General features: G+C 49.8%; 107 protein-coding genes and 1 tRNA gene (2 of these 108 cut by a window edge). 27 read left to right on the top strand and 81 right to left on the bottom strand.

Annotated features, from left to right (window positions below; translation table 11 throughout):
* Together KXJ70_RS17090 and KXJ70_RS17095 are read left to right on the top strand one after the other, a co-directional pair.
* A protein-coding gene (locus KXJ70_RS17090; RefSeq protein WP_219044764.1) for a WS/DGAT/MGAT family O-acyltransferase crosses the window boundary here: on the top strand, window positions 1-304 show its 3' portion. The gene continues 1,088 nt to the left of window position 1, outside the view; the window shows 304 of its 1,392 coding nt (coding positions 1,089-1,392); its start codon lies beyond the left edge, outside the window; its stop codon occupies window positions 302-304.
* Window positions 301-1,287 (top strand): alpha/beta hydrolase, encoded by a 987-nt coding sequence (locus KXJ70_RS17095; protein WP_219044765.1) that lies wholly within the window; start codon window positions 301-303, stop codon window positions 1,285-1,287. The genes KXJ70_RS17090 and KXJ70_RS17095 overlap by 4 nt, the downstream gene beginning before the upstream one ends.
* A 67-nt stretch (window positions 1,288-1,354) precedes the next feature.
* Here KXJ70_RS17095 and KXJ70_RS17100 read toward each other — a convergent pair whose 3' ends face one another.
* The 3 genes from KXJ70_RS17100 to KXJ70_RS17110 form a co-directional block, all read right to left on the bottom strand.
* The gene (locus KXJ70_RS17100) at window positions 1,355-2,038 is read right to left on the bottom strand and encodes a TetR/AcrR family transcriptional regulator (RefSeq protein ID WP_219044766.1); all 684 of its coding nucleotides are present in this window, start codon (window positions 2,036-2,038) and stop codon (window positions 1,355-1,357) included.
* 165 nt (window positions 2,039-2,203) lie between these two features.
* Window positions 2,204-3,754, bottom strand: coding sequence for an AMP-binding protein (locus KXJ70_RS17105; RefSeq protein WP_219044767.1), 1,551 nt, complete (start codon window positions 3,752-3,754; stop codon window positions 2,204-2,206).
* A gap of 5 nt (window positions 3,755-3,759) precedes the next feature.
* Complete coding sequence (locus KXJ70_RS17110; protein WP_219044768.1) at window positions 3,760-4,767, bottom strand: zinc-dependent alcohol dehydrogenase family protein; 1,008 nt, start codon at window positions 4,765-4,767, stop codon at window positions 3,760-3,762.
* Between the two features lie 132 nt (window positions 4,768-4,899).
* Between KXJ70_RS17110 and KXJ70_RS17115 the strand changes: the two genes are divergently transcribed.
* Window positions 4,900-5,703: an SDR family NAD(P)-dependent oxidoreductase gene (locus KXJ70_RS17115; protein ID WP_219044769.1), complete on the top strand. Its 804-nt coding sequence runs from the start codon at window positions 4,900-4,902 to the stop codon at window positions 5,701-5,703.
* A gap of 276 nt (window positions 5,704-5,979) precedes the next feature.
* Here the strand turns inward: KXJ70_RS17115 and KXJ70_RS17120 are convergent, their stop codons facing one another.
* The 8 genes from KXJ70_RS17120 to KXJ70_RS17155 form a co-directional block, all read right to left on the bottom strand.
* Window positions 5,980-6,918, bottom strand: coding sequence for a hypothetical protein (locus KXJ70_RS17120; RefSeq protein ID WP_219044770.1), 939 nt, complete (start codon window positions 6,916-6,918; stop codon window positions 5,980-5,982).
* Between the two features lie 47 nt (window positions 6,919-6,965).
* The gene (locus KXJ70_RS17125) at window positions 6,966-7,370 is read right to left on the bottom strand and encodes a hypothetical protein (RefSeq protein ID WP_219044771.1); all 405 of its coding nucleotides are present in this window, start codon (window positions 7,368-7,370) and stop codon (window positions 6,966-6,968) included.
* Between the two features lie 54 nt (window positions 7,371-7,424).
* Window positions 7,425-7,961 (bottom strand): hypothetical protein, encoded by a 537-nt coding sequence (locus KXJ70_RS17130; protein WP_219044772.1) that lies wholly within the window; start codon window positions 7,959-7,961, stop codon window positions 7,425-7,427.
* Between the two features lie 99 nt (window positions 7,962-8,060).
* A complete protein-coding gene (locus KXJ70_RS17135) occupies window positions 8,061-8,474 on the bottom strand; it encodes a hypothetical protein (RefSeq protein WP_219044773.1) in 414 nt (137 codons plus the stop codon).
* Window positions 8,475-8,534: 60 nt separating this feature from the next.
* Window positions 8,535-9,380 (bottom strand): restriction endonuclease, encoded by an 846-nt coding sequence (locus tag KXJ70_RS17140; protein ID WP_219044774.1) that lies wholly within the window; start codon window positions 9,378-9,380, stop codon window positions 8,535-8,537.
* Between the two features lie 517 nt (window positions 9,381-9,897).
* A complete protein-coding gene (locus tag KXJ70_RS17145; RefSeq protein WP_219044775.1) occupies window positions 9,898-10,755 on the bottom strand; it encodes a helix-turn-helix transcriptional regulator in 858 nt (285 codons plus the stop codon).
* A 410-nt stretch (window positions 10,756-11,165) separates the two neighbouring features.
* Window positions 11,166-11,927, bottom strand: coding sequence for an SDR family NAD(P)-dependent oxidoreductase (locus KXJ70_RS17150; protein ID WP_219044776.1), 762 nt, complete (start codon window positions 11,925-11,927; stop codon window positions 11,166-11,168).
* 148 nt (window positions 11,928-12,075) lie between these two features.
* Entirely contained in the window at window positions 12,076-13,230 is a 1,155-nt protein-coding gene (locus KXJ70_RS17155) for a sulfotransferase family protein (protein WP_219044777.1), read from the bottom strand.
* 585 nt (window positions 13,231-13,815) lie between these two features.
* Between KXJ70_RS17155 and KXJ70_RS17160 the strand changes: the two genes are divergently transcribed.
* From KXJ70_RS17160 to KXJ70_RS17170, 3 genes are all read left to right on the top strand, one after another.
* Entirely contained in the window at window positions 13,816-14,625 is an 810-nt protein-coding gene (locus KXJ70_RS17160; RefSeq protein WP_219044778.1) for an SDR family NAD(P)-dependent oxidoreductase, read from the top strand.
* A 16-nt stretch (window positions 14,626-14,641) separates the two neighbouring features.
* Entirely contained in the window at window positions 14,642-15,649 is a 1,008-nt protein-coding gene (locus KXJ70_RS17165; protein ID WP_219044779.1) for a zinc-dependent alcohol dehydrogenase, read from the top strand.
* A gap of 143 nt (window positions 15,650-15,792) precedes the next feature.
* Window positions 15,793-17,025 carry an MBL fold metallo-hydrolase gene (locus KXJ70_RS17170; protein WP_219044780.1) on the top strand — a complete coding sequence of 411 codons (1,233 nt, stop codon included), beginning with the start codon at window positions 15,793-15,795 and terminating at the stop codon, window positions 17,023-17,025.
* A 35-nt stretch (window positions 17,026-17,060) separates the two neighbouring features.
* On the opposite strand, the gene KXJ70_RS17175 is transcribed toward KXJ70_RS17170, so the two are convergent.
* Complete coding sequence (locus tag KXJ70_RS17175) at window positions 17,061-17,840, bottom strand: SDR family oxidoreductase (protein WP_219044781.1); 780 nt, start codon at window positions 17,838-17,840, stop codon at window positions 17,061-17,063.
* 302 nt (window positions 17,841-18,142) lie between these two features.
* Here KXJ70_RS17175 and KXJ70_RS17180 point away from each other — a divergent pair, with 302 nt between their 5' ends.
* The 5 genes from KXJ70_RS17180 to KXJ70_RS17200 all read left to right on the top strand — a co-directional run bounded on the left by KXJ70_RS17180 (window position 18,143) and on the right by KXJ70_RS17200 (window position 23,551).
* On the top strand, window positions 18,143-19,372 hold the full coding sequence (locus KXJ70_RS17180) for a CaiB/BaiF CoA transferase family protein (protein ID WP_219044782.1): 1,230 nt from the start codon (window positions 18,143-18,145) through the stop codon (window positions 19,370-19,372).
* Between the two features lie 27 nt (window positions 19,373-19,399).
* A complete protein-coding gene (locus KXJ70_RS17185) occupies window positions 19,400-19,690 on the top strand; it encodes a hypothetical protein (protein WP_219044783.1) in 291 nt (96 codons plus the stop codon).
* A gap of 13 nt (window positions 19,691-19,703) precedes the next feature.
* Entirely contained in the window at window positions 19,704-21,194 is a 1,491-nt protein-coding gene (locus KXJ70_RS17190) for a class I adenylate-forming enzyme family protein (protein ID WP_219044784.1), read from the top strand.
* Between the two features lie 46 nt (window positions 21,195-21,240).
* Window positions 21,241-22,131 carry an oxidoreductase gene (locus KXJ70_RS17195; RefSeq protein ID WP_219044785.1) on the top strand — a complete coding sequence of 297 codons (891 nt, stop codon included), beginning with the start codon at window positions 21,241-21,243 and terminating at the stop codon, window positions 22,129-22,131.
* Between the two features lie 94 nt (window positions 22,132-22,225).
* Window positions 22,226-23,551, top strand: coding sequence for an MFS transporter (locus tag KXJ70_RS17200; protein ID WP_219044786.1), 1,326 nt, complete (start codon window positions 22,226-22,228; stop codon window positions 23,549-23,551).
* A gap of 151 nt (window positions 23,552-23,702) precedes the next feature.
* Here the strand turns inward: KXJ70_RS17200 and KXJ70_RS17205 are convergent, their stop codons facing one another.
* A complete protein-coding gene (locus tag KXJ70_RS17205; protein WP_219044787.1) occupies window positions 23,703-24,725 on the bottom strand; it encodes an AraC family transcriptional regulator in 1,023 nt (340 codons plus the stop codon).
* 96 nt (window positions 24,726-24,821) lie between these two features.
* Between KXJ70_RS17205 and KXJ70_RS17210 the strand changes: the two genes are divergently transcribed.
* Window positions 24,822-25,937 carry a fatty acid desaturase gene (locus tag KXJ70_RS17210; RefSeq protein WP_255558556.1) on the top strand — a complete coding sequence of 372 codons (1,116 nt, stop codon included), beginning with the start codon at window positions 24,822-24,824 and terminating at the stop codon, window positions 25,935-25,937.
* 86 nt (window positions 25,938-26,023) lie between these two features.
* Here the strand turns inward: KXJ70_RS17210 and KXJ70_RS17215 are convergent, their stop codons facing one another.
* The 3 genes from KXJ70_RS17215 to KXJ70_RS17225 form a co-directional block, all read right to left on the bottom strand.
* On the bottom strand, window positions 26,024-28,288 hold the full coding sequence (locus KXJ70_RS17215; RefSeq protein ID WP_219044788.1) for a TonB-dependent receptor: 2,265 nt from the start codon (window positions 28,286-28,288) through the stop codon (window positions 26,024-26,026).
* A 214-nt stretch (window positions 28,289-28,502) separates the two neighbouring features.
* Window positions 28,503-30,023, bottom strand: coding sequence for a carboxylesterase/lipase family protein (locus KXJ70_RS17220; RefSeq protein WP_219044789.1), 1,521 nt, complete (start codon window positions 30,021-30,023; stop codon window positions 28,503-28,505).
* A 279-nt stretch (window positions 30,024-30,302) separates the two neighbouring features.
* Complete coding sequence (locus tag KXJ70_RS17225; RefSeq protein ID WP_219044790.1) at window positions 30,303-31,748, bottom strand: serine hydrolase domain-containing protein; 1,446 nt, start codon at window positions 31,746-31,748, stop codon at window positions 30,303-30,305.
* A 142-nt stretch (window positions 31,749-31,890) separates the two neighbouring features.
* Between KXJ70_RS17225 and KXJ70_RS17230 the strand changes: the two genes are divergently transcribed.
* Window positions 31,891-32,691: a Crp/Fnr family transcriptional regulator gene (locus KXJ70_RS17230; protein ID WP_219044791.1), complete on the top strand. Its 801-nt coding sequence runs from the start codon at window positions 31,891-31,893 to the stop codon at window positions 32,689-32,691.
* Window positions 32,692-32,824: 133 nt separating this feature from the next.
* Here the strand turns inward: KXJ70_RS17230 and KXJ70_RS17235 are convergent, their stop codons facing one another.
* The 8 genes from KXJ70_RS17235 to KXJ70_RS17270 are packed head-to-tail and all read right to left on the bottom strand — an operon-like array spanning window position 32,825 to window position 41,569.
* Complete coding sequence (locus tag KXJ70_RS17235; protein ID WP_219044792.1) at window positions 32,825-33,919, bottom strand: alkene reductase; 1,095 nt, start codon at window positions 33,917-33,919, stop codon at window positions 32,825-32,827.
* 24 nt (window positions 33,920-33,943) lie between these two features.
* A complete protein-coding gene (locus tag KXJ70_RS17240) occupies window positions 33,944-34,564 on the bottom strand; it encodes a nuclear transport factor 2 family protein (protein WP_219044793.1) in 621 nt (206 codons plus the stop codon).
* A 2-nt stretch (window positions 34,565-34,566) separates the two neighbouring features.
* On the bottom strand, window positions 34,567-35,346 hold the full coding sequence (locus KXJ70_RS17245) for an SDR family NAD(P)-dependent oxidoreductase (protein WP_219044794.1): 780 nt from the start codon (window positions 35,344-35,346) through the stop codon (window positions 34,567-34,569).
* A 33-nt stretch (window positions 35,347-35,379) separates the two neighbouring features.
* Window positions 35,380-37,134: an amidohydrolase gene (locus KXJ70_RS17250; protein WP_219044795.1), complete on the bottom strand. Its 1,755-nt coding sequence runs from the start codon at window positions 37,132-37,134 to the stop codon at window positions 35,380-35,382.
* A complete protein-coding gene (locus KXJ70_RS17255) occupies window positions 37,134-39,266 on the bottom strand; it encodes an FAD-dependent oxidoreductase (RefSeq protein WP_219044796.1) in 2,133 nt (710 codons plus the stop codon). The genes KXJ70_RS17250 and KXJ70_RS17255 overlap by 1 nt, the downstream gene beginning before the upstream one ends.
* A complete protein-coding gene (locus KXJ70_RS17260; RefSeq protein ID WP_219044797.1) occupies window positions 39,253-40,284 on the bottom strand; it encodes a Rieske 2Fe-2S domain-containing protein in 1,032 nt (343 codons plus the stop codon). Before KXJ70_RS17260 ends, KXJ70_RS17255 begins: the two co-directional genes overlap by 14 nt.
* Before the next feature lie 2 nt (window positions 40,285-40,286).
* Complete coding sequence (locus KXJ70_RS17265; RefSeq protein ID WP_219044798.1) at window positions 40,287-41,051, bottom strand: SDR family NAD(P)-dependent oxidoreductase; 765 nt, start codon at window positions 41,049-41,051, stop codon at window positions 40,287-40,289.
* Window positions 41,048-41,569: a hypothetical protein gene (locus KXJ70_RS17270; protein WP_219044799.1), complete on the bottom strand. Its 522-nt coding sequence runs from the start codon at window positions 41,567-41,569 to the stop codon at window positions 41,048-41,050. The genes KXJ70_RS17265 and KXJ70_RS17270 overlap by 4 nt, the downstream gene beginning before the upstream one ends.
* Window positions 41,570-41,703: 134 nt before the next feature.
* On the opposite strand from KXJ70_RS17270, the gene KXJ70_RS17275 reads away from it, so the two are divergent.
* Entirely contained in the window at window positions 41,704-42,792 is a 1,089-nt protein-coding gene (locus tag KXJ70_RS17275) for an AraC family transcriptional regulator ligand-binding domain-containing protein (protein ID WP_219044800.1), read from the top strand.
* 213 nt (window positions 42,793-43,005) lie between these two features.
* Here KXJ70_RS17275 and KXJ70_RS17280 read toward each other — a convergent pair whose 3' ends face one another.
* From KXJ70_RS17280 to KXJ70_RS17295, 4 genes are all read right to left on the bottom strand, one after another.
* Window positions 43,006-45,492, bottom strand: a complete 2,487-nt coding sequence (locus tag KXJ70_RS17280; RefSeq protein WP_219044801.1) for a TonB-dependent receptor — start codon at window positions 45,490-45,492, stop codon at window positions 43,006-43,008.
* Between the two features lie 131 nt (window positions 45,493-45,623).
* A complete protein-coding gene (locus KXJ70_RS17285) occupies window positions 45,624-46,748 on the bottom strand; it encodes a Rieske 2Fe-2S domain-containing protein (protein WP_219044802.1) in 1,125 nt (374 codons plus the stop codon).
* A gap of 9 nt (window positions 46,749-46,757) precedes the next feature.
* On the bottom strand, window positions 46,758-47,519 hold the full coding sequence (locus KXJ70_RS17290) for an SDR family oxidoreductase (RefSeq protein WP_219044803.1): 762 nt from the start codon (window positions 47,517-47,519) through the stop codon (window positions 46,758-46,760).
* 29 nt (window positions 47,520-47,548) lie between these two features.
* Complete coding sequence (locus tag KXJ70_RS17295; protein WP_219044804.1) at window positions 47,549-48,310, bottom strand: SDR family NAD(P)-dependent oxidoreductase; 762 nt, start codon at window positions 48,308-48,310, stop codon at window positions 47,549-47,551.
* Between the two features lie 227 nt (window positions 48,311-48,537).
* Between KXJ70_RS17295 and KXJ70_RS17300 the strand changes: the two genes are divergently transcribed.
* Complete coding sequence (locus KXJ70_RS17300) at window positions 48,538-49,404, top strand: TIGR03619 family F420-dependent LLM class oxidoreductase (RefSeq protein WP_219044805.1); 867 nt, start codon at window positions 48,538-48,540, stop codon at window positions 49,402-49,404.
* A gap of 97 nt (window positions 49,405-49,501) precedes the next feature.
* Here KXJ70_RS17300 and KXJ70_RS17305 read toward each other — a convergent pair whose 3' ends face one another.
* Complete coding sequence (locus KXJ70_RS17305) at window positions 49,502-50,134, bottom strand: TetR/AcrR family transcriptional regulator (RefSeq protein WP_219044806.1); 633 nt, start codon at window positions 50,132-50,134, stop codon at window positions 49,502-49,504.
* A gap of 254 nt (window positions 50,135-50,388) precedes the next feature.
* Here KXJ70_RS17305 and KXJ70_RS17310 point away from each other — a divergent pair, with 254 nt between their 5' ends.
* The 3 genes from KXJ70_RS17310 to KXJ70_RS17320 all read left to right on the top strand — a co-directional run bounded on the left by KXJ70_RS17310 (window position 50,389) and on the right by KXJ70_RS17320 (window position 53,056).
* Window positions 50,389-51,480: a sulfotransferase gene (locus KXJ70_RS17310; protein ID WP_255558557.1), complete on the top strand. Its 1,092-nt coding sequence runs from the start codon at window positions 50,389-50,391 to the stop codon at window positions 51,478-51,480.
* Window positions 51,473-52,870: a hypothetical protein gene (locus KXJ70_RS17315; RefSeq protein ID WP_219044808.1), complete on the top strand. Its 1,398-nt coding sequence runs from the start codon at window positions 51,473-51,475 to the stop codon at window positions 52,868-52,870. The genes KXJ70_RS17310 and KXJ70_RS17315 overlap by 8 nt, the downstream gene beginning before the upstream one ends.
* A gap of 69 nt (window positions 52,871-52,939) precedes the next feature.
* On the top strand, window positions 52,940-53,056 hold the full coding sequence (locus tag KXJ70_RS17320) for an NAD-dependent epimerase/dehydratase family protein (protein ID WP_219044809.1): 117 nt from the start codon (window positions 52,940-52,942) through the stop codon (window positions 53,054-53,056).
* Here KXJ70_RS17320 and KXJ70_RS17325 read toward each other — a convergent pair.
* From KXJ70_RS17325 to KXJ70_RS17355, 7 genes are all read right to left on the bottom strand, one after another.
* Window positions 53,011-53,622 (bottom strand): tetratricopeptide repeat protein, encoded by a 612-nt coding sequence (locus KXJ70_RS17325; RefSeq protein ID WP_219044810.1) that lies wholly within the window; start codon window positions 53,620-53,622, stop codon window positions 53,011-53,013. The two genes, KXJ70_RS17320 and KXJ70_RS17325, sit on opposite strands and share 46 nt — an antisense overlap.
* Window positions 53,623-53,756: 134 nt before the next feature.
* Window positions 53,757-53,848 (bottom strand) — tRNA-Ser (locus tag KXJ70_RS17330).
* 146 nt (window positions 53,849-53,994) lie between these two features.
* Window positions 53,995-54,174, bottom strand: coding sequence for a carbon storage regulator CsrA (csrA, locus tag KXJ70_RS17335; RefSeq protein ID WP_103685796.1), 180 nt, complete (start codon window positions 54,172-54,174; stop codon window positions 53,995-53,997).
* A gap of 78 nt (window positions 54,175-54,252) precedes the next feature.
* Window positions 54,253-55,482, bottom strand: coding sequence for an aspartate kinase (locus KXJ70_RS17340; protein ID WP_219044811.1), 1,230 nt, complete (start codon window positions 55,480-55,482; stop codon window positions 54,253-54,255).
* Window positions 55,483-55,593: 111 nt separating this feature from the next.
* Window positions 55,594-58,215 carry an alanine--tRNA ligase gene (gene alaS / locus KXJ70_RS17345; protein ID WP_219044812.1) on the bottom strand — a complete coding sequence of 874 codons (2,622 nt, stop codon included), beginning with the start codon at window positions 58,213-58,215 and terminating at the stop codon, window positions 55,594-55,596.
* A gap of 183 nt (window positions 58,216-58,398) precedes the next feature.
* Window positions 58,399-58,584: a Trm112 family protein gene (locus KXJ70_RS17350; protein ID WP_219044813.1), complete on the bottom strand. Its 186-nt coding sequence runs from the start codon at window positions 58,582-58,584 to the stop codon at window positions 58,399-58,401.
* Window positions 58,585-58,659: 75 nt separating this feature from the next.
* On the bottom strand, window positions 58,660-59,493 hold the full coding sequence (locus KXJ70_RS17355) for a M23 family metallopeptidase (RefSeq protein ID WP_219044814.1): 834 nt from the start codon (window positions 59,491-59,493) through the stop codon (window positions 58,660-58,662).
* A gap of 79 nt (window positions 59,494-59,572) precedes the next feature.
* Here KXJ70_RS17355 and greB point away from each other — a divergent pair, with 79 nt between their 5' ends.
* Both greB and KXJ70_RS17365 read left to right on the top strand, forming a co-directional pair.
* Window positions 59,573-60,085, top strand: a complete 513-nt coding sequence (gene greB, locus KXJ70_RS17360; protein WP_219044815.1) for a transcription elongation factor GreB — start codon at window positions 59,573-59,575, stop codon at window positions 60,083-60,085.
* A 114-nt stretch (window positions 60,086-60,199) separates the two neighbouring features.
* Window positions 60,200-61,495, top strand: a complete 1,296-nt coding sequence (locus KXJ70_RS17365; RefSeq protein ID WP_219044816.1) for an alpha/beta hydrolase — start codon at window positions 60,200-60,202, stop codon at window positions 61,493-61,495.
* A 56-nt stretch (window positions 61,496-61,551) separates the two neighbouring features.
* Here KXJ70_RS17365 and KXJ70_RS17370 read toward each other — a convergent pair whose 3' ends face one another.
* The 4 genes from KXJ70_RS17370 to KXJ70_RS17385 all read right to left on the bottom strand — a co-directional run bounded on the left by KXJ70_RS17370 (window position 61,552) and on the right by KXJ70_RS17385 (window position 64,531).
* A complete protein-coding gene (locus tag KXJ70_RS17370; protein WP_219044817.1) occupies window positions 61,552-62,148 on the bottom strand; it encodes a DUF1134 domain-containing protein in 597 nt (198 codons plus the stop codon).
* 56 nt (window positions 62,149-62,204) lie between these two features.
* Entirely contained in the window at window positions 62,205-62,807 is a 603-nt protein-coding gene (locus tag KXJ70_RS17375) for an NUDIX domain-containing protein (protein WP_219044818.1), read from the bottom strand.
* The gene (locus KXJ70_RS17380) at window positions 62,804-63,385 is read right to left on the bottom strand and encodes a uracil-DNA glycosylase family protein (RefSeq protein WP_219044819.1); all 582 of its coding nucleotides are present in this window, start codon (window positions 63,383-63,385) and stop codon (window positions 62,804-62,806) included. The genes KXJ70_RS17375 and KXJ70_RS17380 overlap by 4 nt, the downstream gene beginning before the upstream one ends.
* Before the next feature lie 72 nt (window positions 63,386-63,457).
* Entirely contained in the window at window positions 63,458-64,531 is a 1,074-nt protein-coding gene (locus tag KXJ70_RS17385; RefSeq protein WP_255558565.1) for a peptidoglycan-binding domain-containing protein, read from the bottom strand.
* A gap of 385 nt (window positions 64,532-64,916) precedes the next feature.
* Between KXJ70_RS17385 and gcvP the strand changes: the two genes are divergently transcribed.
* From gcvP to KXJ70_RS17400, 3 genes are all read left to right on the top strand, one after another.
* Window positions 64,917-67,793 (top strand): aminomethyl-transferring glycine dehydrogenase, encoded by a 2,877-nt coding sequence (gene gcvP / locus KXJ70_RS17390; RefSeq protein WP_219044821.1) that lies wholly within the window; start codon window positions 64,917-64,919, stop codon window positions 67,791-67,793.
* Window positions 67,794-68,031: 238 nt separating this feature from the next.
* A complete protein-coding gene (locus KXJ70_RS17395; RefSeq protein WP_219044822.1) occupies window positions 68,032-70,794 on the top strand; it encodes a hypothetical protein in 2,763 nt (920 codons plus the stop codon).
* Between the two features lie 66 nt (window positions 70,795-70,860).
* Window positions 70,861-72,174 (top strand): OmpA family protein, encoded by a 1,314-nt coding sequence (locus KXJ70_RS17400; protein WP_219044823.1) that lies wholly within the window; start codon window positions 70,861-70,863, stop codon window positions 72,172-72,174.
* An 87-nt stretch (window positions 72,175-72,261) separates the two neighbouring features.
* Here KXJ70_RS17400 and dinB read toward each other — a convergent pair whose 3' ends face one another.
* Window positions 72,262-73,356 carry a DNA polymerase IV gene (gene dinB / locus KXJ70_RS17405; RefSeq protein ID WP_219044824.1) on the bottom strand — a complete coding sequence of 365 codons (1,095 nt, stop codon included), beginning with the start codon at window positions 73,354-73,356 and terminating at the stop codon, window positions 72,262-72,264.
* A gap of 129 nt (window positions 73,357-73,485) precedes the next feature.
* On the opposite strand from dinB, the gene KXJ70_RS17410 reads away from it, so the two are divergent.
* The gene (locus tag KXJ70_RS17410) at window positions 73,486-73,887 is read left to right on the top strand and encodes a hypothetical protein (protein WP_219044825.1); all 402 of its coding nucleotides are present in this window, start codon (window positions 73,486-73,488) and stop codon (window positions 73,885-73,887) included.
* Window positions 73,888-73,908: 21 nt separating this feature from the next.
* Here the strand turns inward: KXJ70_RS17410 and KXJ70_RS17415 are convergent, their stop codons facing one another.
* Window positions 73,909-74,205: a DUF1244 domain-containing protein gene (locus KXJ70_RS17415; RefSeq protein WP_219044826.1), complete on the bottom strand. Its 297-nt coding sequence runs from the start codon at window positions 74,203-74,205 to the stop codon at window positions 73,909-73,911.
* 123 nt (window positions 74,206-74,328) lie between these two features.
* Here KXJ70_RS17415 and KXJ70_RS17420 point away from each other — a divergent pair, with 123 nt between their 5' ends.
* Entirely contained in the window at window positions 74,329-74,934 is a 606-nt protein-coding gene (locus tag KXJ70_RS17420; RefSeq protein ID WP_219044827.1) for a hypothetical protein, read from the top strand.
* Window positions 74,935-74,990: 56 nt separating this feature from the next.
* Here KXJ70_RS17420 and KXJ70_RS17425 read toward each other — a convergent pair whose 3' ends face one another.
* The 39 genes from KXJ70_RS17425 to rpsB form a co-directional block, all read right to left on the bottom strand.
* Window positions 74,991-76,124 (bottom strand): helix-turn-helix transcriptional regulator, encoded by a 1,134-nt coding sequence (locus tag KXJ70_RS17425; protein ID WP_219044828.1) that lies wholly within the window; start codon window positions 76,122-76,124, stop codon window positions 74,991-74,993.
* A 118-nt stretch (window positions 76,125-76,242) separates the two neighbouring features.
* On the bottom strand, window positions 76,243-77,031 hold the full coding sequence (locus KXJ70_RS17430; protein WP_219044829.1) for an SDR family oxidoreductase: 789 nt from the start codon (window positions 77,029-77,031) through the stop codon (window positions 76,243-76,245).
* Between the two features lie 202 nt (window positions 77,032-77,233).
* Entirely contained in the window at window positions 77,234-77,632 is a 399-nt protein-coding gene (locus KXJ70_RS17435; protein ID WP_219044830.1) for a group III truncated hemoglobin, read from the bottom strand.
* 69 nt (window positions 77,633-77,701) lie between these two features.
* Window positions 77,702-79,111, bottom strand: coding sequence for a ribosome biogenesis GTPase Der (gene der / locus KXJ70_RS17440; protein WP_219044831.1), 1,410 nt, complete (start codon window positions 79,109-79,111; stop codon window positions 77,702-77,704).
* A gap of 49 nt (window positions 79,112-79,160) precedes the next feature.
* The gene (gene bamB, locus KXJ70_RS17445; protein WP_219044832.1) at window positions 79,161-80,312 is read right to left on the bottom strand and encodes an outer membrane protein assembly factor BamB; all 1,152 of its coding nucleotides are present in this window, start codon (window positions 80,310-80,312) and stop codon (window positions 79,161-79,163) included.
* Window positions 80,312-80,989 carry a YfgM family protein gene (locus KXJ70_RS17450; protein WP_219044833.1) on the bottom strand — a complete coding sequence of 226 codons (678 nt, stop codon included), beginning with the start codon at window positions 80,987-80,989 and terminating at the stop codon, window positions 80,312-80,314. The genes bamB and KXJ70_RS17450 overlap by 1 nt, the downstream gene beginning before the upstream one ends.
* Before the next feature lie 31 nt (window positions 80,990-81,020).
* Window positions 81,021-82,298, bottom strand: a complete 1,278-nt coding sequence (hisS, locus tag KXJ70_RS17455) for a histidine--tRNA ligase (RefSeq protein WP_219044834.1) — start codon at window positions 82,296-82,298, stop codon at window positions 81,021-81,023.
* Window positions 82,299-82,347: 49 nt separating this feature from the next.
* On the bottom strand, window positions 82,348-83,460 hold the full coding sequence (gene ispG, locus KXJ70_RS17460; RefSeq protein ID WP_219044835.1) for a flavodoxin-dependent (E)-4-hydroxy-3-methylbut-2-enyl-diphosphate synthase: 1,113 nt from the start codon (window positions 83,458-83,460) through the stop codon (window positions 82,348-82,350).
* Window positions 83,457-84,239 carry a helix-turn-helix domain-containing protein gene (locus tag KXJ70_RS17465; RefSeq protein ID WP_219044836.1) on the bottom strand — a complete coding sequence of 261 codons (783 nt, stop codon included), beginning with the start codon at window positions 84,237-84,239 and terminating at the stop codon, window positions 83,457-83,459. The genes ispG and KXJ70_RS17465 overlap by 4 nt, the downstream gene beginning before the upstream one ends.
* A 9-nt stretch (window positions 84,240-84,248) precedes the next feature.
* On the bottom strand, window positions 84,249-85,061 hold the full coding sequence (pilW, locus tag KXJ70_RS17470) for a type IV pilus biogenesis/stability protein PilW (RefSeq protein WP_219044837.1): 813 nt from the start codon (window positions 85,059-85,061) through the stop codon (window positions 84,249-84,251).
* Window positions 85,062-85,080: 19 nt separating this feature from the next.
* Complete coding sequence (gene rlmN / locus KXJ70_RS17475) at window positions 85,081-86,226, bottom strand: dual-specificity RNA methyltransferase RlmN (protein WP_219044838.1); 1,146 nt, start codon at window positions 86,224-86,226, stop codon at window positions 85,081-85,083.
* A gap of 30 nt (window positions 86,227-86,256) precedes the next feature.
* Window positions 86,257-86,685, bottom strand: a complete 429-nt coding sequence (gene ndk / locus KXJ70_RS17480; protein WP_219044839.1) for a nucleoside-diphosphate kinase — start codon at window positions 86,683-86,685, stop codon at window positions 86,257-86,259.
* Window positions 86,686-86,900: 215 nt separating this feature from the next.
* Window positions 86,901-87,101 (bottom strand): Fe-S cluster assembly protein IscX, encoded by a 201-nt coding sequence (gene iscX / locus KXJ70_RS17485; RefSeq protein WP_219044840.1) that lies wholly within the window; start codon window positions 87,099-87,101, stop codon window positions 86,901-86,903.
* Window positions 87,102-87,132: 31 nt separating this feature from the next.
* Window positions 87,133-87,471, bottom strand: coding sequence for an ISC system 2Fe-2S type ferredoxin (fdx, locus tag KXJ70_RS17490; protein WP_219044841.1), 339 nt, complete (start codon window positions 87,469-87,471; stop codon window positions 87,133-87,135).
* A gap of 11 nt (window positions 87,472-87,482) precedes the next feature.
* Entirely contained in the window at window positions 87,483-89,333 is a 1,851-nt protein-coding gene (gene hscA / locus KXJ70_RS17495) for a Fe-S protein assembly chaperone HscA (RefSeq protein WP_369409809.1), read from the bottom strand.
* Between the two features lie 45 nt (window positions 89,334-89,378).
* Window positions 89,379-89,918: a Fe-S protein assembly co-chaperone HscB gene (gene hscB / locus KXJ70_RS17500; RefSeq protein WP_219044843.1), complete on the bottom strand. Its 540-nt coding sequence runs from the start codon at window positions 89,916-89,918 to the stop codon at window positions 89,379-89,381.
* Window positions 89,919-89,944: 26 nt separating this feature from the next.
* Window positions 89,945-90,268: an iron-sulfur cluster assembly protein IscA gene (gene iscA, locus KXJ70_RS17505; RefSeq protein WP_219044844.1), complete on the bottom strand. Its 324-nt coding sequence runs from the start codon at window positions 90,266-90,268 to the stop codon at window positions 89,945-89,947.
* Window positions 90,269-90,290: 22 nt separating this feature from the next.
* Window positions 90,291-90,677 (bottom strand): Fe-S cluster assembly scaffold IscU, encoded by a 387-nt coding sequence (gene iscU, locus KXJ70_RS17510; RefSeq protein WP_219044845.1) that lies wholly within the window; start codon window positions 90,675-90,677, stop codon window positions 90,291-90,293.
* A 24-nt stretch (window positions 90,678-90,701) separates the two neighbouring features.
* Window positions 90,702-91,916: an IscS subfamily cysteine desulfurase gene (locus KXJ70_RS17515; RefSeq protein WP_219044846.1), complete on the bottom strand. Its 1,215-nt coding sequence runs from the start codon at window positions 91,914-91,916 to the stop codon at window positions 90,702-90,704.
* Between the two features lie 40 nt (window positions 91,917-91,956).
* Window positions 91,957-92,433 carry a Fe-S cluster assembly transcriptional regulator IscR gene (iscR, locus tag KXJ70_RS17520; RefSeq protein ID WP_219044847.1) on the bottom strand — a complete coding sequence of 159 codons (477 nt, stop codon included), beginning with the start codon at window positions 92,431-92,433 and terminating at the stop codon, window positions 91,957-91,959.
* A gap of 107 nt (window positions 92,434-92,540) precedes the next feature.
* Window positions 92,541-93,353: a tRNA (cytosine(32)/uridine(32)-2'-O)-methyltransferase TrmJ gene (gene trmJ, locus KXJ70_RS17525; RefSeq protein WP_219044848.1), complete on the bottom strand. Its 813-nt coding sequence runs from the start codon at window positions 93,351-93,353 to the stop codon at window positions 92,541-92,543.
* Window positions 93,354-93,405: 52 nt separating this feature from the next.
* On the bottom strand, window positions 93,406-94,734 hold the full coding sequence (gene tilS / locus KXJ70_RS17530; protein ID WP_219044849.1) for a tRNA lysidine(34) synthetase TilS: 1,329 nt from the start codon (window positions 94,732-94,734) through the stop codon (window positions 93,406-93,408).
* Window positions 94,735-94,786: 52 nt separating this feature from the next.
* On the bottom strand, window positions 94,787-95,737 hold the full coding sequence (locus KXJ70_RS17535; RefSeq protein ID WP_219044850.1) for an acetyl-CoA carboxylase carboxyltransferase subunit alpha: 951 nt from the start codon (window positions 95,735-95,737) through the stop codon (window positions 94,787-94,789).
* 85 nt (window positions 95,738-95,822) lie between these two features.
* Window positions 95,823-99,305, bottom strand: a complete 3,483-nt coding sequence (gene dnaE / locus KXJ70_RS17540) for a DNA polymerase III subunit alpha (protein WP_219044851.1) — start codon at window positions 99,303-99,305, stop codon at window positions 95,823-95,825.
* Entirely contained in the window at window positions 99,302-99,913 is a 612-nt protein-coding gene (gene rnhB / locus KXJ70_RS17545; RefSeq protein WP_219044852.1) for a ribonuclease HII, read from the bottom strand. The genes dnaE and rnhB overlap by 4 nt, the downstream gene beginning before the upstream one ends.
* The gene (gene lpxB, locus KXJ70_RS17550) at window positions 99,906-101,057 is read right to left on the bottom strand and encodes a lipid-A-disaccharide synthase (protein ID WP_219044853.1); all 1,152 of its coding nucleotides are present in this window, start codon (window positions 101,055-101,057) and stop codon (window positions 99,906-99,908) included. Before lpxB ends, rnhB begins: the two co-directional genes overlap by 8 nt.
* Window positions 101,058-101,091: 34 nt before the next feature.
* The gene (lpxA, locus tag KXJ70_RS17555; RefSeq protein WP_369409810.1) at window positions 101,092-101,889 is read right to left on the bottom strand and encodes an acyl-ACP--UDP-N-acetylglucosamine O-acyltransferase; all 798 of its coding nucleotides are present in this window, start codon (window positions 101,887-101,889) and stop codon (window positions 101,092-101,094) included.
* Window positions 101,889-102,329 carry a 3-hydroxyacyl-ACP dehydratase FabZ gene (gene fabZ, locus KXJ70_RS17560; RefSeq protein WP_219044893.1) on the bottom strand — a complete coding sequence of 147 codons (441 nt, stop codon included), beginning with the start codon at window positions 102,327-102,329 and terminating at the stop codon, window positions 101,889-101,891. Before fabZ ends, lpxA begins: the two co-directional genes overlap by 1 nt.
* 6 nt (window positions 102,330-102,335) lie before the next feature.
* Window positions 102,336-103,379 carry a UDP-3-O-(3-hydroxymyristoyl)glucosamine N-acyltransferase gene (gene lpxD / locus KXJ70_RS17565; RefSeq protein ID WP_219044854.1) on the bottom strand — a complete coding sequence of 348 codons (1,044 nt, stop codon included), beginning with the start codon at window positions 103,377-103,379 and terminating at the stop codon, window positions 102,336-102,338.
* 4 nt (window positions 103,380-103,383) lie between these two features.
* Window positions 103,384-103,893 carry an OmpH/Skp family outer membrane protein gene (locus KXJ70_RS17570; protein ID WP_219044855.1) on the bottom strand — a complete coding sequence of 170 codons (510 nt, stop codon included), beginning with the start codon at window positions 103,891-103,893 and terminating at the stop codon, window positions 103,384-103,386.
* 49 nt (window positions 103,894-103,942) lie between these two features.
* Window positions 103,943-106,531, bottom strand: a complete 2,589-nt coding sequence (gene bamA, locus KXJ70_RS17575) for an outer membrane protein assembly factor BamA (RefSeq protein ID WP_219044856.1) — start codon at window positions 106,529-106,531, stop codon at window positions 103,943-103,945.
* Between the two features lie 89 nt (window positions 106,532-106,620).
* A complete protein-coding gene (rseP, locus tag KXJ70_RS17580; RefSeq protein WP_219044857.1) occupies window positions 106,621-107,979 on the bottom strand; it encodes a sigma E protease regulator RseP in 1,359 nt (452 codons plus the stop codon).
* Between the two features lie 64 nt (window positions 107,980-108,043).
* On the bottom strand, window positions 108,044-109,249 hold the full coding sequence (gene ispC / locus KXJ70_RS17585) for a 1-deoxy-D-xylulose-5-phosphate reductoisomerase (protein ID WP_219044858.1): 1,206 nt from the start codon (window positions 109,247-109,249) through the stop codon (window positions 108,044-108,046).
* A complete protein-coding gene (locus KXJ70_RS17590; protein ID WP_219044859.1) occupies window positions 109,240-110,088 on the bottom strand; it encodes a phosphatidate cytidylyltransferase in 849 nt (282 codons plus the stop codon). Before KXJ70_RS17590 ends, ispC begins: the two co-directional genes overlap by 10 nt.
* Before the next feature lie 12 nt (window positions 110,089-110,100).
* Window positions 110,101-110,859, bottom strand: a complete 759-nt coding sequence (gene uppS / locus KXJ70_RS17595; protein ID WP_219044860.1) for a polyprenyl diphosphate synthase — start codon at window positions 110,857-110,859, stop codon at window positions 110,101-110,103.
* A 21-nt stretch (window positions 110,860-110,880) separates the two neighbouring features.
* On the bottom strand, window positions 110,881-111,438 hold the full coding sequence (frr, locus tag KXJ70_RS17600; protein ID WP_219044861.1) for a ribosome recycling factor: 558 nt from the start codon (window positions 111,436-111,438) through the stop codon (window positions 110,881-110,883).
* Window positions 111,428-112,189 carry a UMP kinase gene (gene pyrH / locus KXJ70_RS17605; protein ID WP_219044862.1) on the bottom strand — a complete coding sequence of 254 codons (762 nt, stop codon included), beginning with the start codon at window positions 112,187-112,189 and terminating at the stop codon, window positions 111,428-111,430. The genes frr and pyrH overlap by 11 nt, the downstream gene beginning before the upstream one ends.
* Window positions 112,190-112,280: 91 nt before the next feature.
* Window positions 112,281-113,144, bottom strand: a complete 864-nt coding sequence (gene tsf / locus KXJ70_RS17610) for a translation elongation factor Ts (protein ID WP_219044863.1) — start codon at window positions 113,142-113,144, stop codon at window positions 112,281-112,283.
* Window positions 113,145-113,275: 131 nt separating this feature from the next.
* A complete protein-coding gene (gene rpsB / locus KXJ70_RS17615) occupies window positions 113,276-114,019 on the bottom strand; it encodes a 30S ribosomal protein S2 (protein WP_219044864.1) in 744 nt (247 codons plus the stop codon).
* 287 nt (window positions 114,020-114,306) lie between these two features.
* On the opposite strand from rpsB, the gene map reads away from it, so the two are divergent.
* Complete coding sequence (gene map / locus KXJ70_RS17620) at window positions 114,307-115,101, top strand: type I methionyl aminopeptidase (protein ID WP_219044865.1); 795 nt, start codon at window positions 114,307-114,309, stop codon at window positions 115,099-115,101.
* Window positions 115,101-115,343, top strand: partial view of a [protein-PII] uridylyltransferase gene (locus KXJ70_RS17625; RefSeq protein WP_219044866.1) — the beginning only. It continues 2,412 nt past the right edge of the window; 243 of the gene's 2,655 nt are visible here — the first part of the coding sequence; its start codon is at window positions 115,101-115,103; its stop codon lies beyond the right edge, outside the window. The genes map and KXJ70_RS17625 overlap by 1 nt, the downstream gene beginning before the upstream one ends.

The following is a 115,343-nucleotide window of genomic DNA, read 5'->3' on the forward strand; positions in this document are numbered from 1 at the left end:
TGCGATCAATGCTATCTTTAACGTCAATCCAAATAAAACCTTAGGCAACCTGGTTATTTCTCACGTACCTGGGCCAAAAGAAGATTTGTATTGGCAGGGCGCCAAGCTAAGCGGCCTCTATCCCTTATCTCTACTCACCGATGGCGCCGCACTAAATATTACGCTAATCAGTCGCCATGACACCGTCGATTTCGGCTTAATTGCCTGCCGAAAATCCGTCCCCCATGTCCAGCGCATATTGAAATATCTAGAAGACGGTCTGGTGGAATTAGAAGAAGCCGTTAAAAATCGGAATGCACCATGAATAGTAAAATAGATATTAATAATTTTGGCCAGGGCATTGTCTATCCAGAGGTTCCAGTCGGCGTACGCAGTCGGCTGATACTATTTTCTATGCGCATCGTGGTACGCCGACTAATGATGCACATGGCCACATCCAGCCCGGAAAAAATAGCGGGACTTCAGGCAAAAGTGTCTTCTATGCGCACACCTGTCGTCGACAATGTGAGCATACAGTACCAGCGCATAAACAAGATTAACGGACACGTGTTTGGCGACCTGAGCAACACCGATAAGCCCGTTATGCTATGGCTGCACGGCGGTGCATTTATGCTGCCTGCGGCGCCCAATATGCATTTATCGACGGCAGCCATATTCTGCGACGGCATAGACGCATCAGGCTTTATGCCCGACTATCGACTAGCGCCACAAAACCCCTTTCCAGCAGGCCTGGACGACTGTGAGCAGGCATTTCTGGGCTTATTAGAACGCGGCTTTAAACCGTCGCAAATAGTGTTAATGGGCGACTCCGCTGGAGGGAATTTAATTTTTGGCCTAATGCAGCGGATACGTAAAGCCGGTATTGGCATGCCCGCTTGCGCCATTGCCATTTCACCGGTAACGGAAATGGCACGTATTCATGGTTCGCCATCACTCTACCATTTCAAAGATACCGACGCGCTGCTGCCCCTCGCAGCCCTACCCGCCTTCGCCACTTTTTATACCGATCCTCTCAATAGCACCCACCCGGAAGTATCGCCGCTGTATATGGATTGCGCTGGCCTACCACCATTATTTTTTATAGCCAGCAAAGAAGAAATACTAATGAATGACACCATTATGCTCGCCGAGCGCTGCTACGAAGCTGGCGTGCATACTACCTGTCATATCTGGCCAACCCTGCCCCACGCCTTTCCAATATTTGAACGATTTTTCCCCGAGGCCCGCAAGTCGATTAAAGATATGATTGCGTTCTCAAAAATTCACTTAAAAAGAGCTAGATGCTAGATCTACTCCGTTCGCGACATCAATAATGCCAGCAAGCGGGAATCAAGGCCGTGTAAGCAGACAAAAACTACAAATCATCTTTAAGCATTTTGATCAGATTTGGATAGTGCTTGGGCTTCAATACGCCGTTTAAGGTGAGTCGCAACATTTCGCGGGAAAAACGCTTGGTCATCGCCGCTCTTTCCTTCTTAGTCTTAGCGTGGGCATTCACCCATACCGGCCACAAAAAATTACCCGCTAACATCAACACCGCAAGCGCTTCTGAATCGACATCGTCGTGGCCGTATTCACCGGCAACCAAAGACTCTATACCCTGCTTGTAGCGCGCGAAAAATTTATCACCCGATGGGTTCTTTGATGACAGCATTTCAAACAGCCAAATGCGCCCCAACTCCGGGTTTTCTACCGCAAAATTAACCATGCGCTCCATGGTTTCAAATACCGGCTGCTCGCGCGCAGGCATCGTTTTCTCACTAGACGCTTGCTCGTCGCGCGCAGCAAAAACACCTTCCGACAGCAACTGATCTGCAACCCAGTCAGCGGTTGCATGCAATAAATCTTCACGGGTATGAAAATGTTGGTAGGCGGTACCGCGGTTAACACCCGCTAAATTTGCTACTCTAGAGACACTCAAACCCTCTGGACCGTCCTCTGACAGAACTGTGCGCGCCGCCGTTAGAATCGCCTCTCTGGTTGCTTCGGGATTGCGAACCCGACGCTTTTCTTCTGTGGCTTTTGGTTTTGCTGCCATGCTAATCACCCGTGTTGTTAAGCTAATTGCGGCGATTATAGTTAATAAGCATCGTGTTGTATATTTTCTAAATACTTACATTTCGCCTTTATACCGTCTCTGCCAATATAAACTAGGGCAAATATTGACATACCAACCTTTTCTTATTATCGAACAGAATGTTTACTAACTATTTGCATAGCGCTGACGCAGTAATTTTTTGTCGGGCTTACCGACTGGGGTTTGGGGAATAGAATCTATAAATAAGATAGATTTGGGTGCCTGATATGCCCCCTTGCTAGCAGTAACGCGGTCAACAATCTCCTGACTATCCACGCTCTGACCATCACGCAATACAATCAATGCCGTTACGGCCTCACCCCATTTTTCATCGGGCAGACCGATTACCGCAACCTGAGACACACTCGGATGTTCGGCAATAATATCTTCGATTTCGCGGGGATAAATATTAAAACCGCCACTCACTATCATGTCTTTGGTGCGATCAATTATGCGCAAATAGCCGTCGTGGTCGCGCACCGCGACATCGCCGCTGTGCAACCACCCTCCCTCAAACGCCTGCTCAGTAAGTTCTGGCAGATTGCGATAGCCGTTCATTACCAGCGGCCCGCGCACGCATATTTCACCGGGCTCACCATCAGCCACAGGCTGCTTGTTACTATCTAGCAAGGCGACATTCACCCAGGGTACTGGGCGGCCACAACTGGCAAGACGCAAGGGGTCATCCACCTTGTGATCTCGCTTTCGTAAAATAGTGACTGCCATCGGCGCCTCTGCTTGGCCGTAAAACTGCATAAATACTGGGCCGATTCTCTCAATTGCTTCTTTCAGGCGCGACGGCGAAATAGCCGAAGCACCGTAAAAAACCGTTTCTAAACTAGATAAATCAAACTCGTCAAAGCGGGGATGATCCAACAAGGCATAAATCATGGTGGGCACCAACATCATGCAGTTAATTTTATACCGCTGGATGGTTTCTAACACTTGCAGCGGGTTAAAGCCCGGCAGCACCAACATGGTTCCACCCTTTAACAAGGTGGGTAAAAACATGGCGGCGCCAGCGTGACTCAGCGGCGTACAACATAAAAAATGCGGCAGCGAAGGCCACTCCCACTCTGCCATCATGATTTGAACAGTAACGATGCCGGTGCGCTGCACACTCGCCAGTGCTTTGGGTTTTCCGGTTGTGCCACCAGAATAGCCAAGACGCATTACATCGTTGCCATCCACAGAGGCAGGCTTTAGTGGTAAAGGAGCAAAGCCAGCGGCTAATTCACTCAAATTCGCGCCAAGCTCACTCTCACCAAATGCCAGTAAACTTAATGCCGGCGTTGCCGCAGCTAATTCTGCAGCTCGACTAGCATAATTATCCGCGTCAAAAATCAGCACATCAATTTCGGCATCATCGACGACATGTTGATGATCCGCTAAACCCGCTAAGGGATGCATAGGCACATAGATAGCCGCCATTAGCTGGACCGCGTTAGCGACGTGCAATACCTCCGGGCGATTCGCCGACAGCAAGCCAATTCGCTTGCCCTTACCTAAATTCAAACTTTCAAAAGCTTGAATGAATTGGCTCGCTGCATCCCTGACCTCGCCAACCGTCATCATCGGCCCGCCCAATAATTGCAACATGGGTCGCTGCGGATCTTGGCTTAAGGCATTGGCCAGCACATTGGGAACATATAATGGAGTATGTATAGGATTCATCATTGTGGTCACACGTTTATGACAATTTTGCCAAATTGCTTGCCGCTCTCTAAATAACGCAGAGCGAGGTTTATGTCGTCAAAGGGGAAGATACGATCAATGACGGGCTTTAATTTATGAAAGCTAATGGCGCGGTTCATCAATTCAAAATCGTGACGGCTGCCAACGGTAACCGGGGTCACATCAATTCGCGATGCGAATAAGCCATCAATGGTTTGCGGCCAACCATCCAACAAACCCACCAATGCAAGACGCCCACCTTTTTTCAGCGCGGCAACAGATTGGTTAACTGTTCCCGCACCACCGAGATCAACAGCCAGATCGACACCTACCCCATCGGTCAATTCCTTAACCTTTACTACCCAGTCAGGGTGTTGCCTATAGTTGATAATTTCGTCCGCACCTAATTCCCTGAGTTGTGCACAGCGCTCCTCACTCGATGACAGCGCAATAACTCTGGCACCAAATAACTTGGCAAATTGCAGACAAAAAACTGAAACGCCACCGCCGCCCTGGGTAAGCACCGTCATACCGGGATACAAGGGCGCAACGCCGCACAGGGCATGCCAGGCAGTGACCCCAGCGCAGGGTAGGCAGGCCGCTTCCTCGTAACTTAAATGCGCCGGAAATTTTAAAGCTTCACTGTAATGAACGATTAGCTCTTCACTAAGTACACCAGCTAATGGGTAACCTCGACTGGCCGGCGCACGCGCGCTGGTAAATTCGCCACTAAACCATTGCGGAATAAAACTAAGACTAATACGATCTCCAAGCTTGAATTCTTGAACATCATCGGCAAGCTCGACAACCTCACCCGCGGCGTCAGAACACAGGACCTGCCCCTCTGGTGAAATCGGCCCCAGCTTGCCATTGATCACCAGTAAATCGCGATAATTTAGCGAAACCGCCTTAACCTTGATCCTCAACTGCCCAGTACAAAGGGTCGCAGAATTAGCGTGATTGTCTAATTGCACAGCGTCGATACCGCCAGCCTCTTTAATCAAAATGCGCTTCACGTGCTATCAATCCTTATTATTTTATTCAAGAACTGCATGCTTTTTCGACGCTGCAGATTCCTGTACCATGAAATTAGTATACAACACTGTTGTACTTATAAAACATAAATTCAACTTCAGAGAACTGCAACAATGATAGGCACAGACCCACTGGATCTGCGTGGCCAGATCGCATTTGTAAGCGGAGCTGGACAAGGCGCTGGTCGTGAAATCGCCCTGACACTGGCAAAGCACAATGCCGGCGGCATTATTGTGAATGATTTTGAGCTACTGCGCGCCGAATCCGTGGTCGAGGAAATAAGGCAGTTAGGTATTCCAGCGCAGGCTGCAGCAGCGGATGTCGGCGACTACGACGCCTTGAAGCTAGCTTATGACAAGACCACTAAAATCCTCGGCAACGTAACGGTGTTGGTAAACAATGCCGGCAATGCTGGCCCGCAAATAAGCATGCGACCTTCTCCGCTATTTTGGGAAACCGAACCAGCGGACTGGGATCGCTACTTTCACACCAACTTAAAAGGGGTAATGAACTGCTGTCATTTGGCTCTGCCAGCCATGGTTGCAGCGAAGCGGGGTAGAATTGTCACCGTCGTGTCAGATGCAGGACGAGTCGGCGAAGCGCGACTTACTGTCTATGCCGCCGCAAAAGCGGGTGCGGCCGGCTTTATGCGCTCGATTGCAAAAGAAAGCGGTCGCTACAAAATCACCGCTAACTGCATTTCCTTGTCAACCTTAGAACCTCAAATGGAAGAGGCGGCACTCCGTGAGTTCCTCGCCAGCGATCGCGCCAAAACCCATGTCGAGCGCTATGCAATTCGTCGCTTTGGCAAAAATCAGGATGTTGCGAATATGGCGCTGTTTCTCTGTTCAGACGCTGCGGAGTGGATCACTGGGCAAACTTATCCGGTCAACGGTGGCTACAGTTTTGCGCAATAAGAAAGTAAATTAAATAAAGCGATAGCACACTTTACTCTCCCTCCCCGCAAACGGTTACCAGCTCTTAATGAACAACTTCGCATGTTGACTCACCCATAAATTGGCGGCTTTACCCATCGTTTGCTAAAAATCTGCATCAGCCAACTTATAGCAAAGCAGTTTCTGTGGTGCGCAAGAGAGGCCTGCATTTGGTAAAAAGCGGACGTACGACCGATCAGTGCAATCTGCATGCAGGGTGTTGTGGGGGCTGAGGGTTAGAGACCCTCGGCTACCCGATTATGAGCTGACCAACCAAGCCAGCATTAAACCCGCAGCAATATTTACCACGAATGAAACTGCCACAGAACTCACAAGCTTGATGGTGCTGTTCTTTGACTTAGCAGCGATTTTTGTTTGCTGATTGTTATCACCACCTGTAACCATGAAAAGACTGAAGTTTCGACTAGTATGCGCCCAGCGCTCAATCATTCGATTAGTGCTTTGAGCCGCGCTACGAAGAAAAGTTACAGCGACAATAGCTAAAAAGACATAAGGTACAACGGTATCAAGGGCGATAGTTTGCAGAAATTGGAATGAACATGCCGTAAAAAGAATGGGAAAAACCCAATAATTTAGAAAAGATACTTTTTCTGAGTGCTTGTAGAGAAATTTATTTATGTTCGTGATACTTTGGGGTTGAGGGCACGCCTCCGCCCATCGTTGTACTATAGCGAATATTTCCTCAGCTGTAATTTGAGTGGCGCCATTGATAGATACCGAAACACATCCATCTTCGAAGTCAAGTCGGTCTGCATCGCTGTGATCTGCAGACATCATTGCCTGTAACATCACGATAGGGTTCATCGGGTTTGATATACGGACAGTTATTGTCATTTCATTTTCAATTCCGTCATATTCATGCCCAATAACCCAGTTTAGAATTAGCTTCTCCGTCTTTTTACTTGAATTGGCTATGGTTGTATCGAGTGAAGTTAATTTGTGGTTTTCGTAGTGAGTGCTGTCGGTAAAGCTAATCAGATACTGAAATCCAGCCTTTGAAGGTTGAAAGGAGCTAATTTTCTCACCAAGTGAATTGTATAGGATCTCTAGTTCTCTTGCCGAACAGACGAACTTTTCATCGATAAGTTTTGTAGTGCTACCAAGCTTCGATCGAGTGACGACGTATGGTTTGGTCAACGCACCGGCAAATTCTTGTAGCTCAACCAAGTCAGACATTAAGTATTTCTCCTATTTGTGAAATCTGGGCTACGATCTATGTGCTGTTAATACACTACGCATGTTCCCGAAACCATGGTGCCAAACGCACCCTTATAAAAGAAGGGCTTCTCATGTTTATCTGCGTACTGGTTTATTTGCAGATAGTCGATGGTGTTATTTGGCTTATAGTGAGTGACGGCCTTATATCCATTTTCATTTGGCAAGTAATCGTAGACTGCCGGCATTTTGCCCGACATAGTGTTCGTAATATTTGCACCAGTAATAATTCCGGTTTGTCGGTTTACGACAAAATCCTTACCAATATACCCGGATACCACATACGACTTATGATTTAAGGTTCCATCAGATTCTAAATTCACTGCATCTTTGATGGTACACTTGAAATCATTAACTGCAAAAACATCTACAGAGGTGAGAAGAAGAAAGACTGAAACTAGATATTTACTCATATCCTTCCTTGCAAAAGCGGTGACGATTTACCCAATTCCGATTGCTGACACTTGTTAGCTCGTTGTTTTTGGTAATGCACTTTGTTCTTTTAACTTTTGAATGAATGGACCAAATTTTTTATTAACAATTGCATCGGAATTGGAAAAGCCGAACGAAGAAACGGAGTAAGTGTCAATTTGCATTACTTTCATTTTTACATCATTGCCTTGGGCAACTTTAAGAAAGTCAGAGATGGGCATTACAAGCCTACGAGTTGACCAATCACCGTATTTAGTAAGAGCACTAGCATCTTTAATATTTTCGATGATTTGTCCATCTACGTTGAAGGTGACCCCCATAATATTAGTTATTCCACTTACACCAACTTCTAGGAATACCACGCTGGGGAATTTGTTACTCCATTGGAATACTAATGAGTGCCAACCCTCCGACAACCCCGAAGCAGCACTCACCGGAGGTTGAGTGATAATTAAAGAACCATCAAATTGATCTTGCTGTACTGACAACGAAGGCGTCATTGCATCGTTGAAGCTGGCGCAACCAGATACTGCGAACAGCATAACTGCTAAAAGAACTATCATACGTGGCATGATTTCACCTTATTTTATGAACTAACGCCCGGCATAAACGGCGCGAGCTTGCGAGCGTCCGACGACAAAAAGGGAGCGGCTTGGTTATGTGGCCCTCAGTCATCCGCCCACCCTTTTGACGATGGCCCTTCTACCCACAATGTACAGTTTCATAAAGATTTTTTGTTCTTTTCCCCAAGAGAAATGGTCAGCCTCGGAGAAAGTCAAAAGCTTATTATCAGTTGGTTCAATTCTTAGGTTCAGAAGCGAGTCCTCAGGAGACCAAAAGTACCTCTTTGTTGTTCTGGGCCAACTACCTTCCTGATAGTAAAGTTCTAGGTACTCTAAAATTATAGGCTTTCCTGACAGGTTCCTAATATGGATCTCATTCCCAATCCTGGCGTCGCTTCTAAAAACATGAGTAACGTCAATTTGGAACCTATTGCTCCAGGCTTCACGCAATTTTGGAATTGCTAGAAGGGTTGAAAGTACAGCGCCCCAAACCGCGATTATTAGTGACCAATCGATGTCCATACCACTCACCTACGACTTTCCTTCAAGCTTAAAGCACATAACGCCCGGTTATGTGCTAACTTATGCAAGAGAACCTTGCTTTTTGTGGAGGTGAATTTCACCCGTTTTTATATCTTCAAGCACAGCCTTAGCCGCCCATCTACCTTCAAATTTTGTCACACTCGCTGTATAGGCAACATCATACTGGAAGGATATCTTTTCTAACTTAAGCTTTTCATATTGACAATCTGGCCATGTCAGATATTCGTTATCAAATTTATACTCATGAGTTAATCCAGTTCTATTTTCCAAGACGTCAGTTGATCTAGGCAGCTCATTTTCTAAATCTAAGAATGTTTTTACGAAATTTCCTTCGGCGTCTATGATATTGATATCACAATTCAATGCAGCTATTTCAAATGGATCACCTTCCTTCATTGAGGTATTTGCGATAATCCAGTTGAAATCAAATTTCACATCTGGAACAGTATTTGTGAAGTAGAAAATATGCCCTCTAATATTAAGAGAAGGTGGCGCACCGGCGCTTTTAAGATCTTCATTTGTCGGCTGTCTCAGATGTTTTAGGGTAATTCCCTTATGATCTGCAAATATTTTTGCTCCAGCTTGATAGCCTGTTTTAGTAATAAAAATACCTTGAATATTTCCGATATCATCAAGTGCCGCACTGAAATCACGTACTTTCCCAACAGAAACTGGGGACGTGTAGTTTTTACACTCAACTGCCACTTTATGTTTAATACCTGCGACATTAAGTTCCCAATACACATCGATTTGATGCTTCTGCCCTGATTTCCCTTCGATATTTACATCGTGCTGAATAGTAATAGTGTCAAACCCTTCAGCTTGAAGGATCTCTTCATAAACTTCACGAGCGAGAAGCTCATATTCAGTATTTACATTGGCCATAGATTCCCCGTTGGCACATAACAGTAAATCCAAATGCGTTCCGCTTTATAACTCATGCACATAGTGAGCCTAAGCTTAAAGATGATTAAGTAGAAAAATTCTATTTAAATCAGGACGATAGCAAGCTTGAAAGGGCTTTTTCATTTGTGTGCATCCTGCATTTGATGTGGAATCCCCGTAGCACAGAGCATAATCGCTTCTCAATAAAAATCAATTGCTTAAGTGGATTCCACCAGAATTAGTGAGCGCAATGCTACTGAACACGGGGTTGATAGCTTCAGCGACTGACTGCTTTTGTGACGTTACGGCCACAATATGGGTGAACTCGCGGCCATGTTATGGGAAAAACGCCGATCGGAACTTAAAGTTATACCGCCAAAAGCGCTCCTTTTGGGCATCTTATGGTTCAATTTTCCTGCTAGTTTATGGGTGAATCAGCACTCAGCATGTAAGCCGCCCTTCGTCTGAAGCCAAAAATAAGGTGATCAAGACGAAAATCGACAGGCTTACGTTTCCCCTAGCGACAGCGCAGAATACGCTGACGGTACTGTCCTGGTGTTTCACCGCTGGCACGGCGAAAGGCATAGCAAAAACCTGAAGGCGAAGAAAAGCCGAGCGTATAGGAAATCGCCTTAATGCTACTGTCAGACGACAGCATTTCTTTGGCCAACTCGATACGGCTATTGGCAACATAATCGCCGATGGAACAAGCTTTACTGCTGCGAAAGCCCCGCGTTAATTGCCGAACCGACAAACCACAGAGTCCGGCCAACTCATCGAGCGTTGGCATTGAAGGAGCCTCTCGAATACGCTCATCTATTAATTTCAAACGCCACTGCGCCAAACCACCACTGCTGGACTCGTTAACGATGCGCTGTTGATAGCGGCTGAGTTCTATCGCCAATTGCGACGCAATTAACTCCACTAACATCTCGCTGGCAAAGCCGGGACTTTTAGCTTCCTCTGCCAAACGCATTAGCAACATCTGAATACTGACATCGCGAACATCAAGCCCCGCAGACAAATAGCGAGCATCCCAAGCAAGATTTTGTTCGAGGCGCTCTTGCATGGCAGAGGGGTCTAGCTGAAATAGCAAGGAGGCCTGCTCGCCCCGCTCATCGCTACGTGAGTGCAATAACTCTCCAGGCGGCACAACAAAGACCTTGCCCAATCGCTCAAAACGGTCCCTTCCCCAGCGCTGCGGATAGCATGCCCGAGCATTGCGTGGTCGCGGCGTCAAACAAAGATCAAGACGATAGCTGGCATCTTCCGACTGAAGATTATCTGCAGGTTCATCAAGCCGATAATGGACTAACTGAGCCGCCGCCACCGGCGCCCTCAGTTCAGCCTCAATTCGCATCGTTGCTGTGGCCATCTTTATTTACGCCCTTTCATTCACTTAGGAATTAATACTCCATTCCTACTGCCCTTTTTCCGCTGGCAAATATTCGCATGCAGCCGTGTCAACTTCCAACTCAATTGCCAACCACCCTGCTCGCTAATAACAGGAATGACAGCAATCATTATCCTAAGACCTGCTCTTATCCCGCACCACTCCGTCTCGCATAGTCCAAATGGTTTCGGCGCACTATTCGCAATACGCTTCTCGCAAGAATCGACATCGCGAACAGCCTCCGCAGTTTCGATTGAACGTCGGGTTTAAGCCACGACAGTGACGCCTTTAATCACCAGCGGCTAACAGACAACAGGTAAATACATTTAAAACCTCAGCTAATTGCTGTTCGCGCTTCCTAACAAGGTCGAACGCACCAAGCTCAATCCCAATTAACTAACTGAAAAACCGCCGTCTACAGCTATGACTTGGTTAGTCACACGCTGGGCAGCGGGAGCGGAAAAGTACAGCACTGCAGCGGCGATATCCTCTGGCTTACACATCCCCAAAGGCGCAGGACGCCGCGCCGGCCCTTCGGGTACAGGACCTTTTGCGGCGATAGCGCCGGGAGTAGCCACTCCGCCCGGTAACACGGTATTCACTGTGATACCAAATTCTGCTAATTCAAAGGCCAGCGCACTGCTCTGAGCCAAGAGAGCGCCCTTTGAGGCTGTGTAAGCGACCAAACCTTTTACGATACTGCCGCGCAGTGCGGCTGACGCAATATTCACAATGCGGCCACCGCCAACCGACGCCATAGCGCGACTTAACTCTCTGCTTAGAATAAACGGGCCGCGTGAATTAACAGCCACCATCCGATCCCATTCCGCAGTGGTGGATTCAAAGAAGGCCTGTCTATCCTGCAAACCAGCGTTATTGACCAATACCCATGGGGTACCAAAATTTTTTAATATATCTTCACTAACGCTGAGGACATTTTCCTCATCGGCTAGGTCCAGCTTTATTACTTGAATATCGGCAGCGGGCATCGAATTGGCAAAAGCTTGGGCGGCGTCAATATTAATATCGGCAATGATTACCCTCGCCCCCGCCGCCGCCAAGGCGCTGGCGATTCCGGCGCCAATGCCACTGGCACCGCCAGTCACCACGGCGAGACGACCTTCTAGGCCAAACATAGAACTAAGGCTATTCAAAATAGAGGATCTCGCTATCTCTCGCAATCATGCAAATATGGGCGTGGCGCCGAGCCTGATCACTGAATTATCTTTATGCAGCCATAATCACTATAATCAACAGTGTTGTCAAACTAGCAGCAAGAGCTCAATACCTACGGGCACATCCCTACCCCTCTCTTGCAACGTCATACTTCGCCAGATAGCGCTCAAACTGGGCCTCAATATCCTGCGCAGTCAAGCCAAATTCAGCCAGGCGATACTCATGCTTGCCAAATTTATTCTGGGGATTGTCGTCTATCCAGCCCTGCACCCCCCTGCGCGCGCCGTCGCTAAACTCATCGCCAAGCGCGCCATAGAGTTTTTCCATGCTGGCGATGGGTTGGTTTATTAAATCCGCGTAGTGAACATCGATAATACGATCCTCACCAAACTTCTCGCGGAAATCCATAATCCGGTCTGCGTGCAATTTGGCCTGATAAGGGCAGTTTTCTGCAATCCACGCGGTATCGGTTTTACCGGTAAAACCGAGGTGCGCAAGGGAGATCAAACTACAAAATGAACTGGTCGCCGTCAGCGGGTCGCGATGCGCCCATACCAGGCGTGCATCGGGATAAATTTTAATCAGAGTCTCAAGCCACAGCGCGTGAGACGGCATTTTCAAATTCCACACACCGGGTGCATCGGCCTGCAAAAGCTGTAGGAATTTTTTGTGGTATTGATAGGCCGAGCTCATGTCGGTGTCATTCAATAACCAATCGCGGTAATTGGGTAATTTACCCCGTGACTCAAGCATTAAGGTCTTAAAATCATGCGCCATAAAATACACGCATTCATTGGGATAGATAGCTGAACTGCGATAGTACTTGCCCATCTCAGGCGCCGCCTCCAGCATTTGTTTTTCCATTTGCAGTCTGGCAAGAGCGCGCGGATCATCAAATAAAGTCGCCGTCGTCGGCGGCGGCACGGGGTCATCAATTTCCCAGGTCAGCGGTGAGCGCCGCGCTGGGTCGGCTGCCAGTAAATTGCTCAGCAAAGTAGTGCCAGTGCGAGGAACGCCGAACACAAAGATCGGACGCTCTATTGGACGATCTGATAACTCTGGGCGCTGAGCTAAATAATGAGTGACTTTGAGTCGGTTCGCCAAAATTTGCGTTACTGACTCGCCAAAGCGCTTCACACCACTTTCAGTCATGTCGTTTTTATTGGCGTCGGCGAGCAAAATGCTCAAGCCTTCGTAAAAGCTGTCGCTGTCAAACTGATCCAAGCCTGTTAGCTTTTGCGCGGCCTCTATTAATTGTTGTGGATTAAATGTCTGCGCCATTACTCAAACCTCGCACTATTATTTTTTATAGCCCACTAGAAAAACCATCGAACTATTCACCCCCCCATCTTAGGCCACTTTAAAAACACCCAGCAACGCGGATTACTTGCGCGAACAGGCCAGAATGTCGAAGACCAGCCGCATTAAGTATTAGCGACATTCCTACTAGCGCCTGCAACATCTGCACTTCTCTGAAATGGCTCCCCAGCGCCATAAGGGCCGAACGTCGACACAATGTTAACTTGAGCCATCACGCAAGCTGAATGAGACTGGTACTCTTTCAATATGATGTTGCCTAATACCAAATTTCGTAGATTGGGCTAAGGAACGACATGCCTTCAGGCTGGACGCCCGTCAGAGCGCCCCGAAGGGGTTTATCAAACCCGACATGATGGGACTCTCTACATCGCTTGCTGGGTATGACTCGGCGCATCCGCGCCTCGGCCTAAGGACCAGCAGAGCTGCCCAAATTTGTTCCACACAAATTTGTCGCTACCGCTCAAGCCAAGCTACAGAGTCACACGGCAATATCATGTTGAAAGAGTACTAAATCAATAAAAGCAGCCATCGTAGAGGAAACGACTTATGTCAAAAGGCTTATTTGATCTCAGCGGCAAAGTTGCCCTAATCACCGGTGGCAATAGCGGACTCGGCCTTGGCTTTGCCAGAGGTATTGCGAAACAGGGCGGCGATGTTGTGATTTGGGGGCGCTCCGCTGAAAAAAATGCGAAGGCCATTAAGGAGCTGCAATCCTATGGCGTGAAAGCGTCGGCTTACGCGGTTGATGTCGCCTCTCAGCAAGAGGTGATCGACGGCTACAAGGCGCTGATCGATGAATACGGCCGCATCGACACGGTGATTGCCAATGCCGGCATGCCGCCCAATACCCGCTCCGTACTCACCGCCACCGCCGAGCAATACCACAGCCTGCTCGACACCAATATGCACGGCGCTTTTTACACCTTGCAAGAAGCGGCAAAACTGATGGTTGCCCGCGCCGAGGCCGGCGAACCCGGCGGCTCATTGATATTCTGCGGCAGTCTATCGATGTTTCAGGGCGTGCCCGGAATAGTGTCTTACGCCGCCGCCAAAGGCGGTATCGGCGCAGTCATTCGCTGTATGGCCAGTGAACTTGGCAAGCACGGCATCCGCGCCAATACCATCGCTCCAGGTTATATCAAAACTGGCTTTTCGGGCGGCAGCGACGACGGCGCCGTTCAAGCCGAAGAACAGTGGTCTGATCTCGATAAACACTTCGCTTCAAAATGCGCCATCCCCAGACCGGGGTTTGCGGCGGACTTCGAAGGCATCGCCGCCTATCTTGCCAGCGATGCATCGCGCTGGCATACCGGCGACACCATCGTTATCGATGGCGCCTCGATGATAAACCTTTAAAACAGGAGCAATATAAATGCATGTGCTCAATATTCATGAAGTCGATGATGTTCGCCTGGATCCATACCAAATGCCCGTCCCAGGCGCCAAAGACGTTGTTATCAAGGTAAAGGCCTGCGGTATTTGCGGCAGCGACCTGAGCTATATCAAAGTCGGCGGCATTCACCGCCGCCCCGGCGGAGTGACCCCCATTGGCCACGAAGCCGCCGGCGAGGTTATTCATGTTGGCAAAGAGGTTAATGACATCGCCATCGGTCAGAGGGTTGTCATCAACCCCATGCAAACCAGCAGCTATATCGGCAGCGGCGGCCCAGAGGGCGCCTTCACCGAGCAGCTCTTAGTTCGCGATGCCAGAGCCGGTGACAATATATTACTTATACCCAATGATATCCCCTATGACATTGCCGCGCTTACCGAGCCTTTGGCGGTGGCATTGCACGGCGTGAATCGCGCGCAGGCCAAAGCGGGCGACAATATTGTGGTATTCGGCTGTGGCCCAATCGGTCTCGGCATGGTGATGTGGTTGGTGGATCGCGGCGCCAATGTCGTAGCCTTAGATTTAGCCACCGAGCGACGTGAGCGCGCGATGGACTTAGGCGCACAAGCGGCCTTTGACCCCACTCAAATCGATCTCCAAGCAGAGCTAGTAAAGCTGCACGGCAGCGCCAGAATATTCAGTCGGGAAGCGGTCGGCACCGACGCCTTTATCGATGCTGCCGGTGCGCCAAACATACTCAATGATGTGATTAAAATGGCGAAATTTCAGTCTCGTTTAGTCATTACCGCCGCCTACATGAAACCCGTACAAATCGATTTGGGCGCCATGTTAACCACAGAAATGACAATCACCACGGCAGTCGGCTACCCCGATGAAATGCCAGAAGTGTTAGCGGCTTTGCCCCGCCTGCGAGATAAACTCGATGGCATGATCAGCCACCACTATCCGCTTGAGAATATCATCGAGGCTCTGGCGGTGGCCGCGACCCCGGCGTCGGCGAAAGTAATGATTGATATCAATACTTGATGCTAAACGGGAGATGGGAGACGCTAAAAACCTTAACTGCTCCGCAGTGCTCGCAAGATAGCGCAGCAACGACGCGCGGGATTAGCATCTCCCGTCTCCCGTCTCCCGTTCAGCGCTTTCCGAAAAACCAACAGGCCCACACCATGACCACAAAAGACCAGCAGCCCAAGCTCGCCACTCTCGTCCAGGCTGGCGGCGAACAAACTGAAACCGAAAAGATCAACGACTTTATCTATATGGCAAAGGATATTTCAAACGCCTACCTGGTAAAAACCAAGGATGGCGATGTGCTCATCAATGCTGGCTTTATGGGCAGCGCCGAGCGTATAAAGCAGCTTTTTGCGCCGCTACGCAGCGGCCCCTTACAGGCGATTTTTTTAACGCAAGCCCACGCCGATCATTTTGGCGGCGTACCAGCGCTTAAAGAAGCTAACACGAAGATTATTGCGCACAGTAAATTTAGCGATACCGCCAATTTTTTCAAAACCCTAATGCCCCATCTTGGCCGACGCTCTGGCAAACTGTGGAGCGGCACCATCAAAGGCCGCGGCGCGCCGGTACCCGACATTGAACCTGATACCACCTTTGAAGACCGCGTATCACTAACGATAGGCGATGTCTGTTTTGAGGCGATATCCACCCCCGGCGGCGAAGCACCGGATGCCTCAGTCATTTGGCTAGGCAATGAGAAAATCGTGTTTAGCGGCAATGTGTTTGGCCCAGTGTTTATGTCGGTACCAAATCTAAACACCATTCGCGGTGATAAACCCCGCTCGGTAAATCGCTTTCTAGAGTCAGTCGACACGGTGAGAAAACTTGGCGCTGAGTTACTTATCACCGGCCATGGCGAGCCCATACGCGGCAAAGAGCGTATCGCCGCCGATCTAAATAAACTCTATGACGGAGTGACCTATATCCGCGATGCCACCATCGCCGGCATGAACTCAGGCAAATCAGTGCATGAGTTGATGGCGGAAATTAGGCTGCCCGAGGCCCTGCAACTGGGGGAGTTTCACGGCAAGGTGAGCTGGGCGGTTAAATCTATTTGGCAGGAGTTTTCTGGCTGGTTTTTCTACGACAGCACCACCTCGCTCTACGAGGTTCCCGCCAGCGCCGTCCACCAAGACCTTTGTGAACTGGCCGGCGGGGCGCAGCAATTAGCTGCGCGCGCCGCAGCCAAAATAGACGCCCACAAACCACTTGAAGCCCTGCATTTGCTCGACATTGCATTAAATGCAGAACCACAGCAGGTAGACGCCCTGACAACGAAAAAGCGCGCATTAGAAATGCTATTGCAACATTCTGGCGGGACGAACTTAAGCGAAGTGATGTGGCTTAAATCTGAAATTGCCGATGTCGCTAAACTGCTCAGCTAACATCGGCAATATTATCCACGGTGTCTGCGCCGCGATTAACGCGGCTGCATGCGAATGGCGCCATCAAGACGAATGGTTTCACCATTCATATAAGAGTTACGCGCTAGCTCAAGCACCATGCTGGCGTAGTCATCCGCATGCCCCATGCGCGGCGGGAACGGCACCATCGCACCCAAAGCTTGTTTCATTTCCGGGGTGGCTCTCGCCATCGCTGGCGTATCGAATATACCGGGCTGGATGGTATTCACTCGAATCCCTTCGCGGGACAAATCCCGGGCAATGGTCAAGGTCATACCCACAATCGCCGCTTTCGCTGCCGAGTAAGCTGCTTGTCCCATTTGACCGTCAGTAGCGGCGGCAGATGCGGTGTTAATCATCACGCCGCGTTCACCGTCGATAGGCTCCTGGGTCATCATGCCCGCCGCTGAACGAGTGACACAGCGAAAGGTGCCCACGGTGTTCAGTTTAAGAACCCATTCAAATTTGTCAGAGGGGAAAATATTAATTTCGCCGGTTTTTTTATCCCGTCGCGCCGTGGGAATCGCATTGCCACCACCAGCACAGCACACCAAAATGCGCTCTTGACCGTTGGCTTCCCGGGCTTTCGCAAACGCCGCATCCACGCTGTCGTCAGACAGCACATCACACTGACAAAACACCGAGCCGGTTTCTTCCGCAGCCAGCTTGCCGGTCTCATCATTCATATCAAAGATGGCAACCTTTACCCCTTTGGCGCGCAAGGCTTTCACTGTACCCAGACCAAGGCCAGATGCTCCACCGGTAACAACCGCAGATATTGAGGCGTCGAGTTTCATAGAATTCCCCTGAAAATGGACTAATATTTATTGTTAAAAATAAGCTGAATTTTTGAAACCTTTTGCACGAGCGGGAATTTTGTTTTCTGGCAAGGAAAAAGTGCACGGAATGAAGGAGTTTATGATTATAAATGACCGATTGAGTACATTTTTGACGCTGCCAAAGAACAAAATAACTATCGTGAAAAGGCCGCTTTCGACCTTTTGTGCCCATTTTTATACCATAGCCAACGCCATCTATACAACAACATTGTTGAGTAGTATCATGTTGCCCATATGATAATTACAGGAGCATTGCGCTTATGACAACCCAGGTTATGAAAGGGGTTCGCGTCCTTGAAGTTGCCCAATTTACCTTTGTTCCCGCCGCCGGTGCCATATTGGCCGACTGGGGCGCAGACGTTATAAAAATTGAGCACCCTGTTCGCGGCGATACGCAGCGCGGCTTTATCAATCTCGGCGGCATTAAGGTAAACCCCAATCGCAGCCCCTTCATGGAACACCCCAACCGCGGCAAGCGCAGCGTCGGTGTCGACATTTCCACCCCAGAGGGCATGGAAGTTATCTATGAGCTAGCCAAGACCGCCGATGTATTCCTGACCAACTATTTACCCAATCAACGCCAGCGAATGAAATTCGACATCGAACACATTCGCGCAGTAAACCCCAATATTATCTACGCCCGCGGCAGCGCCTATGGCGACAAAGGTCCAGAGCGTGATACCGGCGGCTTTGATGGCACCGCATTTTGGAACCGCAGTGGCATCGCCCACAATATGACCCCCGAAGAATTACCCGGCCCACTGATGCAGGGCATACCCGCATTCGGCGACTCTATTGGGGGCATGAATATCGCTGGCGGCATTGCTGCTGCCCTGTTTCATCGCGCCCAAACTGGCGAAGCCACGGAGATCGATGTATCTCTACTAAGCACAGCGTGGTGGGCAGCCGGCACCTCTATTGATATGGGTATCGACTACGGCCAAACCATGCGCAACCGTATGCCCGGCTCTGGCGCCAACCCCGGCAATCCCTTGATGGGCAATTACACTACCTCCGATGGCGGCACCATTAATATGTGTACCCTCACACCTGGGCCGCATATCAAAAGTTTCTTTGAGCACATTGGCAAACCCGACGTCGCAGCTGACGAGCGCTATTCAACGGCCGAGAAACTAATAGAAAACTGGGAAACTGCCAGCCAAATCATTCAGGGGGCCTTCGCGACGCAAACCCTCGCTTACTGGCGCACGCACCTCAGAACATACTCTGGACAGTGGGCACCGGTGCAAAGTTTATTAGACATTGCCACCGATGAGCAGGCACTGGCCAATGACATGTTGTTTGAAGTGGAATCAGCCGACGGCGGCGACCCCATTAAACTGGTTCGCGGTCCCGTGCAATTCAACCATGAGCCAGTGCAAACCACCCGCTCGCCACAGGCCTCAGAGCATACCGAACTGGTATTAATGGAGCTGGGTATGGAGTGGGAACGCATTGAAGAATTAAAAGAAAAAGGCGCTATCGCTTAATTAATCGCAGAGAATAAAGAGAAGACTATGAAGCCAGGAACAAAATTAAAAAGTGCGGTCTGCAGCACCGAAGTTATGGTCATCAAAGGTAAAGACCTAATTGTGCAGTGCGGCGGTCAACCGATGGCAGATCAAGGTGGCGATACCAGCGCTGCCATTGACAGCAACTTCGCTGAAGGCTCCAAGGTCGGCAAACGTTATGTCAATGCCGATGGCAGCGTTGAGCTGCTGTGTGTAAAAGCCGGCGAAGGCTCACTTGCTATCGACGGCAAGGCACTGACCACCAAAGACGCCAAGCCTCTACCCTCTTCAGACTGAGGCAAGCAAGAACATGAATATCGCCCTGATTTTACAGATGGCGGCCGATACTGCGCCCGATCGTACTGCCGTAGTTTGCGACGGCCGACGCTGGTCTTATGGCGCGTTGTATGAGGCCGCCAAAGGTGCTGCAGACCTATTTGTCGCTAACGGTTGCGAATACGTCGCACTACTGGACGAAAGCAGCGAGGCTGCGCCGATTGCTCTATTCGGCGCAGCCCTTGCAGGCATTCCGTATGTCCCCCTCAATTATCGCCTTGCAGACACCGACCTCGGCGCCCTGCTAGATCGCGTTTCACCCGCCTATGTCATCGGCGATGTTGAACGCAGCCAGCGCCTGAGCAAGGGGCATCACTGCAATACCCGCGAAGGTTTTGTCAGAGCCGCCGAAGCCGCAGCTGCCAATGCGGCTGGTGAAGAGCGCGAAGGTGAAGGTATCGCGGCGCAAATATTTACCAGCGGCACAACCGCCGCCCCCAAAGCAGCCCTGCTGCGGCATTCAAATTTATTGGGCTATATTCTCGGCACCGTTGAATTTATGTCGGCCGAAGAAGAGGAAGGCCAACTTGTTTGCGTGCCGCCCTACCATATCGCCGGTATTTCGACGCTGCTCAGTAATTTCTATGCCATGCGCCGCATTGTGCTATTGCCGGCTTTTGAGCCGCAAACCTGGTTGGATCTCGCTGAAAGCGAGCAAGTCACCAATGCGTTTCTGGTACCCACTATGCTGGCCCGGGTTATTAGCCGCATGGATGACATTGGCAAAGCGGATCTCGCTTCCATTAAAGCTATTGCCTACGGCGGTGGTCGTATGCCACCGGAATTGATAGAGCGTGCCTTACAGCTATTTCCACAAACCAACTTCACCAATGCCTATGGCTTAACCGAAACCAGCTCCACCGTGGCGCTGCTGGGGCCAGACGATCACCGCACCGCCTTTGCATCAGATGACCCTAAGGTTCGCGCACGTCTCGGTTCGGTGGGCAAACCGCTACCAACAGTAGAACTGGAAATCCGCGACGACGACGGCAAACTTCTTCCCGCCGGTGAGAGCGGAGAAATTTATGTGCGCGGCGAACAAGTGTCTGGCGAATACCGCGGTCGCTCGGCACTAGATCAAGACGGCTGGTTCCCAACCCGCGATGCGGGCTATTTGGATGAAGAGGGCTTTTTGTTTTTATCTGGTCGCGCCGATGATGTGATTGTGCGCGGTGGTGAAAATATTTCGCCGGGTGAAATAGAAGATGTTCTAGCGAGCCACCCCGCCATCAGCGACTCAGCCGCAGTTGGTGTGCCCTCAGTCGAATGGGGTGAAGCAGTTGGCGTTGCCATTGCCCTTCACGGCGGTCACGACCAACCCAGCGAAACAGATTTAAAGCAATTGATAAAAGACCGCTTACGTTCTTCGCGGGTGCCGGAAAAAATTGTTTTCGTCGATCAGCTACCCTATAACGAAATGGGCAAGCTACTGCGTCGCGAAGTGCGGCTATTATTTGCAAACTGAAACGACTGACACAGGTCGGCAATTAATTTAATAAAAGGAATTCAGTGTGGCCAAGAAAACCGCCATTGTTACTGGTGCCAATGCGGGCCTTGGCTTTGCCATATCCGCCGCACTGGCAGAGCAAAACTACCGCGTGATACTAGCGTGCCGTAACTTGGAAAAGTCAGCGGCGGCCCTCGAACAGTTAAAACAGCAATTCCCCGACGCCGACTTTTTGCTCATGCAGCTGGACGTCTCTAATCTTGAATCTATCGGGCGTTTCGCCACCGCATTTGCGGAGCAGGTCGGCGAGCTCGATCTACTCATTAATAATGCCGGCATCACGGATGTGCCACTATCGCGCAATACCCTCGGCCATGAATCGCAACTAGCAACAAACTATCTTGGCCCCTTTGCACTGATTGGCAAATTACTGCCGCAGTTCAAAAAGGAGACTGAATGCCGGATCGTCAATATCTGCAGTCTCGCGCACCGCTTCGGTAAAATTGCATTAGATGACCTCAATTGGGAACGCGACACCTACAAGCCGATGAAGGGCTACGCGCGCAGCAAAGTCGCGTTGATGTCATACACCATAGAATTAAATCGTCGCCTGCAACAAAGCGGTAGCAATATTATTGCGCTGTCATCTCACCCGGGTTTTGCCGCAACAGAAATTACCCGCAAACAGGGTGAGCCAACGAACCCAGTTAGCGCGTGGATTCAAAGCAAAATTGAGCCACTGATCCCACTGCCCAAAGATGCCGCCCGCGCAACCTTAATGGCCGCCCTGTCACCCGATGCACGTGGTGGTGAATATTATGGCCCAGGTGGGTTTCTTGAGATTGGCGGAGCCCCTGACCAAGCCAAAATAAACGCCAAAGCCAAAGATAGCGAGACGGCGAAACAGCTGTGGTCATTAACTGAAGAAATGACCGGCGTTAGCTATTTGTCCTAGCGGCGCTACTTTAAAGCTATTTTTATATTCAAAACATTGACCGCCGTAAGACAAATCATAAGCCCATAAGCACAGCGCGATTCAGAGAGCCTTTATGGACATCAGCAAACCCTCCGAAGTTCTGCATGAATCACAACTGACCTCTATGCAGTGGCTGATTTTAGTTCTGGGCGCCCTGGTCAGCATGGTCGAAGGTTTTGACATTGTTGTTATCGCTTATGCCGCGCCGGCCATCAGCGCAGACTGGGGCGTCTCGGCTGAAAAGATGGGCCTGGTGCTCAGCGCCGGCGTATTGGGTATGACGCTTGGGGCAATGTTTCTGTCCTGGATAGCTGATCGCTACGGCAGACGTATTGCGGTGAGCGGCTCCTTGCTCGTCGCGGGCCTCGCAACCGGCGCCATCATCTTCGCCTCCAGCGTGTGGGAGCTAATCGCCCTGCGCGCTATCGCCGGTTTGGCACTCGGCTTATTGGTCGCCTCACTCACCCCGTTAATGGGCGAGTTTAGCCCGCTGCGCCACCGCATGTTAATCATCTCCATTCTGGTTGCAGCGGCCTCTGCTGGTGCGGTTGCCGGCGGTCTTATTACCGCAGCTTTCATTAGCAGTCACGGCTGGCAAACCATCTTTTTGTACGCGGGCATAATCACCCTGATTCTGGGTGTGTTGATTCAACTGCTGGTGCCGGAATCCATTGCCTTCACCATTAAACGCCATCCTGAAATTGCATTGGAAAAAGTCAACCGGACACTGTCTTATATCGGCCAGGCAACGGTGACGCATATTCCCCCCGTTAGTGACACAGTAAAAACAGAATCCGCCTCGGTGACGTCGCTGCTCACCGCCAGTCGCCGCCAGGCCACCCTGCTATCCTGGAGCGCATTTTTTACCGGCTTTGTCGTGGTTTACTTCATTAGTAGCTGGATGCCCCAGGTATTGAGCAACTCGGGACTGACACAGGAAAAAGCCATACAAGCCACCGCCGCCATCCCCCTTGGCTCTATTATCGGCACCATGCTGATGGGCTATCTGGGGAAAAAAATTCCCATCAATAAACTCATCGCCGGCGGCTTTGTGTTCGGAACCGCCTGTATATTTTTAGTAGGCAGCATGAGCAATGATCTCGGCCAAATACCGTATAGTTTTATTTTGACGATGTTGTTTTTTATCGGCGTTAGTTTGATGGGCGCGTTCTCAAATCTCTACAATATCGTGATGGTTATTTACCCCGCCCAAATACGCAGCACCGGTTTAGGTTGGGCGGCAGGCCTGGGGCGAGCTGGCGCGGTAATCAGTCCACTACTCGCCGGCCTGTTAATGGGGCTTGGCGTATCAATGCCCGTACTCTTCATTCTATTTGCTGTCCCCGCCCTGGCTGCCGCCGCCTGCGTTTGGATGATTGAACCCAAAGAATTGCCGTAAAGACACTAATAACACGCTAAAAAAAGTGCGGGGAAAGCCAGGCTATTTAACGTGGTTTGATGAGTGCTCTCCTTAGAGGAAAAATAAAATAACTCGGCTTATCGGGAGATAAGAGTACAGCTTGGCATACTCAAATATCGCCAACAGTCGATTACTTGCCAACACCTTGCGCATTTCTATAAGCACTCGGCGACATGCCCAGCCAGCGCTTACATGCTCTGGAAAAACTAGAGGTGTCCGAAAACCCTAACAAATAGGTTATTTCACTCATCGTATAATCTGCGTCCTGCAAATAATTCAATCCAAGCTGCTTGCGAGTATCGTCCAAAATCGCCGTATAGCTGGTGCCTGACTCACTCAACTTACGCTGCATATTCCGCGAACTCATATTGATACGTTTCGCGACCTGCTCGTGTGAGGGCTCACCATTACTCAATAATTCCAGTAGGCAAAGATGCACTTTCTGGCTGAGCGGATCGCGTGAAACACCGGCCAGCAGTCGCTCAAGTATGGCCTCATTATGCTGGGCCAGTTCCTCGTTCGCGGTCAGCAAGGTCTGTTCTATGGCATCAATGGCAAAATCCATCGACATCTCTTCTGCCGAAAACTCTACCTCTACCCGAAATATTTCCTCATAAGCTTTGCGCTCCTGCGGTCGCGGCCGAAGTAAACGAACAGCTAAGGGACTAAACTCCCGCCCTGCCAAGGACCTGCACATGCGCAAATTTGTTGCGAGCAGTGCATCCTGCGCAGCAAACGCGGGCTGCTCACCACCCAGTTGTAAAATACGAAAACGATAGCAATTCTCTAGGCGCTCGAATTTTACATCTGCGGCATTGCTAACAATATGAAAGTAGCGAACAAGGCGCTCAAAAACGTCTTTTAACGACTTGCTCGCGATCAATGAATAACCCAAGGCGTGAAACGTAGTCTGCTGAACGAAATTACTCACTGTTAAACCGAAGGCAGGGTCAGCCGTGGCATCAATCGCTATTTCCCACAAGCGAGTAGTTGCCGCCAACGGTACACGCCCGTTGGGGTCTGCCAGTACGTCAGCATCCATACCGGCCTGCTGCAATAGCGCCATACCGTCTAAGCCCTGAGCGTCTAGCGCTAGCTTAATGGTACGCACCCAGCTGCCCAAAGATGAAACGTGTGCGGAACTTGCTTTCATTGATTTGGCATCTTAAGTCAGAATCTTGGCGCCCGAAGCCCTGCGCCTGTCAACCGCATTAAATATGCTAGACGTGAACAAATACTAGGCGACGATATGATGATTAAGCAAAACAGAATACCCCAAAGTGCAGCGCTAACCAACGAAGAAAAAACGGCCTTCATTCGCAAATCCGTTTTACAGGCAGGTGACGAGCTTCGCGCTAAGCACCGCTGGCTTAAACACCAAGACGCCATTGGCGCCAGTATCATGGTGTTGTCTCTATTAGGCATGCTCGGCAGCGCCTGGCTCTACTATCAAGAGATAATTAGCTGGTGGCTATGTATTCCGTTAGTGGCGCTGTTTGCTTCATTTATTCACGAGCTTGAACACGACCTGATTCACACCATCTATTTCCGCAAAAACCCAAAGATAAATCGCATGATGTTAATTATCGGCTGGATTGCTCGCCCCAGCACTATTAATCCACTTGTCAGAAGACGCCTGCACCTTCATCACCACAAACATTCCGGCACCGAATCCGACTTAGAAGAGCGCGGAATCACCAACGGTGAACACTGGAATGTGAAGCGCCTTATCATGACAGGGGACAATAAACTGGCCACCAAACTGCGAACAAAATCTATTCATGAAGCAGCTTATGCCTACATTGTTGCCCAGAAGCCAAGCGATGATGCGGAGTTAAAAAAACTTATACATGAGCAGCGCAACGGCTATTTTCCTATCGGAAAAATATACTATTTTGTTTGGCATGGATGGTTGATTTTACAAGCCACACTGATGCTAGCAACACTCGCAGGCGTATCACTTGTGCTGCCCAGCGCAGTGAATACCGCAATCGTTATTCTCAATTTTCTAGCGGTAACCGTCATGCTCCCCTGCTTTCTTCGCACCTTCTGCCTTCACTTTATTAGTTCAAATATGCACTATTACGGCGACGTTGAAGACGGCAATGTCATGCAGCAAACTCAAGTTCTTAATGTGTGGTGGTTATTTCCGCTGCAATTATTCTGCTTTAACTTTGGTGCCACCCATGCTATTCACCACTTTGCGGTGCGGGAACCTTTTTATATTCGCCAATGGACTTCAAAGCAGGCCCACGCAGTGATGCGGGAAATGGGGGTAAGATTTAACGATATTGGCACATTTAAACGCGCCAATCGCTATACTATGACGGCTAATCCTGCGGTGGAATTAAAAATTAACAATTAAGATAACTTCAACGCAGTTGCGAATTCGCAGCTGCGTTCTAAGTCCTATAAATATAAGTCACCAGCATTCAAAGCACAGTTTCTCGACTAGAACTCAACTGACAATCTGGCATTCACGGTACGCGGCGAATTAAAGATATAAATGGCTTGCCTTTCACCAGTGGGTAAGTCTCTCGATCCGCCACCAATAGGCTCAATTTCATCTCGAATATTGGTCACATTCAGCGAGAATTGCGGCCGGAAACTCAAGTTTTCCAGTGTTAGCGACACGCCTGCATTTAAGGTAGCAAAATCATTAACCGCTTCCGTTTGCGCGAGGTCGCCAAAGTTCTTGCCAATATAGCTATAAGTTAAGTAGAGATTGTAGTTAACATCGAAGGCAGAATTAAAGTACGACGCAGTTGCCGAGTACTGTGAATCCGCAGCGCCGGGCATTTGGGTGCCTGCGGGAATCATATTGCCGGCAGAGTCAACAAAGGCCTCCGAGGTGTGGGAATCGACTTCACCGCCATCTAAGCTCAGCGCCAGACCATCAATAGGCGTCAACCATCGCAAACTAACTTCATAGCCCGTACTCTCTGCTGAGCCAACATTATCTTTAAAGCCTAAATTGCTGGTTTGGGTTTTCTGTTGAATTTGCGGATCTTGGTAATCAATTTTAAAAATTGCCGCGTCGAACTGTAAGGTATTATCAAGCCAAGAAGACCTTAAACCAATTTCGTAATTCCAGAGTTTGTCAGACTTATAGGTTTCTGGAACGCCGTCTGCTTCGCTGGCGGGAATAGTTTGTATTCCCCCAAACCGGAAGCCTTTAGCGGCTTGCGTATATACAGAGATATCATCTGAAATATCAAATTTAATCGAGTATCGCGGGCTTACTCCGCTTTCGACAATTTCTTTAAAGATATCTACCGCCTGGCCATTATTCGCGGCCCTAGCTAAAACACCAACACCATCGTAACCACCTTCGACAACGGTTTCGTAATAGCGCGCACCAATCGCCAAATGCAGGCGATCCCAAAATGTTTTGGTAAAATCTAAAAAGATCGCTTCTTCGGTCGCGGTTGCGTCGTTAAAAGCAAAAAGCAAAGACGTTTCTCTAGTCAAATTAGGAATCGTTATTGGTATCAGCGAAGTGATATCACCAATACCGCCTAAAAGTCGATCTTGCGCGATGGTGTTTATGTAAATATCAAAATGTAATTCGTAATCGTAGCTATAAACTCCCGCAATCCAGTCTACCCACCAATCTCCATTCGATTGAAAACGTATTTCCTGTGCCACAGCTTCCGAGTTGTGGTTAGTGGCTGAGAAGATGCCTGTAGCCTCTGGAGCACCCGGCGGTGGTGAGAAAAAGGTTGCCGAAATATCCGAGAAAGCATAGCTATTCTTGGTTGTTAACGAGGTCAATGACATGACACTAAAACGATCGAAGTCGTAACGCATGTCCAGGCTCGTTAAAGAAAAGTCGTGTTCTCTCGGCTGCTTTAGCAGAAAGTCATCTAAGCTTCTTTCTTCACGATTGTCGGCAATATACACGCCGTCGTCGACCGAGAAATCCTGTTCCAGGTAGGTAAGCTTTATGTCCAGCTTATCGGTCGGCAACCAGCGCACAATGGCCCTCACCTGATCGCCACCGCCATCGTTAACGTCATTTTCACCAGATCGACGATTGTCGTATAAGCCCGGGTATTCACGAGACACAAAACCCACTCGCAATGCGAGTTTATCTTCATACAGTGGGATATTTGCTGCAACACCGGAGGTGAGCGCATCGCCACCGTGATCCACATCCGAGTATTGACTGAAGGCTTTAAACTCCAAACCTTCGGTATGCGGCGACTCCAGCACATAGCGCACGGCCCCCGACAGCGCAGCGCCACCAAACACAGTGCCCTGTGGTCCCTTCAACACCTCAACACTGGCGAGGTCGAATGCACTCAAATCGGGTGTGATACTGCCAATATACGGATCGGTAAACGAGGTGTCGCCAATCAGAATACCCACTGCGGAAGGAATCGTGGCATCCGGACTATTATCAACGCCAATACCTCGTATTGAGATGCGCATTACACCGGGGGCAGCGCTATTTACAACTACGCCTGGAGTTTCCTGCAGGTAGTCAGCTAAGTTTAGTTTACCCTGTTCTTCCAGCACTGAGCCGTCAAAGTGGGCTATAGACGCAGGGATATCACGCAAATTTTCCGAACGTTTTGTGGCCGTAACAACCACCTCTTCAAGTTGACGCTTGCCTGTCTCAGCTGCCTGAACAATAACAGCGCTTGAAGCGAATGACGCGGCTAGTACGTAAAGCCGAATTGAACTATTGAAGCTATTGAACGCGTTAATCATTATATTTCTCGCGGCTAATCTTTACTCTAAATGCAATTGTCTCGTGTTATTTGCAGAAACTCAGTCACATTCGAGACACCTCCGGGAATTAAGTCTAAGGCCTCAAAGCTCACTGATATCAGTCCTTGCCCCCTATGGAACTAGCGGCACAAAAGTCCGCTTCAAAGCTGCTGTTATTCGCCGCTACGCTCTTTCCAGCTGACCCGCAAAATACTTACTCGATGATGAGATCATCATCTGCACTTTTCCAGGTCGCCCAATTAAGGCCTGAATCATATTTATTTGGATCCGATGACTCGATAAAGCCACGCAATGCTTTGGCGAAAATGGCATGAACTCGCTCAAGTTCATCAAGAGGAATTCCTCGCCAAGTAAAATTAGTGAAGCTAGGCGTATCTCGCTCGAAGTTACCAAACACGAATGGAACGTCAATTCCGTGGTAGCTGCCAATAATCGTGCGCCAGGGCTCCGGGCTCTTATCCCACTCGAAATGATAGCGATATACAGGCGCTGAAGCGGATGCTAGTACTTCTGTTGACTTATCGACTGCATAGAAAAGAACCGGATCAACAATTCCCACCACCGCCTTAAATCTAGCGTAATCAATAATACTTGCAAAAAAATCACGTCGACTTAGGGGCTTATCAGACTGAATTAAACGCCATAAATCAATATAGTTTTTCTTACTGTATCCCCCCAAGAACAGCAGCGCAGCTTCATCATCTACCGTGCCAATAATTGAAGGTACATTATTCACCAAAGTGCCTCCCTTTCCATCAGAAAGGACATAGCCATCAACCGCTGCAGGGTCAAGCTTGACCCCCTCCGAGGCACTAAGAATCTCTAATGACGTTTTACTGTAGAGGTAATCACGGCGCTGCTCAGGGCCCGTTGTGCTTAAATACTTTTGAAATTCTTTGTCAGAGCTAATCACACCATCATTGACTAAAAGATTAAAAAGTAATTTTTGACTGGCCTTATCTAGATCAACTCTGTCACTGTTATTTGGAATACCTGACATGCAAAAGGACTTATGAAATTTTCCGCTTGCTAGCGGCGAGCGCATCAAATGCCAAATACTTCCGCAACCCGCAGATTGTCCCATGACCGTCACATTGCCGGCATCACCACCAAAACTGGCAATATTATTCTGCACCCATTCAAGGGCTTTTATCTGATCGAGTAAGGCAAAGTTGCCGGAGTCTCCCGCCGGATCACCCAAGCGCAAATCTGGCGAGCTTATTAGCCCATAAAACCCTAGGCGATAATTGAGACTAACAAATACCGCGTCTAACTCCTTGGCCAAGCGCTTGCCGTTGTAAAGCGCCAATGACGCGGCACCATGCACTGATCCACCGCCGTGAATATAGACAATGACCGGCCTTACCTCAGCGTCGCTTTGTGGCGACCAAACATTGAGATAAAGGCAATCTTCACTGCCGTAAGGGCGATCGAAGCTTTCGACGTTACTGCTGGTGTAAAAGTTGCCGACCTGGAAGCACTCGCTAGCAAACTCATTGGCCTTCCGCACTCCACTCCAGGCTTCGGCACTTTCAGTCGGGCGCCACCGCAAACTTCCGACCGGCGGTTTGGCATAGGGTATTCCCAGATAACTATTTACCCCGCCATCGCTCGCACCACTTATTAACCCTTGCTCTACTTTAACAATATGAGAACTGGAGACGCTAGCTTCTGCATTAGCCGACAATACTGCGCCACACAATAGCGCGGCCATAAAACAAGCGATTCTTTGAACATGAAACACGCCGAGCATGATAACCTCATTAAACTATCGAATAGCTACGATACATTTTTAATCTATTATCTTGGGAAGCGACATTTTGCACTATCACATAAGTGACAAGACGCAGCACTTAGCAAGTCATTACTTACTATAGATACCCATTGCTAGAGAGCGAAACTACTCTTGCCGATGTTGACGACTTTTCTATCTCATGAAGATGGTTTTTTCATTATTTTCAGAAATAATTATTTTTAAATTTCTCAAACACAGTTACTTAAATACATTATTCCAAAAGCCAGCTTTCGATCCCTCTTCAATATCATCCAGGTAACTGTCAATGATCGCCTGATAGCTCAGATACTTAAATTCAACACCAACACGACTAAGATGCGGAATACTTTGCGTCATGAAAATACCAATCATTTTCTCTTTGGGGTCGATCCAAAACTTCGTGCCAGCGGCACCGCCCCAGTTGTATTCGCCCTCGGTACCGAGTTCACCGAAAGCGGCTTGATCGGTAGAGACGGCAACACCTAGCCCAAATCCCGTTCCTGCTCGGCCAAATACTTCGCCAATGCTCGTTAAATGATTGCTGCTCATCAACTGAATCGTTTTAGGTGAAAGTAATCGCCGTCCTTCAAGTTCACCGCCATTCAACAGCATTTGGCTGAAGCGGAAATAATCGCCAATACTACTGACTAAGCCGCCCCCGCCACTTTTAAATACCGCACCTGGTTTAAAGTTAATATCAAAGCTCGCAGGCGCTTCAACGAGATTTCTGGGATTAGCGATATTCAGAAAAGCCTCGCGTATTTCCTCAGACGTTCCCCGAGGTGAATACAACTGTGCCAATCTAGGCCAATCTTCATCACTTACTGTGAAGCCGGTATTGCTCATGTCGAGTGGATTAAAAATGCGCTGCTGTAAAAACTCATCGAATGGCATACCCGAAATAACTTCTACCAATCTACCCAGTACATCTGTAGCAATGCTGTAATGCCAACGTGTTCCTGGCTCGTACTGCAGCGGCAAGCTTCCCAACTTTTCAACGAATTCTTTAAGACGAAGATTTCCCATCGATAAGCCCGCCTCTCGGTAAAGCTTATCCACCTCTGTATTGCCAAATAAACCATAGCTAAACCCCGCAGTGTGGGTCAAAAGGTCTCGAATAGTGGGTTGGCGTCGCGGTGCACGGGTTTGACCCACTTTACTTAAATCACCGCTACCTAAATGCTTGCTAGACGTCCCGTCAGACAGCATAAGCTGATCTTTACTGTCGGCTGTAGAGAGCGCGAGCTGCAAATTTGCAAGTTCAGGAAGATAACGCGCTATGGGGTCATTAAGAGCAAAATGGCCCTCTTCATAGAGCATCAACACCGCAACGGAGGTGATTGGTTTGCTCATTGAATAAATGCGAAATAGCGTGTCTTGATCCATTTTCCGCTGCGGCTGTTTATCTGCATCGCCATACCCTTGCAGATAGATGACCTTGCCATCGCGGGCTATCAAGCCTAAACCGCCGACCATGTCGCCGCTGGCAAGAGCCTTATCCATATAGCGTGAGATCCGAGATAAGCGATCGCTAGAGACGCCTACCTTCTCAGGTGATTCAACTGCAATAGCGCCGGCAAATAATTGCCCCGCAAGCAAGGAAATACAAATCCCCAACGCCAGTCGGCTTGGTGCATGAGTGAATTTAGTAAAAGCTGATAACATATCGTTCTCGCATAGCCGTTTATATTTATTGGAAGACACGAGCGGCAGCCAGATCATGTCGTACCGAACAATTTAACTGTACGATATACTTCACGCTGTCCGCTTTGAGACAGTCAAGGCAAAATTGACCAGGATAAGAATAATGAAATCCCAAGCTTTAGAGCTGATCAACTGCTGGAGCTGGTTTCAATTTCTGCCCGAGGAGGCGAAATCGAGACTCGCCGAACAATGTCGTTTAATCAACGTTGACAAAGGCGAAGCACTCTACCGACACAATGATGCGCTAACCCACGTTTACGGCTTGATCAGCGGCGGCGTCAGAATTTACGTATCCTCTGCCGACGGCTCAGAAATGACACTGGAAGAAGTGGCTGCTGGAGCGTGGTTCCCGCATTTCTTGGCCAAGCAGGAGCCCACGAACTTTGGTAACGCTACCGCGACCAACACCAGCACTCTGGTCGCCATTAACAAGAAGGATTTTCTCGAAGTGGGTGAACGCTGGCCCGAACTTTACCGCGGCTTGTACAATGAATTCGTCGCTCGTGGCGTCGTCACGATTGGCCGAATGGAATTACTTACCCTTCATAGCCTTAATGTAAGAATTGCTGTTTATTTACTGCGTTTACTAGTCACCAGAGGAACGGCAAAACCTGACAACACTTACTATATTGAACCATTTGGAAGTCAGTCGGAAATTGCAAATCGTGTAGGTGGTGCTCGCCAACGCGTAAACAGCATCCTCAAAGAATGGGAGCGCAAAGCCATTATTAGCATTGATCGCAATGGCTTGCTCTTGAAGGATCCAAATTACCTGGTAGCTATCACCGCTGATAGCGGTTTCGACGTGGAAGCCTATCTAGGGGCGTGGCAGGGTGGATGGAAAAGTCCCTTCCACAAAGATAGCGGCTTTTCCGTGCGTTTAAGTCGATCGCCAAAAACTTAGTAGGCGTCAAATAAAAAGCGACGTAGTTGCACCATAAGCCTCCCGGGAGAAACTAAGCCTGGCAGGTGCTGGCCACCGAGCTCACAAAATGGATCGAAAACCCACCTCCACAAATTCGCTTGCAGCTGACTGGCTAATTCGACTCACTCCACACTGGATAATCACAATATCCTTTCGCACCAGGCGTATAGAGACTGCTGGGGTCAATATTAGCGAGTGGCAAGCCGTCCTGAAAACGCCGCACTAAATCTGGATTAGCGATAAATGCACGACCAAATGAAATAGCGGCAAGCTGGGGATCAGATAAAGCCGCTTCGGCCTCGGCTTGATTATAGCTATCGTTCAATATTAGCGGACCGCTAAAATTGGTTTTAGCCAAGGTCACGTTATCCTGAATTTTAGGCATTCTAATAACATGCAAATATGCCATGTTCATCGGATCTAAGGCCTTTAATAAGGCTGCAAAGGTCTCTTGATTATTGTCGTCTGCCAAATCATTAAAGGGGTTGCCGGGACAAATCCGCATCCCCACTCGATCTGCACCATCAACCGCCGCCATTGCCGCTACCAACTCAAGCACGAATCGCAGACGATTTTGCAGGCTGCCGCCGTATTGGTCTGTGCGTTGGTTGGTGCCTGTCGACAAAAACTGAGCGGGCAAATAGCCACTTGTGCAGTGCAATTCCACACCGTCAAAGCCAGCGGCGTATGCGCGGCGCGTAGCCGCCACATAGTCCTCGATGGTGCGCTCTATATCAGCCAAGCTCATTGCTTCGGGCACAGCAAAATCCAGCATACCCTGCTCGGTGTAAATCTGACCTTTCGCGGTGATAGCCGACGGTGCAAGCGTTCGTGCGACACTGCCATCAGCGGCGGTTTTATTCACCGGATTAGCGACCCTGCCACAGTGCATCAATTGCAATACAATCTTGCCTCCTTCACTGTGCACCGCGGCGCAAACCTCCGCCCAGGCTGCCTGCTGGGCATCGTTATACATACCCGGCGTACGACAATAACCTTTGCCTTCAACACTGGGGTGCGTACCCTCGGTGATGATCAATCCCGCACCAGCGCGCTGACGGTAATATTCCGTCATCAAGTCGTTGGGCATATCGCCGTCGACCTTGGCACGAGAGCGTGTCATTGGCGCCATAACAACACGGTTAGCGAGTTCTATACGCCCCAGTGTCAACGGGCTTAATAATATTGTGTTTTCAGAAACCGACATAGTGCTGCCCTGTTAAAGCTAAATTTAGCGAACGCGAATTTTCGGTGCCGGAGTGTCTCGGCGCATGGTTTTCAAGAACGCCTCTAGCGGCGCTGGGCTTGCCACTTCCGGGCTATCCGCTGGCTGATTAGCCCAAAATTCTTTCCAGCTTGGGAATAAATCGTGAAACGCACCATAGTATGGCTCACGTCCAGGCCAACGCATTTTCATATCGCCAAGCGGCGGCTTATTTAAATCCGTGGCATACCAATAACAAGGCAGACGACGACGAAAATACCAGCGCCCATCAATACGCTGGTAGTCGTCCCAATACAGCATTTGCATGATGACCCACTCACCGCCGCACTCGTGCTCGTTCTTGGAATACAAGACACCCACCGCATTGTCGGGATCAGTAAACTCAATAATGTGATTGCCGATGTGGTGAGACGTGCCGCTAAATTGATGACGGAGTGTGTCGTCTACCCAGGCTTTTAAATGGCTGCGGCCACTCAGTTCGCGACTGACTCGAATATCTTCCGCAAACAAATTCACGTGTGCATCGAGATCACGCATATCCAATGACAGCGAATACTTCGCCACTAGTTGGCGAATGTCATCCAGCGACTCCAGCCTGTCGATACGCTCTTCAATGGATTTAGACATACTTAATCTCCCCAGGCCGCCGCACCGGTATTTAGCTCTGCCATACGCCCACCATCTACCGGCAACACGGCACCAGTAATGTATGAAGCTTCGTCACTAGCTAGAAACAATATGGCATTGGCGCATTCCCGCGGATCACCTATCCGTTTCAACGGAATGGTTTTCCCTGTCGCCTGCTGGCTTTTCTCATCGGGATTTACAGATTCTAATGAGGGCGTTAAAAAGGCGCCGGGGACAATAACATTGCACCGCACTTTAGGGGCCCATTCAATAGAAGCGTTGCGGGTTAGCGAGATCATCGCCGCTTTTGCCGCACTGTAACCCGCGGTTCCCACCGAGCCCGCCAAGCCGCAAACAGAGGAAACGTTCACCACTGCACCGCGATTTTCTTTCAACTGCGAGTAGGATTCGCGCATTAAAAACATCGCACCGTCGAGTGACACCTGAAAATTTTGCAACCAGCCGCGGGTGCTGTGATTCGCCAACATGCCGGGGATCATAGCCACCGCATTATTGACGATAATATCTATGCGACCAAATTTACCCATGGTGTTGGCAACCAGTTTTTTCACCTCATCTTCTTTGCTAATATCCACTGACAACGGCAAACATTCGCCACCCATTGCAGAAATTTTTTCCGCCACCGCGTGCAGAGGTTCAATACGGCGACTACAGATTACTACCTTGGCGCCTTCTTCGGCGAAACGAATTGCGGTTGCCGCGCCAATCCCTTGACCACCACCAGTTATAATGGCGACTTTATTCTGCAATCTTTTACTCATTTTTTGCTCCTAAAATTTGTAAGCGCAGCTAGCTTAATTTCTTGCCTCGCTGCACTGATCTGCGCCGCGCTGAAAATAGCATCGGCCCCCTATCCAGACTCTGTCGACCTTAAAATTCAGTAGACTGTCATCACCGGCAAGCGGGTCGCGATCCAGCAATACCAAATCAGCGATCTTGCCTACTTCCAGTGACCCAATCTCTTGCTCTTTAAAACTTTGCCAAGCCGCGTCGATCGTCAGCGCTCGAAGCGCTTGCATTGCACTGACTCTCTGTTCAGGTCCAAGCACTGCACCACTGCGCGTTTGCCGGGTGACACTGGACCACAACAGCTTATTGACATCCATTGGCACTACGGGCGAATCCAGGTGCACCGTGAAATGCATATCTCTCGCTACTGCATCAGCCATCGGACTGATACGTGAGCCGCGCACAGGCCCAAGAAATTGATCGCGGTGACGATCGCCCCAGAAAAAAGTGTGGGCGATAAAAAAGCTGGGGCTAATATCCAGCACCTTCATCGCGTCAAGCTGGTCAGGGCGCGCTGTTTGCGCGTGAACGAGGATGCTACGGGTATCTTGGCGAGAACAGCTTTGCTGCGCTGCGCGTATGGCAGCGATGACCATATCGATGGCGGCATCGCCATTGCCATGCAAGGCAAGGTGAAAGCCTTTGCAATACAGCGCAGTTACGCGTTCATTCAGTTCATTTTGTTGATAGCGAGGAAAACCACGATAGTCTTGATCTAATTGATCAGGCTGCTGCCGGTAATAGGGCTGGGTCAAATACGCCGTATAGCCTTGTATACTGCCATCGACAATCAGCTTGATCGCTGAGGCGGTAAATTTATCGCTATCAAAGTTTTCAAGATTCAATTCGCCATTCATTAATTTTTCAAAATTAACATCGGCGAGCGGCCAGGCAATTACCCGCTGAGGAATACGCTGTAAACGAGAAGCCAAGAACAATCCATTCAGCATGGGCATATCAACACCACCGCTTTGAACGGTAGTGACACCCGCAGCGAGATACTGCTTTGCGGCTTCATCGATCATGGCTAGGAAATCAATGGCGCTAAAATCCATCGCTATCGGCGCAATTAAATCTGTCGCATGCTCAAGCAGTAATCCGCTTGCCTCTCCAGTTTTCGCGTCCCTTACAATCATCCCGCCATCCGGATCGGGCGTGTCTATACCAATACCGCCAAGTCGCATGCCGGCACTGTTAACCACACCCATGTGACCCGAGCTGTGCATTAAGTAAATGGGTCTATTGGCTGACACGGCATCCAAATCTTGCCGAGTGGGATGGCGCGCTTCGCTGAGCAAGGAATCATCGTAGCCAAAGCCGAAAAGCCAATCCTCGTCTCCGCCCTCGCTAAGACCGGCACGCAACAGTTTTTGAATATCAGCGATGCTGCTCACAGCACCAATTGGAGGGCTACTTAAATCTATGCCGACTGCGCTAAGACCGGTGCCGGGGAAATGACCATGAGCATCGATAAAGCCAGGCAATAAACTGCGGCCATCGAGGTCATTCAGCACCGTTGCAGAATCAGCTAATGCGAGAATGTCATCGTCACTGCCCAGCGCCACGATTCGGCCATCTTGCACCGCCATCGCAGAGACAATCTGATCACCACTGTCCATGGTAATAATGCGGCCGTTATAAAATAATTGCTGCGCGGGCAGCGCAGGCTCAGAACCTAAAAGCCAAACATAGCCGCCACCGCCAACGAGTAGCAGCAGGAGTACAAGACTGGCAAAAATCCGTATTAAAACCGTTTTCATCACAGACGCACCGCCAGTTCACGGGCGCTGCGGATGGCACCCTCGATGTACCCTATCTCGGCACTGTCGCCAATGCTATGAAGATCGACCTTGAGACTGGCAAATTGCTGGCGTAAATCACTGTCAGGCTCAGCACCTACGGCAATAATGACATTGTCGGCAACAATGTGAGCTTCCCTCTCTCCTTGCGTAAACACCACGCGATCGGCCGTAATTTCCCGCACTGCAGCGTTGCGGTGTAGCACCACGCCGTGTTCCCTCAGTTGATGCAGCACCCGCCAGCGACGCACCACGCTCAATTCTGCGCCCAGGTCGCGGCCCGCCTCTAGCACCGTTACTTGACGACCGCGCTCGGCGAGTAATTCGGCCACTTCTAAACCAACTAAACCGCCGCCAATAATGCAGACACGTTTGCCCAGTGGCATATAGACATGGCTGAGTTTACGCATGAGGTCGATATTCCGACTCAGCCCCAAAGCACCCGATAAGCGCGTCAACAAGCGCTGATGCCATTTCAATTTACCGCGAGCATTGCCAGCAAACAGCATATCGCGCAGCTCTTCACCATCAAGGACATGGCTGAGTTGCTTACCGGCAATATCTGGGGCGCGTCGACGAGCGCCCGTTGCCAATATCACCGTATCAAAACCTGCAGCGTTGATATTTTCGCTATTCGCCGATTTACCCAGCTCGATATTCAATGGCAATTCCGCCAAGGCGTTTTTGAGATAACTCACTATTCGACCATTGGGTTCATAGGCCAATGCCGCCACTCTGGCGGTACCACCGAGTACCTTGTCGCGCTCCCACAAACTGACTTTATGACCACGCAGGGACAACACCCGCGCAGCCTCCATACCGGCAGGGCCACCGCCCACTACCAATATGCGGCGTGCAGCTTTAGTCGCGACTATCTGACCCAATTCCGCTTCGCGACCAGTACCGGGATTAACAGCACAGAGCATAGGTTGATTGATAAAAATTTGGCTGACGCAGACATAGCAATAGATACAGGGACGCACGGTGTCTTCGCGACCAGCTAATAATTTATTAGGCAGCTCGGGGTCCGCCAATAATTTGCGCCCCATGGCAACAAAATCAAAGTCACCCGCTGCGATATGTCGCTCCGCTACCGCCGCTTCGATACGACCAACGGCGATCACCGGAATACTCACTGCCGCTTTTAACGCAGTGGCAAATTCAATATAACCACCGGGCGTATGCACCAGCGGCCCTTCGGTAAACGCAACCCCAATACTGACATCGGCGTATGCACTGACATCGATGGCGTGACAGCCCGCCGCTTCGAGCAGCTTGGCAACCTCGACGGTATCGTTAATACGAATGCCGCCTTCAAGTCGATATTCGTGGGCATCAAGACGGCAAATTATAGGGAAATCACGGCCTATTTCCGCTTTGATCGCCGCAATAAGCTCAAGCAAAAAACGCGCGCGATTATTAACATCGCCGCCGTATTCATCATCGCGGCGATTGCTATAAGGAGACAAAAAAGACGAAATTAAATAGCCGTGGCCACAATGCAGTTCAATAGCATCAAACCCCGCAGCGACAGTACGACGGGCGGCGGCGACAAACTTAGCAATCGCCCATTCGATATCGGCTTTATCCATCACTTTATATTGCGGCCCTTTTCCATCGGGACCCGCAGCTCGGACAAAATTGGCTATTTCTAACTGGGTTAAACTGTCAAACATATCTCCCTTTTTGCGATGGGGAACAGAGGGTACCAACATCGGTCGCCCCGCCGCAGTGTCTTCCTGCGCGACTTTACCACTGTGATTTAACTGCGCCGCAATTTTGCAGCCATGGCGATGCACTCGGTCAGTTAGCTCTGTTAATGCAGGCAAATAGGCATCGGAAGAAAAGCCAATCATATTCGGCATCGCCGCGCCTTTGGGCCAGGAAACCGATGAGGTTTCCAATACAATCAAGCCCACGCCGCCCGCCGCACGGGCTTCGTAGTAATCCATCAGACGTTCGCCAATCGAACCGTCATCATTGGCAAACTCAGAGCCCATGGCCGCCATCACAATGCGATTTCGAAGGACCAAATTGCCTATTTTTCCCTGCGAAAAAAGCTGGGGATAATGAATATTTTTAGCCGCGATCATTATCGCAACCCTCGATCAAAAATTGGCTATACCAACGCCGGAACTTGGCAAAAGGACCATCGCCATCGCACAGCATGGGCTTTTCAAGGTAGCGTTTACGCGCCCATATAATTTTATCTTCCTCCATCTGCTGACGAATATCATCAATGATGGCCTGCGCAACTCGACTGGTTTTAGCGCCATCGCGACGCTGAATGAACGCGTATTTGGCACGGCTGCGAATCCCGCTTATGGGTGTGATATTCGCCATTAAGACGGTGTCGCAAATACCGCTGAATCGCACCACAGAGAGACCTGGCCCGACACTGCTATTTTCAATACGGCCTTCGACGGTGCCGCGAGGAGTGTCCATTTTTGAGACAAAGACACCGTGACGACGGTGGTCTTCAAAACGAATCTCAGCTGGCTCAGGAATTTCGGGGGTACCGTGTACAAAACAGAAATGCGCTGCATCGACAGCATTTTCGCCGATTTCCTGCATATGGGTATCAATATCCCACTCGTGTATTTGCAGCTCACCCCAGTCGGCATTGTCGAGTCCGGCCTCGTCGATCTCGATGGGATCAAATAAGGGATCAAGCCCCTCCGGGTGATACCACACATAGATACATTGATTGGCTTCACGCACATGCCAACTAGGAATCAACTTTTCACAGCGCGCTACACGCGGCGGTAAATTCTTAGCATACGGAATACTGGTACACTCACCGTCGCCATTAAACTGCCAACCGTGAAATGGGCAAACAATGCTTTCACCCACCACACGCGAACCACCGCCAGCCTGATCGCGAATGCCATAACCCAGATGGGCGCCCATATGCGCACAGTAGGCATCCAGGACCTTGACCACGCCAGATTCAGTGCGAAAGATCACCAGCTCTTGATCGAAGTATTCCAAGGGCAAAGATTGGCCAATAGCTAATTCTTGAGAATACAAAACCTGAAACCAGCCAAAGGGCATAGGCAACTCGACCCGCGCCCGTTTAGAGGAAGCAATAAGCGTACTTTTGTCTGTCATGATTAACCCCTTACTGCACCGCCGCCATCCACAGAAAGCAGCTGACCAGTGATAAAAGATGCTTTTTCCGATAAAAGAAATGCAACGGCATTCGCGATTTCCGAGGGTTCGCCAAGGCGACGCATAGGCGTCACTTTATTCATCTGCTCTTCGGCTTTTGGTTGTTCCTTAAAATAGTTCTCTAATCCGGGGGTGCGAATAACACCGGGGGATACCGCATTAATCCGCACACCTTGCGCCGCATATTCTGCTGCCGCGCTCTTGGTTAAAATATTTACGCCACCTTTGGCTGCAGCATAGGCGGTGTTAAAAGCCTGACCGCGCAAAGATGCATTCGACGAGATATTCACGATGGCACCACCGCCCTGCGCCAACATCGCCTCTAACTCGTACTTCATACACAGCCACGTATTGGTTAAACACATCTCCAGTGTCTGATCGAAGACCTCGCGACTGAACTGATGTATCGGGCCACTGCCTCGACTCAGCGCCGCATTATTGCAGGCGATATCCAATCGACCAAAACGCTCAAGCACCGCTGTTACCATGGCTGAAATTTGTTGCTCATCGCTCACATCGCAATAGAAAAAGGCAGACTCAACACCGTGGCGTTGCAAGGCTAAGGCAGCCGTTTCACCTGCGTCACGATTGATATCAATGAGTGCAACACTCGCACCGTCAATCGCAAGCTGCTCGCAGATAGCGTGCCCAATACCCGTTGCTCCACCGGTTACCAGAGCAATCTTTCCCCGCAAAACTCCTGTCATGATTTATCTCCAAGGATAATGTTGCTTAAACCATTAGCTGGCTTTAAAGCGATATACACAATCGGCCATGTGACTAGCGCTGAAACGAGGCCCATCAATACGCCCTTGCTCACGCTGTAGTTAAAACGGCTCAGCTCATAAAGCTCAAAGAGCGGAAACGCCAGTAGCAAAAACGCGGTCATCAGAACGAAGCCATACACCGCTAGCAGTCCGGCAATGGCGGTATTTCTAAACGACGTCATATAAGAAAAAAACAAGGTATAGAATCGGGGCAGCGGCGCATCAACTTGCATATTTGCCGGCGCTTTTTTTCGCTGCATCGGCAACACGATCAATGTCAGAATAAAAATCAGAATGGCGGTAGTTGCCAAAAAATCATAAAACACTCCCCCACCACCATAAATGGGTAAATGCACTTTTCCGCCACTCAAGAGCCAAGCGCAAATGCCGTTAATAATTGAGTTGCTGACCCCGCTATGCAGCGCCGTTTTTAAAATATAATTATTATTTTTACTCACTGCCCCTACTCCAGATGCGTAATTGACTTGTATCGAACTATGGCTTCATATTAACCCTCACAATAATTCGCTAAAGCACATAATCTTTCATAAGCATCCACATTTAAGTTCAAACACCGCAAAGAGCAGTTAATATGCATAAAATCAACAACATACCGATCGGGAAGTTTCTCCGGGTATTGGACTATCTAGACAAGGTTGGCATTGACTCCGCCGCTATAGCCAAAAGAGCCGGCATGGATGCCAATCATTTACTTAAGTCATCGCCAGACAGTGAATTGCCCGGTTATAAATACTCGAGCCTATACGAGCACGCCGCTGCCGCGATGCAAGAAATGGACATTGCGCTACCCTGGGGAGCGGGCATCGGCACCGACGTATTTCGCTTTATGTGTTACAGCATTATCAATTGCCAAAATTTAGGTTCAGCTATACAGCGCGCCGAACGCTACCAAAAAATGCTCCACCCAATAACCGGCTACCAGATTCACCTCAGCTGTGAAAACGGCATTGCTAAACTGCACTACGATTTTGATATAGACACGTTCAATAGTCGTTTCAGCCCTGACTCATGGGACAGAACCAGCCACTCAGACTCCATTGCCAAAGCATCGGGGCTGCGGGTGTGGTTTGCATTTATGGGTTGGCTGGTAGGCCGTGATATTGAAATTTCTGCACTAACTATATCCGCACCACCGGTATCCAAGGCCTATAGCGATAGCTTAGAGAATTTAACCGGTGTTCAGGCAGAATATAATGCCACTCATACCGCGATCTATTTTAGTGAAGACTACCTGCGCTTTCGCACCGTACACACCACAACATCGCTTGAAGCCTTTCTTGAACACTCCGTATTTTCGCTCATCACTCAGGATTCGAAATCTGCCAGCACCGGCGCCGCCATAAAATCATTGTTGGCAAAAAGTGGCACCGGTAGCTTACCCAGTTTTGAAGCCATGGCCGAAGATTTACATATGTCGCCGTCGAGTCTACGGCGCCGGCTTCACAGCGAAAACACCAGTTATCAAGAACTCAAAAATGTATACCGAAGTGATATCGCAACCCGCTTATTGCGAAATGAGAAATTAAAAATTCACGAAATTGGCGAGCAACTCGGCTTTTTAGAATCCAGCTCATTTATTCGATCCTTTCGCAGCTGGACCGGCTTAACGCCTAAGCAGTTCCGCTCACAAATTGAAGACCCGGATAGTGATATCGACTAGCCGTCAGTGCACAAACGACGGACATAAAAAAGGCGAGTAAACTCGCCGAAAAAACCGCAACAGGGAGACCCAGCCGGGTATAGATAGCAAACACCATCAAGAAAAACTATATTTACAAGCTCTACTCTAAGACAACAATGCACCCGCAAGTGCGGGAACATTGTCGGTACATATCACTGCTGCAGTCGAAGCAAACCAGCTCAAGCCCATGCATCAATAGCTGTAACGGACCTCCATACCAAAGGTGCGCGGCGCACCGTACTGCTCAGTAATTAAACCCAAGCCTTGGAAGTTAACACCGTAAGAGGGGTAATCATCGTCGGTAAGATTATTTACCCACAGCGACACCATCAGATCACCAGTCTCAACAGGAATCTCACTCAAGCTGAGCCGAGTGTTGATAATTGTGCGAGCGTCCATCGAGCTATTGGTATAAAGAATCGGTGTACCACCCAGAATTGATGGCGACAAACTAACTTGCTCCCAGGTGTCTTGCCAATTCGCGTCGACAAACAGGTTGAAGTTACCAATCCCAGTGTGCGCAAAGGTGTAATCCATACTGGCAGTTACTTTATTGCTCGGTGAGTTACCGCGCTTAGCTTCTGCACTGCCGTCAATGCATTGGTTATTGGCACAGGTATCCGGAAATTCTTCAAAGTCACCATTAATATAGGTATATGACAGACTCAGGACCATATCTTCAACTGCGGCCACAGCGATCTCAATCTCGCTCCCCCAACGTTCGGCTTTACCGGCGTTAATGGTTGTCGAGGTTACTCCACCCCCGGTGCTTTCAAGAGAGCTGGTCTGCAATTCGTCATACACATAAGTGTACAAACCAGCGTTCACCCGCAGACGTCTATCCCACCAATCAGACTTCACACCAACTTCCAATTGCTCAATAACTTCCTCTTCAAAACTATTGTTGAACACCTCGCCATTAAAACCGCCCGAGCGATAGCCGGTGGCATAGCGCACGAAGCTGTTTATATCGTCTGTGATGTCATACGCTGCAGTGACGTTGTAGCTAAAGTTATAAAAATTTTCATCCCGCGACAGCGCGCGTGCCGGAGAAACACCAAACGGCGTGCTAACCGAACCGTAGTCGTAATTGATCGCCTTTTTCTCTTCGGTGTAACGCATGCCGACGGTCAAGGCGAGGCGATTATCAAGCTCGGCAAAACGATAGGTACTTTGGCCGTAAATCGCCAAGGCGTCGGTTTCCAAACGGTACTTTTGATCATCGCGCCCCGCCAGCGGGATAGCAAAAGCCGCCTGCCGGTGATAGTTAGATTCATCTTCAAACCAAAATAAACCCAGCACGTAATCAAGTTGTTCAGTCGCACCAATGAACTGAAATTCCTGTGACAGCTGCTCGTACTCAGACAGCGTATCTTGCATGCTATGGCCGGCGCCTTGTTGATCTATGGCGTCCCAAAGTGAATCTACAGCCGGAAACGATGCGCCACCGCTGCCACCGTAATACTGAAGCAGCACGCCGTGAAGTCCGTCATTGTATGCACCCACCCCGTTGGCATCTAAGCTGCTATCGATATCATCCAGTTCACCGGCAACATAGGTCTCGGTTTCCCGCTGGGCGGTGATCGATTTAATCGTCACGTCACCTAGCATGCCTCGCTCGCCGAGCTGCCATTCCGCGGTAATCGCGTGACCATCAACCTCACTCTGAGTAATCGGTGTCGCCTCTGCTGCGCCGCCATCAGGTCGCCCCTCACCATTGGCTAACACCTGCTCATAGGCATCGATGGTTTTTTGAATCGATGGCAACCAACGACTACTAATACGCGGGTCAGCACCCGGCGCCATTGCCAGTTGGCCTGCGGTAGTTTGAGCAAAACGCAGGAAGCTTAAGCGATCACCACCTAGCGCTGGGCCTTCAGTAAAACCGACCACTTTCTGCAGCGTGTTGACTTCATCTAACTCGCTGTGATCGTAAACGTAATCGACGGTCACATTATCAGTTGGCTGCCAGCGCAGTGCGGCGCGCCACGCTTGGCGATCTAAACTGTCAAAGTCCTCTCCGCCAGAGTAATTATCGTAGAAGCCATCGCGATCTTTGGTCATAAAACTCACTGCGGTGGTTAACTTACCCGCACCTTCGCCAACCTCACCCAATGCATCAAAATCAACATTCGTTTTTAAGGTGCGCAGGCCGTAATTGCCTATGCCAGCTGTTACGTCTACCGCAAACTCTTCCAGCGGCTTTCTCGAAATAATATTCATGGCACCGGCGGTGGAGTTGCGACCATACAAGGTGCCCTGTGGGCCTCGCAAAACTTCAATACGCTCTATTTGCGCTAGATCCAGGGCAGAACCCAGCATCTTGCCAACGTATACGCCGTCGACATACATCCCGACAGCGGGATCCAGGGAGATATTAGCCGGTGAACCACCCGATATACCTCGGATGCTGAGGCTGGTGATACCACGCGAACCAGGGGCTGAATAGCCACCCATACCCGGCATGCTGGCAAACATATCGTCGGCATTGCTAATACCGCGTTTTTCAATGCCATCGCTAGTCAAAGCAGTGATCGCAATCGGCGTATCCTGCATAGATTCAACACGTCGCTCAGCGGTAACCAACACCTCTTCCAGCACATTTTCGGCGTGTACAGAATTAATTCCAGTGGCAACGCCGGCCAACACTACCGCTCTGATTGAATTGCTATATTTCATTTTATATATCCGATTTTTAGATTTATATAACGGTGCACTTGAAAAAAGATTGCGATCACACGCTGATCTTTTCATGGATACAAGATTAGCTAATCCGTTATTTTTAAGAAGAACAAAATCATCCAAAACTGTTATCGATTACGGTCACTGCCGCCCCGCACAAACGCCACAAGCTGAGCAATAGCCCCATCCAGGACACTTTCCGGAGGGGGTGGGGCCAATCCCTCAACACCGCAGCGACCGTTTACCTCCTCTTGAATTGAGCCGCACTCCGCCAGCGGCATGTAAAACTGCTTATACCAGCGCCTGCCGCGGGCAAAGGGGCCATCTGTTTTTATCTGTAGCACACGCAATGCGGGCTTTTTCTGCTTCCAAACCCCAAAATCTGCAGCTAGCGAATCGAGCGCGCCTGCCTGCAATTGCTTTGCCTGCTCTAATTCATCAGGGCCTGGCTTAGCTACCCCGCTGTTTACCAAAAGGCCGTGCCACAATTTCACACGCCCATCTTCTATTGGTGTATTGGCGATGATTTCAATACTTTCAACGTCACCAAACAGTTGGTGCGAAAGTAACACTCCCGGCCCGGTATACCAGGTTGTGGTGCGCAACATTGCTTGGTACTCCTTATGGAAACCGCCCTGATGTTGAATATAAATGTGATCGCGGAATTCATTTTCAAAATATTCACACGGCGCACCGTGAGTAGGCCCCAAATGTCGTGCATCCGCCATGTTATCGATAATTTCCTGGGGATGAACGGCCAACTCGCCAAGGTGATCCAAACGCCATTGAATCCACTCACTTTGCTGCCATTGCGGGACATCCGGCACCGGATAATGAGGCTCATTGCCGTCATTGTCATACCACATCCATATGCAGCCAAGACGCTCTGCAACGACATAGCTATTCAGTTTTGCCGACCGAGGTTTGGGGCCATCAAAGTAGGGAATATCATCACACACACCATCGGCACCGAAACGCCAACCGTGATACGGACAACGGATAGAATCACCTTCAATTTGCGCGCCCTCCCTCGCAATGATCGCGGTATCACTAGCTGCAATATGGCATTGCATATGAGGGCAGTGTGCATCTAAAAGCACAAGCTGACCGCTTTTACCTCGGTAGAGGGCAAAATCCTGGTCAAAAAAACGGAGCGCCAGGGGACGCTCAGTGAGCTCATGTGACTCCGCAATGACATACCAGCCACGGGCGAAGGTATGCGGCCCAAGACTGTATTCGGTAGATGTGGCCATAGTTAAACTCTAAATTGCGTCTGGACGGAGCATGGCATCATGGCCTCCGTCGACATAAAGAATGGAGCCGCTGACAAAGCTCGCCTCAGAGCTCAGTAAAAATCCAATAGCATCGGCAATATCTTTGACTTCACCGGCACGGCCGAGAGGAATTGCAGCAAGGAATTCTCGAATCGCAGCACTGAATTTAGGGTCGTTCTCAGTGGCCATCGTCATCGCCGTTCGGGTGTAGCCCGGCGCAACCGCATTGATGCGCACGCCTGCACGGGCATACTCTGGCGCGTTGCGCCGCAGCCATTTCGATATTGCCTGCTTGGAACCACTGTATGCGGCGTGAGGGGATATCTCGCTCAGGGTCTGAGACAGCAAGGCACGATCATCATTTAGCAGAGCGGCGACATAGTTGGGGTCGGTCTCGTGCGGAGCAGAGTTAGATGATGTTAGCACCGCAGAACCTCGAACGGCGGCCAAGACGTCTTTCAAGCCCTCTAGCAAGGCGATGGAGCCATAAAAATTGACTTCCGGGATCAGTGCGGCGTTAGGGCTAGCCCCGCCCACACCAGCGCAACAGACCAGGCCATTCAAGCCCTGCTCACTTATTTCCAGGCACCGCTGAAGTGCCTTGCTGCGACCCTCTTCACTGGCAAGATCGGCAATGATATCGCCTTCCCGGCAATCCAATCTGACCACTTTTTCGCCGTCGTCTTCCAAACGCTGACTTATCGCTGCGCCAATTCCAGACGCCGCTCCTGTCACGATATACAATCCCATTTTTTAATCCTCAATATCGGCCATAGACCTTATGAAACTCGGGCTTGGCCGCCATCTAGCGCGATGGTCTGGCCATTGACATAGCGGCTGTGCTCACTGCACAACATGCTGACAAAATCGCCAATATCTTCCTTGCACTCACCAATGCGGCGCAGCGGGATGGAGGCGATGAATTCAGCGGCCTCTTGGGGCCTATTTTCTGTCCAGGTTTTTAATCCCGGCGACATGGCGTGAGGCAAAATAACATTGCAGCGAATACCCTCAGCACCCCACTCACAGGCCGCAGCGCGGCTGATCGAACGAATTGCTTCTTTTACTGCCGCGTAAGCGCCGTAACCCGACATATCCCAGCGCATGCCAACCGACGACGCCAAATTTATAATTACTCCATCGCCACGCAAATACGGATAACAAAGCTTCATAAGCCGTAAAGTCGCCATCGGCCCGGACTGCCAGCCAGCCTCAATTTTTTCCTCGGCTACCGCTAACAGTGTGCCCAAGGGCACCTCCTGAGCGTTGTTGACCAGAATTTGAATACCACCGGTTTCATTCACGACGCGCTCAATTGCCGCCGCCAATTCACCCGCATTCTTAACATCGACGGCAATCGTTATCGCCTTACCGCCAGCGTGCTCAATCAGGCTTCGACTGATCTCCAGTTTTTCTAAACTACGACCCAGCAGGGCCACCGTCGCGCCGCGCTCTGCGAGCGATATGGCAATACCTTGACCGACACCCTGGCCCGCACCGGTCACCACCGCCGTTTTATTTATTAAAAACCGATCGTTCATTCATCACCCCTTTAAATACCTGAGCCAATACTAACTTCACTCGCGCGACGGCAAGCCCACAAAAACAACTAATTTTATGAACATTTTCTCGACTAGTGAGCTGGGTTGTTTTGCTTATAAATTTGAATGGAAATGTCCTGAGCATTATTTAGCGCAAGGACTATGCTGCGCAGCTGTTCACAGAATCGACAACACAGTATTAAGAAACCCCTGACAGGAGAGCCAGCATGAAATTCAGTTATAACCCCAGTATGTGTCCGCCGGATCAATATGCGGCTTTAACACTGGCGGCTGAAGAGGCAGGGTTTCATAGCATTTCCTTTCCCGACAGTCTCTGCTATCCAGAGCATTCATCAAGTAACTATCCTTACAATGGCGATGGTTCGCGAGAGTTTCTAAAAGATCTTCCCTTTGTAGAACCGCTGGTTGCTATTCCCTACTTAGCCGCAATCACTACAAAAATTCGCTTCAACACCGGCGTCTATAAGCTCGCGGTGCGACAACCTGTTGCGGTGGCAAAACAAATATCGACGCTCGCCATACTAAGCAATAACCGCTTTGATTTCGGCATTGGCTTAAGTCCTTGGCCGGAAGATTTTGAAGCCTGCCACATACCGTGGGAAAAACGCGGCGAGCGCTTTGACGACCAAATTAAAATTCTTCGGGGTTTACTGAGCGGCGACTTTTTTGCCTATGAAGGTGCGCAGTTGAGTTTGAACAGCATCAAACTCTGCCCTGTTCCCACAGACCCAATTCCGATTATTGTCGGCGGGCATTCTGACGCGGCATTGCGCCGCGCAGCCAGATTAGGTGACGGCTGGATTGGTGCTGGCGCCAGCGCCGAGGAATACAGCGTTCTTATCAACAAGCTACAGGAATTCAGAAAGCAATTTCAACGGGATCACTTACCGTTTGCCATCCATGTCAGCTCAAAAGATGCCTATCATCAGGCCGGCCAAGACGCACTGGCGGCCCTCGGTGTAAGCGAGTGTCATATCGCTTTCCGCAACCCCTATGACGGCAAGCCAGACACCCAAAGCGTCGATGCCAAGGTTCAACAACTTCAGCACTTTGCAAGACAGTTTATTTTCTAGGGTCTCTCCCCGCGTTCCGCCAACATTGTTGGCGGTTTTTTTATTTTAATTCTGACAAGACAGCTGACTGTAATGCAGCATCGAGCTAATCAAATCACTATTGCAGATATGCAAGTAGCAACTGCAAAAGCTCCTCTCTAAATTCAGGATCAGCCAGCAAATCAGCTTGTTCTATTAAAGCCTGCCTAAGATTTCCCTGCAGTGTCTGCTCTATTAAGCGACCGCGAAAACGCGGATTACCTTTACATTGATGCTTGACTAAAAAAGGCTCCAACCACGCCTGCCAAGACGGATTATTTTGTAATTGCGTCAGCTCATTAATATAGCGATGAATATCAAAACTGTGTTGATACTCTCGAAAAAAATCGGGATCGAGTTTAAGCAAGGCCAGTAATTGTTCGCACTCTAAATCAATAATTTTGGCCAAGGTATCACTTAAAGAGTGATTCGAAAGTCTATTAAATTCTCGAAAGCGCTGACTTGCCTGCTCCGCCAGTTCCTCCATTGTCTTGTCGTAAACGTCGGCAAGAATGGCCTCCTTGCTCGGGAAGTATTGATATAGCGACGCAATATTCACACCCGCAACATCCGCAATGCGCTGCGTGGTTAATTTACCTGCGCCCTCTTCATCTAGAATTTTCAGGCATGCCTGTTGAATGGCGTGCACAGTAAACAGGGAGCGACTCTGCTTGGGTAATTTCCGCGCTCGTGGCGGTTGCTTTTCTGTCATGGCGGCAAGGCTCAAGTGAAAAATGTAAACAGGCTGCTCAAATTTTTATAATTATTTAAAAAAACCATTATAAACATACACTTACACTGCCTCATAAAAACTCAAAATGCCAGTTGTTATCACTTCACCTAAGCCTCTAGGCTAAGTCTTATCGACAATCAAAAGGGACCTATCTGGTGTATTTTGACTTTACCTATTATGCCCGTGTTTTACGACATGTGTGGTGTTTAAAAAACTGGCCAGGCCGATCTCGAATGTTACGGAAATTACTGCTGTGGCTGCCCCTGCAATCGCTTTTTCACAGCCTGTGCTTTTTATTAGATTATCTGTTTTTTCCGCGCCTATGGCGGCAGCGGGTAGATCGCCCAGTATTTATTGTTGGCCACGCCCGCAGTGGCACGACATTGTGCCACCGCCTCTTAGCGGCCGACGGTGATCATTTTAGCTATTTTCTATATTGGGAGCTGCTATTCCCTTCACTGCTACAAAAAAAGCTCATTCGCGCACTTGCTAAACTCGATCACGCCTTGGGACAACCCTGCAAGCGCCGATTAAAAAAATGGGATGACAAAACCTTCGGCAAATTTCGCCATATTCACAATATGAGTTTGTGGAATGCCGAGGAAGACCAGTTTGTAATGCAAGCCGCTTTTGTTACCCAACAGTGGGCAGTCGATATTCCGCTAATGGATAAAATCGATCTCTATCATGTTGATAATATGTCTACAAAAAAGCGCCGGCGGTGGATGCACCACTACCGCGAGTGCGTCAAAAGACAATTATTATTAAATGGTGGCAATCGCACTCACCTAAGCAAGAATCCGCTTATGTGCGGTTGGGTGGCCGCCATCATTGAGACCTTTCCAGATGCACGCATCGTCGTCATGATGCGCAATCCCAACGATTGCATTCCCAGCACACTAAAACTGTTAGAGCTTAGCTGGCAGGGTAAAGGGTGGAAGCCCTCTCAATATGCCTCCTCGCTTCGCGTAATGACCGACATCGCCTTTGACTCTATGCGCCACCCCAGCGAAGTCTTAAATAAACATCCCGACACGCCGCATGTATTTATCGATTATCGCCAAATTACCGCCGAACCCAGGCAGGCCATTTATCGTCTCTATGAAGCATTGGCTATGCCGGTGTCTGCGGACTTTGACGCATGGCTATTGCATCAAGAAGACAAAGAGCGCAGCCACAAAAGCCACTTTGAATATACTATCAATGATTACGAACTCTCCCACCGCGAGATTGAATCGAAACTCGGCGATTTATTTGACGAGTACCAGTGGCCGCGTTTGAGCGGTGAGAATCCCTCTCAGACGATGGAGACAATAAATGGATAGTGCATCAGTCAGCCGTGACAACAAAGAGAGTAAAGAACGCCTTAAGGCCGCCTGGGATGATTTAATCGAGGAATTGCAGTTAGCCCGCGACGCCATCGATAATCCGGCGTTTTTTCCACCCGAGGCCAGCGATCGTAATTTAGCAGAAGGTTACCGCTACCTTGCGGGATTTATGCACCACGCCGTTGAGCGCGCATTCCATGAAGATGCGGATTTCCCTGCTTTCCGCAATGGTTTGTCGGTGTATAACAAGTCCACCATCGACAACGCCGACGCTATCTATTTTTACGCCCCCATCGACGGTAAAAGACATTACCGCGTGCATGGCAATATCGCCGACCACCGTCACTGGCGCGGTGAAGCGCGCGCAGAAAGTGGTCCACTAGCTCCTCAATACCTGATTTTTGAAGTTCACAGCGGCCCGATGTCTGGCGACTCAGGTGATTTAAGAGAACTGGCCGCCGGTGGTAGAACCGGCTTTGGCAGCTTAGACACCTCTTCACTATTGGTGGCCGACAATGGCGACTTCGAATTATTACTCGGCCCTGAAAAACCCGCCGGTTATAGCGGCAATTTCGTGTGCACACGCAAGCCGCCCAGTAAGCGCAATCCAGACGGCGATGATCGCTATGCTGACTATATAAGTGGCCGCCAGCTCTTCTACGACTGGGGCCGTGAGCAAGCCATACAATTAAATATTAGCGCCTTAGATACCGAAGGTTGTTCACCCCCAGCACTGGATAGCGAGCGCGGTGCCGAGCAGTTGCGCCGCATGGGCGGTATTATTCGCGGGCAAATGCACTTCTGGTTGGCATTCTACGAAAAAGTCCTGAACTGCAATCAGCGGGCGGTGGAACAGGGTCGCTATTTTATGCCAGTCAACGCCTACAACCAGCCCAACGCTGCCTCGGGGGATACCGGCGGCGGTATGAGCACCAATATTTATGCCGGGGGCATTTTTGATCTCGCCGACGATGAAGCGCTGCTTATCGAGGCCAGTTACAGCGGCGAGCCCGTCTATACCAGTATCCACCTCGGCAATCTCTGGGGCGAGTCACCAGATTACGCCAATCACCAAAGTAGCCTCAATGGCTTTCAAACGCATATGTCGGCCGATGGTATTCAGCGTTGGGTCGTCGCCCACCGCGATCCCGGTGTGCCAAATTGGGTCGACACCACCGGCCTAAGGCGAGGCTTTTTATCAAACCGCTGGGCCTATTGCCAGCTGCCAGAACAAGCGCAGTGGCCGCAAATCAAAGCGCGCAAAATCAACTTCGAAGAGATTGCCAGCAGTTTCCCAACAGACACACCATGTATCTCAGCCGCCCAGCGCAAAGCCACCATTGCCGAGCGCCAACAACATGTGCAACGGCGGTTCAGAGTTTTTTAATTTGAGACCTCAGATATTAACTCACACCCCCTCTGTATTTGGCGGTGGATTTAACAAACGAAGCAAGACATGAACGTATTGGTCGTCGGCGGATCTGGCCTGATTGGTGGCGAGATTGCATTACACCTCAAATCCCAGGGTCACGATGTCACTATCATGGCCCGCAAAGTGCGTAGCTTGGGGTGAGCTCCGCGAACCCCAACATTCCCAACGGTGGCACCAAAGCATTTCCAAGTGCTCTTCCACCCACCTGAATCCGCCATACAAATAAAAAAGCCCCAGTCTTGCGACTGGCGTAATATTGAAAACGCGTGTGGTTCACATAGAAGGGATAAATCAAAACAGCCTTGAGGCTGTATTGACCCTACGTGCTGCGCCATTCGCAAAGACACGCGAATAGCTTGTTCAAAACGCTGGCGCAATTGGTAATTCAATTCGCCTAGGGGCGATTTAAACCCTACGTGCTGCGCCATTCGCAAAGACACGCGAATGGCTTGTTCAAAACGCTGGCGCAATTGGTAATTCAATTCGCCTAGGGGCGATTTAAACCCTACGTGCTGCGCCATTCGCAAAGACACGCGAATGGCTTGTTCAAAACGCTGGCGCAATTGGTAATTCAATTCGCCTAGGGGCGACTTGAACCCTTCGGGCTGCGCCATTCGCAAAGACACGCGAATGGCTTGTTCAAAACGCTGGCGCAATTGGTAATTCAATTCGCCTAGGGGCGACTTGAACCCTTCGGGCTGCGCCATTCGCAAAGACACGCGAATAGCTTGTTCAAAACGCTGGCGCGTTTTGTCGAACCGGAGGGTTCTGCCGAACCTGCGTCAACACCACACAAATAAAAAAAGCCCCAATCTTTCGACTGGAGCCTTTTTTATTTGTATGGCGGAGAAGGAGGGATTCGAACCCTCGATGCAGGATTAACCGCATACTCCCTTAGCAGGGGAGCGCCTTCAGCCACTCGGCCACCTCTCCGGGATATCTCTCTGCTTGGTAATTCCGATTGCGCAATTATCCAAAAAGTAGAGTGTTAATCAGCACATAGCGCTGTTTAACGAATCGGGCGGCATGATACCACACTGAGAAAATAAGCAAAGACCTAGAGCCTATTTTTCGGCGTTTTACTTGTTGCCGTCTTTCTCTGTTTGAATGCGATCGTAGATTTCTTCGCGATGAACAGCGATATCTTTCGGTGCATTAACACCCAAACGAACCTGGTTGCCTTTTACACCGAGTACAGTGACAGTGACTTCATCACCGACCATTAAAGTCTCACCAATACGACGAGTTAAAATTAACATTTTGGCATCTCCTTGTAAGAGCCCACCGCTTCACTCTACTGCCATTCCTTCGACAACCTAGAGTTCGAGCGATTTAGATTAAATAGTGGGCTCCGAATCCAAATCAAACGCTGTGTGCAGCGACCGAACGGCTAGCTCCAAATATTTTTCATCAACCACCACCGAAATTTTTATTTCAGATGTTGTGATCAACTGAATGTTGATTGACTCCTCTGCCAGAGTTTTAAACATTTTGCTGGCAATACCAGCATGGGAGCGCATTCCTACGCCGACCAAAGACACTTTGGCAATTTTGTCATCGGTTTTGACTTCTCGCGCACCTGTTTGTTTCACCAGATTGCGCACAATGGCTTCAGCCTTTGCCATATCGCCACGACTTACCGTAAAAGTAAGGTCTGTGGTGTTGTCTTCTGCTACGTTCTGAACAATTACATCGACTTCAATATTTGCATCGCTGACTGGGCCGAGTATCTGATAGGCCAAGCCCGGGGTGTCTGGTACACCTAACACTGTAATCTTTGCTTCATCGCGGGTGAAAGCAATACCCGAAATTGCCGGGTTTTCCATATCTGATTGTTCCTCTAAGCTAATCAATGTCCCGGGACCGTCCTGGAAAGCGTGAAGTACCCGTAACGGTACATTGTATTTTCCCGCAAACTCCACAGAGCGAATTTGCAATACCTTTGATCCCAAACTGGCCATTTCCAGCATTTCTTCAAAGGTAATACGATCTAGTCGACGCGCTTTACTCACCACCCGAGGGTCAGTGGTATACACCCCATCAACATCCGTATAAATCTGGCACTCGTCTGCTTTCAATGCCGCAGCCAAGGCAACACCGGTTGTATCTGAGCCACCGCGACCTAAGGTCGTGATATTACCGTTCTCATCTACACCCTGAAAACCCGCAACAACAACGACATTGCCCGCCGCTAGGTCTTCTCTAATTTTGACATCATCGATATCCCGAATTCGCGCTTTAGTATGCGCTTCGTCAGTCAGGATTCGCACCTGCGTGCCGGTATACGACTTTGCACCTTGCCCCAGATCATGCAAGGCCATACACAACAGGGAAATGGTCACCTGTTCGCCAGTCGACACCAGCACATCTAATTCACGGGGAGTCGGCGTTGACTGCATGGCCTTAGCCAATTCGATCAGTCGATTGGTCTCGCCACTCATTGCCGACACCACAACGATGATATCGTGTCCCTGTTCGCGAAAGCCCGCCACCTTCTGAGCTACCGCTTTTATACGCTCGACTGTCCCGACCGAGGTACCACCAAATTTTTGAACTATCAGACTCATGATTCGCTTCTACTTAATGAACACCCGCCGCAGAGGGCGCTCATTAAACACCAGATCAAATTTAAAGGAAATGGCTCAGTGCCGGCTATACGTGATTTACGAAGCCAGCCGCTATTTTGCAAGGCAATATTCCCGCACCGCCAACAGCGCCGCGGGTATCGCCGCACTGTCTGTTCCACCCCCCTGGGCCATATCGGGGCGGCCACCGCCCTTGCCACCCACCGCTTCAGCGGCGAGCTTCATAATATCTCCGGCTTTAAAACGACCGGTAAGGTCTTTTGTCACGCCGGCAACCAAGGACACCTTGTCGCCCTCATCCGCCGCCAGCAATAAAACACCTGAACCCATCTTGTTCTTCAGCTGATCTGCTGTGTCGCGCAGTGATTTGGCATCGGCGCCGTCGAGCTTGGTCGCCAATACTTTAATGCCATTAATTTCCTCAACCAGACTCATTAGTTCATTTCCGGCGGAGCTGGCCAATTTGCCTTTTAGCGCACTTAACTCTTTTTCCAACTGCTTTTGCTGAGAAAGCAGCTGCTGTACTTTGTCGCCAAGCTTGTCTCGACCCGTTTTTAACAGGCCGGCCAACTGGCTCAATTCGCTTTCTGCGCTGTCAAATGCCGCCAGCGCCGCTGCGCCAGTCACTGCCTCTATACGGCGAACGCCAGCCGCAATGCCTGATTCAGCGGTAATACGCATCACGCCAATATCGCCGCTGCGCTGAACATGGGTACCACCGCAAAGCTCGATAGAGAAATCGCCCCCCATGCTAAGAACCCGAACGCTATCGCCATATTTTTCGCCGAAAAGCATCATAGCGCCGCGCTTACCGGCACTTTCCATGTCCATCACTTCGGTTTTAACTTCGGTATTTAAGCGAATCTGCTGATTTACCAAGCCCTCGATTTCAGCGAGTTGCTGCTTGGTGACCGCCTCAAAATGGGAGAAGTCAAAGCGCAAGCGCTCGGAGTCAACTAAAGACCCTTTCTGGCTAACGTGCTCGCCTAGGACTTGGCGCAAGGCCGCGTGCAATAAATGGGTGGCCGAATGGTTTAGGGCCGTCGCTTGACGAACGTCACTATCAACCGTCGCCTGCAAGGTTTCGCCTTCAGCAATAACACCGCTCAAGACCACGCCGTGATGCAAATGGTGACCACCTGACTTGTGTGTGTCACGCACTTCAAAGCGCACGCCATCCGCCGTCAAATAGCCTGTATCACCAGCTTGACCGCCGGATTCACCATAGAACGGGGTGCGCTCTAAAATGATAATCCCCTCATCACCTTCTTTCAGCGAACTCACACGTTGACCGTCGCGCAAAATCGCCAGTACTGGGGCGTCGTCGGCCAAGTCTTGATAACCAGAGAACGTGGTTTCACCGTCTAGTGCCAATTCGTCGCTCAAATCAACTTTGAAATTGGAGGCCGAGCGAGCGCGGGTGCGCTGCGCTTCCATGGCCGACTCAAAGCCATCAAGGTCCACACTCAGGCCCTTTTCACGGGCAATATCAGCAGTAAGATCAACAGGAAAGCCATAGGTATCATAAAGACGGAAAACGGTATCACCGGGAATTTGGCTGCTACTTAAATCCTGTAAATCTTGCTCGAGAATTTTCATGCCCTGCTCAAGAGTCTTGGCGAATTGCTCTTCTTCTTGCAGCAATACTTTCTCTATTTGTGCCTGCCGAGTAATTAACTCTGGGTAGGCCTCACCCATTTCGGCGGCCAGTGGCGCGACTAATTTGTGGAAAAACGCCGCGTTAGCGCCGAGTTTGTTACCATGACGCGCCGCGCGGCGAATAATCCGGCGCAGTACGTAACCGCGACCTTCATTGGACGGCATAACGCCATCTGATACCAAAAAAGCGCAGGAGCGAATATGGTCAGCGATCACGCGTAGTGAGGTATGTTCAAGATCGGCCACATTCAACACCGCAGCGGTTGCCGCAATTAGATTTTGGAACAAATCAATTTCGTAATTGCTGTGCACGTGCTGCATTACGGCAGAGATACGCTCCAGGCCCATGCCGGTGTCCACCGAGGGCGCAGGTAGCGGCGCCATCGTGCCATCTGCATCGCGGTTAAACTGCATAAACACGTTATTCCAGATTTCGATATAGCGATCGCCATCTTCATCCGGGCTGCCCGGCGGGCCGCCGAACACGTCTTCACCGTGGTCGTAAAAAATTTCAGTACAGGGGCCACAGGGACCGGTATCACCCATCGACCAAAAATTGTCTGAGGCGTACTTTTCGCCCTTATTGTCGCCAATGCGTACCATGCGCTCAGCGGGAACACCGATTTGCTCATTCCAAATCTGATACGCCTCGTCATCGTCGGAGTACACAGTGACCCACAGTTTTTCAGCGGGAATACCCATCCATGCTGGCGAGGTCAAAAACTCCCACGCAAAGGTAATCGCGTCGTGTTTAAAGTAATCGCCAAAACTGAAATTACCCAGCATCTCAAAGAAGGTATGGTGACGGGCGGTGTAGCCGACATTCTCTAAATCATTATGCTTACCACCCGCGCGCACACAGCGCTGGGAGCTTACTGCCCGAACATAATTGCGTTTTTCGCGCCCAAGAAAGGCATCTTTGAATTGCACCATCCCCGCATTGGTAAACAGCAAGGTCGGATCATTACCCGGTACGAGTGAACTACTGGCAACGTGGGTATGTCCTTTGCCTTCAAAATATTGAATAAAGGCTTCGCGAATGGCGGCGCTTTTCATTGAAACTTTCTCACTCCGTGGGCATTTTAGGTGGCTGGCAACAATTGCATAACAGCCGCGCGCCACAGATGGATCTGCGGCGAAAAAACGCCAAGTATATCGAAATAACGGGTATTTGTATCTTGTTCAGAGCGTGCGCACAACCTGGCCGTGCGACGCATCTACACTGGCAGAGAATTTAGACTAGCCGAGTTTTTCATCCGTGCTTAAAACTCGCGCCTCAGACTCCAACATCACCGGAATACCATCGCGAATGGGGTAGGCTAAACCGCTTGCACGGCACACTAATTCATTGCGCTGCTCGTCGTAATCCAGCGGCGCTTTGCTAACGGGACAGACCAGTATTTCTAATAGTTTCTTATCAATCATTGGTTTTTATACACTCAAAATTCATTGATTTCAGGTTTAGTGCAGCTCGTCGCAAAGTCCAAGCTGACAACACAGCTATTCTGCCCCTTGCTGCTGCGGCATCGGCCCTATAATTAAGGCGGGATCAAGGCGTCGATCTGCCCAATTTATTCGCCAGTCTAAATGCGGACCAGTCGCTCGCCCGGTCGCACCGACCTCAGCAATGGCATCACCCTGCTGCACCACTTGGCCTTCTTCCACGAGAATTTTACTCAGGTGAATAAAGGTCGACGACACACCCAAACCGTGATCGATAATCAAGGTGCCGCCAGAATAAAACATATCTGGGTAGGCCAAGGTCACGACGCCATCGATGGGTGCCGACACTCTGGTGCCAGTCGGCGCGGCAATATCTAAGCCGTAGTGAGGACGACCAGGGCTGCCATTATAGACACGCTGACTGCCGAATACACCCGTGATCGGGCCTATTAGCGGCCACGTAAACTCTTTGACAAAATCCTGCCGCGTAGAAAATTGACTGCGCGCCGCACTCACCAACGCTCCTTCACGCCTAATTCGCTCCAGCACACTGGCCGGTGGCGTGACGGTTTGCTGGGGCACGCCATTAACGCGTTGAATATCATAGCTGCGCTGCGCAATGCTAAGCACTTGGTTTTCGCAGGCGCCCGCTGGCTTGCATACCTTTAGGGCAGCAATTGGTTTAGCGTCGCGATCAAAGCCCGCCACGAACAATCCATTATCGGCCACCGGCACAGACTTACCGTCGAGGCTAACCGTGCTCCCCAGATCAACTGTCGCCCAAATCAAGCCGCCCTGCTCCAAGCTGCCGTTCAGCTCAAGCTCCCCACCGTAGGACATCGGCACCAAAGCTAATGAGAGAACACTTGCCGCAAACCACTTTTTCATCATTCCGCTATCCTTTAATCACGATCGCTGCGCTACCATACCGCGCTATGATTCCTTAAATACACCGCTGACGCCACTAACAATGACTCGCTACCGCCCCCCAAGCCCCAAAGGCGCCTGCTATATCACCCCTGAAGGTGAAAAGGCCTTGCGCGACGAAGTTCGTCAACTCTGGAAAGTAGAGCGCCCAACGGTCACCGCCACCGTACACGAAGCGGCAAAGAACGGCGATCGTTCAGAGAACGGTGATTATATTTACGGCAAACGCCGTCTCCGTGAAATTGACAGTCGCGTGCGCTTCCTCACTAAGCGCCTGGAAGAACTGAACGTGGTAAGCCACATACCCAGCGACCAAAACAAAGTCTATTTTGGCGCGTGGGTCACCATTGAAAACGACAGTGGCGAAGAGAGTGAATATCGTATCGTCGGTCCCGATGAATTTGACTTAAGTCTGCGCAAATTATCGATGGACTCACCACTTGCGAAGGCGATGTTAGGTAAAAGACTAGATGACGAGGTCATTGTCACTACACCAAAAGGTCAACAGAGCTATTACATCACCGCTATTAGATACAATGAGGCCTCAGTTTTATAAAGCTAAGACGCATCTTGGTATAAGGACTGTCATTTGGTCGGCAGTAGAGATCGCCATACGCATGACCTATTATGGTCGCATATTAAATCTCCCCCCTCTTAAAGAGAACACACTATGTTGCTGCTATCACTTATCTGGGCTTGGACGGCCTGGAATGTTTACCACCCCCACAAATCTAAACCCGAATTTTTGGGTATATTAAGCTTTATCCTTGGCTACATAACGGGTGAGCTCGCCCTGCACGTAATCGCCATTGAAGTCGGCTTAACACTCATCATTATCATGCTCGGTGAGCTCAGCGGACTAAGTGATGCACTGGGCCTTGCCATTGCGCTCTGCAGCTGGACCGCCATCGCCGTCTTTTACTTTAGAGCCCAGCGCGCCGACCCCATCATGGCTCAAGCCGTTCGCTATGCACTGCAATTAGCGCCGGAGCAAACACTTGACACATCCAGTTCATTCCTAATAGAACCCGACGCTAAGCGCCTCGCCAAACCCTTTTCATATAAGTTGGCAAACGTAAAACGTCACAAAAATATTGAATACTCCCGGGTAAACGGTCGCTCACTGCGTGTCGATATTTATCAAAGAAACGATGCCCCCAAAAACGCGCCCGTGCTATTTCAGATGCACGGTGGTGCGTGGCTGGAAAACATGGGGAGCAAGAACGAACAGGCCTTGCCGCTTATGACTCAAATGGCCGCCAATGGCTGGGTCTGTGTGGCGGTTGAATACCGCCTTAGCCCAGGATCAACATTCCCCGACCACATTATCGACTGCAAGCGTGCCCTGCACTGGATTAAAGAAAACATTGGCGAATACGGCGGCAACCCCGACTTTGTAATTGCTACCGGCGGCTCCGCCGGCGGCCACTTATCCAGCCTACTTGCACTGAGCGCCAACGCGCCGGAATTCCAACCCGGATTTGAAAGCGCCGATACCACGGTGCAAGGCTGCATACCGTTCTACGGCGTTTACGACTTTTTAAATAGCCAAGGTCAACGCAGCAGTGAATCTTTAAGTCAGTGGGTTTCTGCCAAGGTGCTGAAAAAGACGCGCGCAGAATCACCGGAGTTGTGGCGCCAAGCTTCCCCTCTATACTGGGTGCACAAGGATGCTCCGCCATTCTTAATTATTCACGGCGAGGCCGACACGCTGGTGCCGGTAGAAGAATCGCGCGTCCTATATAGCGCGCTGAAAGAAGTGTCGAATCAAGCTGTGAGCTTTGCCGAATTACCCGACGCACAGCACGCATTTGAATTAGCGATATCACTGCGCACACAGATTGTTGTGAACCATTTAACGGGATATTTAAACGAGCTCTATCGCCGCCACTTAGAAAATAAAACCACGTCGCCCGCGGTTGACGAAGAGCCGGTAGAAACCGAGCAACTCGAAGATCAGACTTAAAAACCGCGCAATAAAAAGGGGAGCACTGCTCCCCTTTTTATTGCCACTAAATTAGATCAAAACGGTATCCACGACTTTTTATCGCTGTAGTGAACATAGCCGACGCTGGCACCCGCTCGCAAACCGACACCAGTTCTAATTGGCGCCAGAACGAGATCACCATTTTTTTGATAGTTCACACCAACACCCGCGACCACATAAAAACTGCCATCAACGCCGGGGATACGCTGCATTAATTGCGTCATATCGGTCAAATTGTAAACCAGCGTAAAGACCTTAGATGCGTTAGCACCCATGTCAAAACCAAGCGACGGCCCTTGCCAAAAAATCGGCAGCACGTCGCCACTGTATAGCTGCACCTCGCCCTGTCCATAACGCACACCAACACCTAAGGCTGCAGACACCTCTTCGCCCGCAATAATGGCATTAGGACTGCCCTGCTCAGCAAACACCTTCTCAATTGCCTTAGCCAAGCCAGCAGTGGTTTCACCAAAGAAGCCATCTGCCTTTTCTAATACCTGCTCCTTGGTAAAACCTTCTGTGGACTTGGTTTTGCTCGCATGATCGTCAGCTAGAACAGACACAGAGCTCATCGCCACAATGAACATAAAGCTACGTATCAGGTACTGAAATTTCGCATTTAAAAATCGCATTTCATTCTCCACCGTTAATTCCCACTTATCCGTGTATTGTATATTTATAGCACAATTTACAAAAACTCCTCGCTAAGCGACGTAAAGACTTGCCGCAAATCACCTGCCGCGCTGTGCAACAATATCTGTAATTTCAATAGTGCCGATACGCTAATCGCGTCGGTAATTCGGCCATCCAACGCCATCGCAATAGCTTCCCCCAGCGGTAAACGACAGACCTCAATGTCGTGTTCGCTCGCCTCTAAATCGGCATCACCCTGCACTAGTTCCATCGCCAAGAACACCTCTGCTCGCTCATCGGTGACCGAATTCGAGGTGTGCAAATCCATTAATTTTGCCCAGCGCTTTGCGCTTAAGCCGGTTTCTTCAGCCAATTCTCTAGATGCCGTGAGCAGCGGCGAGCTACCTAATGGACAACCCCCTTCTGGAATTTCCCAGCTATCTTCTTCCAATGTATAGCGGTACTGCTTTACTAAAAACGTATTCCCCTCGTCATCAATAGGAATCACGCCTACCGCTACACTCTGAAAACAAATTTTGCCGTAAATTCCATCGGTGCCGGCAGGGGTCTTAACCTCGTGGTGCTCTAGTCTAAGCCAGGGGTTTTCATAAACGACTTGGCGACTAACTTGCTGCCAAGGGCCCAGTTTTTTGGTCATATTGTCTCCAGTAGTGGCGCTATTCGCTCGCGAAGTCGAGGCAGTACATCGCACTCAAACCATGGGTTGCGTCGCAACCACATTTGGTTGCGCGGCGAAGGATGAGGAAGAGGGAAAAACTTACTGTTAGGAGGATAATTTTGCACCCGATCAGTTAGATTTTTAAAATTATCTTGCAGATAATAATTTTGTGCATACTGACCAATGAGCAAGACCAAGTCGACCGCCGGCATCTGCGCAAGCAAACGCGCATGCCATTGCGGAGCGCACTCTTTACGGGGTGGTAAATCACCGGACCGTCCTTTGCCAGGGTAGCAAAACCCCATCGGCATAATCGCCAAGCGCGTATCGCTGTAGAACTGATCGCGGTCAATCGCGAGCCACTGTCGCAATCTATCGCCTGAGGGGTCATTCCATGGAATACCACTCTCATGAACACGCATCCCCGGTGCCTGACCGATAATAAGTAATCGCGCAGACGCATTCGCAATGACAATGGGGCGCGGCCCAAGCGGCAAATATTCCGCACAAAGTTGGCAACCGCGGACAGCGGACAATAGGGCAGTTAAGGTTTCCATGCCGGTATTGTGCGCTGCCTAATTTGATGGCGGCAAGCCCAGTGTTATTTTAATTCAGCTAAAAAGACGGGTTTACTCGTCAGTTATACCTAAAGCAGACAGAGTTTCTGAGGATAAACGCCCCGTCGCCAAGCCCTTTTTCTTTTGAAAATCATGGATAGCCGCCAGTGTGTGCTTGCCAAATACGCCATCTAAACCACCAGTGTCGTAATCCAATTTACGCAAAGCCCGCTGCACTTTATAGCCGAGCTCTTTGCTCATCTCACGCTCGCACGGCACCATACGCCACGCCAATCGCGCATCACTGACCTTCTCACGATAGGCGTAATCTTTATACACCGGCGCTACCTGATGGGTAACCTCCCTCTCAGCTTGGCGTACCCGCTGCGTTTTTACGGTTTTATATTTGGCTGGCACCCGTTCCTCTATGGTGTGCTCGGGAACATCAACTACCTTTTTACGCAGCGTTTCATAAACACCAGGTTCAGTCGTCTTGCGGTATTTAGCTGGCTCAACAAGCACCTGTTTCTTGATTTGCCGATACCGCGCGGGGATGCGCACTTGATGAACAATCTCGCCACTTTCCTCATCAATTTTTTCGATATCGCCTCGGCCTACCTGCCATACCCATTCTTCTGGCGTTTCAATCACCTCTTCAATGACAACATCATAGCGCGCCGGACTCACCAACACCTGCGTACTCCTGGGAGGTAACACCAGCGTCCGCTCTTCCTGCCATTTATACGTTGCGGGCACAACGGTAAGACGGACATGGGCCTCGCTGACTAATACCTTTTCATCTACCCATTCCAACTCAGCGGGAATAAGCTCCTTGCGCTCGCTGGCCTCTTTTACCAAACGGCGCTCAATGCGGTCTACATACACCGGCGGCGCCATTAACTTTGCATAGCAACGTCCGGTTTCTGCGTCAGGGGGAATCGCGGGGAGGATATCGCTGCCATCAACACTGGGAGTTCGCGCCTTCATCTTCTCAATTTCGATCAAGGCGTCCGCCAGCGAGGTCTCCAAAGAGGAAATACGCTCCTCCTTCGGGCTGGGCTCAGTAGCTAATTGACCCACTAATGGTGGCGAAAGTGATGAGCATGCACCAGATCCCAATATGCCCAGCACTGCAACAACTCGCATCACTAGCCTGCACCATTTTGTTGGTGTACTGCCCTGTCTAGCCAAAACCACTGCAAGCCTCTTAATAATGATGTTAGATCGCATCATCTTATAACGCGAAAGCTAAATATATCGAGAGCCTAAACCCACTAAATCCTATTATTTTCGACGACTAAGGCACACTAAATCATTCCGTGTTTTACTGGATTTAGAATCTCGGCGGCCAAAGTGGAATTGCGCCAAATTTGCTCAGCATATAGCAGATGTGAATATGCCAATTTGTATCGTGAATGTGCCGCTATCTGCAGCGAAGAACTGAACTGATCGCGGAAAATTGCCAAGGAAAAGAAAGCCTCAATATGGTTTAATGGCGGCCGCACTTCAGACCACGCAGGCAACTCAAAGAATGACCCAAAATCTCAGCGCTCTCTCGCAAAATGATGACTTCCTGACCCGCCACATTGGCCCAGACGACAGCCAAACTGCCGCGATGCTACACGCAGTTGGCGCCAAATCACTCGATGAGCTGATCCAACAAACCGTGCCGGCGTCGATTTTACGGGGCGATATGCCGCTGCCCGCCCCGCAAAGCGAAACTGTAACACTCAGTAAATTGCGCGCAATCGCCGCAAAAAACCAAATCGCGCGCTCTTTTATTGGCGCGGGATACCACGGCACCATTACGCCGCCCGTTATTTTACGCAATGTGCTGGAAAATCCAGGCTGGTACACAGCCTACACGCCCTATCAGCCAGAAATCGCCCAAGGTCGCCTAGAAGCTCTGCTTAACTTTCAGCAAATGGTCATCGACCTCACTGGTTTGGAACTCGCCAACGCCTCATTGCTAGACGAAGCGACCGCTGCAGCTGAAGCGATGGCCATGTGCAAACGATCTGCACGCAAAAACAAAAGCAACGTATTTTTTGTCGATAAGAGCTGCCACTCGCAAACTATCGCCGTATTAAAAACCCGCGCACTTCCTTTGGGGCTTGATATTGTTGTGGGCGACGCCGCAAGCGAGCTCGCCAACACCCCCTGCTTTGGCGTATTGTTGCAATACCCCGCAAGCGATGGCACCGTCTCTGACTTAACAGACATTGCCAATCAAGCTAAGACCCAAGACGCGATGACCGTTGTCGCCGCCGATATTATGAGCTTGATTCTGCTCTCACCACCCGGCGAGCAAGGTGCTGATATTGTGGTCGGAAGTGCACAACGCTTCGGTGTGCCGATGGGATTCGGCGGCCCTCACGCCGCATTCTTCGCAACCCGTGACAGTTTCAAGCGCTCCATTCCTGGACGCATTATCGGGGTATCTGTCGACAGTCGCGGAAACAAAGCACTGCGAATGGCAATGCAAACTCGCGAACAACATATTCGCCGAGAAAAAGCCACGTCCAATATTTGTACCTCGCAAGCCCTGCTCGCCATTATGGCGGTGTTCTACGCCATCTATCACGGCCCCGAGGGACTGAAAACCATCGCCCTGCGCATCAACCGTATGACGGGGATCTTTGCCGCTGGCATGGCGCAACTCGGTTACACGAGCAATACCGCGTTTTTCGATACCGTCTCAATTAATACCGGCGACAAAACCAATACCATTGCCAACCAAGCCGAGGCCGCATTACTTAATTTGCGACGCGGTGCAGACCACCTAGGCGTTAGTTTCGACGAAACCACCACGGCTAACGACATAGAACGTTTATGGCAGATTTTTGCCGGCGACAAAGCGATACCATCGGTAGACACGATTGACCAAAGCCTGGAAGACACCCCCGGCATTCCGGCAGGCTTGCAGCGCAAAAGTAAGTTTCTTCAACACCCTGTGTTTCATCAGCACCGCTCTGAGACAGAAATGCTGCGCTATATGAATCGCCTGGAACGCAAAGACATCGCCTTAAATCACTCGATGATTGCACTGGGTTCATGCACCATGAAGCTCAACGCCACCGCTGAGATGATCCCCATCACGTGGCCAGAGTTTGGCAATATGCACCCCTTTGCGCCGCGCAGCCAAGTCGGCGGTTATCTGCAATTGATAGACGAGCTCGAACAGCAGCTCATGGCCTGCACCGGCTACGACAAATTTTCAATGCAGCCCAACGCCGGCTCACAAGGCGAGTACGCAGGCCTACTGGCGATTAAGCGCTACCATGAAAGCCGCGGCGACAGCGCCCGCGACATCTGCCTAATTCCCAGCTCAGCACACGGCACCAACCCCGCCTCTGCGGCGATGGCCGGTATGCGCGTTGTTATTGTCGGCTGTGACGAACTTGGCAATGTCGATATTGACGACCTGCGCCAGAAAGCCGAACGCCACGCAGATCAACTGTCGGCCCTGATGGTGACCTACCCATCAACCCACGGGGTTTTCGAAGAAGGCATCCGCGAAATTTGCGACATCACCCACCAATACGGCGGCCAGGTCTATGTCGACGGCGCCAATATGAACGCGTTGGTTGGGCTTGCCGCACCGGGCGAATTCGGCGCCGACGTATCGCACCTTAATTTGCACAAAACCTTCTGTATTCCCCACGGCGGCGGCGGCCCCGGCATGGGACCCATCGGCGTTAAAGCGCACCTGGCACCGTTTTTACCGAACCACCCGGTCTTCCCGGTCGAGGGTTTGGAGCAGGAAAACGACACGGTATCAGCTGCTACCTATGGCAGCGCGGGTATTCTGCCAATCTCATGGACATACATTTCTTTAATGGGGGCAGCGGGTTTAAAGAAAGCCACCCAAATTGCCATTCTCAACGCCAACTATATTGCCACCCGCCTGAACGAGCACTACCCGGTGCTTTACACTGGACGCAATGGTCGTGTTGCCCACGAATGTATTATTGATTTACGCCCGCTCAAAGAAAGCACTGGAATCAGTGAAGAAGATATCGCCAAGCGCTTAATGGACTACGGCTTCCACGCCCCCACCATGTCCTTTCCTGTGCCCGGCACCTTGATGATTGAGCCAACCGAAAGTGAATCTAAAATGGAATTGGATCGCTTTTGCGAAGCGATGATTCACATCCGCCGCGAAGCTGGCCGCGTTGAGAGCGGGCAACTACCAGCAGATAATAATCCCTTAGTGAATGCACCGCACACCCTGGCGGATATCATTACTGACTGGGATCGCCCCTACTCACGTGAAGAAGCAGGCTTCCCTGTTGCCAGCTTACGGGACAGCAAATATTGGCCTACCGTCAACCGAATCGACAACGTATTCGGTGATCGCAATTTAATTTGCTCTTGCCCACCCATAGAAAGCTATATCCAAGACTAAAATCATGCCCTCCTTGAGGGCATAATTGTTTCTAAGCATCGATTTTTGCTGCCTTTTTCAGGGCAAAAGCTTTTTTTCATGACTAGATCACAGAAATTTTCACATTTTTAGCTCTAACATGGCAGCTTCACCGCACATTGTGTTGTTTTTAGGAATAACATCCGTGAAACTACGTACAGAATAAGTTTCACTATTTTTCGCGATTGTGTTTCAGCTAGTCTCTCCCGGAGGGGAATAAATGAAAACGAAAATTTTAGCCTTATCGTTGACACTTGCAGCGAGCTTACTCGTTGCCTGCGGTGGCGGTGGCGATGCCCGCAGCCCAGACCGCCCAAACCCAGGATTAGATCCAAGTTCACTCAGAATAGATTTCCCCCTCGGAAACCAACTTGCAGGTACTGGCACCAACAGCATCCCAGTTAGAATGCTAGCGCTTCAAACCGATGGCGTCGAAATAAACTTGGGGCCAGAACTCAACGTGACCCGCGACACCCAATGGTCATTAAGCGGCACCTCAGATAGCCTTGCCGTCGCAGATCTAGCAGACGAAGTAAGAGACGCGGGTCAACTCCGTGAAGTGTTGGACATACTCAGCACAGTAAGACTTGCCAGCACCGACACGTTGAAAAACCTCAACATTATTGGTCGCTATAATTTTCAAGGTACGCCATACACAATCACCGAACCCTTTACGATTGTTCCACCTGTTGTTAGCGGACCAAAATACATCAGCGGGCAAACCGTTATCACCTTTAACCCTGCTGCCACAGGATCGAATCAAACCGCAAATTACCAGCTATTACAAAACCTGCAGGGCTTGCCAGGAGTAACAGAAAACTCTACTGCCAATGCCACGTTCTGCGCCGATAACAGCAATTTCGTATTTGGCCCCACGCAAACGCCAACGAACGGTAATGCGTTTGCGCCAGCAACCATCACCAATCCATTTACGACTACCGGCCCATCTCAAATTGCCCTCACTATCACTGCAATTGAAAAAGCAGAGGGTATTACTTGTGGCTCTGAGGGTGCCGTGGTCATTGCGACTCTACCGATTACCCTGCTAGCAGCGACCGCAAATAACCTTGCGATTTGTGTCGTGGCCAACCCAGCGGCAGACGCTTGTAGCGGCCCTTCACCAGAGCTACAATTTTTCAACACCCAATATCTCAGCAGCTGTAAAGGCTTGCTAGACAACTCTGAAGTTCTTCTACCTGCAGCGCAGCGCATACAATTAGTTGCTGAACTTAAGTACACCAACCCGAACAACCCAGGAGCGGTGTTATTTACTTCATATCAATGCTCCGATTCTGAGCTACTGGCTTGGTCCGCAGATCCAACCACAATTTTCTCGGAAGGCCCTGACGCAGTGGACGGTGACGCATCATTGATCAGTCAAGCTGATTTCGCTGCGCTTCCAGAGACAGACAAATTGAGCGTTGCCACAGGAAGCTACACAAAGGACGGAACAACGCTTACTGATGACCTAAATTTAAAGCTAGTCAACGCGGAAGTAAGTGCGGTGACGATTGTACGCGCCGACGGCGAAATGCCAGATGACGATATCGATACCATATTCTTAAACGTGTTCAATGATGGTATTGACTACATCGCGATGTGTACCTTTGTTGATTTTGACACGACAGAAACTATTCGCTGCCCTGCGGCCCTAGTTGACTGGTCAGTGGACAAACCAACAATTTTATCTGTTAACCCAGCGGAAAAATCAAATACTACTTCCGCAAGCCCTAAAGAAGGCGCTCAGGTTACTGACGCAGAGCTAGTTATTCTAAAAGCGACATACAAAGGCAGCCTTGGAAATAAAGTTGCTACCCGCACTATCAATGCCATTGATGACGAGGTCGTTGAACTTCATCTCTATCAGGCTTCAAATGGCAGCTCACCAGACGAGATCTCAATCGACGAGTTTTCTTGTGTAGGTCGCACCGATTTAGTGGGTACTGTCGCTGACGGCGAAACCTACCTTCGTGGCAGTCAACGCTTCTATGCTTTCGCCCTGTTTGAAAGTGGTGAAGAAGACATGAGCCCCGCATTCTTGGCGAACCCAAGAGCAGCAGGCTCGCCACTCGTGGACGTAACCGATCGCGAGCGCCTTATCTTCTCAGCGCTCCCAGGCTACTGGTCTGGTAACGCCAGCAGTTCACCTAGCTGCGTATCAACGGCGGCTCCCGGAATCCCCGGTGCAGATGAATTACCTGGTTTAGATCAACTACCCGGCTTCGATCAACTACCTGGTTTTGATCAAATCCCTGGTCTACCTGCAACATCGAGCACGCCTGCTGCGAGCTTCAGCGGTGCAGAAAGTGAAAAAGGCGTCCTTCAATCGCGCGGCCTGCTGCGTTTAAGCACGGTATGTGTGCAAGCATTTATCGACAGCGATGACGACGGCTTTACCGAAGGTGATTTCGTTACAGAGGAAGGTTCTACTGTTCTGGTACTCCCTGCCGCTGACGACGACCTGCTTACCTACTCGAATGAGCTGTGCGAAACGCTTGAACCAGTACTGACCTTGGGTGGAAACTTCCCTGGCTTGGAAGGTCCTGGCATCGTGCTCCCACTGGTATACACCCTCAGCACCGTTATAGACCCGCTTCTAACAGCATTAGCTACTAACGACGACGGCGGCCAGATTCCTGGCGAAGAGATTGTGCAAGCCCTCATTACTGGTGAGTTCTCAGTGATCAATGACATGATTCCAGACAGCCCAATTGGCGGCCTAGGTCAGGTAACAAATGCCTTAGTTGGTGAAGGTGCCCCGTTAAGTCCTGTCATCGAAGCACTAGATGCCTGCGTGGTGGATCCACTCACCACTGTTGTCGGTACTTTACTGGATGCCATACTAGGTCTAAATCCTGGCGCATTTGGCGAGTTAACCGGTATTGATTTTCAGGACTGCCAAGACGTATTCGGAGCCTTCGCTATCCCTGAGCTTCCCGGTGGCGGCGGTTTACCCGACTTACCAGGTTTACCAACACCTTAGTAAAAAGAATAAACGCGGCCGCAAGGTCGCGTTTTAATATGTGCTAGAAACATGGAGAATATGTGAATGAGTCAACTGCGTAATATAACGCTTGCTCTCGCTGTAGGGTGCAGCGCCTTTTCTGCTTTTGCAGCGGATGACGAAGAAACGGTAATTGATAACCGCTGGCGCATGCACGGCATGCTAGGCTCTACAATTGCCGATCAAAGTGACTTCGATTCAGGGAATGAAGGCAAAATTGGTATTGGTAAGCCAATTAGTTCCTACGTTATGTTCGATACTCACATTAACTACGGTGAGTTTAAAAACTCCAAAAACGACACCTATAGTCGTACCGCCGGTGGCGTAGACTTACTATACTTCCCGCGCGGCGCATTCATGTTAGATGCCGACCCAGTTCAGCCCTATTTAGGTATCGGCCTGACATACCATGAAGTTGAGTACGAAGCACCGGGCATTACGGCCAGTCAATCAGACTACGGCAGTGACGCGATCGCCGGTTTTACTTATGAACTGGATACTGTCGCCATACGCGGCGAGGTGCGCTACCAGCTAGATTCTATTAAACGTCAAGCACCGTTATTTCCAGATGACGACAACTTCTATACCTATGCATTATTAATTGGTATATCAGTACCGTTTGGCGACAAACCACTGCCCTATAACTACGACTCTGACGGCGATGGCGTGCCAGACCGTTTAGACAAATGCCCAAATACACCGCGCGGCACACCGGTTGATTCTACCGGCTGCCCACTCGATAGCGACAATGACGGTATACCAAACTTCCGTGACCAGTGCCCCAATACACCACCAGGTGCACGAGTTAACGTAAATGGTTGCTCTATCGACGACGATGGTGACGGCGTACCAAACGATATTGACCAGTGCCCGAATACCCCACGCGGCGTGCCTGTAAATGCACAAGGCTGCCCATTAGATAGCGACGGCGACGGCGTACCAGATAAGATCGATCAATGTCCTGGCACACTGCCTGGCTTGAAAGTGAACTCACGCGGCTGTGTTATTTCACAAACCGTTGAGCTGACTGGCGTGCATTTTGAGTTCAATAAATCACGCTTGATGCTGGATTCACAAACCATTCTACGCAAGGTCGCGGAATCACTCGCAAACGAACCTGACGTCAGCATTATAATTATGGGCCACACCGACTCTGTCGGCAGTGATGCTTATAATCAGAAGCTGTCGCAAGAGCGTGCGCAGTCAGTGGTAAATTACTTGGCTACTCAAGGTATTTCACCTTCGCGTCAAACAGCGAAAGGCTACGGTGAAAGCAAGCCAGTGGCTGACAACAACACTGACGAAGGCCGTGAGCGCAATCGTCGCGTTGAACTACAAGTTATCAGTCCGAATAATTAAGACTGATACACTCTGAATAAGGGCGGTTTTTACCGCCCTTTTTTACGCCCCTAATTTCTTAGCTCGACACGCCTTAGTTCAACCTGACTATTCAATATCAGTAAATAAATCCAGCTGCTGCTCGGCACCACCCTCAATTGAATTACTACCCCCAGAACTCTCTTCATTACTCGCAAAGCGCACTCCGATGCCTATCAGGCGCAAAGGCGACGCCATCCTAGCCCAAGCTTCCTCGAGTAATTGTTCAAATAGCACACTCGTTAAGTCGCCCTCATATCGCCTATCAATTGTCGTTTGGCGAAAATCATCAGATTTTAACTTTACAAAAGCACCACTAAATTTCTTGTCGCCTCGCCGGAGCAGTCTTGTTTCAAGCTCAAGTAATAGCGGAGCGACTCGGCTCTTCGCCGCGTCGACTCCGACAATGTCCTGCGCAAAGGTTGTTTCGACACTGAGCGATTTTCGCTCTCGATGCGGCTTTACTGCACGCTCATCAATACCTCGGGCATAATCGAACAACTGATGGCCAAATTTACCAAACAAGCCAAGCAACTCATTCAAGGATTTTTGTCGTAGATCCGCACAAGAAAAAATGGCCTCTGTCGCCATCCGAGCTGACATAACCTTTCCCACACCGTGAATTTTTTTTACGGGCAAGCTCAGTACAAACTCATCAACCTGCGAGGGCGTTATTACCGTTAGTCCATCCGGCTTATCCCAATCACTGGCCACTTTGGCTAAAAACTTGTTCGGAGCCACCCCCGCCGAAATCGTGATCCCAACCTCGTCGCGAACCTGTTGACGTATCGCCTCCGCAATGCGCGTTGCACTGCCCTGAAACGCATCACAATCGCTCACATCCAAGTACGCTTCGTCTAAGGATAGGGGTTCTATTTGCTCGGTGTATCGGCTAAAAATGGCGCGTATTTGCAAAGCAACTTCGCGGTACTTGTCCATGCGGGGCGTGAGAACGATCAAATCTGGGCATCGTCGCAAGGCGCTTGCAGTTGGCATCGCAGAATGAATACCGAATGCTCGCGCTTCATAGTTACAAGTGGCGACTACGCCTCGGCGCTCTGCCGCTCCGCCAACGGCAACTGGACGACCTTTTAAGCTGGGGTCATCTCGCAACTCCACCGAAGCATAAAAACAATCGCAGTCGCAGTGAATAATTTTACGCAAAAACCACCACCCATTACACACGCACTTATAGCTGTATAAAAGCACAGTAAAATAGCAAATACCACCACGGAAGTCACCCGTGATTATGCGTTATACTAGCTCCACTGTTGGCAATCTGGATCGTTGAAAATGGCAATTGGCAGTTGGACACCCGAGAATGAAAAAAGCGCACTCTCAATAGATTTACAATGGCTGCAACGCTGCATTGCGATTAGCCGCGAAGACCGCCTAGAAGAATTGCCTGCGCTGTTTACCGATGAAGAACAGCAACGCTATGGCGTGTTTATGCGAGTGAGCCAAGATCAGTGGCAACAGGCAGCGGTAGAGCTTAGCAATGACGATATTCTAGCGCTGATACGCTTTTTTACCCGCGCAGAAAAACTCATTAGCGGCTGGGATGCCGGCAAAGAGTCCCCGGCGATATGGCTAGCTAAAGTGCTGCGCAAGCGTGGCGAAAAACTGGATCGTGATATGCTCCTATGGATTCGCAACAATACCGACAATCGCTTTATTCCCAACGGTGGTCTTTAATAGCCTCCCCCGATAATAAACTTATTTATCGGGGCTCTTATTAACAAAACCAGCCAATTGTTCCGCACTAGCTTCTTGCTGAAATTCAGTCTTCCACTGAGCGTAAGGCATACCATACACCCGCTCTCGCGCCGCTTCGTACTCAATGCTAAAAGATTCTTGCTCTGCGGCGGCGACATACCATTTCGACAGGCAGTTGCGGCAAAAGCCGGCTAGATTCATCAGATCAATATTTTGAACGTCCTTGCGCTCATCCAAATGTGCTAAAAGACGTCTAAATACCGCCGCTTCTATCGCATCAGTTTGTACTTTATCCATCGCTCATCTCCATATATCAAAGTTTCACTGTGTATTATCGCAAAGTTTGCTATGTTATGACTGTTACAAGTAGTGAAGTTCGTCGATTAATCATCATAAATACGTTTACCGAGGCTCGCTGATATGACAAATAAGAAAATGGATCCCGTTGCATTGATCCGCAAGGAAATTGAATCTCTAGAATCCAAGGTTGAACAGCTGCGAGATCGCTTAATGGCCGATGCCAATAAAGCAATCGACAAGGCAAAAGCTCAAGCCGAACGCGCCCGCGAAAAATTAAAATCCGAACAAGAAAAGCTTGGTGATTTACAGAAAAAAGCCAAAGCCAAAATGGACAGTCGAATTCAAAAACAAGTAGATCGGGCTCACTCAGCAGTAAATGGCGCGAAAGAGCTCGAACTTGATGCCAAAGCCGTCATGATTATGGCGAAGAACCAACTGGCTGAACTAAAGAGCGACTATCAACGCGCCAAAGCATTAGCAAAGGCAGCACAAGATGCCGCGAAAAGTTTCGATAGCAAAACAAAAGCGGCTCCCAAAAAAGCCGTAGCTAAAAAGACAGCGTTGAAGAAGGCCGCTGTCAAAAAAGCTCCAGTGAAGAAAGCAGCTGTGAAGAAAGCGCCGGCCAAGAAAGCACCAGCGAAAAAAGTTGCTGTTAAAAAGGCACCCGCCAAGAAAGCCGCAGCTAAAAAGGCGCCTGCAGCAAAAGCCGCCACCAAAAGTAGCTAAATTTAGCTATTAAGGTGAAAAAAGTGTGAGTTGCAAAGCCTCTTTACAACTCACACTTACTCTCCTGCCAACGTCACCACACTATTCAGTATTAATTGGATAAGCTGGGGTTGCCTAGTTACTCCTGTTTTCGAAAATACTGCCCGAAGATGAGACTTAGCAGTGTTGCGCGACACCCCTAAACTGACTGCTGCCTCATCTAAACTTAAGCCGTTCACCAGCCTGATCGCTAGCCGCGCTTCAGCGGGAGTCAAGCCAAATAGCGCAATAAGAACATCACTTGTGGCCTGCCGCGGCGCCATCGGGTCGCTCAAAAATACCGCTACGGCAGGCGCTGACTCACCGCTGCGGTCACTGAGCGGCAGTGGCCGTAACAGTAAATTTAGCCCCTGTAATTGCCCTACTTCAGCGATTCGAAAGGCCTTAACGCATCCGGCTAGCTGCTGATGATGAGCAGAAACAACCTCGCTCAGCAAACTCTTGAACGCTTTTTGCTCGTGAACACTCTCCAGCTTCAAACACCCCTGACGCAATATTAAACCCCGAGCACTATCAATGAACCGCCTAGCGACTGGATTCGTGCTCACTACATTACCGAGTGCATCTAGTGTCACAATTCCAACTGCCAGCTGATCGAAGGTATCAGCATACAAACTTCGCTCAGTCTCAGAATCCCGAAGCCGAGCATGTATTTGTATAGCTTGCCGCAAATGCGGCAGTAGCTGCCTACACAGGGCCTTCTCTCTGTCGCCAAAATTATCAGTGCCTGCTGGCCTTGTAACACGTAAACGTGCAAGCAAACCTTCCTCACACCAAAGATCTGCACCCAAAATATGCATCACATTGCTTGGCTGCAGGTAGCTACGAAAATATTCAGACTGCTGAAAATCCTCAGTGGCAAGGAATTCCGCAATGGTCACGACTTCACCATCGGGTAAATTGACAAAGGGATCGAGGGCAAAATAAGTCTGGTTGTATGCCTGGTAAACTCCGGGGGAAAATACAACTGAATTTAATACTACGCCTTGTTCACGCACACTGGGAGGACGCAAAAGCAAGGTCGCAAAATTGCCGTCAAGGAGAGCTCTTAGTTCACCCAGAAATTGCTGCCATGGTGGCGATTCCAACAAGCCGTGGTAAATCGAATGAATCACCGCATCGGTTTGCGAATAAAGCTCTAGATCAGCCATAAGGTGCACGGGCCACGTTGTAAAATGTGACCCGATTCTAAAGCCTCTCCGCTCCGAATTCACTACCCCTTGCTAAACGAAGCATCTAGTACTCCTTCAACATGATATTAAAGGAGTACTAGTGGGGTAAATATTCTCCACCATTTACATCAAGAGCGGCGCCAGTCACTGCACAGGCATAGTCGGACCCTAGAAATATCGCTGCTTTGGCACAGTCGGCGTCGTCAGGAATATGGCCCAGAGGAATATTTTTTGAAACTGCCGCTACCTGTTGCTCAACACTTGGGCCACCCGCATCGGCGTTCATTTGCAAATATCCCTCAACTGCTGGCCCCCACATCCATCCCATATACGCAGAATTCACGCGAATATTATAGCCACCAAGCTCCAATGCTAGATGTGAGGTTGCGCTCGCCAATGCGGCTTTCGATGCGCCGTAGCCACCCTGGGTATGTAAAGGTTTGCGGGTAACCATGGTGTTAATCATGACAATCGCGCCGCCGCCCTGCTTTTTCATTTGCGGAATAGTTTCGAGCGTTAAGGCCATTGTGCCAAATAAATTAACGTCCATTGCCGCGCGCCAACTGTCCAAATTTGCAGATTCAATGGGGCCAAATTCCCCTGGATTGTAGGCACTGTTAAAAAGCACATCAATACGACCAAAGCGGGAGATGGTTTTCTCAACTAAAGCTGCGCATTGCTGACGATCACTGATATCAGTAGCAACCTTTAGTACTTCGGTATTTAAACCTAAGGCCATGATCTCTGCCTCAGCCTCATCTAGCTTACTTGCGGTACGCGCGCACATGGCCACGGCGGCCCCTTGCTTCGCCGCTTCTACCGCTAACTCCTGACCCAACCCGGGCCCAATACCCGACACAATGACTACCTTGCCTTGTAAAAGCATAATTTAACCCTGATATTTAAAATTATTAGGAAAACAGAGTATATCTTAGCGGAGTGACCGGGAACCGGCACCACCCATTCGGACGGTGTTTCCAAGTGGCATGAAGGGCTGGAAATAGCAATTTTTTCTTGACTGGCGCGCACATCGTGATGCACTGCGAAGCGAGCAACGTTTTAGTGGCAGTAGTCAATTGCCAAGATGGCTATGCAAGATCAATAACTTTACGCATATTTTGAGAGATTGTCGTAGCAATTTGCTTCGCACGCTCTGTTTTTTGACCGCTGAAATCACGATCGGCAACATAGATGAAATAGTCTAACCATTGCTTAAAATCTTCGTCTAATAAAGCCTGTTTAGCGTTCAACTCTCGGTGAATATTCATCGTGTGCCGATGGTAGTCATTTTTACCCAATAACAGTTTTTCCCAGTACGCTCTAATGCGTGGAAAATGCTCGCGAATATCGATATTAGCAACGTCAGTAAATATCGGCGCCAAGCGATCATCGTTCAACAAACATTCATAGAATGACTCGACGAACACGGCGATATGCTCGGGTGTATCGAGATCTGGTTTGTTATTTTGCGGACTATGTGAAGACATGATACTAGCGAGATTCTATCATTGATGAGCGAGCAATATTGACGTGTCAATATTGCTCACAGATGACGACTATCGTTTCTTTCTTGCCGACTTGGCTTTAGCAAAACGCATAACGCGCTGCTTTCGTTCTACTTGCCTTTTGGTAAGCTCATTCTTCTTACCTTCAAAGGGATTTTCAGAGGTTTTGAATTCAATTTTAATGGGTGTACCCATCATCTTTAATTCGCGCCGAAACGTCTTTTCCAAATAGCGGGTGTAGCTACTCGGCACTTTCTCGGTCTGGTTACCGTGAATAACAATAATGGGGGGATTCTGCCCACCGGGATGCGCGTAGCGAAGCTTGATACGCCTGCCGTTAATCATTGGCGGCGAGTGGTCGTGCACCGCGCCTTCCAATATCGTAGTTAACATCCGAGTTTGCAACTGACGAGTCGCTGACTCATAGGCCTTTTCGACCGATTCGTAAAGGTGACCAACACCGGTGCCGTGTAGTGCAGAGATAAAGTGGATTTCGGCAAAATCGATAAACTGTAAACGCCGGTCCAATTCTTTTTTAATTTTGTCCTTTTGATCAGCGGTAAGGCCATCCCATTTATTAATGCCCACGACCACAGCACGCCCAGAGTCGACCACTTGGCCCAGCAGATGTAGATCTTGATCAACAATGCTCTCACGGCCATCCATAACCAAAATGACAACGTTGGCGTCTTCAATCGCTTTCAGGGTTTTTACAATCGAGAATTTTTCTACGGCTTCAGAGATATGCTTACGCTTACGAATCCCGGCGGTGTCGATAAGGGTATACGCTTCACCCTCTCGCTCGTAATTTATATATACGCTGTCGCGAGTTGTGCCTGGCTGGTCGTAAACTACAACGCGATCTTCTCCCAGCATTCGATTCACCAGGGTCGATTTACCTACATTAGGACGCCCCACCACGGCAATTTTCTTTCCGGTTGCCAGCGCGGCCTGTTTGTCCTCCGCCTCCTGAGGGAACTGCGCGAGCACGTCATCCATCAAGGAGCGCACGCCCTTACCCTGGGTCGCTGTCAATGGATAAATTTTCGCGGCGCCGGTTTTGTAGAACTCGGCCTTTGCCACTTCAGCGTCGGTGCCATCAACCTTATTTGCGACGAAAAACACCGGTTTTGAGCAACTGCGAATATGCTTGATTAAGCCCTCATCCGCCGGCATGAGACCGGCTCGCGCATCTAACATAAGCAAGACAGCATCGGCTTCATCGATAGCTTGTTTAGATTGCTGCGCCATTGGACCGTCAATGCCGACTTCGTCACCATTAATACCGCCGGTATCAATAACAATATAGCGGCGATTACCGTGACTGGCTTCGCCGTATTTGCGGTCGCGCGTTAATCCAGGGAAATTCGCCACCAAAGCATCGCGGCTTTTGGTAAGCCGGTTGAACAGAGTTGATTTACCGACATTGGGCCGGCCTACCAAGGCAATAACAGGAACCATAATTCTATTTAACTCTGATCAGCGCTCGGCCGAATAACAATATGTTTACTTAACGGTCTTGCAGTTTATACGCGATTAACTCACCACTATTGCCGTAGACGTATAGCAGTTTTCCATCAGCCGTCATCGGTGCGCGAAGACCATCACCGTCGACCTTGGTGCGCGCAAGCAAATGACCATCTTCCCGCGCCAACATGTGCAAATACCCTTCAAAATCGCCAACGCCGATGGCACCCTCGAAGGCAACTGGCTCAGTCAGTTCACGGCGTGCTAAAACGGTTTGCGTCCACAGTGCGCCTTGCCCGTTATCGTCGATAGCGTTTACGCTACCATCTGAGGTCACCACAAATACCTTACCCAAATTATCTGTCGCACCGACGTAGCTAGAAGTATCCTTCACCCACAATGGGCGTCCGCTACGAATATCGATCGCCATGACTTGTCCCTGGTAGCCGGTAGCGACGACGGTCTGACCGTCTTCCATCACCAACAAACGACCATCAACATCAACTAAACGTTCAATTTCAGTACTGCCCTGTGGCACGGAAATACGCTGTTCCCATAGTTCACTTCCGTTCTCGATATCAAACGCAATAACGCGACCGTTCGCAAATCCGATCATCGCGATATCGCCAACTACTTTAGGAGTGCTCGTGCCGCGCAAGGTCAAGCGTGGAACTTGAGATGCGTAGCTCCACAGCAATTTACCATCGTCAAAATTAAGCCCCTGCACTTCACCGGCATAGGTTTGCACGACTACGACACTGCCATTACTTTGCGGCGCAGCCAAAACTTCACTGTTTACTGCTACGCGCCAGACGATATCGCCGGAGATACGATCAATAGCGACAACTTCGCCATCAGATGTGCCGATGAACAGCAGCGTTCCAGATACACCCACACCACCCGCAATTCGAAGGTCGTAAGATTTTTTCCAAACCTTCTTACCGCTGGACTTTTTCAGTGCAGCCATTTTACCGTTGGACGAAGCGATAAAAATCTCATCTCCATCGATCACCGGGGTAATACGATGGTATGCCTCAGCTTGACCGTCCCCCAATGAATAGGACCATACTTCCTTTAGCTTCTTTTCTGCTTTGAAGTCAGTCAATTTAGCCGGCTCACGACTAGTAGGGTCGGAGGCGCAGGCCACCATCATCGCACTTGCCAGCAATATACTGACCGCAGAAATAAACCGCATTACTTCGCCCCCTCTACAGCAATCTTGGCTGCAGATAAGTCATTAATTTTCATTTCTAACATTGCATTATTAACCGGCGCTTCCTGCGTGCGAGCCAAGGATCTAGCACGCTGGTACGCTGCCAAGGCAGCTGCCTTATCGCCCTGTGCAAAAGCAACATCACCTTCAAGTTCCGCCGCCTCAGCCGCATAACCCGTACTGGCTAGTCCGCTCAAATAAGCAGTCGCTTTGCCGTATTCTTTTTGCGAATACAGTACCTGCGCTAAACGAATTTCAGTTTGCGCCTTTATCTGCGCACTCGGGCCCTGTTTTAAAACCCATTCGAGCTCAGCCGTTGCCGCCGCATAATCGTCGCTTTTTACCGCGTATTTCGCTTTAAACAAGGCAGCGAATTGGCCGTAACTCAGGCTCGCAAAGCGGTCTTTCAATGTATCTGCCAAATGCTGAGCCGTACTTAAACTACTGCCATCACGCTGCACGGCGGCGTCAGCTATCAACAAATTATCAAATATTGCTGAGGCTTCGCCTGCTTGCGCTTCCTGATGCCCCTGCCAGCCCCTCCAACCAAATACAATGGCCAACGCAAGCGCGATACCAAAGACAGTGGACTTTCCATTGTCTTGCCACCATCTTTTAATGGCTTCGATTTGTTCTTCTTCTGTGCGATACGTTTCCACTAAACTTCCTCTCCGACTTGTCCGGTCGCGTTTAAAAATGATTCTTAGAAATATATTTAACCAGTTCTGCCAATGCGACTAACTGCTGCTCACCCTGCCCAGCGCGAAGTGGTTTAACCGCCGCTTCGCCGCCTTGCAATTCATCTTCTCCCAATACCACCGCCAGTGAAGCGCCTGATTTATCCGCTTTTTTAAACTGACTTTTAAAGCTGCCGCTACCGCAATTAATCAGCACTTTTACCGACGGCATGGCATCGCGTAATTGCTCTGCAATTTGCAAAGCCGCAATGTCCGCTTTTTCACCCACTGACACAATAAAAATATCAGCTTGAGGCTGAATTTCAGGCGCGACATTTAAGGTGTCGAGCATCAGTACCAAGCGCTCAATACCCATTGCAAAACCAACGGCTGGGGTAGATTTGCCTCCCAGCTGCTCAACTAAACCATCGTAGCGACCACCGGCGCACACCGTGCCCTGTGCACCTAAGCTATCGGTAGTCCATTCAAACACTGTTAAACCGTAATAATCTAGGCCTCTCACTAACTGAGGGTTCAATGTATAAGGAATACCCGCAGCGTCTAAGCGTGCGCACAATCCATCAAAGTGGCTGCGCGAAATATCATCTAGATAGTCACTTAGTACCGGTGCAGCGACTAGCAGTTCCCGAGTTTTAGGATCTTTGCTATCGAGTACCCTAAGTGGATTAGTCTCTAAGCGCCGCTTGCTGTCTTCATCTAGCTCATCTTGAAAGCCGCGCAAGTAGTCAACCAGCGCCTGGCGGTAATTGGCGCGCGACTCGGCATTACCGATGCTGTTTAACTCAAGAGTCAGCGCATCACTAATACCAAGTTCTCGCCACAAACGAGCTGTCAGCAAGATAAGCTCTGCGTCTATGTCTGGACCAACCATCCCAAAGGTTTCAACACCAATTTGATGAAATTGGCGCAACCGGCCTTTTTGTGGACGTTCGTGGCGGAACATCGGACCGGTATACCACAAACGCTGAATTTGATTATGCAGCAAACCGTTTTGATCACATGCGCGAACACAACTCGCCGTACCCTCTGGACGCAAGGTCAAACTGTCGCCGTTGCGATCGTCAAAGGTATACATTTCTTTTTCTACAATATCAGTGACTTCACCGATAGATCGCTTGAAAAGCTCGGTGTGCTCAACAATCGGAAAACGAATTTCACTATAACCATAACGAGCAAGTACATCGCGCACGCGCGCTTCCACATACTGCCAAACCGGTGTTTCGGTGGGCAGAATATCATTCATACCGCGAATTGATTGAATACGTGCCAAAACTATTCCCTATCGACCAAATTTACGAATAAAAACGCCAAAACATGGCTTAGCTGCGTGCTATAAGGTCTTTGTCTTGTTCTTGTTTAAGAGCGACCTTTTCGCGAATTAACTTTTCAAGATGGTCGATCAATACATCGTTCTTTACTTTGTGGTCAGGCTTGCCGCCCACATACACTAAATTATTCGGCGTCCCACCAGTGAGGCCAATCTCCGCCTCTTTTGCTTCGCCAGGGCCGTTTACTATGCAGCCGATTACCGCAACGTCCAGTGGCGTGGTCACGTCGTCAAGTCGTGACTCCAATTCATTCATGGTGCTAATCACATCGAAATTCTGCCGAGAGCAGCTCGGGCAAGCAATGAAATTAATGCCCTTGGTACGCAGCTTGAGACTCTTTAATATCTCATAGCCAACTTTCACTTCCTCTACTGGGTCTGCCGCCAATGAAACGCGGATCGTGTCACCGATACCGTCCATTAACAGCAATCCTAAGCCCACCGCCGACTTAACCGTGCCGCCGCGCAGACCACCCGCCTCAGTGATACCAAGGTGCAAAGGCTGTTCTATCTGAGATGCAATCTGCCGATAAGCCGCCACCGCCATAAACACATCGGAGGCCTTCACACTTAATTTAAAATCTTGGAAATTCAGCTTATCGAGAATATCGATATGGCGCATAGCAGACTCGACCAAGGCCTCTGGCGTCGGCTCACCGTATTTACGTTGCAGCTCCTTTTCTAAGGAGCCCGCGTTAACACCGATTCGAATCGGAACATTGTGGAATTTTGCGGCATCGATAACCTCACGTACTTTTAGTTCACGGCCGATATTACCCGGATTTATCCGCAAGCAATCGACACCGTATTCCAAAACTTTCAGCGCAATTTTATGGTCAAAATGAATATCAGCAACCAGTGGCACAGACACTTGTTTGCGGATCTCACGAAATGCTTCCGCGGCCTCCATACTGGGAACCGAGACACGCACAATATCGGCACACGCCGCTTCTAAACGTCTGATCTGCGCAACAGTTGCAGCCACGTCACAGGTTTCTGTGTTTGTCATACTTTGTACAGATATTGGCGCATCACCGCCAACAGCTACATTACCGATATGAATCTGCCGAGATACTCGGCGTTTTATCGGAGATGCCATTTTCATAATTCACCTACTTGTACACGCACCACGTTACTCTTTGCCAATTCTTTTAGCTCAACCAAACGCTCATTGTAATACATCGACACCGCAGGCCAGTATGCTGTACTAAACGTAACGGGGGCCCGCAATTTGAACAGCAAAACCTCGCCCTTTTTCTGCACACCACTTACCACCACACTGTTGTGAGCGTCACGTAACTCTAACCACACATCCTCAGTGAGCTTGAAGGATAGCTCGGCAATTTCACCTACAACTACCGGCACATCAACTTCTTCGGGTTTCACTGGCTCGCCGCCCAATAGCGATTCACCAAGCGACGGCGATTTCCGCAACACTGGTAGTACCGGTAGCTGTTGCTCTAAAACAACAACGGATAGCGCTTTTTTTTCCGGACCGGAAAATATCCAATAGGACAACGACCAAATTAACAGAGCCACAATTAGCGCCAAAATAAAACCCGCGTGGCCAGGCGCCTGAACCTTACCGGGGACTTGAACATGGCTTCGCTGGTTGCTCTGCTCTTCACGACGGCAAATCCGATCGCAGTCGCTCAATAAAGGCGCTTCATCCAAGCCCATATACCGCGCGTAACTTTTTATGTAACCGCGCGCAAATAGCGGTGAATTGAAACGGGAGTAATCGTTTTCTTCTATCGCCTCGACATAGCTATTTAATAAATTCAGTGCTTCGGCAGTTTCGAGCACCGACTTACCCGCGCTTATGCGCGCATCGTGTAATACTGATCCCGGCGGCCCGGGGTAACTATTCTTTGGTCCCGGCATATTAAATCCTTAGCGGCTACCCTGCTGTTTTTGTTTCATATACGCTTTATACAGCAGGTATTCCTCAGATTTTGGATACAAATTTTTCAAGGCCAAGGCAAAACTAGCATGCGAATTTTTGTCATCAAACTTGTCTGCCAAGCGAATACCCAACCACAGCGCCGCGGCATTTTGGCTTGGATTTTTGCTTAGGTAGGCATCGTAAAAACGCTGCGCATCCGCAAATCGTTCCATACGGAAATACACTTCCGCCAATGACATGAGTACCGCCGCATCGTCACCCTGCATCAGGAAGGCACGCTTAAACGCGTCTTCGGCTTTAGTTAACTCATTTAATTGCAAATAACAGCGACCTAGATTGACGAAAGCTTCAACACGACGCTCATACAGTAGCTCTTGTACTACAACTTCAAGCTGCGTCGCCGCTTCCGCATAGCGCCCGCGAGCATACAAAAAGGCTGCATAATTATTGCGCACCCTAGAGGCCGTTGGTGCCGCGCTAATTGATCGCAAATAATATTGTTCAGCTAACTCAAGCTCGCCGGTATTCTGAAAAACTAAGGCTAATGCCTCTAAAGTTTCCGGGTTATTTTTGTCTTCCGCCTCAACATACTGTAAATGGCGTTTAGCCTGATCCCAATTACCTTGCGCGATATAGCTGCGCGCAAGTTGCAAAGAAGTTTCAAAGGCTTTTTTATCATCTAATTTCGATGCGAAGCCGCCGCTTTTGGTTGTCACGCAAGCAGACAATAGCAACGAAGAGATGAGCATTACCGATATCAGGGGTAATACCTTGATGCCTTTTATTCTTAACAACGACATGCAGTATGCTCCCAAAAATTTAGACCAAGCGAATAGGCTGTTCTAACTCCGCCCTTTGGCGATGCCGCTCACTGCGCTTGGTACGATCTTGCACTTGCCCTGCTAACTGTCCGCAGGCAGCGTCAATGTCATCACCGCGCGGCGTTCTCACAGTAGTTACATAGCCCGCTTCCGTCAGAGTCAGCCAAAAGCGGTTAATCGCATTTTTGCTGGGGCGCGCGTAATTCGACAAAGAAAAAGGATTAAACGGGATTAAATTAATTTTACACGGCAGATCTCGAAGCACTTCTGCCAATTGTTTAGCGTGCTCGATACCGTCGTTAACGCCTGCGATCAGTGTGTACTCAATCGTCACTACACGGTGAGTATCTTCTTGCTTGGCAAGATACCGCTTACACGCATCGAGTAATTCCGCTATAGGGTATTTCTTGTTAATAGGCACAAGCTGACTGCGCAATTCATCATTCGGGGCGTGCAGTGAGATCGCAAGCGACACTGTCGAAACGTCACCCAGCTTGTCCAACATTGGCACAACACCTGATGTGCTTAAGGTGACACGTCTCTTGGACAGACCGTAGCCGAAATCATCTAGCATCAAGCTCATGGCTTCGACGACATTGTCGAAATTTAGCAATGGCTCGCCCATACCCATCATCACGACATTGGTGACAATGCGCTTATTACCGGAATTAAACCCGTCAAAGGACTTTATCGCTAACCAGACCTGGCCGATGATTTCAGAGGCGGTCAGATCCCGCATAAAACCTTGCTTACCCGTTGCGCAAAAACTGCAATCTAAACTGCAGCCAACCTGCGATGACACACACAAGGTGCCGCGCTGGCCGTCTGGTATAAGCACCGTTTCAACGAGATTGTTCCCGCCTACTTCAACAGCCCATTTACGAGTGCCGTCGATGGAATCTAGTTGTTTAACAATATTGGGCGGACGAATCTCGGCAAGATCCTGAAGCTTGGCGCGCAAGGGCTTGCCGAGATTGGTCATCTCATCAAAATTGTCGATCCCCGAGTGGTGGATCCACTTGAGGATCTGCTGGGCACGAAACGGCTTTTCACCAATAGAAGTGAGATACGCTTCCATATTTTTGCGCGACATGCCGAGCAAATTCACTTTACTCTGCTGAACGACCGCTGTTGGTGCTTCCATTATCGTGCCCTGCAATGAGCGAAAACGTGATTAAACGCGTTCACACAACTCACTGGTAGAAAAGAAGAATGCAATTTCGCGTGCAGCTGACTCTTCTGAGTCTGAACCGTGTACCGCGTTGGCGTCGATCGACTCAGCAAAATCCGCGCGAATAGTGCCTGGCGCCGCTTCTTTAGGGTTAGTTGCGCCCATAAGTTCGCGGTTTTGTAAAACCGCACCTTCGCCTTCAAGAACTTGCACAGTAACTGGGCCAGAAGTCATAAAATCAATCAGCGCCGGAAAAAACGGACGGCCTTTATGTTCGGCGTAGAAACCTTCAGCCTGTTCGCGGCTCAAGCGCAACATTTTTGCAGCGACAATGCGCAGACCGGCTTTTTCAAAGCGGCTGTAAATTTCGCCAATAACATTTTTGCTAACAGCATCAGGCTTAGCAATGGAAAGGGTGCGTTGAACGCCCATCGGTCTTTCTCCAAAAAGTAAAACAAGAACAATTCGAGCAACAAGATTGCCCGTTACGAAAAATCGTAGAATTATACGCGTATTAATAGCAAATAGGTACGCGAGAGAGTGTATGACAGCGAGTTCTGGGCTGCGTTTCGGAAAACTCCTCCCAGTTCTCGCTTTTAGTGTGATCGGACGGCTTGCGCAGCGCTAGAAAAGCAAAAACAGCCGAACTAGTCCTGCTCTTCAATCCATGCTGCCTGAATGGCTTCAAGCACCTTTTCACCGCAGCGCTTTGGGTCATCATCAAAATCGTCCAAGCCCATCACTTTGTCTCTTAAGTCTACAAAGTTGATATGAATTGGATCTACTTCTGGGAATTTATCGGCAAGTTCAATACCAATATCTAATACATCAGTCCATTTCAGACTCATTTCGACACACCTTTATTACAAAGCTCACGGCTTAATGACGTTCAGAAACCATGTTTATCGTGTAGCGCGGCACTTCGACAACTAAATCGGTATCGCCAACCACAGCCTGACAACTTAAACGTGAGTCAGGCTCCAAGCCCCACGCTTTATCAAGCATATCTTCTTCAAGCTCATCCGCCTCATCTAGCGACTGAAAGCCTTCTCGAACAATGATATGACATGTGGTGCATGCGCAGGACTTTTCGCAGGCGTGCTCAATATCGATACCATTCGCCAACATAACATCACACACCGTTTCACCCGGGGTGGCGTCCAACACGTCGCCATCAGGACACAGTGCCTCATGGGGTAGTACTACAATGCGTGGCATGCCCGCTTCCTTTAAATTTCATCGACTCGCCGGCCGGCGAGTGCTTGGTTAATACTAGCGTCCATACGACGCTCGGCGAAGACTTCGCTCGCCTTACCGACAATTTCAATATGTTTAGCTATGCTGGCAACCGAACCTTGCTCGCGCTCGCGATGCAGAACCTCCATCTTAGCCAACAACTCACGCTGCTCATCTTCGCTCAACATGGCTTCGCCATCCTTAAGCAGTGCCGCAGATAATGCCTGCAGTAGACCCTCGGCCTCGATTTGCTGTTCGCGCAAGGCTCGCGCCTCTTTGTCATCCGCCGCAGAGGCCCATGATTGCTGCAACATATCGGCGATATCGGTATCACTCAAGCCGTAGGCCGGCTTCACTTCGATACGACTCTCAGAACCCGTGCTTTCCTCTCTAGCACTCACGCGCAAGAGGCCGTCGGCATCAACTTGGAACATCACCTTAATCCGCGCCGCACCGGCAACCATTGGCGGAATGCCCTGCAACTCAAAGCGCGCCAATGAGCGACAGTCATCTATCAACTCTCGCTCACCCTGCACGACATGGATCGCCATCGCCGTTTGGCCGTCTTTAAACGTTGTAAACTCCTGCGCCATGGCAACCGGAATAGTGGTATTGCGGTGAATAATTTTCTCAGTGAGCCCGCCCATGGTTTCAATACCAAGGGACAATGGAATAACATCCAATAGCAGCATTTCGTCGCCGCTGCGATTACCGACCAATTGATCAGCTTGCAGGGCCGCCCCTAGGGCAACCACTTTATCAGGGTCTAAATCGATCAGCGGTTCACGACCAAACCATTCTGCAACCCGCTCCCTAACACGGGGCACCCGAGTTGAGCCGCCCACCATCACCACATTATGAATATCGTCACTGCACAGCTTGGCATCGCGCACGGCGCGCTTACAGGCGCGGATCGCCTTATCTATCAGCGGATCAACCAAGTCGTTAAACTGCTGCCGACTAAGCGTAGAACTGATATCCGCCAAGGCCAGCTCAACCTCGTCTGCACTAGAAAGCTGCTCTTTTGCCTGCCGCGCTGCGGTCAATAAACTGCGCTGCTGAAACACATCGAGACTGTCGAGTTTATGCTCAGCAACAAACCACTGCGCCAGCGCGTGATCGAAATCATCGCCCCCTAAGGCTGAGTCGCCGCCAGTAGAGAGCACTTCAAAGACCCCCTTAGTGAGCTGCAACACCGAAACATCGAAGGTGCCACCGCCTAAATCAAATACCGCAACAGCAACTTCATCCTGCTGATCAAGCCCATAGGCGACCGCCGCCGCGGTGGGTTCATTTAACAGACGAAGGACGTTCAAGCCGGCGATTCTTGCCGCATCTTTTGTTGCTTGGCGTTGGGCGTCATCAAAATAGGCCGGTACGGTAATGACCACACCGGTCAGCTCTCCACCAAGGGTTTCCTCCGCTCGCTGGCCAAGGGATTTGAGAATTTCCGCTGACACCTGCACCGGTGAAACATCGCCCGCCCGCGTGCGAATTTTAACCATATCCTGCCCTAAATCGAGCAGTTCATACGGTGACATCTTCACCCCAGTGACATCCGTCACATCAGCAAAAGAACGCCCCATTAAGCGCTTAATCGACATCAGGGTATTCACAGGGTCGCTACTCGCACCCGCCAGCGCTTTCTCTCCGACTTCGATGCTCGCTTCTTCGCCATAAAGCACCACCGACGGCAGCAAATGCGCGCCATCAATATCCGCTAGCGTTTGTGCCGAGCCATTTCTGACCGTGGCCACTAGTGAGTTCGTGGTACCCAGATCAATTCCAACCGCCAGCTTACGCTGGTGCGGCTCGGGGGTTTGTCCTGGTTCTGAAATTTGCATCAACATATTTGCTGTTTGGGCTCCCGGCGACGATAAGCGCCTTATTTAATAATCTAGCAATTCACTTTCTTTCAATTCCGCTTCACTGCGCAATTTTTCTAAAAACTGCAACTTGGCATAGCTGGCCAAGGACTCGTCGAATTGCTGTTCAAGGTAAGATGCGGAAAATAGCGATTTTTGCTGATCTGCCGCGGCGGCTAGGTCGCGATAAAACGCGTCTAATGCCGCTTCTGGATCGCTGGCACTTTGCAATTCAGACAACTCCTCACGAAGCTGCATCTGCTGCATCAAAAACTCGGGATCGCGAAACGTGGTTGACGACATATCACTGTCCACACCAGCCAACTTCAGAAGATAGGCTGCACGACGTGTGGGCGAAACCAAGGTCTCATACGCCTCGTTAATTTGCGATGAATATTGCACGGCACGCAAGCGCTCCCTCTCGTTCGCGCCTGCGAATCGATCTGGGTGTGCCTCACGCTGAAGCTCGCGATAACGGCGACTTAGATCCGCCTGATTGACCTCATACCTCTGCGGCACAGCCAGCAGAGCGAAGTAATTTTCCCGAGGATTAAATTCTGACATAGGATTATGGCCGGCCGGCGGAGCCGCTAGACGGTGAAACTTTCGCCGCAGCCACACTCAGCCGACACATTAGGGTTATTAAATTTCAGGCCTTCGTTTAGACCTTCTTTCACAAAATCCAATTCGGTGCCATCGAGATACACCATGCTTTTAGGATCGATATAAACCGCTGCGCCGTCACGCTCAAAGACCTGATCTTCGGCCTGCGCTTCGTCAACAAACTCCAGCACATAGGCCATACCGGAGCAGCCAGACGTGCGCACGCCGATACGAATACCTAAGCCGCGACCACGACCATCGATCTGCCGTTTAATATGGCCTGCCGCCGCGCTACTTACTGAAATTGGCATTTATCTCTCCCCCAGCTGCAATTCAGGACGCAGCTTTTTTCTTGCGATAATCTGATACCGCTGCTTTGATCGCATCTTCCGCCAACACTGAACAGTGAATTTTCACTGGTGGCAGCGCTAATTCTTGGGCTATTTCAGTGTTTTTAATGAGCTCAGCTTCTTCCAAAGTCTTGCCCTTTACCCACTCGGTTAGCAGTGAGCTAGATGCAATCGCTGAACCGCATCCGTAGGTTTTAAACTTGGCGTCTTCGATAATACCCTGCTCATTCACCTTTATTTGCAGGCGCATTACATCACCGCAAGCAGGCGCACCCACCATGCCGGTACCAATTTCGTCTGCGCCATCGTCAAATTTACCGACGTTGCGCGGATTCTCGTAGTGATCGAGTACTTTTTCGCTATATGCCATGATGTCGTCCTCTCTCTGAGTAGCTTAATGAGCCGCCCATTCAATACTGTCCAAATCTACGCCATCTTTGTACATATCCCACAAAGGTGACAATTCCCGTAACTTATCAACTGCGCCACGAACCTGCTTAATCGCATAATCCACTTCTTCAGGTGTCGTGAAACGCCCGAAAGAAAAGCGCAGCGAGCTGTGTGCTAGCTCGTCATTCAAGCCAAGCGCACGCAGCACGTAAGAAGGCTCTAAACTGGCCGATGTACACGCCGAACCAGACGATACCGCCAGGTCTTTCAGCGACATAATCAATGACTCGCCTTCAACATACGCAAGGCTGACATTCAGATTGCCCGGCAGGCGCTGTTCAAAATCGCCATTAATATGCACTTGCTCAATGTCTTTGAGACCATCCCAAAAGCGATTGCGCAAGGCCATTGAATGCGCCGCATCTTGGTCCATTTCTTGACGCGCGATTTCACACGCTGCACCCATTCCCACTATTTGATGGGTTGGCAAGGTACCTGAACGCATACCGCGCTCATGACCACCGCCGTGCATTTGCGCCTCAAGACGGATCCGGGGCTTGCGACTTACGTAAAGCGCGCCAATGCCCTTAGGGCCATACATTTTATGTGCAGACATCGACAGCAAATCGACTTTCATCGTCGCCATGTCGATAGTCACTTTGCCAGCGGTTTGCGCCGCATCAACGTGAAAAACAACGCCATTGGCACGACAGACTTCGCCAATGCCTGCGATATCGTTGATGGTGCCGATTTCATTGTTTGCGTGCATGATACTAACCACAACGGTGTCTTCACGCAGTGCAGCAGCAATGGCTTCTGGTGTAATCAGACCTTTATCCGTGGGATCCAAATAGGTCACTTCAAAACCTTCGCGCTCAAGCTGGCGGCAAGTATCCAGCACCGCTTTATGCTCAATTTTGGAGGTAATAATATGCTTGCCTTTTTTGCTGTAAAAGTGCGCTGCACCTTTGATAGCAAGATTATTTGACTCAGTGGCGCCAGAGGTCCACACAATTTCACGCGGATCGGCATTCAACAGGTCGGCAACCTGACGACGAGCATTCTCTACCGCTTCCTCAGCCTTCCAGCCAAATAAATGCGAGCGCGATGCGGGGTTACCGAACACGCCCTCGGTGGTCAGACAGGCCATCATTTTCTCTGCAACCCGCGGATCAACCGGGGTGGTTGCGGAGTAATCCAAATAAATCGGCAATTGCATAAACTTTTCTCCAAACTCCCGACCGCAGTCGAGAAATACACTAATCTATCGCAGTTAAGGTAATTGACTGCGCACTGCGCGCCCGCTGTAACTGGCGTGCAGAAACATTTTGCACATCGCGCCGCTCAACCAAACTAGCCAAGCTGATGTCGCTTAAAAAATGGTGAATCTGGTCACTTAAATCAGACCACAAATTGTGTGTCAGGCAGGTTTGGCCATCCTGACAATCACTACTACCGGCGCAGCCTGTGGCATCCACACGCTCATCAACGGCGTCGATTATCTCTGCAACGAAAATCGTTTCGCTAGGCCTACTCAGCCTATAGCCGCCGCCTGGACCTCGAATACTAGACACCAAGTCTTTGCGTCGCAGTTTGGCAAACAGTTGTTCTAAGTACGACAGCGAAATATCTTGTCGCCCCGACACATCAGCTAAGCTAATGGGGCCACGATCACCGTACAGCGCCAAATCCAACATTGCTGTCACTGCGTAACGCCCTTTTGTCGTTAATCGCATAAGCTCACCTACGTTTTTCCACGCTGGAATTATGCAATAACCTAGCAAAACAGTCAACTTTATATCCGATGCTTTTAGTAGGATATAGTCCAACTTTGGGTCAGGGATTATAGAGAGTCGCCGCCGCTATCACCATCTTTTAGCTTAGCCTTGCGAACCCAATACTGGGTCGATGTAAGAATGCCGCGCAAAATATTCACTTCCATTTCATCTAAGCGAGTGCGCTGATACAAACGCCGCAGCCGCGTCATCAGTTTTTTAGGCGCTTCTGGCCTTAAAAAATTGATATCGCGCAAGGTTTCTTCCAAGTGCACTAAATAGCGCTCTAAATCGTCGGCGCCGGCAACCGGCACATCCCACTCAGCCATCTCATTACTAGTTAATTCGCCACTAAGCTGCGCCATTCGCAGTTCGTAACTCAACACCTGAACCGCCATCGCGATATTCAGTGAGCTGTAGTCAGGGTTTGCAGGGATATGGACGTGCAAGTTGCAGCGCTGCAATTCTTCATTTGTTAAACCCCGATCTTCGCGGCCAAATACCACAGCGACCTTATGGCTTGCTTCAGCTTCTTTATAAGCCCTCTCCATGCAATGGCGCGGATCTAACAAAGGCCAGGGCACCGTGCGCTCACGAGCGCTGGTACCAATAACGAGCTGGCACCCAGATATCGCATCAGCCAAAGAGTCGCAAACCACCGCGGAATCAAGTAAATCACCAGCGCTTGCTGCACGCCAGGTGGCTTCGTCATGGGGATACTTTTGAGGCTCAACCAGATACAACTGCGACAAGCACATATTTTTCATCGCCCGCGCCACAGCACCGATATTCCCAGGGTGGGAGGTATTCACCAACACGATGCGGACGTTATCTAGGGCAGTAATAGACGACTGTTGCGGGCTCAAATTCTGTGAACTCATAGTAGCGGCTCTTTTTAGGAGCCGCGCATTCTAGCAGAAGCTAGCGGCTAGGTCAGCGATTCCAGCGCCAGTGCAAGCTAAGACCGACCTCCTGATCGGATGCTAAAAAACCCTCACAAATCGCGATATCTGCAATAGCGGCAAGATCATCATCGCAGTAAATAAGCGGCAAGGTGTCACGCCGCCACGGCGGCACACCCCACTCCTGCAATAAGTTCTTTAGGGATTTGCTGTGCGCATGACCCGCAATACGGCAGCGCTCACCGCCGCGACGGAATCGAACGGTGACATTCCCACGGGGTATGAACTTGCCACCGGCACTGCTGCCAAGACGCCCCAGCCCACTAATTTCGCATTCGCCACCACGCCAATAGAAAATGCGCTCACTACCAAAGCGCTCTGAAACAGACTCCGGCACACAATAAAGACGGCCGCGAAAGGCCCTTAATGTCATCGCCTTATTCACGACATATATTGGCTGGCTATCATTACTCGAATGCAAAAACTGTTCAGCCAACTCCCGAGTTTGAGCCTGATCTAAACGCTGATCAGTGCGCAACAATACAAATTGACGAAGCAATGCCCGCTGCCGGCTAGCGTCAAACTCCCTCAGCTCAGCAAGCTTAAGGTTACCGTCTTCATCGCTTAATTTAGCAATATCGGCATTGAGATAGGAGTCTAACAGTAGCGATGTTTCAGCCTGCAAGGCCGCTGCGGCAACAATAGTATTGCGGTACGTTGGCCAAGCCTGCGCGACAACAGGCATCACCCGATGACGTAAGAAATTCCGGCGATAGTGCGAATCACTGTTACTGGGATCATCAATCCACGCCAGACCTTGAGAGTTAGCATAGGACTCAAGCACCGCGCGACTGACACCCAGCAGCGGCCGAACCAAGACGCCGCTCCCCACACGGCGAGTCACCGGCATAGCGGCAAGGCCGGCAACACCTGCGCCGCGAAGCAAGCGCAGAAAAAAGGTTTCTACTTGATCATCTTGATGGTGGGCCAATAACAACACGCTGCCATCATCAACAAGCTCTTCGAAGACTTTATAGCGTGCTTCCCTAGCGAGACTTTCTATCCCTTGACGATGACCTTGAACCTCAACCAAGCGCGCCTGAAATGAAATACCATACTGCTTACAGACAGCCTGACACCGCTCTGCCCACTCTTCAGATGGCGACTGCAATTGATGGTTTATGTGTATGACCGATAATTCAGGGAAAGTCTCGCCGCGGCGCAGCGCGCTCTGCTGCAAGCACCAGGCAAGATGAAGTAAGACGTGGGAATCGAGTCCGCCGCTATAGGCGATAACCCAACGCCGGCACCGCAAATAGGGTGCCAGCGCAGTCGAGACAGTGGACAGCAGATCAGTCATAAACACTCCGCGCCCCTAAAGTGCTTAGTTGGCGGACTTATGTCGACGAAGCTTAACTAACACCGTACGACATTAAGCGCTCGTAACGGGTATCGAGCAATTCTTTCTCAGACAATGCCTGCAGGCGAGTAATCTGAGCTGCAATGTGATCGCGAACTCGTGAAGCACTCAAGTCGATATCACGATGGGCGCCACCACGGGGTTCCGGAATAGTTGCGTCAACGATACCCAGCTCTTCAAGCACGGTAGAGGTCAAACCCATCGCCTCTGCCGCATCCGGCGCAAACTCAGAGCTCTTCCAAATGATATTTGCGCAGCCTTCTGGAGAAATAACAAAGTAAGTTGAATATTGCAGCATCGCGATATGGTCACCCACACCGATACCCAGTGCGCCACCGGAGCTACCCTCCCCAATAACAACGCAAACAATCGGTGTTTTCAGACGAGACATGACCGCCAGATTTTGCGCGATAGCCTCACTGATTCCACGCTCTTCACTGTCTATACCGGGGTATGCGCCAGGGGTATCAATTAAAGTCACAATCGGTAAATGATAGCGTTCAGCCAATTCCATCAAGCGGAGCGCTTTGCGGTAGCCTTCCGGCTTCGGCATACCGAAGTTGCGTTTCACTTTCTCGGTAACACCGCGGCCTTTTTCTTGGCCAATAACCATCACTGGCTTGCCATTAAGCTTACCAATACCGGCAACGATTGCGGAATCGTCACCAAAATGGCGATCACCGTGCAGCTCATCAAAATCGGTGAAAACACGGCGAATATAATCAAGCGTGTAGGGCCGCATTGGATGCCGCGCAATCTTGACGACATTCCACGGAGTTAGATTTGAAAATATTTTCTCCGTCAGCTTGCTACTTTTTTCACGAAGCTTGGTGATTTCTTCATTGATGTTGAGGTCGTTGTCACTTCCGACTAGCTGTAGCTCTTCGATTTTGGCTTCCAGCTCGGCAATAGGTTGTTCAAAATCAAGATAGTTCGGATTCATTGCTCTATTTTATTCGCTCGTCAAATTCCGGTAATGCCCACAATTCATAGCGATATATGGGCCCATTCGCAGGTGTGATTATACGTTAATCGTAATTGATCACCACGTTATTTGCGCCACACTCGTCACGTAATCGCAGTAATAACTCATCGTTTGGCAGGATTCGCCAATCCTCGCCCAAGCGGATACGGCACTTTCCCTCTGGCCGCTGGTAGCTAATAACCACCGGACAGCGGCCACCTTTGGCAATATTTAGAGCGCCTTTGAGACGCTCAATGCCCTCGTTTTCAAGCGTGGCGCCAGATACAGATATCTGCAATTCCTTGGCGCTCTGATCCCGCGCCTCGGCAATACTGCGCACCGCCTTTACCCGCATTTTTTTACCACCGCTGTACTCGTCATTGCTGCAAATACCCTCAACAACAATAACGGTGTCTTTAACCAGTTTCTCTCGACACTCATCATAGGCGTCACTGAACAAGGCCACTTCAATACGTGCGCTGCGATCATCTAACAGCACAAATGCCATAGTGTCACCGCGCTTGTTTTTCATGGTCCGCATACTCATCACGAGACCAGCGATGGTTTGGGGGTGCTTTTCCGGGTTCAGATCGACAATCTTTTTGGGTACAAAACGGCGTAACTCCCCCTCGTAATCGTCAATGGGGTGCCCAGTCACATAAAGCCCGAGGGTTTCTTTCTCGCCCAACAATCGCTCTTTACTACTCCAGCGACGCACGTCTTGAAATGGGGCATACACATCGCGACTTACTACCGCCAAGGTCTCACCAAACAAGTCGGTCATACCGCTTTCGGTATTTTTCGCTGACTGCTCTGCCCCTTGTACTGCTTCTGGCATGGCCGCCATCAGTATGGCGCGATCCTCACCCCAGTCGTCAAAGGCGCCAGAGCGGATTAGCGCTTCCAGTGCTCTCTTGTTTACTTTTCGAGGGTCTGTGCGCTCGCAGAACTCAAACAAATTGACAAAGGGACCACCGGCATTCCGCGCGGCAATAATGTTTTCTACCGGGCCTTCGCCCAAGCCTTTTATCGCTCCCAATCCATACACAATCTGGCCGCGGTCGTTCACAGTGAACATATACTCGCCTTCGTTTACCGATGGCAATTTATAGTCCAGCTTCATTTCCCGACATTCTTCGATGAAGATTACGATCTTGTCGGTATTGTCCAATTCCGAGCTCATTACCGCGGCCATAAACGGCGCCGGATAATGTGTTTTCAGCCATGCGGTTTGATAGGAAACCAAGGCGTACGCAGCCGAGTGCGATTTATTAAAACCGTAACCTGCGAATTTTTCCATCAAGTCAAAAATATTGGAGGCGAGTACTTCCGTAAAGCCCTTCTCCACTGCACCGGCCTGAAATAAAACCCGCTGCTTTTCCATTTCCTCTGGCTTTTTCTTACCCATGGCGCGGCGCAATAAATCGGCGCCACCCAGGGTGTAACCACCCATTTCCTGGGCGATCTGCATTACCTGTTCTTGGTACAAAATAATGCCGTACGTGGGCCCCAAAACCGGCTTAAGGCAATCGTCCTGATACTGCGGGTGCGGGTAGGCCAATTCGGCACGGCCGTGTTTGCGGTTAATGAAGTCATCGACCATACCTGACTGCAAGGGGCCAGGCCTAAACAAGGCCACCAGGGCGATAATGTCTTCGAAGCAGTCTGGCAACAGCCTTTTTATCAAGTCTTTCATACCGCGGGATTCCAACTGGAAAACCGCGGTGGTTTCCGCGCGCTTCAACAGATCAAAGGTTTGTCTGTCCTGCAAAGGAATCGCCATAATATCCAGCGGATCTTCGCCTAGCTTTGCGCGATGGGCATTCACAATCTTCAGTGCCCAATCGATAATCGTTAACGTACGCAAACCCAAAAAGTCGAATTTAACGAGGCCCGCGTCTTCGACATCGCTTTTATCAAACTGGGTTACTAGGCCGCCACCGGTATCGTCACAATAGAGCGGCGCAAAATCGGTCAGTTTGGACGGTGCGATAACGACACCCCCCGCATGCTTACCAACGCCTCGTACCACCCCTTCGAGCTGCACAGCCATATCCCAAATTTCTTGGGCCGCTTCGTCATTGACTAAGAACTCGCGCAATACTTCTTCTTGTTCATGCGCCTTCGCAAGGGTCATTCCCACTTCAAAGGGAATCATTTTTGAGAGCTTATCCGCAAGCCCATAGGCCTTACCCTGCACACGGGCTACATCTCGCACCACCGCCTTAGCAGCCATGGTACCAAAGGTAATTATTTGGCTTACCGCATCGCGACCATAGTTATCGGCAACGTAATTGATAACGCGGTCTCGGCCATCCATGCAAAAATCGACATCAAAATCCGGCATGGATACCCGCTCCGGATTCAAAAATCGCTCGAACAGCAAGTCGTATTGAATAGGATCAAGATCTGTAATTTTTAAGGCGTAGGCAACTAGTGAGCCCGCTCCCGAACCGCGTCCAGGGCCTACAGGAATATCGTGATCTTTAGCCCATTGGATAAAATCCATCACGATCAGGAAGTAGCCGGGAAACCCCATCTGCAGGATAACGTTTAGCTCGAAGTCTAGACGCTCACGATACTCTTTTTGATAATCAACAAATTCGGGCGCCGCACTATCGAACAGAAAATCTAACCGCTCGTCTAAACCGTGATGACAGAGTTCGCGAAAAAATTCCTCTTGGGTTTTGCCCTCAGGTATCGGATATTCAGGAAGATAATAGGTGCCGAGCTGTATAGTAAGATTACAGCGCTTGGCAATTTCAACGCTGTTCGCCAAGGCTTCCGGTATATCTGCAAACAGGGCCTGCATTTCTTCTGCACTGCGCAGATATTGTTGTTCGCTGTAATTGCGAGGCCGGCGGGGATCATCTAGTACGCGGCCGTCGCGGATACATACGCGCGCTTCATGGGCGTCAAACTCTTTGGAATCTAAAAATCGTACATCATTCGTTGCGACAACTGGGCAATCCGCTTGTTCAGCCAGCGCTACTGCAGCGTGCAAATAATCATCTTCATTCTGGCGACCAGTACGCTGTAATTCGATATAAAATCTATCGGGGAATACACGCAGCCAGCGGGATAAACTCGCCAACGCTGCATCTTGCTTACTACCAAGTAATAACTGACCGACATCCCCTTCTCTCGCACCTGACAACGCAATCAAACCTTCATTCGCTTGCTCTATCCAGCTTCGATTAACGTAAGCTCGGCCCTGATACTGACCTTCTAAATAGGCGCGCGAAATCAGTTCGGTGAGATTTCGATAGCCTGTTTGGTTTTGTGCTAGCAAGCAGATGATACTGATCTGATCTGGGTCATCGTCATCGCGAACCAAAAGATCACTGCCGAAAATGGGTTTTATACCAGCGCCAGTCGCCGCCTTCTGAAACTTAATGAGGGCATAAAAATTATTTAGATCGGTGAGTGCAACCGCCGGCATATTAAGGTCGGCAACCCGCTTTGCCAGTGCCTTAACCCTTACAAGTCCATCAACGATGGAGTATTCGGAGTGAACCCGCAAATGAACGAACTGATCGGAAATCATTCTTCGGCCTCCAAAATTGCTCGAACTGGCGCATAGCTTCGGCGGTGAATAGGTGTGACACCTAGTTTTTGTAATGCGGCTAAATGCACTTTGGTCGGGTAGCCCTTGTGACCCGCAATACCATAGCCTGGATAGACAGATTCAAACTCTGCCATTTCTCGGTCGCGGGTGACCTTGGCTAAAATTGACGCTGCGGCAATTGCCGGCACTCGGCTATCGCCTTTAACGACCGCTTGGGCGCGGTATGGCCAGTTCGGCACTTTATTGCCGTCCACTAGCACAAACTCAGGCTGAACTGCCAAACCCGCTACTGCGCGATGCATGGCCAATAGGCTTGCTTGCAGTATATTTAACTCGTCAATTTCTGCGACAGATGCCCGCGCAACACAATAACTCAGCGCCTTATCTTTAATTTCAATGAAAAGCGCTTCGCGACGCTTTTCAGTCAATTTTTTAGAATCATTTAAACCCACAATGGGATTTTCAGGATCAAGAATAACGGCAGCCGTCACTACATCACCACACAGCGGCCCACGACCCACCTCATCGACACCCGCTGTTAAAACAGGAACATCAAACTCGGCAAACAGGTCGTCTATTTTAGGCATTGGGCGCTCCGACACACTGCAGCACCACATCAGCGGCGCGCTCACTTGCGCCCCGTGCCAATTGACGGTGAATAATTTGAAATTCTTCGATAAGAGTCTCCCGATGGTTCGCATTATTCAACTGTTCTAATAGCAGCGGACCTATCACTTCAGCACACACTTCATCCTGCAGCAACTCTGGCACTAGGGCGCGCTGCGCTAATAAATTCGGTAGGGAAAAGAATGGCGTTTTAATTAGGCGAGAAAATATCTTGTAAGACCACTTACCAAAGCGGTAAGCAACAACCATGGGACGCTGCAACAATAAGGCTTCAAGACTTGTCGTGCCAGAGGCCATTAACACAACATCTGCGGCAGCCATCACTGTTCGCGACTGACCAAGCACGACCCTCACCGGCAAGTCTTTAGATAGTGCCGCCACGGCTTGTAATATCTGCTGTTTCCGCTCGATGTTCGCCGCTGGAATTAAGAATTCAATATTAGGTTGCGCACGTCGTAACCATTGAGCAGTTTCTATGAATGGCGCAATGAGTTGAGCAACTTCACCACCTCGACTGCCCGGCAAAATTGCTAACACTGGATGCCCATCCTCAACATCTAGCTCCGCTCGCGCCTCGGCTCGCTGATCATCCAATGAAATCTGATCTGCTAAAGGATGACCAACACAGGTGACGGGAACACCGTGCTCTTGGTAAAAATGCTCTTCAAAGGGGAACAGCGTCAGCATGTGATCAACTGACTTGGCGATATTTTTAATTCGGCCCTGACGCCACGCCCACACCGATGGACTGACGTAGTGCAGCGTTTTGATACCCCGTTCGCGCAGAAAGCGCTCAATATTTAAATTAAAGTCAGGCGAGTCTATGCCAATAACAATATCTGGCTGCCAGCTCATAAAATGTAACTTCAATAAACGTCGTAAACGCAGTAATTCCGGCAAGCGCTTGAGGGGTTCGACGAAGCCCATCACTGACAGTCGATCCATCTCACACAGACTTCGACAGCCCTGCTCAATCATCAAGGAGCCGCCAACGCCTTCAAATTGTGCGTCAGGGTAGCGATGTTTAATAGCGCGAATTAAATCAGCGCCTAAAATATCACCGGAGGCTTCCCCAGCGATAATACCGATTCGCATTGCAGTCATAAAATAGCCATGTGTCGCGGCCGAACGGCGCGAATTAACGCACGATACCGCGTTGAGATTGTGTCAATGAATCCGCCAACAACTGCACTTCCGGAAACTCGGCCGCAATGGGTGCCATCGCCGCCAACGCTTCGTCTACAGTATTATTTTGACGATATATAATTTTATAGCAGCGCCGAATTGCCGCGATGCTCTCGGCACTAAAACCTCGTCGCTTAAGCCCTTCACTATTAATAGTTTTGGCTTCCGCAGGGGTGCCACTAACTGTTACATAGGCGGGTACATCCTTACTGATACCGCAGCCGAAACCGGCAAAGCTGTGAGCGCCAATATGACAAAATTGATGTACCAGCGTAAAGCCGCTCAAAATCGCCCAGTCACCTACATTGACGTGCCCAGCTAAGGCAGCGTTGTTCACCAAGATACAGTTGTTGCCGATAACTGAGTCGTGACCGACGTGGACATAGGCCATCAAAAGATTTTTATCGCCGATAATCGTTTTACCGCGGTCTTGAACCGTACCACGGTGGATTGTTACACCTTCGCGAATAACATTGTCATCGCCAATGATAAGCTCGGTGGGCTCACCCTTGTATTTTAAATCTGGGGTGTCATCGCCAACCGTCGAAAATTGGTATATGCGATTATTCTTACCAATTTTAGTTGGCCCCATCAGCACCACGTGTGATCGAATATCCGAACCTTCGCCAATTTCAACGCCGGCACCAACCATTGTCCACGGACCAATTTTGACATTGGCCGCGATCACCGCACTAGGATCAATAATCGCGCGCGGGTCAACTGCAGCTGATGGATGAATATTATCTGTCACTATGGGCGCTGCCGGTCAATACACAGAATTGTTGCAGAGGCCGCCAACTTGTCTTCAACATAAGCTTGGCACTCAAATTTCCACAGCCCCTTTTTGTCAGAGACATATTGCGCTTTTAATATTAATTGATCGCCAGGAATAACTTGCCGTTTGAAACGCGCCTTATCAACGCCGGCAAACATATAAATAGATCCTTCAGATGGCTTTTTATCCAGGGTTTTGAAGCCCAAAATTCCTGCAGCCTGCGCCATTGCCTCAATGATCAACACCCCAGGCATGATCGGTAATTCTGGAAAGTGACCATTAAAATGGTTCTCGTTGCCGGTCACATTTTTTAGCGCGACGATAGATTCGCCCAAGGTTAATTCCAGCACCCGATCAACCAATAAGAAGGGATAGCGTTGCGGCAGGTATTCCTTAATTTCATTAATATCCATCAGCATATCTCAGCTTTCACCCTCATTTTTAATCTTCAATTGCTTTTCTAAGAATGCCACTCGCCTATAGAGCTCATCGAGCTTGCTAAAGCGTGCCGCGTTTTTTCGCCACTCTGTCGATTCAGACATCGCGAAGCTTCCGGAGTAAGAGCCCGATTTTGAAATCGACTTACTCACCAAGCAACGCGCCGTAATGTGAACATTGTCGGTAATTGTAATATGCCCAACTACTCCGACGTTACCGGCCAGTGTACAATTTTTACCAATAACAGCGCTTCCCGCGACTTGGCAGCAACCTGCCATCGCTGTTCCATCACCCACAATGACGTTGTGGGCAATCATAGTTTGATCGTCAAGAATGACATTATTACCGATCATCGTATTTTCTATTGCGCCACGGTCAATACAGGAATTAGCACCAATCTCGACCCGATTCCCTATTTGCACACCACCAAGCTGATGGATCTTCTCCCAACCTGCCGGACCTGGGGCAAAACCGAAACCATCACCACCAATAACCACACCGGAATGGACAATACACTCGTCGCCGATACTGACACCGTGATAAATCGTCACATTGGCATGAATATAACAGTGTTTCCCAATCCGGCTGCCACGACCAAGCACTACACCCGCCGCAATTACACTGCCCTCGCCGACTTCTGCCCCCGACTCGATTACACAATTAGCGCCGATCGCAACAGAGTCATGAATATTTTCAGCTACAACAACGGCACTCGGATGCACACCAGAACGCGGCTTTTCAAAGGGATCGAACAGCGCGCTAACGCGGGCGTACATTAAATAGGGGTTGTCAGATAACAAACAATTCCCTGTAAAGCCCGCCGCTATATCTGGGTGAAGTATAACTGCGCCAGCTAACGTAGTTTGAAGGCTAGATTTAAACTTGATATTGGACAAAAAACTTAGCTGTTCAGATCCTGCAGTTGCCAGTGAAGCAATACCGCAAAGCTGAGTCGCTGCGTCTCCTCTAAAGTCGAGACCTAAAATCGTAGCGAGCTCAGCAAGGCTGAACGTTTTTTGTCCAGACATGGCTTTACTTGGCTTGATTCAGCTTGTCAGCCACTTTTGCAGTGATGTCGAAGCTAGCATCAGCGTGCAGGACTTGCTTACGTGGTAACAATAAACCTATATTTTCAGCCTTGATAAGATCCGGCAGTATTTTCTGAAGCTTCGGACCTAGCTCTTGAAGTATTGACTGTGCTTCTTGCTGATTCGCGGCCTCGATTTTACGTGCCAAATGCTCGCCATCGGTGCGCGCCGTGTCAATTTTGTTCTTGGTGGCCTGACGTTGTTCAACGCTTAAAATATCGAAATCACGCTGAAACTGCTCAACTTGTTTATCATAATTCTTTTTTAATGTTTCCAGTTCAGTAACATTCTTTTTGTATTCACTTTGATTCCGCATTGCGGTCAAACGCTTTTTAGCCAAATCGGTGTTAAGTACCGCGGCCTCAACATCAAAAACCGCGATTCGGCCTTCTGCCACCGCGCCACATGCCCACAACACCATAACTGCCGCTGCGATTAATTTGTAAAACTTCATATACAACTCCTGCTGATTATTGTGCTACTAAATAATATATAAATAAGGCTTAAAAACTACGACCCAACGAGAATTGAAATATCTCAGTATCGTCTATTTTTTCAGGATTTAAGGCTCTGCCCAAGCTAAAGGTGAGGGGACCAAAACCAGTAATCCATGTGACACCAACACCTGCCGACATTCTCAAACTAGAAAAATCTGGCGTAGAACAGTTAACCTGCGTTGCACCGCACTGCGTGCTAAACACATTACCTGCATCAAAGAAGAAGCCACTGCGAACTGAGCGCTGATCTTTAACAAATGGCAGTGGGAACAGCAATTCCATACTACCTTCTACCAATACATTACCACCAAAGGGGTCAGTATCACGTCTAAAGTTATTCGCGCTATCCACCAGCAACAATCCGGTTGCCGGGTCGAGTACGTAGGCACCTTGGGCCGACAATGCCAAGGCATTGCCCGACGCGTCTATCGCTGTAGCGGCCTGACTAATACGATAGATATCTGCATTAGAACTACGTGGGCCTAGAGTATTAGCCCTATACCCACGTACCGAGCCGAAACCACCTGCATAAAAATTTTCATAAAATGGCAAATTCTCTAACTCACCATAGCCGTCGCCATAACCTAACTCCGTTCTGAAACGCAGTGTTAAACTATTCGTTAATGGAACGTAGATTTGGCCTTCGTAACCCAGCTTAAAATACTCAAGATCAGAACCAGGTACCGCCAATTCTAATGACAGTGATTGCGAGGCACCTCTGGTTGCGAGTAAGCCGCGGTTCAATGTTGATTGGCGCCAAGATATCCCTGCGGTGAAGTTATTAAACTCTTCACCATACTTATCCAGAAACCCTTCTTCGCCACTATCAACTAAGGCACTGGATGGCAGGTTGTTAATATCTTCAAGTACTTCCGCAACGGTGTACGTACCAGTAGCTGGATCGAGCTTACTCACAAAATAGTTGTCAATAACATCCAGCAGTCGTGGGCTACTCTTTATTTCTTTTACAGCACTAACACCAGCGTCGATAGTCGTGCGATTAAAACCGAGGTCAAAGCCTAAACGCTCAGTTTCTGAAATAGGGTAACCAAAATTGACACTTGTTCCGTAGGTATCTGAGGTGTAACTGGCAACGTTAATTTCTTCAAAGTCGGTAGTCCGATAAAAAACTGAGAAACCGCGGCTTACACCGTCTTCAGTAAAATACGGATCTAAATAGCTAAAGTTAGCGCTGGTCGCAAAATCACTGCGGGAAACCCCAAATCCAACCTGCTTACCCGTACCGAAGAAGTTATTTTGTTGAATATTTGCACTCAGGAGAAGGCCGCTATCCTGCGAGAAGCCCACACTGGCGCCCAAACTACCCGAACTTTGCTCTTCAACTTTATAGCGAAGATCAATCAAATCATCAGTACCGGGAACCGCTAAAGTATCTACTTTAGCCTCTTTAAAGTAGCCGAGACGCTCCAAGCGGATACGCGATAATTCAATCTTGTCTGCTGACGCCGGTGCACTTTCAATTTGACGCATTTCTCGGCGCAGTACTTCGTCAGATGTCCTTGCGTTACCTTCAAAATCGATACGACGCACATAGGTACGCTTACCTGGGTCAATAAAGAATTTGATATCTACCGTTTTGTCTTCTTCATTTTGTTCTGGAATTCCGCGAACCTTGGCAAAATTATAACCTTCATTACCTAGCCGCTTGGTAATAAATTCCTCAGTGCTCGTGACCAGCGCCTGAGAAAAAACCTGGCCCTTCTGAACTAATACAAAACGCTTTAAATCTTCTTCGGGCAGCACTAAATCGCCAGATAGCTCAGCGCTACTGACCGTATACTTGTCACCTTCAAGGACATTCACTGTTATGTAAACAGATTGACGATTTGGGCTAATTGCAACCTGAACAGAATCAGCGTTAAACAACAAATAACCGCGATCCAGGTAATACGAATTTAATTTTTCAAGATCGCCTTTGAGCTTTTCACGCGAGTACTTATTGCTGCTACTAAAGAATGAAAATAAACCACCGGTCTTAAGCTCAAAAAGATCAAGAAGCGTTTCGTCGTCATACACAGTATTGCCAACGATATTGATGTGCTCAATCGTTGCATTACTGCCTTCATCTATATTAATGCTGATCGACACTCGATTGCGTTGCTCGGCAACCACGTCAGTCTCAATACTTGCGTCATAGCGACCCTGCGACACATACTGCCGAGTCAATTCCATCTTCATACCGTCGAGGGTCGAGCGCTTAAAAACTTGCCCTTCGGCCAGTCCCGCGTTTTTCAAACCATCCAACAGTGCCTCAGTCGCGAGTGCCTTATTACCTTCGAGGTTAATGCCGCTAATCGCTGGCCGCTCAACCACTCGCACCACAAGGACATCGCCATCCATACCAATCTGGATATCGTCAAAATTGCCAGTGCCAAAAAGCGCTCTCGACGCATTTGCCACCGTGCGCGTACTAACTCTATCGCCAATACTTATCGGCAATGCAGAGAACACCGTTTCGGACGATATCCGTTGCAGACCTTCGACACGAATATCTGAAATCGGCAGTGAATTTTGGGCGACAGCGAACAAACTCACCGACCACAGAATAAAACTAAGTGCTAAAAAGCGTTTCATCAACAGCTAAAAACCAAGGCTCTGGGCCAACGCCATAAAAACTGACGCTGCCACTGTGTAAGATTAAAAGCATTGCATTATCTTAGAGACTAAAGGCGCAACACATCGTTATATAAAGCAAAAATCATCACAAATACTACTAACACCAGGCCCAGCTGATTCGCCCAGACCTGAACCTGCTCCGCCACAGGCTTACCGGTCAGCCACTCTACCAGAGCGTAGACAATATGCCCGCCATCTAGGACGGGAATCGGTAACAAATTCAAAACAGCAAGACTTATACTCAGCAAAGCCAAAAACGTTAGCCATGCAAAAAACCCATACTGCGCCGAAGAGCTCGCCACTTTAGCAATGGTTATCGGCCCGCTCAAGTTTTTCGGCGACAACAGGCCCATCAACATCTTTTTTATTGCCGATAAAGTAAAAGCACTCATCCGCCAGGTTTTGTCAACGGCTGCAACTCCTGCGCCAACAAAACCGTATTCCATAGTTCGCTGCATCGACTCCGGCCAAGATGGCATGGCCACACCAACGCCAACATAACCATATGCCTGAGATTCGCCGTCAAGCTTACGATCCGGCGTCATGGTTAACAGCACCCGTTGGGTACCACGCTCTACAGTGACAGTGATCTGCTCCTGTGGCTTTTGCCGAACGTATTCCACCCACGCCTGCCATGATTCTAGCGGCCTACCATCTGCCTCGACGACTAAATCCCCTGCACGCATTCCCGCTCGCTCTGCAGGACTGTCAGCTACAACGGTTTCAATTTTCGGTACAACTTCTGGCACAAACAGGGTGACACCTAATTCACGAACCGGATTGGGTTCTTCGATATCGTGCATCCAGTCACGCAATGCCACCACATTTTCCGTAATAAGATCAGAATCAGGGGAGCGCAAAGTAATATGGACATCACCATCTTCACCAATACGCTCCAAAAGCTGTAGCTGCAGCGCCTCCCAAGTTGGCGTCGAGCGCCCATCTACCGATAAAAACTCCTGCCCTGCGACAATACCCGCCTGATCAGCCAACGAACCCGGCTCGACCTTTGCCACTATTGGCGCTACGCCGCTGACGCCGTTTAAAAACACCAGCCAATAAACAAAAACCGCCAAGATAAGATTTGCAATTGGACCAGCTGCCGCAATGGCAATTCGCGATTTTGGTGATGCGCGGTTAAATGCCTGGCCGACTAACTCTTCTGGCACCGGCGCTTCGCGTTCGTCTAACATTTTGACGTAGCCACCGAGTGGAATACCAGCTATGACATATTCCGTACCGCTGCGATCAGTCCAAGACAATAACGGCTTTCCAAACCCCACCGAAAAACGCAAAACTTTGACGCCACAGCGCCGCGCGACCCAGAAGTGGCCGAATTCGTGCACCGCAACCAGAATAGCCAAGGTAAGCAGCGTCACTAAAATAGTTTGCAAAATATCCAGCACGTTTTTGCCCTTTAGCGCATAGCGACCCGTGTAATTCTGGCCACTATCGAGTCTCTGTTATCTGTTAAGCCAATGTTTTATTTAGAATAAATTTCATCGCACAAACACGAGATTCTCTGTCCGCTTGTTGGACATCCTCGAGTGAGTGCGGTTCAACAATTACAACAACCGCCATAACCTGCTCTATGACCTTGGCAATAGATGTAAAATCCAGTCGACCGTCAAGAAACGCTTCAACCGCGACCTCGTTCGCCGCATTTAACACCGCCGGTGCTGTACCGCCTCGCACCGCCGCCTCTCGCGCCAAACGCAGACAGGGGAAACGCTCTTCATCTGGCGCCTCAAAATCCAATCGCGCCTGCGCAATGATATCTAAACTGCCAACCCCTGATGCAACCCGTTCTGGCCACGCCAAGGCATGAGCAATCGGGGTACGCATATCGGGATTCCCGAGCTGCGCTAAAACTGAGCCATCAATATACTCAACCATGGAGTGAATAACACTCTGAGGATGAACAATAATATCAATGTTTGCAGGTTCGGTATGAAACAGCCAACACGCTTCAATCAGCTCCAAGCCTTTATTCATCATGGTAGCTGAATCCACTGATATCTTGCGCCCCATAGACCAATTGGGATGCGCGCAGGCTTGATCGGGAGTCACATCAGCCAATTCCGCTGAGGCCGTATTTCGAAAAGGACCACCAGAACCGGTCAATAAAACACGCTTAACACCGCCATGTAAAAAGGGGCTTAATTGACCATTCCCTTGCTGAACTTGCATCGGCAAGCATTGAAAAATCGCATTGTGCTCGCTGTCGATGGGCAGCAACATTGCGCCACAGCGCTGCACTGCATCCATAAATAACGGCCCAGCCATAACAAGCGCTTCTTTATTCGCTAGCAACACTTTTCTGCCAGCCTCAACCGCTGCCATTGTCGGCAACAAGCCGGCAGCACCAACGATGGCCGCCATGGTTACATCAGCCTCACGTGCGACAGTACACAAACCCGCTTCACCACCTAGAATCTCGGTTGGCAAGCCGGCTTTTCTGACCCGCTCCGCAAAGGCTTGCACTAATTCTATATCCGCCAATACTGCATAGCGTGGTGAAAACTGTTCAAGTTGTGCAAACAGCGTATCTAAGCTCCGATTAGCTGTTAAAGCATAGACACTATAACGCTCTGGATGGCGAGCCAGCACGTCTAGCGTGTTTACGCCGATAGACCCGGTCGAACCAAGGACTGTGACCGACTGCATTACACCCATCCCGTCGCCATCAAGCCCAGCGCAAATACTGGCGCCGCCGCCGTAATACTGTCTATTCGATCCATGATTCCGCCGTGCCCCGGCAATAAATGACCACTGTCTTTAATGCCGCGATGGCGTTTCACCATACTTTCCAGTAAATCACCCAATACAGAGGCTAATACCGTAACAATCACCATGCATAATAAGGGCAGTAACGCGATTGGTATCGCACCTGGCAATAACCTAGCCAATGACACCCACAGAAGAGCCGCCAACAAACTGCTAGAGGCCAACCCCCCCCAAAACCCCGCCCAAGATTTACCGGGACTCACCGCAGGAGCGAGCTTGGCTTTTCCGTAGGCACGGCCAACAAAATAGGCACCGATATCAGCTGAGGCGACAAGCGCAATAACCAATACAATTAACCACACACCACCGCTTAAACTTCTTAAATAACAGATAGCCAACCATGCAGGAACCAACACCAACAGCCCCATCAGAGCACGCATCCAGCGAGAACCCCAAAGCCCAGCACTGAGAGGGTAAGACTTCACCCAAAGCAACGCAATCGACCACCAAAGACTGGCAGCGATAACAATTTCTTGTACCTCGAGCTGATCCACGCCACTAAAGAGACTTGTTGTCCACGCGGCAACTATCATCAACAGAGCGCAGACTATTACGTAAGTAAAGCGAGCCCCCTTAGCCGAAAAACCACTTAAATCGGCCCACTCCCAGGCAGCTAATAGCACAACAAGGGCAAACACCGCCGACAATATCGGCAGCGACAAATACACCAGAGCCGCCAACAGTGCGACGACGATCAACACCGCGGTGATGATCCGCTGCTTTAACATAAACTGGCTCCCCTACTCTGGCGCTTCTTCATTATTATCATTTTCACGACCGCCAAAACGTCGGTCTCGACGAGCATAGGCGTCTAGCGCCCGGTCCAACTCCTCGCCGCTAAAGTCCGGCCAGAAACAATCTGTAAAATAGAGCTCGCTATAGGCTATCTGCCATAACAAAAAATTACTAATGCGCTGCTCACCCGCCGTACGTATGCAAAGGTCTGGTTTTGGTAGGTCGGCAAGTGCAAGGTGGCGATCAAACAGCTCAACAGTAAACTCATCAGGCGTTAATTCGCCGTCCTTCACCTTTTCAGCCAAGGCTTTGGCGGCATTCACAATATCCCACTGGCCGCCGTAATCAACGGCAATTACCAGCTGAGTTTCGCGGTTAAATCGCGTCAGCTGTTCACTGTAGTCCATTTGCTTGCGCAGTGCTGCGGTAAATTGGCTGCGCTCACCAATAAATCGCATCCGCACCCCATCGGCATGCAGTTGCTTAGTCTCACTATCGAGATAACTCGAAAACAGCCGCATCAAAGCCTGAACTTCTAGAGTAGGACGCTGCCAATTTTCGCTAGAAAACGCGAATAAAGTGACAATCTCAACACCGTGCTCGCGGGTTAGCTTTAATAGAGGTCGTATCACCTCTACTCCGGCTCGATGCCCCGCAGAGGACTTTAGACCGTGTTTTTTGGCCCAGCGATTGTTGCCATCCATAATGATGGCAACATGACGGGGGACACGTTTAGGCGCGGACTCCCGCTTTGCTACTGACATTGAAACAATTCGGCTCGCCGCTCAAATTTCCATCAGATCGGCTTCTTTCGCCACCAGCGCTTTATCTACCTCAGCAATATACTGATCGGTGATTTTCTGCACATCATCCTGCGCACGGCGCTCCTCGTCCTCGCTGATTTCTTTTTCTTTCAGCAACTCTTTTACATCAGACAGCACGTCGCGACGCGCATTGCGAATAGACACCCGCGCACTTTCCGCCTCTTGGCGAGCTTGCTTGATATACCCTTTACGAGTTTCTTCCGTCAGCATCGGCATCGGTATACGAATAACACTGCCAGCCGTGCTTGGGTTAAGGCCTAGGTCAGACTTCATGATCGCCTTTTCAACATCGGGAACGATATTCTTTTCCCACGGCGTCACGGTAAGTGTTCTTGCGTCTTCAACACCAATGTTTGCAATCTGTGACAGCGGCGTATCAGTGCCGTAATAAGACACCCGCAGACCGTCTAACAAGCTAGGGTGCGCGCGGCCAGTACGAATTTTATTAAAATTAGTGCCTAAGGCCTCAATGGTCTTAGCCATGCGCTGTTTAGCGTCTTCCTTTAACTCATTTATCACGACGTTTCTCCTCTCGGGTTGCAGCGGCACCTACCAGAGTCCCCTCTTCGCCGCCCACCACAATATTCAACAAAGCTCCCTGCTGCTCCATTGCAAAGACTCGCAAGGGCATATTATGGTCTCGGCATAAACATATCGCCGTTAAATCCATAACTTCGAGCTTCTTATCCAGCACTTCATCGTAGCTGAGATAATCATACTTCACGGCATCGGGGTCGCGCATTGGATCTGCACTATAAACACCGTCAACCTTGGTCGCTTTCAATACGAGATCCGCATCAACCTCAATACCGCGCAAACACGCTGCAGAGTCGGTAGTAAAAAACGGATTGCCTGTGCCCGCGGCAAAAATAACCACTTCGCCCCGCGACAGCAAACGAATCGCCTTACGACGATCGTAGTGATCAACAACGCCACTCATGGGAATTGCCGACATCACCGAAGATTTTATATTACTACGCTCTAGCGCATCACGAAGCGCCAATGCGTTCATGACCGTCGCCAACATGCCCATATGATCGCCTGTAACACGATCCAGTCCCGCAGTTTGCAGCGCCGCGCCGCGGAACAAATTCCCGCCGCCAACCACCAAACCAACCTGCACACCGATGCCAACTAACTGACCGACTTCGAGCGCCATGCGGTCTAGCACCTTGGGATCGATACCAAATCCAAGGCCACCCATCAAAGCTTCACCACTTAATTTAAGCAGTATGCGCTTGTATTTCTTATCCCGACTTTGGCTAGACATTTCCCTACCTCACCACATTACACGATATTTTCATGACACTGCATATCGGCTAAAGTAAAGCGGGGCCCGCAGGCCCCGCTAACTTAGTGGCTTAGCCTTTCAGCTGAGCAGCCACCTCGGCGGCAAAGTCTACTTCTTCTTTCTCAATACCTTCACCCACTTCAAAGCGAATAAACGCTTGGATATCGGCACTGCTGCTTTTCAGCAATTTACCCACGGTCTGCTCAGGATCTTTAACAAAAGGCTGATCAACCAATGAGTTTTCAGACAGGAACTTACGGATCCGACCATCAATCATCTTCTCGATAATTTCGGGTGGTTTGCCGCTTTCAGCCGCCTGGGCAGTGAAGATTTCACGCTCTTTCACGATCTCTTCTTCAGGCATATCGGCAGATTTAGCAACCCGTGGATTCGTTGCCGCAACATGCATCGCCACATCGCGCGCCAGCTCAGCGTCACCGCCTTTCAGGGCAACCAATACCGCAATACGGTTATTAGAGTGCACATAGCTGTCTACCACACCATCTTCTGCGCTAATAAGCACAGCACGACGAACAGAAATGTTCTCGCCGATCTTTTGAACCAGCGCTTCACGTGCAGATTCCAAATCGCCAGCCATCAATTCAGCAACATCAGTCGCCTTAGTAGCAAACGCCTTGTCGGTCACTTGCGCAACAAACGCTAAGAAGCCGGCATCACGCGCAACAAAATCGGTTTCGCTGTTAACTTCAACCACAACACCGTAGCTGCCATCTTCCGCAACTTTTGTGCTAACAACGCCATCTGCAGCAGTACGACCAGCCTTTTTAGCCGCCTTCATACCGCTAGACTTACGCATCTCTTCAATCGCCAACTCAATATCACCATTCGCATCATTAAGTGCTTTTTTACACTCCATCATGCCAAGGCCAGTACGATCACGCAGTTCTTTAACCATTGATGCTGTTACAGCCATCCTAAATTCCTCTTAATTACCTTGAGCGGGTTAACTCAAGTTCAAGAACAGACCCAAAACCATGTGCCTGCTCAGACAATATCCAAAAAAAGGGGGCCTTGCCCCCTTTCGCAGACTGCTTAGCGGCCAAATTACTCGGCAGCGCTTTCGCCTTCTGGTGCTACTTCAACAAACTCGTCTTTAGCAACAACGTCGTTTGCAGCAGCGTTAATAGCAACATCAGCAACAGCCGTTACGTACAGTTTGATTGCGCGAATTGCGTCATCGTTACCTGGGATAACAAAATCTACGCCATCTGGATTGCTGTTGGTATCAACGATACCAAATACTGGGATACCCAGTTTGTTGGCTTCTTGAATAGCAATACGCTCGTGATCCACATCAATAACGAACAGTGCATCAGGCAAACCAGACATATCTTTAATACCACCGATGGAGCGCTCTAGCTTCTCCATATCACGGCGGCGCATCAGCGCTTCTTTCTTAGTCAATTTGTCAAAAGTGCCGTCTTGGCTTTGTGCTTCAAGCTCACGCAGACGACGAACAGACTGACGAATAGTTTTGTAGTTAGTGAGCATTCCGCCCAACCAACGATGGCTAACAAACGGCATACCAGCGCGGGCAGCTTGTTCGCCAATAATCTTACTCGCTGCACGCTTAGTGCCAACAAATAGGATCTTGTTCTTATTGGCAGCCATTTTAGCAATAGCATCTAGGGCATTGTTCATTGCTGGAACAGTGTGCTCTAGGTTAATAATGTGAATCTTGTTACGCGCACCAAAAATGAAAGGAGCCATTTTTGGGTTCCAGTAACGAGTCTGGTGACCAAAGTGAACGCCGGCTTGCAGCATTTCACGCATACTTACATGAGACATGATATTTCCTTAATAAACATCGGGTTACAAACTTGCAGAGATCCCATAACCCAACCCCAACTATCGTTGAAGCACCCGGGATTACGTGCCGATTTCTGCGCGTCATTAATCCAATAACAGCTCGAGCCATTATTGGGGCGCGTATTTATACCACAGAGCCCCTATTACATAAAGTATAAACCGCTTTTGAGACTAAAATTCCGCGATGCCTTCGCTACCCATAAAGCGATGGTTTACAATAGCCGGCTTTAAATAAGCCAGACGAAGCCGCCCACCGGTACAGCCCTATGAATGTAAGCATTAAATCGCCAGAACAAATTGCCGCCATGCGCGTTGCCGGTCGACTTGCCGCCGACGTGCTAGAAATGATCACGCCTCACGTCAAACCTGGCATCAGCACTGGCGAACTAGACCAAATTTGTCATGACTATATTGTGAATGTGCAAAACGCCATTCCCGCACCGCTAAACTACAACGGCTTTCCCAAGTCTATCTGCACCTCTGTCAATGAAGTTATTTGCCACGGCATTCCTTCTGACAAAAAAATACTTAAAGATGGCGATATCCTGAATATCGATGTCACCGTAATAAAGGATGGCTGGCACGGCGATACTAACCGCATGTATTACGTAGGCAATGTGCCGGAGCACGCCAAGCGCCTTTGCGAAGTAACTCAAGAGTGCTTATATCAAGCCATAGCACTCGTTAAGCCAGGCTGCGCGCTCAGCGATATCGGCACCGTGATAGCCAAACATGCACGCGGCAAGCATTACAGTGTAGTCGAGGAATATTGCGGTCATGGCATCGGGCTCGTCTTCCACGAAGATCCTCAGGTGCTGCACTACGGCGAAGGTTATAACCGACGTAACGATTTAGTGTTAAAAGAAGGCATGACATTCACCATTGAGCCCATGATCAATGCCGGTAAAAAGCAAACCAAACTCAATACCAAAGATGGCTGGACCGTTACCACCCGCGACCGCCGCCTCTCTGCCCAATGGGAGCACACTATGGCAGTAACGGCAGACGGCGTTGAAGTACTCACCGCACGCCCAGACGAACCTTTTTACCGGAATATATAATGAGCCAATCCGCTTTACCGGATATTCATGCACTGCCCCAGCCCGGCCAGTCAATCAAGACTTATAAAACCTACCTTAAAACGCTGGCCGCTGACCTCAAAACCCGCTTTGAAGCGGGGGAGCAAATTAGCGCGCTTGTCAAAATGCGCTCACTGCGCATAGACGAGTTATTGCAGGGCATTTGGCAAAGTTATCAATGGGGCGACGATATCACCCTAATCGCCGTTGGCGGTTATGGCCGC

This window comes from Zhongshania aquimaris (assembly GCF_019312595.1).
Taxonomy (GTDB): domain Bacteria; phylum Pseudomonadota; class Gammaproteobacteria; order Pseudomonadales; family Spongiibacteraceae; genus Spongiibacter; species Spongiibacter aquimaris.

Bases quoted from the DNA above. Each gene is read 5' to 3' on its own strand.
- KXJ70_RS17325 (WP_219044810.1), bottom strand. From the start codon at position 53,622: ATGGCGCAGCCCGAAGGGTTCAAGTCGCCCCTAGGCGAATTGAATTAC.
- KXJ70_RS17300 (WP_219044805.1), top strand. From the start codon at position 48,538: ATGAAATTCAGTTATAACCCCAGTATGTGTCCGCCGGATCAATATGCG.
- lpxD (WP_219044854.1), bottom strand. From the start codon at position 103,379: ATGTCTGGACAAAAAACGTTCAGCCTTGCTGAGCTCGCTACGATTTTA.
- KXJ70_RS17135 (WP_219044773.1), bottom strand. From the start codon at position 8,474: ATGGACATCGATTGGTCACTAATAATCGCGGTTTGGGGCGCTGTACTT.
- iscX (WP_219044840.1), bottom strand. From the start codon at position 87,101: ATGAGTCTGAAATGGACTGATGTATTAGATATTGGTATTGAACTTGCC.
- KXJ70_RS17590 (WP_219044859.1), bottom strand. From the start codon at position 110,088: ATGTTAAAGCAGCGGATCATCACCGCGGTGTTGATCGTCGTCGCACTG.
- ispG (WP_219044835.1), bottom strand. From the start codon at position 83,460: ATGAAAATGGCATCTCCGATAAAACGCCGAGTATCTCGGCAGATTCAT.
- KXJ70_RS17250 (WP_219044795.1), bottom strand. From the start codon at position 37,134: ATGAAAACGGTTTTAATACGGATTTTTGCCAGTCTTGTACTCCTGCTG.
- KXJ70_RS17465 (WP_219044836.1), bottom strand. From the start codon at position 84,239: ATGCCGGGACCAAAGAATAGTTACCCCGGGCCGCCGGGATCAGTATTA.
- KXJ70_RS17290 (WP_219044803.1), bottom strand. From the start codon at position 47,519: ATGGGATTGTATATCGTGACAGGAGCGGCGTCTGGAATTGGCGCAGCG.
- KXJ70_RS17130 (WP_219044772.1), bottom strand. From the start codon at position 7,961: ATGCCACGTATGATAGTTCTTTTAGCAGTTATGCTGTTCGCAGTATCT.
- KXJ70_RS17235 (WP_219044792.1), bottom strand. From the start codon at position 33,919: ATGTCGGTTTCTGAAAACACAATATTATTAAGCCCGTTGACACTGGGG.
- KXJ70_RS17145 (WP_219044775.1), bottom strand. From the start codon at position 10,755: ATGGCCACAGCAACGATGCGAATTGAGGCTGAACTGAGGGCGCCGGTG.
- uppS (WP_219044860.1), bottom strand. From the start codon at position 110,859: ATGTCAGTAGCAAAGCGGGAGTCCGCGCCTAAACGTGTCCCCCGTCAT.
- KXJ70_RS17100 (WP_219044766.1), bottom strand. From the start codon at position 2,038: ATGGCAGCAAAACCAAAAGCCACAGAAGAAAAGCGTCGGGTTCGCAAT.
- KXJ70_RS17180 (WP_219044782.1), top strand. From the start codon at position 18,143: ATGACAACCCAGGTTATGAAAGGGGTTCGCGTCCTTGAAGTTGCCCAA.
- KXJ70_RS17285 (WP_219044802.1), bottom strand. From the start codon at position 46,748: ATGGCCACATCTACCGAATACAGTCTTGGGCCGCATACCTTCGCCCGT.
- ndk (WP_219044839.1), bottom strand. From the start codon at position 86,685: ATGGGCGTTCAACGCACCCTTTCCATTGCTAAGCCTGATGCTGTTAGC.
- KXJ70_RS17395 (WP_219044822.1), top strand. From the start codon at position 68,032: ATGAAAACGAAAATTTTAGCCTTATCGTTGACACTTGCAGCGAGCTTA.
- trmJ (WP_219044848.1), bottom strand. From the start codon at position 93,353: ATGAGTTCACAGAATTTGAGCCCGCAACAGTCGTCTATTACTGCCCTA.
- KXJ70_RS17415 (WP_219044826.1), bottom strand. From the start codon at position 74,205: ATGGATAAAGTACAAACTGATGCGATAGAAGCGGCGGTATTTAGACGT.
- KXJ70_RS17310 (WP_255558557.1), top strand. From the start codon at position 50,389: ATGTTACGGAAATTACTGCTGTGGCTGCCCCTGCAATCGCTTTTTCAC.
- KXJ70_RS17365 (WP_219044816.1), top strand. From the start codon at position 60,200: ATGTTGCTGCTATCACTTATCTGGGCTTGGACGGCCTGGAATGTTTAC.
- KXJ70_RS17410 (WP_219044825.1), top strand. From the start codon at position 73,486: ATGGCAATTGGCAGTTGGACACCCGAGAATGAAAAAAGCGCACTCTCA.
- pyrH (WP_219044862.1), bottom strand. From the start codon at position 112,189: ATGTCTAGCCAAAGTCGGGATAAGAAATACAAGCGCATACTGCTTAAA.
- KXJ70_RS17230 (WP_219044791.1), top strand. From the start codon at position 31,891: ATGAAATCCCAAGCTTTAGAGCTGATCAACTGCTGGAGCTGGTTTCAA.
- KXJ70_RS17095 (WP_219044765.1), top strand. From the start codon at position 301: ATGAATAGTAAAATAGATATTAATAATTTTGGCCAGGGCATTGTCTAT.
- rpsB (WP_219044864.1), bottom strand. From the start codon at position 114,019: ATGTCTCATGTAAGTATGCGTGAAATGCTGCAAGCCGGCGTTCACTTT.
- KXJ70_RS17385 (WP_255558565.1), bottom strand. From the start codon at position 64,531: ATGCGAGTTGTTGCAGTGCTGGGCATATTGGGATCTGGTGCATGCTCA.
- KXJ70_RS17190 (WP_219044784.1), top strand. From the start codon at position 19,704: ATGAATATCGCCCTGATTTTACAGATGGCGGCCGATACTGCGCCCGAT.
- greB (WP_219044815.1), top strand. From the start codon at position 59,573: ATGACTCGCTACCGCCCCCCAAGCCCCAAAGGCGCCTGCTATATCACC.
- bamA (WP_219044856.1), bottom strand. From the start codon at position 106,531: ATGAAACGCTTTTTAGCACTTAGTTTTATTCTGTGGTCGGTGAGTTTG.
- KXJ70_RS17170 (WP_219044780.1), top strand. From the start codon at position 15,793: ATGACCACAAAAGACCAGCAGCCCAAGCTCGCCACTCTCGTCCAGGCT.
- KXJ70_RS17425 (WP_219044828.1), bottom strand. From the start codon at position 76,124: ATGGCTGATCTAGAGCTTTATTCGCAAACCGATGCGGTGATTCATTCG.
- KXJ70_RS17380 (WP_219044819.1), bottom strand. From the start codon at position 63,385: ATGGAAACCTTAACTGCCCTATTGTCCGCTGTCCGCGGTTGCCAACTT.
- KXJ70_RS17175 (WP_219044781.1), bottom strand. From the start codon at position 17,840: ATGAAACTCGACGCCTCAATATCTGCGGTTGTTACCGGTGGAGCATCT.
- KXJ70_RS17420 (WP_219044827.1), top strand. From the start codon at position 74,329: ATGACAAATAAGAAAATGGATCCCGTTGCATTGATCCGCAAGGAAATT.
- KXJ70_RS17165 (WP_219044779.1), top strand. From the start codon at position 14,642: ATGCATGTGCTCAATATTCATGAAGTCGATGATGTTCGCCTGGATCCA.
- KXJ70_RS17315 (WP_219044808.1), top strand. From the start codon at position 51,473: ATGGATAGTGCATCAGTCAGCCGTGACAACAAAGAGAGTAAAGAACGC.
- KXJ70_RS17260 (WP_219044797.1), bottom strand. From the start codon at position 40,284: ATGACAGACAAAAGTACGCTTATTGCTTCCTCTAAACGGGCGCGGGTC.
- iscA (WP_219044844.1), bottom strand. From the start codon at position 90,268: ATGCCAATTTCAGTAAGTAGCGCGGCGGCAGGCCATATTAAACGGCAG.
- fdx (WP_219044841.1), bottom strand. From the start codon at position 87,471: ATGCCACGCATTGTAGTACTACCCCATGAGGCACTGTGTCCTGATGGC.
- tilS (WP_219044849.1), bottom strand. From the start codon at position 94,734: ATGACTGATCTGCTGTCCACTGTCTCGACTGCGCTGGCACCCTATTTG.
- KXJ70_RS17265 (WP_219044798.1), bottom strand. From the start codon at position 41,051: ATGACAGGAGTTTTGCGGGGAAAGATTGCTCTGGTAACCGGTGGAGCA.
- KXJ70_RS17515 (WP_219044846.1), bottom strand. From the start codon at position 91,916: ATGCAATTGCCGATTTATTTGGATTACTCCGCAACCACCCCGGTTGAT.
- ispC (WP_219044858.1), bottom strand. From the start codon at position 109,249: ATGGGTGTAATGCAGTCGGTCACAGTCCTTGGTTCGACCGGGTCTATC.
- der (WP_219044831.1), bottom strand. From the start codon at position 79,111: ATGGTTCCTGTTATTGCCTTGGTAGGCCGGCCCAATGTCGGTAAATCA.
- dnaE (WP_219044851.1), bottom strand. From the start codon at position 99,305: ATGATTTCCGATCAGTTCGTTCATTTGCGGGTTCACTCCGAATACTCC.
- KXJ70_RS17280 (WP_219044801.1), bottom strand. From the start codon at position 45,492: ATGAAATATAGCAATTCAATCAGAGCGGTAGTGTTGGCCGGCGTTGCC.
- KXJ70_RS17435 (WP_219044830.1), bottom strand. From the start codon at position 77,632: ATGTCTTCACATAGTCCGCAAAATAACAAACCAGATCTCGATACACCC.
- KXJ70_RS17355 (WP_219044814.1), bottom strand. From the start codon at position 59,493: ATGATGAAAAAGTGGTTTGCGGCAAGTGTTCTCTCATTAGCTTTGGTG.
- hscA (WP_369409809.1), bottom strand. From the start codon at position 89,333: ATGCAAATTTCAGAACCAGGACAAACCCCCGAGCCGCACCAGCGTAAG.
- map (WP_219044865.1), top strand. From the start codon at position 114,307: ATGAATGTAAGCATTAAATCGCCAGAACAAATTGCCGCCATGCGCGTT.
- bamB (WP_219044832.1), bottom strand. From the start codon at position 80,312: ATGCGGTTTATTTCTGCGGTCAGTATATTGCTGGCAAGTGCGATGATG.
- KXJ70_RS17200 (WP_219044786.1), top strand. From the start codon at position 22,226: ATGGACATCAGCAAACCCTCCGAAGTTCTGCATGAATCACAACTGACC.
- rnhB (WP_219044852.1), bottom strand. From the start codon at position 99,913: ATGCCTAAAATAGACGACCTGTTTGCCGAGTTTGATGTTCCTGTTTTA.
- KXJ70_RS17255 (WP_219044796.1), bottom strand. From the start codon at position 39,266: ATGATCGCGGCTAAAAATATTCATTATCCCCAGCTTTTTTCGCAGGGA.
- KXJ70_RS17210 (WP_255558556.1), top strand. From the start codon at position 24,822: ATGATGATTAAGCAAAACAGAATACCCCAAAGTGCAGCGCTAACCAAC.
- KXJ70_RS17185 (WP_219044783.1), top strand. From the start codon at position 19,400: ATGAAGCCAGGAACAAAATTAAAAAGTGCGGTCTGCAGCACCGAAGTT.
- KXJ70_RS17240 (WP_219044793.1), bottom strand. From the start codon at position 34,564: ATGTCTAAATCCATTGAAGAGCGTATCGACAGGCTGGAGTCGCTGGAT.
- gcvP (WP_219044821.1), top strand. From the start codon at position 64,917: ATGACCCAAAATCTCAGCGCTCTCTCGCAAAATGATGACTTCCTGACC.
- iscR (WP_219044847.1), bottom strand. From the start codon at position 92,433: ATGCGATTAACGACAAAAGGGCGTTACGCAGTGACAGCAATGTTGGAT.
- KXJ70_RS17400 (WP_219044823.1), top strand. From the start codon at position 70,861: ATGAGTCAACTGCGTAATATAACGCTTGCTCTCGCTGTAGGGTGCAGC.
- KXJ70_RS17370 (WP_219044817.1), bottom strand. From the start codon at position 62,148: ATGCGATTTTTAAATGCGAAATTTCAGTACCTGATACGTAGCTTTATG.
- KXJ70_RS17430 (WP_219044829.1), bottom strand. From the start codon at position 77,031: ATGCTTTTACAAGGCAAGGTAGTCATTGTGTCGGGTATTGGGCCCGGG.
- KXJ70_RS17375 (WP_219044818.1), bottom strand. From the start codon at position 62,807: ATGACCAAAAAACTGGGCCCTTGGCAGCAAGTTAGTCGCCAAGTCGTT.
- KXJ70_RS17245 (WP_219044794.1), bottom strand. From the start codon at position 35,346: ATGAGTAAAAGATTGCAGAATAAAGTCGCCATTATAACTGGTGGTGGT.
- KXJ70_RS17215 (WP_219044788.1), bottom strand. From the start codon at position 28,288: ATGATTAACGCGTTCAATAGCTTCAATAGTTCAATTCGGCTTTACGTA.
- KXJ70_RS17570 (WP_219044855.1), bottom strand. From the start codon at position 103,893: ATGAAGTTTTACAAATTAATCGCAGCGGCAGTTATGGTGTTGTGGGCA.
- KXJ70_RS17155 (WP_219044777.1), bottom strand. From the start codon at position 13,230: ATGGCGCAGACATTTAATCCACAACAATTAATAGAGGCCGCGCAAAAG.
- alaS (WP_219044812.1), bottom strand. From the start codon at position 58,215: ATGAAAAGCGCCGCCATTCGCGAAGCCTTTATTCAATATTTTGAAGGC.
- KXJ70_RS17320 (WP_219044809.1), top strand. From the start codon at position 52,940: ATGAACGTATTGGTCGTCGGCGGATCTGGCCTGATTGGTGGCGAGATT.
- KXJ70_RS17350 (WP_219044813.1), bottom strand. From the start codon at position 58,584: ATGATTGATAAGAAACTATTAGAAATACTGGTCTGTCCCGTTAGCAAA.
- KXJ70_RS17115 (WP_219044769.1), top strand. From the start codon at position 4,900: ATGATAGGCACAGACCCACTGGATCTGCGTGGCCAGATCGCATTTGTA.
- KXJ70_RS17535 (WP_219044850.1), bottom strand. From the start codon at position 95,737: ATGAATCCGAACTATCTTGATTTTGAACAACCTATTGCCGAGCTGGAA.
- lpxB (WP_219044853.1), bottom strand. From the start codon at position 101,057: ATGACTGCAATGCGAATCGGTATTATCGCTGGGGAAGCCTCCGGTGAT.
- KXJ70_RS17340 (WP_219044811.1), bottom strand. From the start codon at position 55,482: ATGAGTCTGATAGTTCAAAAATTTGGTGGTACCTCGGTCGGGACAGTC.
- KXJ70_RS17205 (WP_219044787.1), bottom strand. From the start codon at position 24,725: ATGAAAGCAAGTTCCGCACACGTTTCATCTTTGGGCAGCTGGGTGCGT.
- KXJ70_RS17125 (WP_219044771.1), bottom strand. From the start codon at position 7,370: ATGAGTAAATATCTAGTTTCAGTCTTTCTTCTTCTCACCTCTGTAGAT.
- tsf (WP_219044863.1), bottom strand. From the start codon at position 113,144: ATGGCTGTAACAGCATCAATGGTTAAAGAACTGCGTGATCGTACTGGC.
- csrA (WP_103685796.1), bottom strand. From the start codon at position 54,174: ATGTTAATTTTAACTCGTCGTATTGGTGAGACTTTAATGGTCGGTGAT.
- KXJ70_RS17160 (WP_219044778.1), top strand. From the start codon at position 13,816: ATGTCAAAAGGCTTATTTGATCTCAGCGGCAAAGTTGCCCTAATCACC.
- KXJ70_RS17295 (WP_219044804.1), bottom strand. From the start codon at position 48,310: ATGAACGATCGGTTTTTAATAAATAAAACGGCGGTGGTGACCGGTGCG.
- pilW (WP_219044837.1), bottom strand. From the start codon at position 85,061: ATGTCGTTGTTAAGAATAAAAGGCATCAAGGTATTACCCCTGATATCG.
- rlmN (WP_219044838.1), bottom strand. From the start codon at position 86,226: ATGGAAGCACCAACAGCGGTCGTTCAGCAGAGTAAAGTGAATTTGCTC.
- KXJ70_RS17275 (WP_219044800.1), top strand. From the start codon at position 41,704: ATGCATAAAATCAACAACATACCGATCGGGAAGTTTCTCCGGGTATTG.
- KXJ70_RS17140 (WP_219044774.1), bottom strand. From the start codon at position 9,380: ATGGCCAATGTAAATACTGAATATGAGCTTCTCGCTCGTGAAGTTTAT.
- hscB (WP_219044843.1), bottom strand. From the start codon at position 89,918: ATGTCAGAATTTAATCCTCGGGAAAATTACTTCGCTCTGCTGGCTGTG.
- KXJ70_RS17305 (WP_219044806.1), bottom strand. From the start codon at position 50,134: ATGACAGAAAAGCAACCGCCACGAGCGCGGAAATTACCCAAGCAGAGT.
- KXJ70_RS17105 (WP_219044767.1), bottom strand. From the start codon at position 3,754: ATGATGAATCCTATACATACTCCATTATATGTTCCCAATGTGCTGGCC.
- iscU (WP_219044845.1), bottom strand. From the start codon at position 90,677: ATGGCATATAGCGAAAAAGTACTCGATCACTACGAGAATCCGCGCAAC.
- KXJ70_RS17225 (WP_219044790.1), bottom strand. From the start codon at position 31,748: ATGTTATCAGCTTTTACTAAATTCACTCATGCACCAAGCCGACTGGCG.
- KXJ70_RS17120 (WP_219044770.1), bottom strand. From the start codon at position 6,918: ATGTCTGACTTGGTTGAGCTACAAGAATTTGCCGGTGCGTTGACCAAA.
- KXJ70_RS17220 (WP_219044789.1), bottom strand. From the start codon at position 30,023: ATGGCCGCGCTATTGTGTGGCGCAGTATTGTCGGCTAATGCAGAAGCT.